Source organism: Alteromonas sp. G4i13, assembly GCF_054960505.1.
In genome coordinates, this window is record NZ_JBHNYX010000011.1 from 1 (window position 1) to 114,588 (window position 114,588).

Sequence of the window (114,588 nt, forward strand, 5' to 3'; positions counted from 1 at the left end):
CGAAACAGTCCTGCAAGCCTAGCGAGCTAAGTTAAAGGACTGTGACAAAGAGTAAAAGGCTTCCATTTAGACCCCTTCGGGCAGCGCCTTTGTGCCATCTATACTGCGTTGAATGTTTTCGATTTAGAACCACTAAACCGTCAAACATCCGCCTTGTCTAGATGGCACACAGACCGCTGTAAAAATGTACAACAAAGGTCAACAGGCCCTAGGGTTTCAAACTTTCTTTACTTTTTTACCATCCTTATTTTCCCCCTTTTTGAACTCAGGTCTTATTCTTTTCGTTAAACAAATTAAGTTAATAGTTGATTTAGTGGCTTAGGGAATAATTATGAAACATTATGCGGTAAACACAGAAGTAGAATGGGAATGGGGAAACGGTAGTGCAACGGGAAATATCAGAGAAAAATTTACCAATGATGTAGAACGCACGATTAAGGGTTCGTCAGTAAAACGAGAGGCTAGCGACAGCGACCCAGCATATCTCATTGAACAGGACGACGGTAGCAAAGTGCTAAAATCTCACAGCGAAATTACGAAGTCGTCTTAATTTGTTGATTAATAAACCTAAACGAAAAATACAGCGTTCTTTTTTCACTGATAGCGATGTCGTCAATATAGCGAAATCGCTCATTGGTAACGTCCTGTTTAGTAACGTCGACGGCGTACTAACCGGGGGAACGATAACAGAAACGGAAGCCTACCGTGGACATCATGATCTTGCCATGGAGAAACACCTGTTGCGGCGCCCTTCTTCGATAACAACACTTAAAAAGCAAGGCGGCGTTGCTTACATCTACACCATTTATGGTTCTCACAGTATGTTGAATATTGTTACAAATGACGCTGACCACACTGATTCAGTTCTGATCCGAAAAATTAAGCCTACAGAAGGTGTAGACAAAATGCGCGAACGTCGCGGCATGAAGACATCATTGCGTAATCTATGTGACGGTCCAGCTAAGCTGACACAAGCTCTTGCGATAACACCTGCGCTTAATGGTGAGCCTGTGTTAAATAACACTCTGATTTGGATTGAGCAAAGTAACCATGCCATTGCTAGTAAACATATCACTAGTTCGCATCGCATTGGCATAGACTACGCAAAAGACGATCAAACCGGTAAGCTAGGTGCACGGGATGACACAACCTTGCCTTGGCGGTTCACGCTTAAGTAGCGCACCTCAATTGAAACTACTTCGCAAAAGCGAAAGTCAGCTTGCAGTCGATGTATTTGAGCAATTTGTTTACCACCCTTGGCACGGCAATATCACCGTTAGCAATTTTTGATTCAACATAAATATCGCAGTCATCATATTGAATTTGCTGGCGAATAACGTAATCGTTGAGTTCGTCAAACAGGCTTTCTTTTAAAGGCACCATGCCAATGAACGCACCTGAGCCTTTTTCATCTACAAATTCTTCACGCTTACTAAAGTAAGCGCCTTCAATTTCTCGTTTTAGCGTATACGCCTGCATGGCATCTAATTTTGTTAAGCGAAAGTGCACGCTAGTTTGGGAGTCTGTCACTGGTTATCTCAGTTTTTCTTGAAGTTTATCTAAATGGCTACTGCTTTATTTCAACTTTCCAAGGCGGGTTCACTCTATTCTCTCCTGCCCAGTACAGCTTTATTTTGTTGCCAGAGGGATCTCTTAAAATGGCCTCTTTCCAAAGGTAGCGCTGCTGCGTTGGCGGCTGCTCAAAACGAATACCTTTTTCCACAAGAGAGGTATACAACTCTTCTAGCGCCTCGTGTTCAAAATAGATCACACTGTGATTTTGAGCACTTTCGCTTTCTAAAGAGAGCGAAAAAGTGGACGAGCCTTCTGGACACGTGAATCTGGCATAATGCGGTGTATCTACAATTTGAGTGAACCCAAGTGTAAGGTAAAACTCCACCGCTTCGACCATATTAGTAACGGGTAACGTGACTTGGTTCAATTCCATGAAGATCTGCTCCTTTTGTAAAATTTTGAAAGACGCCAGCCTAGCTGGTTTTAACTGAAAAGGTCAGCGTCCAGTCAATATAACCGTTACACTATCAAAAATAACGTAGCTGCTGTGGCCGCGCCCATTGTAAGGTTAAACTGCCGTCTTCGAGTTGGCGAACTCAACCACACGCGTATTTTTGCGCCTACCGCTGCCCAAAGCGAGATGCTTGGAAAACCAATCACGGCAAAAGCGGTAACAATCGCAATACCAGATTGGGTGTAGTGCTCGCCAGGCAGTGAAAACGTGCCTACGCTGGCTAACGCCATCATCCATGCTTTAGGGTTAATTAACTGAAATAATGCCCCTTCCCACCACTTGAGCGGCCCTTGGCGTTTGGTCGACTTAATTTTGTTTTCTACTAGGCCTACTGGCTCATCTACGGGGCCAGTGGCAATTTTGAACGCTAACCATAACAGATATCCCACGCCAAGCACTTTTAGCACACTGTACAGTACGGGAAATATGTTGAACAGCGCACCAATGCCCAGCAGTGTGCTTATCATTAGACCTGCGACACCAATTACAATACCCAGCATGTGCGGCAGCGAACGTTTATAACCGTATTGTGCTCCAGAAGCCAATAGCATCATATTATTCGGGCCAGGCGTTACCGTACTGATGAACGCGAATGTCGCAAGCGCGATGAGTAAAGATGTTTCCATGACAGTCCTTATGTGTTGAGGTGAGCAATGCGTTTCTTTAAAAGAAAGGGGTCGGTTAACCAAACGCTTGTTTTTCACCAACACAATACAATCATATTTTTGTATGCATCATACCCAAATACGCTTAAAAACAGCCATACAGTTTAGTCATGGTAACGTCTGTATGGTAGTTATTTCACCAATCTGTATGGTTAAAAGCTCCTGTCAATTAAGATATAGTTATCTGTATGCAGATAACTTCATAAGAATAAATATTGCGATGACGCTTTACGAAACATTAGCCAATGAACTTAAAGCCCAAATCGAGCGTGGTGTTTTTGAGGTGGGGAACAAGTTACCTTCGGTTAGGCAGCTGTCAACGGAGCATAAAGTAAGTATAGCTACCGTGCAGGAAGCATATCGAGTGTTAGAAGCGCAGCAACTGGTAGAGGCAAAACCTAAATCAGGTTATTTTGTCGCCCGTAGTATCTTAATAGATAACACCCCTAGCATGACGAAGCCTCCGCAACGCCCTATGGATGTGTCTCAATGGGAAGATGTGCTAGACACTTTGCTGAATACCTTCAATAAAGATCATGACGCTAAAACCCTGTGCCAGTTTCAGCATGCCATGCCCAACATGACTGCCAAAACCCTAAAACCGCTTATAAAACGCCTGCATGAACTCACCAAACATCGAGCCTTGGACGGCATGATATACGGTGACGTAAAAGGTGATGAAACTCTGCGAAAACAGCTAAGCCGATTGGCCGCAGCATCTGGCTGTGTGTTGCAAAGCGACGAATTCATTGTAACTTCTGGCTGCCAGGAAGCCTTATCTGTGTGCCTTCGCGCAGTGGCGAGCGCCGGCGATGTGATAGCGGTAGAATCCCCCGGATTCTACGGTGCTATGCAAGCTATAAAAGGCGCTGAATTAAAAGCGTTAGAGATCCCCACCGACTCTGAAACAGGACTGAGTTTAAAGGCATTAAAGCTAGCGCTTGACCAATGGCCGATCAAGGCCATTTTAGTCGCCCCAACGGTAAATAACCCTCAAGGATTTGTTATGCCTGAGGCGAAAAAGAAAGCGTTATATGAATTGGCCAGAGAGTACGACGTAGCCATTATAGAGGACGACATTTACGGCGATATTGCCTACGCCTACCCTCGTCCAAAAACCATTAAATCGTTCGATAAAGATGGGCGCGTTTTACTGTGCTCCTCGTTTTCAAAAACGCTAGCGCCTGGTTTTCGCGTGGGTTGGATAGCGCCGGGAAGCTATAGAAATAAAGTGCTCCACGTTAAATATGTCAGTAGCTCTATGTGCCCTACTCTACCCCAATTAGCTATAGCCAGTTTCATTGAGCAAGGCGGTTATGACAAACATATTCGGGCTATGCGTCACCATTACCTAAGTGCACGAGACGCACTACGTTCAGACATTAAGCGTTACTTTCCCGCCGACACCTGTATTAGCTACCCTCAAGGGGGCTATGTGCTTTGGGTAGAGCTAAACAGCCGTTATGACTCCGTGAAGCTGGCTGACGAAGCCAAGCAAAAAGGAATTTATGTCGCGCCAGGGCAACTATTTTCGGCAACAGGTAAGTATCGACATTGCCTGCGTTTTAATTTCATTGATAGTACGCAGGCTGCACGCACCGAAGCTATTCAGCGTCTTGGTGAGATGCTTGTTGCACAAGAAGCCTAATTTTTTATACAAAGTGCGTAAACCCAAAGGCAGTTGATCCACATCAACGCAGGCTAGCCGTAAGTCCACCAAAATAAAACCATCCAAACTAACCTGTGAAACTTTGTATGCTTACGTTAGTGAATAATACAGATGCGAATGATGACATTGTGCCTGAAGCACACGGACTATACCGTCTGCATTTAAAGCCTAACACGCAAATGGCGATAGAGAATAAGCCCGTCTTCGGTGCGAATATTACGCTACATAGCAGCGTATTGAGGCACGATAATTTTGTGGCAACGCCAGATAATATATTAGGTTGGCTGGATCACTGCGGTTTGTCACACTTTGCAGTGAAAGCCGAGACCGACAATTCAGAAAGTGAAGACACGTCTGTACTTTTGCCTTCACAGTTTTTAAATGCCGAAGGCGGAATTTTGCGTGTAACTGCCCCCACTCGCATTTATCTAATCAGCAAAACCCCAATTGATATTAACAAACGCGGCCTGTGCCTTTTTACGCCAGTAAAATAACCACACAGAAATGTACTCTGACCCCAAAATTTTGGGGTCAGAGTACATTTATTTCTATTCAGTCTCTGGGGTGGCGTTTGATGTGCTCTCTAGGTGCAGGCTAATCGCTTCAGACAGCCCGGAATAACGCTTATCCACCCGTTGAACCATGTGGCTAAATGTAGCGGTGTCAGAGATGATTAAGCAGCCGTCTTTAGCACGGGTTAACCCTGTGTACACTAGGCCTCGATGAAATAAATTGGCGGCTTTCTCGCTATCAGGCTTAGGTAAAATAAGTACGACATGGTTAAACTCAGAGCCTTGAGATTTATGTATGGTCATGGCATACACAGTTTCAAACTGCGGTACTCTTGATAGCGATATGCTGCGCAACGCTTGTTTTTGCGCTAGCGTCTTGTCAGCACTGTCTCCCGCATTTGCCGAAGCTTGGCTATCCTGGTAAAACCACGCATAGAGCTTTCCTTTGCTGTCAGGCCAGATTACGCCAACCTCACCGTTTGATAGTCGTTGAGGATGATGATTCTTTACAATCATAATGGGCTGACCTTGATAGAAATGGCCTTCCCGCTTTCTGATCTTGTGCTTGATAGCATCGAACACCAAATTATTCAGGCCTTCTACGCCCATTCCGCCCTTGCGAACCGGGGTTAGCCACCTAACCACATTCAGGCGATTAAGCGCTTCTTCGGCACTGCCAGCATCAAAAATAGGCAAGAAGCTTTCTTTGGCCAACTGGTGTAAATCACGGCCGCTAACCTGGAACGCTGGCCATAGGTGAACGCCAGGTTGTAGGCGTGATGCAGTCTTTGAAACAAGAGTTGAATCGATATTTGAATTGAGGCCAGCAGTTTCATCATTGTCACTAGCCTTATCGGTAATAGCGGCAAGTGCACCGCTTGCATCACCTCGTTGTATGGCCGTTGCAACTTTAGCCACTTGCCCTTTAAAGCGCTGATGTGCTTGAAGAGTTGCTACATAGCTTTTTGCCTGCTCATCAACCGGTAACAAGGGCAGATGCGGGCATAGCGTAGCAATGTGCTGTCTCATTAACGATGGCACGCCACCTAAAGAAAGCGCGTCGTCATGACTGTTAAAACTAAGTGAGCTATGTGTGCTGTTTGTGCCATTTGACACATTCGCGTTTTCGTCAAAACTTGCTGGCCCGGTACTAACTAGCTGCTCTAACACATTGCCAAGCTCAACCGCAGGAAGCTGGTCGGCATCACCGATAAAGTAGAGCCGTGCATGGTCTGGCAATGCTCGTACTATACGTGTCATTAGCGCTAAGTCGACCATACTTGCTTCATCGACAATGAGTACATCTGCTGCCAATTGGTTGTGCTGATTGAACTTAGTCGATACACCGTGCTCGCGCAATCCTAGTAATCTATGTAGCGTCACAGCATCGGTAGGCACGTTGTTAAGCACTGTGTCGTCCAACTTGCCGCGAAGCCCGTCTATGCTGTTCATGATAGATTCGGTCATACGCTGTTGCGCTTTACCTGTAGGCGCTGCCAGCACAATTTTTAAGTTTTCATCGCAAGCCTGTAGCGCCAGTAATAAGCGCAATACAGTATAGGTTTTACCTGTTCCTGGCCCACCGTTTATAACGCAAAAGCGCTGCATTAGGCTTTTCGCCACCGCTATTTGCTGCCAATCTTGCCGATCGGTTGTTTCGGTAGGAAAGATTGCTGGCCAAAGTTGCTTTACTTTTTCGCTTGCGTCATCACTTAACGGTGTAAGCGCAGCTCGTTTTACCACATTGCGCGCAACTTCTTGTTCAAACTCATAGTAGCGACGGCTGTACAGCTTGCCGTTGCTGTAGACAAATAGTTGAGCCACCTGCTCGTTAACCAGCGCGCTTTTTATAATTCTAAGTAACGGTGTTAGTTGTGGCACGTCAACACCTGCTTTGGGCGCTTTTTCCTGCTCGGTTTGTTCAACCAGCGTCAGTGAAGCAGCCGCCGCCTTGTTACCACTATGCTCATTTGCTTCGACCGCCAAGGCCGCCTCTTGTTCTGCGACTACCTCTTTAAAAAGCGTCGTACCCGCTATGTCTTTAATATAGATACAGCTGTGGCCATTACGCTGCATATACGACAGATATGCCAAGACCCCAGCCCAAATAAACTGTTCTTCTTGCTCCAGTTCATCAATAAAGCCAAATTCTTTTGCGACAAATTTGTCGATCGCCTCGATGCCAAACAAGTTATCAAAAAATGACGGTACAGAGTGTTGATTGCTTTTCATTATTTTCCTTTGCTTTAGCCTCTATGATGTTGACTACTCGTCATCGAAACTAAACTGCTGCTGACCCGAAGACGTTTGTTCCAAAGGCTGGTGAGAGCTGCCTGCATTCGAAGAACTATTGCCTTGCTGGGCATCGTCTTTGCTCGCAAATATCCCGTCTAATCGATTGAGTACAGACGATGGAACATCAGTATAAAATACCCCTTCCCCGCGCTCGTTTTCTGGGTGCATACCGCGTAGATACAAGTAATACACTCCACCAAAATGCATATCTGGGTCGTAGTTAGGCAGCGTATTCTTTAAATAGCGATGTAGCGCCAAGCAGTAAATTAAGTACTGAAGGTCGTAAAGGTGATGCTGGTTATTGTGAAACAGCGCTGTTGGCGTGTAGCTATCAAGGGTATCGCCAAGCCAGGTTGATTTGTAGTCTGCCACATAAAACTGACCGTCATGTTCAAAAATCAAATCAATAAACCCGTGCATCATTCCCTGTAATTTAGCTGTGATTAATTGAGGCGCTGTTTCCATCTCGCCACCAATAACGTCAGCTACGTTTTGCCTATGGGTAGCGAGTACTTCACGAAGCTGAGTCCATTGCGTGTCGTTCATTGGAAAATAGAATTCGGCTTCGCGCAGGGTTTGCACTAAGGGCAAATCACTCATACTTAGCTGCATATTGGGATACAGAGGCGTCTGTAGCGCTTCTTCTAACCATTCATAAAGTAGCGGCGTTCGCTTTTCATCTAACCCGAAGCGGTTAACCAGTTCCTTACCCGTTTCTTCCCAATCGGGCGCACTAAAGTCACTGTGCTCTAGAATATCGTGAAGTAAATTACCTGCGCTCGCACCTTTCTCTAGGGTAAAACGCAGATCACTTTTACTTACCGTACTTTCAATACCTGCCGAGGAATTGATGTCTGCATCAATTGAGCCCATCTCACCCACAAGAGTGTCGCTTGCATACACTTCTTCATCTCGAATGGTTTGAAGTACGGGCACACTAGGAAGGGTTTGACTCAAGGGCTCTGTTGTTGCGCCGGACTCCGCTGCTGTGCCTGTTTCAACGCTTTGGTTAGCACCAACCGTGGTTAAACGGCTCATTGCTGAGAACGAATACAGTCGCCATTCTTCGCTTGCCGTGCCGGTAAATTGCAACGCGGTAAGCTGAGGTAACTCATCTTCTTGTTCAAAGCCAGTATACACTTCCTCAAACTCATCACCGTCGATATGGCTGGCATGGGACGCATCTTCTTCAGCAACACGGTTTAACACACTCGACCAATCGTTGTTGCTGCCGTCGCCACCTACACCGAGTGCTCGTGCTAATGCACTTCTTTCATTGTTAGTCAGCGGTACAACGCCCATGTAACAGCGATGGGCAGCTCGTGTTACCGCCACATAGGCCAGTCGCATGTCTTCCGCTTCGCTCTCGCTTTGAACGCGAGCTATGGCCTGTGGCGTCTGCCCAAGCTGCATTTGTAAATCTTGTTTTTCCTCGTCGTAATAGGTAAATATTTGCGATGTAGTGTTGCCGTTTTTAGCGGCGTCTCTGTAGCCGGTGGCAAAAGGAACAAACACGATGGGGTACTCTAGCCCTTTCGAGCCGTGTTGAGTAATAAGTCGAATAAGTTGGCTGTCACTTTCAAGGCGCAAAGTAAGCTCTTCATCGCTTTCAGGCTTATGAATTTGCTTATTCAACCAATCGAGTAGCTGCTCTGGGCGCTGGTGAGTAGTGCTAGCTTTTTCCAGCACTTCGGCCAAATGCTGATAGTTAGTAAGGGCGCGTTCCACGCTGTCAGCATGAGGTTGATAGCTGTCTTGCATTAAATACAGCAGCACACTCATGCACCCTTTTTGCAGCCACATATCCCGCAGCGACAATACCTTGTCGATAGCAGCATCCCACTGTGCGTCATCTTCATGGTACAACAATTCAATAAGTGTTTGGGCACTATAACCCCAAAGCGGTGACGCCAAGCTCGACGCCACTTTACTTGTGTCGTTGGCATGCCAAATACCGTTAAGTAACCGCAGTACATCTTTGGCTTCGGCACTGGCAAATAAGTTACTGCGATCGCTTAGATAAACGCACGCCAAGCCTTTTTGCTGCAGTACACTTTTGATAGCGCCAGCTTCGGTCCTGTCTTTCACCAAGATAGCGATATCCTGAGGCTTAACAGGCGCGGTGCCACCATTCGCGGTTTGAAAGTGCGCTTCGTTCAATAAGCGGTAAATCTCTTGCGCAATCCACTGAGCCATCTTGCGACGCATAATGTGGGCGTTTTCTTTGTCGTCCAAACACATGCTAACGTAGTTCATTGCGCTGCGTTTCGTTACAGCACTTTTCATTACACCGCTCTTCATTAAACTATTTTGTTCGGCAGGGTCGATAAGTGGCGTTTTTGCCGCGGCCGCTTTAGGCGTAAATTCCACAGGGTTGTATTTGATATCAAAACCAAACACATCGGCAGGTCTATTTGATGCCACAGGCGCGCCATAAAATAACCGATTATAGGCTTTAACCATTCCCTCAACCGAGCGCCAGTTGGTATTCATCACCCAGCGGTAATCTGCCTGCCTACCCGCTTTTAAATAGGTAAAAATATCGCCACCGCGAAAGCGATAAATCGCTTGCTTGGGGTCACCTATCATTAATAACGCACTTTCGTTAGCATTCTCAAGATTAGGATAAACTGCGTCTAAAATCGCGTACTGCTTCGCATCGGTATCTTGAAATTCGTCGATAAGCGCTACGGGGAATTTTTTGCGAAGCTCAGGCACAAGAGTATTATTTGGCTTCACCACTTCGTCGGCGAGCATGCGAATAAGATCGTCGAAGTCGATAACGCCAAGCTGCTTTTTCTGCTTTTCAACGCGGGATTTGATGAACGCAATGGCTTCAACCACCAGCTTGAATACAGGCACCTTACTAAGTGCCTGATCTTTCTCGCCAAACGCTTTTTTAAGCGCCCCTGCAAAGTCTTTTATAGGCGTTAAAATCTCTTTTACGCCTGATGAGTTTCGCGCATATCGGGTACCTTTAACAAAGGCTTCCGCTTCGAGCGGCGGAAGATAATAACTTTGTTCATCTACGCAAGAACGCAACCAAGCTTTAAGTGCAGCCAATTCCTGCGGCCGCTCTTTTTTATGGGCCGGTGTTTTGATGAGCTGTTCTACCAATAGCCCTTCATTATCCTCTACGCTTTGAAGTAGAGACTTCACGTAGGCTAAAGACGTGTGCGGCGCTTCATCTAACTGCTTTTTACACGCTGCCTCAATATCCTCTTCACTAAGCAATATTGGGGTCAGAGTACTTTTAATGCTGGCGTTAAACTCTCGCAGCAGTTTTTCAGGTGTATGCCAGCCAGACTCTGCCAGTAGCCTAAACTCGTCCTCACTTTTGCTAATTTTTCGAATGAAGTCTTCGGCAGCTTCAAGGTATAAGTCGCTGGTGTCATTGCCCAAATTAAGCGACATGGCAAAGCCACTGTTAAACGCTAACTGGGTAATAACATGCTGACAAAAGCCGTGAATAGTAAACACCGAGGCTTCATCAAGCTCCAGCTGCGCCGCTTTTAAAAGTGCCAAACTCTCGTCAATATCACAGCTATTAAATAAATACTGATAAACCGGGTCACAGCCACTGTCTATTTCATTGCCGTTATCTTTGGCTTGCTGCCAAATAAGGAGGGCTTCTCTTAGTGTTGCCGCAATACGCCCCTTTATTTCTTCGGTCGCGGCTTTGGTGAAAGTCATCACCAATATTTCTTTGACGGTGAGCTTTTTTTCAAGCAATAGACGCAGATACAAGCGCGTAATATTAAAGGTTTTACCTGTACCAGCGCTGGCCTCAATAAGGTGGCGCCCTTTTAACGGCATAGCGACTACATCGAGTAATTGCGCTTCAGTGCCGCTGTGGTCGTCGGTTTGCGGCTGAGATTGTTCGTCTATAGGGTTATCAGAGGATGTAGGGTTGTAACTCATAGCTTCTCCTCCTGAGACGCATTGTTGACCATGGCGAGCAGCACAAAAGCACTTAAATGCGGTATATCATTCCAACTCACGCCCTGAGGAAACAGCCAATGTAAGTAAGGGTTGCTTGCCATATCGGCGCTGAACTGCCCGCTACTTTGCTGCCAGTCGATTAATGCTCGCTGTAACTCTATCGTGTTAAAAAGTGCAGCGGCTTGATCCACCGCCTGTTTCGCTTTTTCATGTTTTTCATTTGTCGTTTCGCTAGCTACAGCGTTGTCTTTATCAGTGAACGGGCACATCTCGTCAATTGCATGTTGAACTTGTCCAAGTATTGCTCTGTCGGTTTCACTAGTCCCGTCCGTACTCTCTAGTAGCGCATGCAGAATGTCGGTAAACATCTCAGGCTTTATGCTTTCCACTACAGGCTTAGTGTCTGAATTTCTGGTCCCGGGCATAAAACTACCGAACAAACTTAAATGAACTGGTGTCGGCGCCGTGTAAACTGCCATATAAAGCTGTTCAATAAACAAAAGTAAACGCACAGCAGTTTCGCGATCGTAAGCGGAGAAACGCTGCTTTTTCAAAATGGTTTCGCCCTTTTCCCAAGCACACGAATAGATATCCAGCGGATAGTTGCTGTAGCTGGTTTCTTCATCGCTGCTTGAAAAAACTAATTGTGAGATGAAGAAACCCAAAGCGCGATGTGCGTCAATCTTGCCTGCACAAAGCTCGACTAGCGCGTCACTGCCTAATAAAGCCGATGAAGTAAAGGTGATGTATTTGCCTTGAAAGTGCGCTTTTTTAGGCTCCGCGTCATGAGGGCCCATGGCCTGACTCAATGCCAACGCCCCTTCTTTCCACATGTCAACTTCATCTCTGGCAACGGGGTTATTGGGAATATCCCCTCTAAGCGACGCAAACGTGATCACTTTTTCACTATAGGAAAGAGAGGTGACATCATCTTTCTCTGGCGCAACGCGCTCTGCAGACGAAAAGATAGCGTCGAGCACCTGGTAGCGCAGCAGCGCATTGGTTTCAAACGGCTCGCTATTTTCAAGTAGCGTAAACGATTGAGACAGATTCACGCCCAGCCGTTGGACGGAAAAATACTCTAGCGGATCTTTGAAAGCTCTCGCAATTTGAATACCTGATAAACGAAGCGATTGCGTTGATAGTGCGTCAGATGATGGCGCTAACGTTGCCGTATCCGCATCGTTGGCAGATTCATTATCTGCTTCATCGGTATTTAATTTCGTTTTTTGTAACGCGTCAGCTAACCGTAACCACCCTGTTTCGTAGCTCGGCAAGGTTCCCGTGAACCCCTCTTCACTGAACGGGTGTAGCGGCGCGTTAACGCTGTACTTTGATAAATTCAGTGCGTAGCTGTTTGCTAACATATCCATGAACTCAGCCAATACTAGACTGGGTTGCCGCTCACTGTTATTGGTAACGTCGTTCCCTTGGTAACTTAAATATAAGCTGTCTCTGGTGGAAATGATGGCTTCTAGGAATAAATACCTGTCTTCCAAACGCCGTGAGCGGTCACCAATTTGGCGGCCAGCACCTGCCATTAAATCGAGACCCAGCGGGCTTGATTTTCTGGGGAATTCACTGTCGTTCAGCCCCAAAATGCACACTTTTTTAAACGGAATGCTTCGCATGGGCAGCATTGAACACACCGTAACCTGACCGGTCATAAAGTGGTTACCAGCATCTGGCGACGAGAATCGATTGAGTAGCAGGTCGCGAACCTGACGAAGGGTGAGTTCGTGTTCATAAGCTGCCTCTTCGCACCGTGCAGCAAGATCGGCAGCAACTTTGGCAATAAGATCCCAACTTTGCTGCTGCTCTTGTATCGGCATAAAACACGCATCTCTAAGCGATATTAAGGCTTTAGACCACTGCGCGGCCGTCCTTGGGGCTGTTAATACTTGGGCAAACTCACCCAACAGCGCCACAACGTCAATAAGCTTGCCTAACGTAAGCGCACTTTGTCCTTCAACGTCGGGAATAGTAAGTAAGTCACTCACAATGACTTCACTATCTGGTGCCAGCATACCCATAAGTAACCGGCGAATTCCCCACCACCAGCTGTAAGTGTCGTCTAGATCAACGCCTTCTGAAACGGCCGTTTTATGGGCACTATTAAGACCCCAATGAATATGAGCTTGTTTTAGCCATACCACCATTTGCTCTATATCATCTTGGGATACTGAGAAACGCTTTTGCACTGAATCTAGCTGCAGATAATCCATAATGTCCGACACACCAAAACGGCTATCGGGCAGCTGTAACAGCGCCATAAACGCCGCAATCAACGGCTCTGCATCCATTGGGCTTCTATCTGCAATGGTACAAGGAAGCGTAACCTGCCCCCTGCCAGCCAAAGCCTTTGTGCCTACTCTGTGAAATACAGCATCAACAAATGGCGCGTAGTTTTCGATGGCGGGGCACATCACCAGAATATCAGATGGGGTGCGCGTTTTATCTTGAGATAACCAATGTAGTAAGTGGTCGTGTAATACCTGCACTTCGCGAAGTGCGGAATGGGTACACATGATAGTAACGCTATCGTCTTTTTCTCTTAAATCATGAGCAAGTGGCTTCGGTTGAGCGGCCTGCAAGATATCGTTGTGAATATACTCGAGTAGACCACGAGCATTGTCGCTGCCAGCGTTATCGTTTGTTTCTTCAAAATCCGGTGAATCAAACGCACTAATCTCAAAGGTATCCAGTTCAGTGAGTAAGTTGAATAGCTCTCTGCCCTGTTTACCTAAGTTGCCAAGCAGCGGGTTTGACTGATCTTCTTCCATCCATTTTTTAAGGCCTTCTAACCGCAATAATTTCGCCTGTTCGCTACTGCTTTTCGCTTCACCCCAGTAATTAACGCTGGGGTTTAGGTGAAATATATGAATATCAATGTGCTGCGCGAGGGCGTCAAAAAATGCGATAAGCTGTGGGGCCATAGTATTAATAGCAAACACTATCACACGATCAGGCAACTTGTTCGTTGGCTCGCTTGGTAAATGACCAGCTTCCAACGCATCGAGCGTCATTTGATGCAAACGTGCAGGATGCAACGGCTGCTCTTTGACCAATATGCGCCAAATTTCGCTTTGCCATATCTCCATGTCATCAAATACAGCGCGTTCGTTAGCTTCCCATTTAAACAACCAGTCTGGGCGGTACAACAAGTATTGCTCGTACACGTCGGCCAGAGCGGTAGCAAGCTGAAGGCGCTGTAACCCCTGCTCTTGTTCACTTCCCGCATTTTGCCAATACCGGTTAACTTGTTCGAAGGCTTCTGCGCTCATTAGCGAGCCATCTTGGAGAATATTGTCGATACGCCATGTCAGTACTTCACGACGATATGGAGATTGCTTGGGTACTTTGTCCTGTCCAAGTACGGTACGTGCGGTATTCCACATAAAGCGTACTGGTAAAGGGTAATCAATATTCATTGCCACGCCGTGTTCTGTGGCAAGCTGCATGCTGACCCAGTGCTGCATTCCCGGGCTTTCAACCAAGATGGTTTCTGGCGTAAATACGCCCATGGGCTGCTGACGTAAAAGCGTGGTGAGAAGAAAACTTAAGTGTTCTAATTTATTAGAGGGATATAGCGCAAGCAATCGAAAAATCCTTTGTAGAACGTGCTTTTAGATACTGTGCAAAGACTGTACAGGTATCGTCGACCTTATAATTTAGTGTATCGCATTGGGCTCAGTAGTTAAGTTATTTCTCCAAAATTTAGATAAGCAAATGTCTTATGATAATAAAACAAATACTGGGGGCATGGCGAAATCAATGCCCGGAGAGTTCTAAGCAAAGTGATAGAGGGATCTGGCGCAGTAAATGAGTACAAAGAAGCGTGTGTGGGCGATTTTCAGACAAAAAAAACCCACACAGACCTCAGGACACGAAAAATCTGTATGGGTAAGGTTTACGGTCTACTCAGTAACAACGTGAATAAGCGTTGCCTGGCACTCATTCACGTTAGCGCTACTGAGCAGCACTGTTAACGATTTATGTTTTGCAGGTTGAATGCCAACTTTTTAAACCTGAAATATCAATAACTTAAACAAAAATAGAAAACATGACCAACAAGTCATAGTTTTACCGTGGTGCAAGTGCACCACGAGCAAGCAGACATTAAAGAAAGCGCTTTACTCTCGCTGCCGTAAATTTAGCAGTTTCTCCCGAAGCGTCATTCAAGTACAATTTCGCCTTTACGAAACGCAACACAATTTCACGGTCAGGAGCAACAATGTTAACCGCGCAACAACTCGCCACTATGCTTTCTCTTCAGGATAAAATGAACGCCAAAGTAAACCCAGACTGGCTAAATGCTGGTTACGGATACTTGCGTGCAGCAATGGTAGAGTCAGTTGAAGCAATTGAACATCACGGCTGGAAATGGTGGAAAGCACAGCAAAAAGACTTGCCACAGCTTCAAATGGAATTGGTGGATATCTGGCACTTTGCACTAAGTGCCTGCATTATTGAATATAAAGGCGATATCGCTGAATCTGCAAAAAGTATTGCTTCTGAATTAGCAAGTGGCAAAACGCTAGTAACCTTCGATGGAAAGGACTACGACGCGTCAAATCTGTCGCTTCTTGATAATTTAGAGCTCATGACGGGCCTTTGCGCCGCCAAACGCTTTAGCGTGCCACTATTCATGTTCATCGTAAGCCAGTGTGAAATGTCAGCTGACGAACTTTATCGTCAGTACGTAGGTAAAAATGTGCTCAATTTTTTCCGCCAAGATAACGGCTATAAAGAAGGCACTTACATAAAGGTGTGGGAAGGTCGTGAAGACAACGAGCACCTGGTAGAAGTAATGGATGCCCTAGATTTAACGAAGCCAGAGTTTAGCGACTTAGTGTATGAAGGGTTACGCTCTCGCTACCCTTCTTAAAGCGACCAATGCGTTTCGTTTAACGCGATGTAGCGTCGCTGTAGTGCTTATAGCCCAACACAGTTTCAACGCTTATTGCGTCTCCTTCCGATAACAAAAAGCTCTGCCATGGACAGAGCTTTTTTAATTATTGCCAAAGCAAAAGACTCAACGACGATTTTACGCGTCAACCCAAACTAATTTGTCGCTATAGCTACCTTGGATAATATCAACAAAGCGGTCTTCTAAAACATGACGCTTTACTTTGAGCGTCGGAGTCAGCAAGTCGTTTTCGATGCTCCATTCGTTTTTCATAATGACAACGCGATCCATAACCTGATGGCTTTCCAGTTTTGCGTTGATGGCTTCGAATGTTTTCTTAAGGCTTGCTTCAATGCCCGCTTTGTCTTTTTTCTGCGCTTCTTCACTAAGCACTAGCAAAGCCACAGGTTGAGGCAAATTAGTCCCCGTTACACACACTTGCTCAACGATAGGGTTTTCCATGAATTTTGCTTCAATCGGCGCTGGCGTAACATACTTACCCTTCGCGGTTTTAAAGATGTCTTTTAAACGACCAGTAATTTTAACGTAGCCATCAGCATCAATGACCCCTTTATCGCCAGTGCGCAGATAACCATCCTCAGTAAAGACTTCAGCCGTTTTTTGTGGTTCCAAGTAGTATTCCAGCATATTGCACGGCGACTTAACTTGAATCTCACCTTCTTCTGACGTGCGGATGTCTACACCGTCGTATGGCTTGCCGATACAGCCGATTTTATCATGACGGAAAGGTACACTGCCGGTGCCATAAGCACTGTTCTCAGTCATTCCCCATCCCTCAGAAATGTAGATACCAATTTTCGCGAACCATTCAATGACTGCTGGAGCAAGTGGCGCCGAACCGCTTGCCCACAAACGTGCGTTATTAATGCCCAAGCCATCGCGAATTTTCTTCGCAACAATTTTGTTCAAAATTGGAATTTTAAGCAGCGTATCCAGTTTCTTCTGCGGCATTTTCGCTAACACGCCCATCTGGAACTTTGTCCATAAACGCGGTACCGAAATAAATAGCGTTGGCTGACAGTGACCTACATCCCGTTGGAAGGTAGTTAAATCTTCTACAAAGTGAATTTTGCCACCACTGTAGTAGCTTGAAAGCTCGACCAGTACACGCTCTGTAATATGCGCAAGTGGTAAGTAGCTCATTGTGCGATCGTTTTGGTTAATACCCAACTGATCGAGCGAGCGACGCGCTGCCCAACAAGCCGTATTGTAACTGTGCACCACCCCTTTAGGCTGACCGGTACTGCCAGACGTATAAATGATTGTCATCAAATCATCCATATCAGGTACAGGCGAGTCTGTTATGGGCGCGATATCCATAAACGCTTTCCACTGTTGCTTAGTAGCAATGTTTGGATAAGGAAAGGCAACCGTTAAATATTCTGAAGGAATAGAGGCAACTTGTTCCGCAGTATTATCTAGTTTTCCAACGAACAATAGCTGTACGTCAGCATGTTTCAATACATACTGGACTGTGTCTGGACCGGCTGTTGAGAAAATAGGTACCGACACGTGACCTGCCATCATAATGCCCAGATCAGCGATAAACCACTCAGCACAGTTTTTTGAAAAGATACCTATACGGCTGCCTTGCGGGAAATCGAATTCACGTAAACGTGCTGCCACTTTTCTGGCTTGTTCGGCGACTTGCTTCCATGTGTAGTCGTGGTATTCACCGTTAATAGGCTGCGTAAGAAATACGTCGTTCCCACGGCTCTGTTCCCAGTGGTACAACATACTTAATGGCGATGTTATTACTTCCGTGGTATTTGCGTTTGCTGTCATGTCTAGCGGCATAAGTCACTCATATGTTGTTATAATGTAGCTCATTTTTACAATGATTTCACAGACTTCTAATAAGCCCTATTTTTTATTGAAAAACAAGCTTTTTAAACAAGCGTTTACATTCTATGCGACGAATAACAAGGCTTTAGAGGCTAAATTTAGTTTTCTTATAGATTTGGCTTTTGAATCTTTATGGTCTTATCTGTTAGAAAAACGCGGTAAATATCGACGTTTTACCACGCTTTAAATAACAGCGGTGCAACTTCCTCGGCGGTACAAGGCTTGGCGTAGAAATAGCCCTGGTGGAAATAACACGCTTTTCCGATCAATTCTTCTGCTTGCGCTTTTGTTTCAACGCCTTCCGCAACACAACTCATATTCAAGTTATTCGCTAACGTAATGGTTGTTGTTACCAGCGCTTCGTTTGCATTACCCGGCGCCATTTCGTTAACGAAGCTCTTGTCGATTTTTAATACCGACAACGGATAACGCTTTAAATAGCTTAAAGACGAGTAACCTGTACCAAAATCGTCAAGGGCTAATACAAAACCTTCTTTCACAAACCGATTAATCTGTCTTAAGGCATTGTCACTGTCATCCATCAATACGCCTTCGGTAATCTCGAATCGAAACGCTTCTTTGGGTAGATTGAACTCATCAAGCAGGGTTAGCACACCGGTTAAGTCGAATTCGGTTTTGAAGTGAAGTGCAGATAGATTAATAGAGACAAACCCCGTGAAGCCTTGGCTGTACCAGGACGATAAGTCCTCTGCCGCTCTTCGCATTGCCTGTCGTGTAACTTCTATTATGTACTTCAATTCTTCAAGTACCGGAATGAACTGATCGGGGAAAAGAGGCTCGTTATCCAGTTTTCCTCGCAGCAGTAACTCAACCCCAATAGTGGTATTAGTTCTGGCATCTATAATTGGCTGGTAGTGATTGAAGAAGCAGTCATCTGAATAGGCACGTTTTACTTTATTTTCAAGCTGTAAACGCGTTTTGGCACGTTCATTCATGTCTGTCGTAAAGTAGGTAAAGCCGCTTAATGCGTCCTTCTTCGCCGTATACATGGCCACATCAGCCTGCTTGATAAGCTCAGCAGGCTCAGAGGCGTCTTCTGGATAAAACGCCACGCCAATACTGCAAGAAACACGAAGCACTTCCTCTGCTAACGATATAGGCGTTTCTACTGACTCAATGATTTGGGCCACGAATGAGCTCAAGTCGTCATTGGCATTAACTTCCTCAATAACAATAACGAATTCATCGCCACCTAATCGCGCAACGGTGCCCGACTCAGCCACAAGGTTTCGCATTCGGTTGGCTACAATGCGCAGCAGTTTGTCACCGTAGTCATGCCCAAGTGAGTCGTTAATACCTTTAAATCTATCCAAGTCAACAAACATCACCGCCACACGATGCTCATGATGACGGGCAAGCCCTATAGCATGCTCCAGTCTGTCTAGCAGCAATGTTCTGTTGACCAAGCCTGTTAAGCCATCGTAGGTCGCGATTTTCAGAAGTTTGCGCTCAGCATTTTTTTGTTCTGTGATGTCGGAAATAACAATCAGGTAATGCTCTGCAGTATTACTTTCGCCACTTACCGCTGTTATATCAATAAGCACGTCGTAGCGCTTGCCATCAGCACCATCGATCACGGCCTCGTCTTTCCAAAAATCCCCTCCCTGCATTTCCGGTAATTTGCCAGAAAGGTGTCTATTCAACGTTGGGTAACGCAAATAAAGTCGTGCCAACTGCTTGGGTAACGGCTCTTTATTATTAAAGCCGAACACGTGTTCAAAAGCTGGGTTCGCGGCAACTAAACGCTTTTCTTTATCAAAAATTAAAACCCAGTCTCGAGTTTGTCTAAAAGCGTCACTGAATAGCGTTACCTGCTGCTGAGCTTTTTGTAGTCTAAACAGTTGGCGTTGACGAGAGAGTAAATATGCTACGAATAAACTTACGATGAGCGCTGCGTAAATAGTATATGCAAGCGGTGAACGCAGAGGCGCATGTGGCATATAAAGCGTAATTTCAGCCGGTAGCACGTTATAGTCGAAACTACCTGGCGTGGGGGCAACAGAAAAAACGTAGTCACCCGGTTCTATGTTGGTAAAGGTTATTTTTGCATCGTCAGTCACGCCTTCTGTAACGACGCGATCACCGTTCAACAGCTTGTAGTAGTACTTTACTTTTCCTATGCCTGACATCGCTAACGACGAAAAATGGATTGTTAAGCCATAATCTTCGTAATCGAGATCGAAATGATGTCCACTTAGGTTTTTAAGCGGCTGATTAAGCACCCTATTATCTACGGCAACTTCCGTTATAGCAGTTTGCTTACTGAGCAAACTTCTTCCAACTTCCAAGCTTTCCAATTGCGATGCAGAGAAAACCACAGCGCCGCTCGTCGAACCGTAAGCCAGTCGACCGTCCTTAAGCTTAAGCGAAGCCCCCTGGTTAAACTCAGAAACACTTAGCTCTCGTCCGTAGATAAAGTTCTTGATTTGGCCGGTAGACGGATCGTAATTGTGTAACCCTTTGTGCGAACTAAACCAGATATTGCCTGCTTCGTCTTTTTGCAGCCCGTAAACAATGTTTGATAATAAAATATTCGATTCATTTAGGTTGTACAACGGCTCAAACGTGTCTGCGTCTATACCAACCAACCCTACGCCACTGTATGCAAGCCACAGCACACCCATATCGTCGATAACCCACGACGATATAGAGCGATCTCGGCCACGCTGTAGTTCTGAGAATCGATAGACCAATTCATGCTGAAACGTCTCTGGGTCGATTAACCACAAACCACCTTCGGTAGCAAAAAATAATCGATCATTGTGGTAATGAGACTGCCCCAAAAAACCCAATGAAAAATTTATGTCAAAAACACGAGGGTCCAGCTCTAAAGAGGAAATTTCTTTTTCGTCCACGTCATACTTTACAAAACCTTCGTTGCCAATAAAGTACAAATCCCCTTTATCTGAAAGCATCATTCCCGTGCCATACGCATCAAATATGGTGTCATCGCCACCTTTTAATACCTCTGGCCGGTTAGCCTCCCCTGTTTCCATATCAAACAACCGTATTCCGTTGTAAGTATTGAGAAACAATTCGCCACTTTGCGTTGGTACAATTTTGTCTACGGCTCCTTCACCGATAATCGCTCTTTCACTTTTTGAATACAGATACTTCTCAGACTTTTTTGTCGTGAAATCATAGTGATTAAGCCCATTTTCTGTACCTATCCAAATTTTATTAGGCTCAGTTTCGGCAAACGACCACACCACATGGCTAGTCAAAACGCTAGCCTCACCTGCTCGTTCATTCTGGATGGCAAAAATATCCGCACTTTTCACACCAAAATACAGCGCGCCAGCATAGACTGAACTTAACCAGAGGTTGTCAGATTCATCTTTGGCAATGGCGATAATTTTTTTGTTTGAAATTTCGGTGAAACCGTTATGCGGTTCTAAGATGTGTTCGTATTCCCAACCACCTGCTTTTTTACTCAGCTGATATAGCCCTTTATTAGTGCCCATCCAAAAAGCGTTGTCTTTGTACTGAACCAACGTCCACACGTTTCTATCGGATACAACCTGTGTAAAGACATGTTCTTTTTCGCCTTGTACCTGCTTGAGAAAATCTTGTTTCTGAGCAACAAATACGCCCAAAACCGTTGAAATCCACACCCTATCCTTATCGTCTAAAAGTAGAAACTTTGCATTGGCGTTATCGAGGTTTTCGGGAATATCCCCCAGGTAATCAAGTCGACGTAAAGGCTGTTCTAAATTGTTGATATTTTTGACGTACACCCCCGATGTAGTGGCTACCAGTAAGGTGTCTTCAACGGTGATTGCCGCCCGGATGCTTTGGCTATTACCCAACAGCGGCTCAGGGAGCTTTGCTATTCGCTCAAGGGTTTTAGTTTGCGTGTTAAATTTATGCACTTCTTCTGTCAGTGCAATGATAAGGTGCGTGTCATCTTGCCAATGAAAGGTTTCCGCATGTTGCACAAAACCTTCAAAGTCGTGGTAGTACGTTGGCTCTAATTGCACCACATCCTGAGTGGCTAAATCGAGATAATAAACTCCTCTGCCGTACACGCTAAACCACAACGCTTCAGTACCTTGAAGGGCAAGTCGATAAATGGATGAGTCTATAAGAGAATTGTCTGGACCTGCTACTCGTTTAGTTCTTACTCCATCCCAACGAACCAAACCACCTTCTGTGGCTATCCACACAAAGCCATCTTCGTTTATAACAATGTCGTTGACGATATCTTGCGGAAGGCCATTTTTGGTCGATAAAGACTGAAAGACGGGATTAGATAATCGCGGTGAGGCCACCGCTTGTAGGCTTACAACTAAAACCAGCAGTAAAAGATAGTTGAAATATCTCATCAAAAATGGGTCGCACGTTTTAAATTTTTATTATAAACCCAAGTGTAACAGAATGTTTTAAACTTGGGCAGCTTCTAAAATGAGGTTTTTATAAACGTGAAGGACACATCTATCGCATTGATAAATAAAAATTAATTTTTCTAAAGCGTACAATATGAACAAAAGCAAAAGGCGCGTCCGACTAAATACACTTAGGGCTATTTCAATATTTTTATTTTACGCTTGCTGTACAGGAATGCGACCAACTGGAACAACCTGTCTGCGAATGCTTGGCTGTGGCGCTAGCCTGTACAAATCACCGTTCTGCCCTACATAGGTCTTTTTAATACCGCACGCTTTAGCAATATTTGCATGTGCTTGAAGGTGTTGATGCTCCCCGTGAACCGGAATAGCAATGTTCGGTTTAACCCAATGATACATGAGCTTTAATTCTTCTTCACAGGGGTGACCGCTGGCATGAATTGGCAGCGTGCTATCTTCACTGTGAATAACCGTTACTCCCTTTGCCTGCAGCGCTTTACTTAATCGGTCTACACTCTCTTCATTTCCGGGAATAACTATCGAAGAAAATAGCACAGTATCCCCTTTGTCTAAGCTAAGGTAAGGGTGAGTGTCTTTTGCAAAACGCGCCAGTGCGGTATTTTTCTCGCCCTGGCTGCCTGTCGCTACGGCTAAAACTTCATGGGGGGGAAGATAACCTAAATGCTGGGGATCGGACACAGGCAAATCGTCCGGCCAAATGCCCTGTTGCTTGGCAATGCCGTACATGTTCATTAACGAACGACCGTACAGCGCCATGTAACGCTTAGTTTTCTTGGCGACTTTAGCCAGCGAAATTAGCCGTGCTATATTGCTACCAAAGCAACCTACCACCGCTCTCCCCTTTAACGGCGCGATAGTGCTTAATAGGCCGTCGTAACAATTTCTCTCAGAAATTGAAAAGCCCGGTTTTGTTGCATTGGTAGAGTCTCCAACCATGGCAAGAATATTCTCACTGCCTAGTCGCTTGTAAAGGCTAACGTCAAACGGTAAACCTGTTATAGGGTTGGCATCAATTTTCCAGTCTGCTGTATGCAATACTGTGCCTACTGGTGTATTGATTTTTAGTGCGAAGGGTTCTGGAAGAGAATGAGTAATGGCAAGCCAGTTAACGCTAAAAGACCCAATTTTCTTAGTATCGCCTGCGTCGACTTCAATAATGGCAATTCGGTTAGCCAATTTACTTCTTGCAAGCTTTCGCCTTAACACTTCGGCGGTAAAAGACGTAGTATAAATTGGCTTTTGGAAACGTTCCCAAAGGTAAGGAATTGCGCCTACATGATCTTCATGGGCGTGGGTAATGACAATGCCAGCCAGTGCTTCTTTTTGTTTAGTAATAAATGAAGGGTTTGGAGCCACAACGCGATGCGTAGTGGCTTTGAACGTATTCTGGTTAGACGCTTGGCTGACGCCTTTGTAGGCAGGTGTGAGAGGCTCATCAAAGGAAACACCACAGTCAACCATTAACCATTGACCATCGTGACCATACAAATTGAGGTTCATCCCAATTTCGCCCGTTCCGCCTAACGGAAGAAACCACAAATCATCAGAAGATGGGTGCAACAAAACGGCTATTACCTTCTCTCAGAGCATTGAATATTAGTTTGACGTTAAAATCTTTGAGCGCAGAGTCATCATTCGTGCAATTCAGCATTAAGTTGGTCTATCACTTCGGCCCACGCAGCGTCTTCAACAATGGCATCTTTCAAAAATGCAGACTGACTTTCATTCCAATAAGGCGCTTCATGAAGATGTTGGCTCTTATTCAGCCCTCGATGTGTTTCAAAAAATTCAGCAATTTCTTCGTCTGAACTTCCTAAACCGAGTTGGCTAAATAGACTATTCATTGTGGGTTGCTCAGTAAACATAACGCCTCCTTGGGTTACTAATTAAGGGCATAATAAACGCCAGATACGTTGTACCCAACTAACGTTTTTATGCCCATTTGCTTAGTGGATAATTACCCTTTGTCTTCCCCTTGAGATCACATCTTAAAGGTAGTCAGCGAACTCTTCTGGCGTAATCACCTCTCCTTCTTCAGCAGGTACAGGACATACAATGACCATTAATTCATCTTGCGTCATGCCCGGCACCCACTTAGTCAAAAACTCTTCGGTGCTTAATTCCATCGCTTCACAGTGTGCCCAGTCTTCGGTTGCCCACAAGAGTGCTAACTCAGCATCAGGCCAAACCGGAACACCATCTTCTTCATCAGTAGTTAGCATTACACAGCCGTGCTCATCTTTAAGAATGAAGAGTTTCTCTTCCGCTTTAATTGTTGCAAGGCTTGCTTCTAGTCGTTGAAATGCGTTTTTTTCCAATAAAGGATGTAATTGTGACATAAGTTTCTCTCTTTAATTCTGCGACTCACATGCCTTTAAATTAGGCACAGTGGGTAAATTTAATGGCAGCGGTTAACACGCTTTAGACACGCTTTCTATTATCTCTGCTAGACCCACTCGTCTGACTTGCTTCATGCTGTGCATATACACCTTAAACGATACGTTTTCTAACATTTCAATTCTGGTCACTTTCACACTACCGGGTAACTGACTCTCAACGTTGGTCGGTAATACGGCAATACCACCTTCGCTCTGTAAATTGTTGAGCGCAAGATTCAACGAATTGGTTCTTAGCTTTGCATCGCGAAGTTGAGGGTAAGCAGTAAGCAACCAGTCTCTTGCCTTAGTTCCCCAATCAATAGCCACAAAATCTGCTGCATCAATAGTCTCAGACGCTTGTCCAATTCTATATAGCGCCAAATCCTGCTCTAGCAATACATCACTATTTACTTCTTCAGATTTCAACGGTTCCGTGGAGAATGATAAGTCCGTCACCCTTTCGTGCAATTGTCGCGAAAGGGTATCTAACGTAAGAACTTCAGCCTTTACTGACCAATCGGGAAACGAGTTGTGTAGGTGACTGAGCATCTGAGGCAATAACAGCTCGCTCGCAAGCTGTGTTGCGCCGCAAACAACATATTCAGAGGATTGAATTTGGAGCTCTTGTTTTGCTTCGTTTAGCGTTGCGCATAATTGCCTAGCGTAAGGCAGAAGTTTCTCACCAGATTGAGTGAGCTGTATACTGTTGCGTTGCCTAATAAAAAGCGTGGTATGAAAATACTCTTCAAGTAGCTTTATGCGTGCACTGACTGCAGATTGAGTAAGGTAAAGGTTTTCAGCCGCTTTACCAAAGTGACGAGTTTTTGCCACCTCTATAAAGGTGGTGAGAAAGCGTATATCCATGCTTATTGTACAACCGAATCAAAGTGGGTCTAAATTGACACAGATAATACGGCAAGTAAACACAAAAGCACAGAAGCGCACCGCTATAAACGGTACGCTTTATTAAAATTTCACCAACTCGCTGAATTAATACTCTTCTTGGTGCAGGCGACGCTGTTTGTCACGGCGTTGCAGGTCACGCTTCTGCTTTTCCTTTACAGTACTTTGACGTTTGGAACTTGGCTTTTTAGCGTGAAAATCTTCCTCTTCTACCGAGTCCCATTCATCACGCTGGTAACGATAGTCTTTACTCATTGACTTCTCTGGGTTGTTAACACACTTCAATTATTATCTTAAGTGACAAAATAGAAAACGAATTTTAATCATCGTAGCGACAAGAATTTTTGATTATTCTCATCAGTGATTTTCATAGACTTTTAACGTCCAACTCATTTACGCTCGTGTAATAGCGATACCCGTTGCAGGGCCAATAAATAGATACTTATATTTCACTTTAATTTCAAAAACTTAGACACATCATACTTGAGGTTATCACCTCGTACTTTCTGTATACTTTTCTAACGTAATCTAAAATTTAGTGTTAGATTTTATACCGTTAAAAATTTTTTATTGATAAGAGAAAAATCTTTTGTTTTATCTTCGTTTTTAATTATCTTAAAAGTGCGCTGAACAAAACATTACGTTGGGTACAACATGAAAAGTTTAGCTATTCGACAATCTGCAAAACCTTATATTGACCGTCAGAAGTTTCCATACGGTTTTCGTAAATCAGGTGACTTCAGTATTACTGAAGCCGATCTTCTAACCCACTACGGCAAAACACTGCTAGGACTTGAAAATGGCGAGTTGTCGCCTGAAAGTGATGATGAGAGACATTTCGTCGAATTCGTTACAGGTAAAGTTGAAGCTAGCAATAACCTAGAAAAAGCCTGGGCGAAATACGTCAGATTAGCAAGGGGCAAAAAGCACTTCTACACCCTTCACAGCAGTGCGAGTAACCAGTCAGACTATGATGAAGATTACTCTGATGAAGAATTCGATGTAGCATAATGCTACATCATTACTAAAAAGCTCGCTCCGGCGAGCTTTTTTGTTATTGAACAAATGATCTCAATCAACTTCAGACAAGAACAAAATGAAGAAACATTAAGGACTGTCTACACTTAGTAGTAATACAGAGTGATGTGCAGTGAATTGTGCATTTCATTCTGAAAAACGAGCCCATGCAAAGGAGGCGCAACGATGATCATTAGTTCAAAACAGCTTACTCACTTTTCTATACATGCCCTTGATGACAAAGTGGGCGGCATCCGCGATATCCTTTTCGACGACGAAACCTTCACTGTTCGCTACTTGGTCGCAGATACCAATACTTGGCTACCGCTTAGCCGCAAAGTGGTAATATCACCTATATCTGTCAAACAGCTAGATGAAGATAGTGAGTCTGTTCATATCAATATGACAGTTGATACATTGAAAAACAGCCCCTCTATTGACGAACATAAGCCTGTGTCACGTGAATACGAAGAAAACCTCTTCAAATATTTTGGTTACGGATACTATTGGATTGGTCCAGGAGCATGGGGAGAGTTCGCACATCCAAATGAACTGGTCGAATTACAACGCGCTGAAGAGTCTGAAACTGAAACCCCGAAAAAAAGCACCAACCACCTAAGAGCAGTGGGCGAAGTTGGTGGATATGAAGTAGCTACAACCACAGATAACGTGGGCCACATCAGTAACTTCGTCATTGACACCGAGAGCTGGAAGATAATCATGCTAGTGGTAGATACCAACAACTGGCTTCCGGGTGGTAAACATCTCGCACTTCTACCTAGCGATATTGAAAGTATCGACTGGGCGGCGCACAGCGTAGTAGTGAATTTAAGTCACGACGAATTGGTTAATAGACCTGAAGTGGAAAGTGAAAAAATATCTGAAGAAGGCTATGTGCCTATGCTTTGCGAGCAATTGAACAAAAACGGAAATTAATAACCGAAGAGTGTCATTGATGGTAATTTTTAGTTAGGAATTTTACAATGTCCGTTGTTGAAGGCGGACATTGTAGCTTAGGATGCAAAAAGAAGATTATTCGCAGAAAAATTCGTACATCAAAGCAATTAAGCGCTTGACGCGCTCGTCTGCTAAGCGGTAGTAAATAGTTTGACCTTGCCTTCTTGTGGCCACCATCTTTGATTCTCGCAATAAAGCAAGGTGCTGAGAAATCACTGGCTGCGAGACGCTAACAACTTCGAGAAGTTCGGTTACCGATTTTTCCTCTTTCAGCAACGAACAAAGCACCATAAGGCGTGTTTTATTCGCGAATTGCTTAAGGAAGATCTCGGCTTCCGCAGCGTGTTCCATTATATCATCTGAACCTATTACCATATCCTCGGACATAAGCACTCTCTATCTGTAAAGTATTTCGGCACCAATTTAGCCATTTACTATACTAAAGTATAAGGCATTTTGCCGACCTGCCAATTTATGCGACGAATCGCCGTATTTTACATTGTTTTATTACGCTGACATCAATATATTAGATTTTACTTATTTCAACTAAGTTTAGGCAAAAAGGAAAAATATGCTTATAGACATGAAGACTCGAATAGAAAACATAGACGTGAACTTACGCACTGTATCTGCGGAGCAAGCGGCCAGTGAGTGCCGAATCAATAGCGGTATATTGATTGATGTACGAGAGAGTGCCGAAGTTGCCAATCAGCCCGTACCTTCTGCGCTTCACATACCACGCGGCGTGCTCGAAATGAAGGCACTGGAACAGTTTAAAGATGCTTCAGCGCCACTTTATATTCACTGTGCGTCGGGCGTTCGAGCAAAACTAGCTGCAGAGCAACTTATAAAGATGGGCTATGAGAACGTTTCGGTTGTGACATGCCCTGTACCCACGATAAATCAAGCAAACTAGAAATGACTTCTTAACCACGCGTATGCTATAAGTAGCGTTAATTAAGAGTTTTAAGGCGCTGTATGCTGAAATCTACGTTAGAACAATGGCGAATGTTCAAAGCCGTCGTCGATGCAGGCGGCTTTAATCAAGCTGCTACTGAAGTTCACAAAAGTCAATCGAGCGTTCACCACGCGGTTCAAAAGCTTGAAAACGCCATTGGAGTGTCATTGTTTGAGAATATTGGACGTAAAGTCCAGCTTTCGCCGCAAGGTGAACTTATGTATCGCCGTGCCTCTTTTTTGCTTAGCGAAGCGCACAAGCTCGAGGCCGTTGCCAATAGCCTTAAATCTGGCACAGAAACAACTTTACGCATAGCGGTGGATATTATTTTCCCGTCTGAATTGCTTTATAACGTGCTAGCGAAAGTTTCTGCTGAGTTCCCGCTCCTTCGTATCGAGATAGAAGAAACTGTACTCAGTGGCGCAAATTCACTTTTGAGCAATGGTAAAGTTGATTTAGGCATCTCTCCTTTCGCGTTTTCTAATGGCTTTAGCGAAGACTTGTGCGAAATTGAATTTGCAGCTGTCGCTCACGCCGACCATCCATTGCACCAATTGGATAGAACGCTCACACTGGAAGACTTAAAAGCTTATCGTCAAATTGTGGTAAGGGATTCATCCGCGGAGCGTAAAGCTGATGTGGGCTGGTTAGGTGCAGAGCAGCGCTGGACCGTAAGCCACGTTAGAACGTCATTAGATATTATTACTCAGGGATTGGGTTTTGCGTGGCTGCCTATCGCAATAATTAAAGATGAGCTAGAAGACGGTACACTCGTTCCCCTTCCCCTCGATAATAATGCAGCGTTGCGTAAGGCGCTCCTTTATTTGTCTTTCGAAGACGGCGATACGTTGGGACCAGCTGCCCGTGCTTTTATTGGCGAGCTACGATATCAAACAATGAACCTTCCATCGTCAGATTTTATGCTCGATTCGTGTACTGAGTAGTTAGAGCATCAACTTAGCGCGACTGCAAGGCGTTCAAACCCAAGTATAAAGCCAAATAGCGATAACGAAACACCAACTAACGCCACAGCACCGTCGTCTGTGGACATGCCTATTGCCATAATAAAAACAGCAAAAGCGGGAATAAGCCCCATAAAGGGAATAAGCTCCAGTGGAATCATTACAAATCCGCAACCTGCACAGCACAATGCGATGAGTGATCTGAACACAGGCTGGCGCATGAAAAAACACCGAGGAACTAAAAAGCGGTCTACGCGTACTGCATACGGTTTAACTTTATCGACAATGAAGCGAAGCTGATCGGCGTCACAGTTTAACTGCATCACTTTTTGCGGTAACCAAGGATGCCTACGACCGAGTAAAATTTGCAACGCGATGAGTAAAATCGTCCCACCCGCTAAAGATGGGATCCCAGGGATGGCCCCAATCGGTGTGCAAGCGATAAAAGATGGCAGCGCCAGCATTGGTCCAAAGCCCCTTTTCTCCATCACATCCCAAAACTCAGCAAACTCGAACTTATCTTGTCTTGCTCGCGGCTGCATTTTCCCCAACAACTCGTATAAGGTCATTGATCTTACAGCTGTTTTTCCCCACATCTTCAATTCCTTTGATATCACATTACCTGCGAACGTCGCGCTAATCAGACGGGCTTCTCGCCTAATTAATATACATTTCTCGCACCTAGTCGATTTGCCATAGTGAAATTGCAAGTAACTTTAGACAGTTAAATCGTGCGAAAAATATGCCATCGATTGCATGTGACGGTGTGTTAAAGACAGGAATACTTTTTGCAAATGCCCCTGATAAGTAAAATAAAATCACCTAATAAAACAAAAACAGATATAGACATTCTGTACTTTAGCGCGATGTGTACCGCTGATCGCAAAGAGTTGATAGATTAGAAGGTAGCGCAACCGACTATCTCTGGCATCAAGGTAAGTGTTCAAGATTTCCGGATTGCTTGAAGCGTTTAGATATTTTCCGATGCGCTTACGCTTTATCGATTTAAACCAGCGTATAAATAAACTTTAAATATGTGCTTTAGCATTCAGTTGTTAATAGCGTATGATAAAACTATAACATTGATTCTATTCCATATTTTTTCTGAATAGGAAACGAAAGAAGAGAGGGACATCCACGTGCTTACCGTACTTTTAGTTGATGACGACGCCGAGTTCACAGAAGTAGCTTGTACTATCATCGAATTTCTTGGCCACGAAGTACTTACCGCTGCCACACTCAAAGAAGCCCGCGATTGGTTAGAGAAAGAAACCTTTGACCATGTACTGCTTGATTTCATGCTACCCGATGGAAGCGGCGCGCACTTGTTCAATGAATTAGATGCACTTCCTAAGCGCCCTCGCGTTACTTTGATAACGGGTCACCCTTCTGTGAAAAGCGTGATAAAGGGTCTGTGTGGCCCCACGGTCGACTACCTTGTTAAGCCAATTCAACGGGAGGAAATAGAGGCCGTATTAAGTCAAAAGCCAAAAGAAAAAGCACCTGCACAAGAAAAAATAGAGAAACATTTTGATTTGCTGATTGGTGAATCGCCAATTATGAAAGAGCTCTACAAGCTGATTTCTAGAGTGAGTAAAACCAGCGCTAACGTAATGCTGCTTGGTGAAAGCGGTGTAGGTAAAGAAGTGGTGGCTGCCGCAATTCATCGTGCTTCAGAAAGTGAAGGTCCCTATATTGCAACCAACTGTGGTGCATTCTCAAAAGAACTAATAGGTAGCGAACTTTTCGGTCACGAAAAAGGAGCATTTACCGGCGCTGTAGGACGTAAAGAAGGTGTTTTCGAACAAGCTGAGGGCGGCACGCTCTTTTTGGACGAAATCACAGAAATGCCCATTGATATGCAGCCCAACTTACTCCGCGTTTTAGAAAACAAGGTTGTTATTCGTGTGGGCGGAACGAAGACCATCCCGGTGAGCTGCCGCGTTGTATCTGCCACGAACCGAACAATGGAAGAGATTGCGCAAAGCAAAGTACTGCGCGAAGACATCTACTTCAGACTTGCGGTGTTCCCAATCACCATTCCTCCGCTACGCGAAAGAAAGGAAGATATTCCATTACTAGCAAAAACCTTTATTGCAGAATTCAATAAAGATAATGGCTCGCAATTTAAGTGGGAAGATAGTCAACTCGATACGTTACAAGCCTACGACTGGCCCGGTAACGTGCGTGAACTAAGACACTTTGTGCATCGCGCTGCCATTATGAGCGACCCTGAAAAGAGTGAGATTGAATTACCAAAAACCATTGAGTCACCCTTCGCTCAAAAACAGAGCACGACACCGGCACTTCAAGCCGGTAGAACCATTGAAGACGTGGAAAAAGAGCTAATTTATGCCACGTTGGAAAAAGTGAATGGCAATAAGACCACCGCAGCAGAAATGCTGGGAATTAGTACGAAAACGCTTTACAACCGTCTTCATGCATATGGTGACTTAAGTAAAGACGACTAAGTAAGAGGTATTCGGCATGACTAGCGAAGAATTTTCTCGACTAAGTGTTTATGTGCATGATGCACGCAAACCATTAAACAGAATATCAATGCAAGCTGAGCTAGTAAAAATGGCATTAAACGGTGACGTTCCACCTGAAAAGGCATTGGTGGCGTTGGATAAAATAATAAGCAGTGCTAAAGACTGCAGCCATACTCTTGCTGAAATGACATCAGAGTTAAGTGGCAATGTTTCGGATTAAGTAAATGATTACTAAAGTATTGTCTTCACTATACAGTTGGATAATTTTAGTTGTTCTGGTCATTATTGTAATAACTGCTAATTCATTTTACGTAGTTAGTACATTGAATGACCTTTCTGCTCTGGAAGCGCGGCTGTTCACTACGAACCGTGTTATCAATGCAGTTAACCGCCTTCACGTTGCTGTACTTCGCGTGGAGTCTGGTCAGCGCGGCTATATGCTAACTGGCGATGAAGAATATCTTACCGACTACACCGAAACGTTAAGCGTAATCGGCGAATTAATGGATGAGGTAGAAGTAAGCTCCTTCTCTTCAGATATTAACGACCAGTCCATCCGCATCGAAGAACTTTTGTCTTTAACCAAAGCAAAAATCAATGAAGTCATTGAAGTAGTTGAGCTGTATAAAGAAGGGAAAGAGCAACAAGCTGTCATTTTAGTGAATAGCGATAAGGGTATAAAACTCTACAAACAGTTTGAAACCTTATTTAGAGAAATCGACGGTTCAGAACGAGATATGCAAGGCACGCATTTAGCCAACTTAATGAGCCTAAGAAGGGACTCCGTTAATACGCTGATCATTTCCTCTGCAACGACTCTGCTACTGATTATTACGGTATTTTTATTGCTCAAAATAAATTCCCGTGAGCATGAGAAATACCAAGCTGACTTAGAGTCTGTTAACGAAGATCTAGAATCTCGGATAGCAGATAGAACGCAAGAGTTAAGTGTTTATTCAGACGAATTAGCACGAAGTAATAGAGAGTTGGAAGATTTTGCCTTTGTGGCGTCACACGATCTTCAAGAACCATTAAGAAAAATTCGGGCATTTGGTAACCGCTTAGAATCGGGTTACAACGATGTGATAGACGAACGAGGCAAAGATTACCTTGCGCGCATGCTCAATGCAGCAGAGCGGATGTCCATGCTTATTTCAGACCTTCTCGCCTTTTCTCGCGTTTCCACACGAGGTAAAGAGTTTGACGACGTTAATCTAGGCACCGTAGTGGATAGCATCATGGGCGATTTGGAAATCGCTATCGATGAAAAGTCTGCGCAAATAAATGTTAGCGATTTGCCGACTATTCGCGGTGACAAATCGCAATTAGAGCAGCTGTTTTTAAACTTAGTGTCTAACGCACTGAAATTTCAGAGCGAGGGCGTGAGACCAGAAGTAACGATATCTGCAAGGGACGCGACGGAAGAAGAAACGAAAGACATTCTGCTTGCTGAAGAATATGACTGGACAAAAATCACCGTATCAGACAACGGTATAGGGTTCGAGCAATCGTTTGCTGAAAAAATATTTGCCCCTTTCCAACGCCTTCACGGTAGAAGTGAATACAAAGGTACGGGGATTGGGCTTGCCGTTTGTCGTCGTATTGTAGAACGGCACAACGGTCAAATAACCGCAGTTAGTTCTCCCGGAAAAGGGGCAACGTTCTCGATAATAATACCCAAAAATAGTGAACCGTTTGGTTCTAGCAACAATAATGGAGAAGCACACAATGACGCGTAAACAAACTCAGCCTATCAATATACTTATGGCGGACGATGACGAAGACGACCGCCTACTTACGGTTGACGCGCTCAAAGAGAGCCGCGTTCTAAACAATCTGTTTTGTGTTGAAGATGGCGTTGAATTATTAGAGTTTCTTCGACATGAAGGTAAATATACAGATCCTGCATCGGCACCGCGACCTAGTCTTATTTTACTGGATTTAAATATGCCAAGAAAAGACGGTAGAGAGGCGCTGCAAGAACTGAAAAACGACCCCAAGCTTCGCAGTATCCCAGTGGTAATTCTCACCACCTCTAAAGAAGAGGAAGATATGCTTCGCGGTTATGATCTAGGTTGCGCATCTTACATTACAAAACCAGTGAACTTTGAAGGATTGGTTGAACTAATGCGCGCGCTCGGACGTTACTGGATAGAGTTCGTAGAATTACCACACGAGTAAACAAATAAGGGTTAGTTGAATTTTTGACAACCCAAACATGTTACTCAATAAAATTTCAAAAATACCGCATCGGTAAACGAGGTACTAGATGTCAGAGGTAATAAAAATTTTATTGGTAGAGGATGATGAAGATGATTACTTCTTAACCTCTGACTATCTAGCACAGTGCGAGTCACCTACGTTTGAGTTGACGTGGGTGACGAATAGCTTAGACGCAGTAGAGGTACTAAAGACACAAAGTTTCGACCTGTGTTTGTTAGATTACTTACTGGGTGCTGAGAACGCGATTGATGTACTGGGTGTTTTAAAATCTAACCAATTCAATTTACCCGTGGTGATACTTACCGGACAGTCGGATGCTACGGTGGATGAAATGGTCATGCGAGCAGGTGCCGCAGACTATTTACAAAAATCTGAAATTGAATCACCGCGGTTTATGCGCACGATTAGATACGCCATGGTTCGCCGTGACATCGAGAACGAGCGAATTGAGCGAAACAAAGTAGAGCAAAAGAACAAGGCCAAAGATAAGTTCCTTGCGCATTTAGGGCATGAGCTGCGCACCCCCCTCACCTCTATTCTTGGCTACACCGAACTGCTTTTAGACGATGCGAGAAACAGCCCTTTTCAACAAGAGTTATCTATTATTCACTCTAATGGCAAGCACCTGTTAAGCCTACTCAATGATTTGCTAGACATGTCGCGGATAATGGCAGAGAAACTTGAACTCAACATTAAAGAAGTGAACTTAAGCGCGTTTTTGACGGATATTCACTCATTAATGCGTTTAAATGCCAAAGACAAAGGACTAAGCCTTAACGTTGTTTCAAAAACAAAAATACCAGAGTTTATACACACAGATCCTACCCGCCTGCGTCAGGTATTATTGAACCTTATTTCGAATGCCGTGAAATTTACTGATAAGGGCAGTATCACGCTTACCATCTCTCTCGACGAGCCGTCTGAAAACGATTCGAGTCAAACACTGCTGCGGTTTTCTGTAGATGATACAGGTATCGGCATGCCGCCTGATAAGCTCATCAATATTTTTCAGCCTTTCGAACAAATAGAAGATGTGATGCGTGCCAATCATGGCGGAGCAGGACTGGGACTTGCCATTTGCAAAGAGCTTGTCACTAAATTGGGCGGCGACATTGATGTTAAGTCTCGTTTGGGAGAAGGCAGCACGTTTACATTTGATATAAACCCTGGCGATGTTTGCGAGCAGCCTCGTGTAGATCTTGAATTAGGCCAAATTCAACCTGTCGAGTCTAGTAGCATCAATTTAAACGTAACTGGACGCGTATTAATTGTTGATGACTTGCGAGAAATTCGACGCCTAACTGGCCACCTTGTGAGTCAATCTCAAGCTGACATTAGCTACGCTGAAAATGGCGTAAAAGCACTAGAAGCCGTTTTGCAGGCGGATGAACACAACCAGCCCTTCGATCTCGTTTTAATGGATATTCATATGCCAGTGATGAATGGCATAGAAGCCCTACATGCGATTAGACGACATGGGCAGGATATCCCAGTGATTGCCGTGACAGCAGCAAGCCGCAAAGGCTTAAGAGAATCGTTAATTCGCGAAGGGTTTAACGACGTAATTGGAAAGCCCATTGACCGGTTTGCACTGGCTAACTTGCTTTCGCAATACCTTCCGCCAGGTAATCACGTAACATTTACCAACGTGGAAGCCCAAGTTGCAGACATGCCAATGAACAAGCCGTATGCTCCAGAGGAAGAGACCGCTTATCGAGGGCTTGCAAACCCTGGGCAAGCAGAGCAGAAAATCCAGTCTACTGATTCAAATGGTAATTCAGATCAGCCTGCCAATAAGCACATACTTGTGATTGAAGACGATGAGGATGCGGCGGAGTTACTGCAATTGTTTCTTTCCCACTTAGGTCATACGGTCACTACTCAGTACAGCGGTGCTGAAGCATTACAGGCTGCAGAAAATCAAAGTTTCGATCACATTCTTATGGACCTTACCCTTCCCGATTATAACGGTTACGACTTAGCGAGTGAGCTCAAGCAAAAGCTACCAGATGCCATTCTTACTATTGTAAGCGGTCACGAAGCGGACTCCGAAGCGATGACAACCATAGGGATCAACAGTGCATTGCTCAAACCTGTCACCAAAGACGATTTAGCCTCGGTAGTGGGCTGAAAAGTTAATTTTATCGCTGCCAACCTGTACCGAATGTCGGAGGTTGAGCAGCGCATCATCAAGACCAAGAAAATATTACAGACGTAAGACACAACAGTGTGTGAGACTTGCACATAAGTACCTCACGCAACAATAGAAAAATAAAAATAAGCTATATAAAACAGTAAGATAATAGTTTGGTATACCAGTTGCAGCTATCTATGTGAACCCAAAATATTAAGGAGAGTATTATGGCTACACAAGCTTCAGCTAAATCGCAAACAGTTAAACGTAACGGTACAAACGGCGTGGCTGAGCCGAGTCACCCAGTAACGGATCAACTGAAAGATTCTCTTCATGCGTCAGTAGACAAGTTAGCAGACAGTGCAGGCATTGCAGAGGAAAACATTCGTCGCACTGCGACATCGTCTGCAGAGAACATGTCAGCGAGAAAGCGTCTGGCACAGCAAAAATGGCAGGCGTCGAAAGTACGTAGATATGCCATTGAGAACCCAGTAGCGACAGCGGGTATCGCTTTCGCAGCAGGAATGTTAGTGACGTCACTTTTACGTAAGAAGTAATACGATGACTGTACCAGATTTTCGAAGAGCAAATTTCAATTTGTGCACAGAAAATCCTTTTCGCCTGACGCCGCCCGCGGCGCAGGCGAATCCTAATGTTACGAGCAACGGTGACAATGCTAACGCTGCATCAGCAACCTCTGAACACTCTGCACAATACAAGTCAACACAACAGAACAAGTCAACGCAACAGAATTACCCCGACCCATCGTTTTCGGATATCTTCTCGGCATTCTCCGAAGCATTGACCCAGCGAAAAGCGCAGGGTTTGGCATTTCTAGAGCTCACTAACAGTGAATTGATGCTCATTAAAAAGAGTTTCTTTGTTACAGTCTTTGCATGTCTAGCGGCATTTGCAGTGGGCACTGTATGTTGGCTCATTTTAAACATCGCCATTGGCGCTATACTTCATAGTGTGGGCGTTAGCTATGTGGTAGTTCCACTCCTGTTGTTGGTGTTCAACAGCATTGCGGCCTTTTGTTTATTTAAGCTTGCACAAAATGCATTCAATTACCTGAGCTTTAGCAGACTCATACAAACGTGGCGACGGGTTTTCGGATAGTGAAAATGCTTACCATTGCGTAAAAAGCCACCGCCAATAGTGAGGAAAAGCGATGAACATTTTTTTAAAATCGAATATGAAAGATATAGCACAGAAAGAGCATGCTTATTTTTCGCAAAAACATCATGCAGATGTTGCACTTACACAAGCAAAGAGGCAATGTAAACTGATGATGGGAAAGCCTGAAACGTTGCTTGGCATCGCAACCCTTGGCGCATACAAGGGTGCGGTAGATGCAAAACCCAAAGCAAAACGCAATCAAGCCCTAATGGCAATAAGTAGGACTGCGCTATTGTCGTTATTTCAATGATCACAGTATTAAGGAATATGTGAGATGAACAACAAAAAAAATATGAAGAAAAGTCGTTTGACGCTTGCCTGTGTTGGTGTGGCGTTTAGCCTTGCAATAGTAGGTTGTTCATCGACCCCTGTAGCAGCCCCTACCCCTTATAAGTCAGCGAGTTCCAAAGCTGCCTATGGCTATTCGAGCGAAAAAATTTCTGAGAACGAATACAAGGTTCTTTTTAAGGCAACAGACAAAACTCCTGCTGATAAAGTACAGCAATATGCCCTTTACAGAGCAGCGGAAATTGCTCAAAAGCAAGGCTTTACCTATTTAGCTATTGTTAAAACCAACGTCGATAAAAAGCCAGTTGTTGCGCGAGAAGTTATGGCGAACAAGGAAGAGCCCGTGGCATTTCAAACCGACAGGCAGTGCACTATGTCAGGCTGCGATGAAGTGGCACAGCCTATGGCCGTCCCAAGCTCAAACGACGTTGTGAAAACTCAAATTAACGACATCTACTTTACTATTGATGTAATGATGGCGAATGATAAAACCCGTCTAGGTAAAAATGCTTTTACTGTCTTAGAGGTACTATCAGAGCCTCTTGAGCCAAAAAATGGCAACTAGCTGAGCGTTTTGCCGCTCACTTATGCTCTAAAACATCAGTTTTAATAGAAATGCTTTTCAGGCCCTAGTTGCAATTATTGAAAAGCATCGCTCAAACACATGAGCAAAACCGTAATGTGTATTAAAGCCAACAACCTGTGCACTAGTCTTTATTACTTTTCTGTTGTGGCTAACAGACCACTGGCTAACTGCATTCTTCACTTTTCTACAAACTTGGCCAGTGTCATATTCGTTTCTTCTTGAAAAAGTCGATGACACTGCTGCTATCACAGCTCTTTTTTCTAATTTATAGCTGTTATCCATTCTCCTGAAGTGCTTCCTGGATTTTTAATGGCCCGTTAATCTTCTATTAATGTTGTACAAAAGTCTCCGTCATCATAGCTAGCTATCATTAAACCCATGAACTGCAGAGCAGATTTATAAACCTCTAGCAACAACGTTGTAGCGGTACTGCTCTAAGCAATTGAATCAGGTAATAGCACATATTTATTTTGCAAATGACTAAGGAGTCAGGCGATGAGAAAGCTAAGCACGTTAATGACAAAAACTACTCTTGTAGCAGCTACAGTAATGTTGGTGACTGGTTGCAGTGCAGTGGCAAAACCGCAGATGGAGCACTCAGCTAGTTCGAATGTTCCGGCGTTAAAAGCTAAAGCACTCGACAACGCATTACTTTATTCCGACGAATGTATTACTGAGCGAGAAGTGGTAACGGCACAAAAGATGTGGGGCGACGGCATAGTGCGAATTGGTGCAGTATTTAGCAATGATGGTGATTACTCTGGCGAAGCCGCAGATTTCATCCAAGCTATGTATGGTTACGATTTAAGCAGCGTACTGTTTAAACCAACGCTTGCAGCTAACGACCAGTTCCGTTCAAGCTTCGATGCTGCGCTTTCATACTTTGTTGGCGGTAATGACGCTTACGAAGAGGACAAAGGCTTTGCTATAAAGCCATACACAAATGTGAAATTCGATAATGTGGGTATTATCAACAACAGCTGTCGCATGGCCGTGGCGATGGGCAACTACTTCTTTACCGATACAAAAGGTGGCGAAACGAAGGTGGAATACACGTTTGCCTATGTCAAAGATAGTGACGGCGACCTGCGTATTGTTGCTCACCAATCTTCGTTACCTTACAACCCAAACGGTAACTAAATAGGCCATTGCCCCTCCATTCTTAGGAAGTGTGAGGGGCGAAACACTCTCCCTTTGCAGGCAAGGCGTCCCTTCCCTTTCGCTTTGCCTCTTTTTTATTTTCAACGAGAAAAACTATGTGCGCAAAACGAATTATGACGCGTTGCGTCTTACTACTTGTGATGGCGATGACAGCCGGCATTAAGTCACACGCCGAGTCAGATTTTCAATCTTGGAACGCTCTCGCACTCACTGGAGATGCCGATGATAAAGGTAAATGGCAATTTTGGTTTGACGGTCATTTACGCTTTAAAGACGACGCATCTCGCCTAGGCGTTTCTATCGTTCGTCCCGGTGTCGGCTACAAACTATCAAGCGATACGACCTTGTGGCTGGGTGTTGCAAGAGTAACGATAGACTCAGACAACGGTTCAATTGAAGAAGACAGGGTGTGGCAGCAAGCTACGTATTCATTAAGCAAATTTATGGGCGGTACCATTTCAGGTAGAAGTCGTTTGGAGCAGCGATTCAGGAGCGATGAAGGCGGTGATACAGGCTATAGGTTCAGACAATTTATACGGTGGTCGAAACCTTTAAATGAGCAATGGTCAATGGTCGTTTGGGACGAGGTATTTTTTGGTTTAAACGACACAGACTGGGGCCAAAATAGCGGGTTTGACCAAAATAGACTTTACGTGGGACCGGCTTATCACCTCAACAAGAAATGGCGCGTTGAGATGGGATACTTACATAATCACATTGCGTCGCCAGGATCCAATTCAGACGCCATAACAAACCACAACCTTGCTCTCACGTTCTTCGGAAGCTGGTAAGAATCAAAGAATAATCCCAGCCAAAGGCCCTTAACACACAAAGAGAAAAGTTGGGTGACTAGGGCCTTACTCAATCATGTAAAAAATGCATTCGCACGTGTAATCGTGACGTTAATTGCCTGCAGATACGGCCTGACAACTAAAGGAAAATTAAATTATATCAATATATTTCAATAACTTAAAAAATAGGCACAAAGATAGCATTAGTTAAAGTGAAAGTAACGGAAGCAATACGAGGATTTAGTTATGTTAGGTTGGGCAATCACATTTTTTATCATCGCCATTATTGCAGCAGTTTTTGGTTTTGGAGGCATCGCAGGTGCAGCAACAGGTATCGCACAGTTTCTTTTCTTTGTGTTTATCGCGTTGCTCGTAATCTCACTTATCGCAAATGCGTTACGTGGTAGAGCACCAAGAGCCTAAGAGTTAGAAGTATTTTAATAGGAAAAAGGAGTAAGGATATGTTTTCATTTAAAAACTTATCAAAGGTACTAGTAGCATCAGCATTTGCACTATCACTAGCAGCTTGCGGTGACGGTGAAGCGGAAGACGCAGGCGAAGAGCTAGACGAAATTGTTACCGATGCGGGTAATGCCGTTGAAGACGCTTGTGAAGATGTGAAAGAAGGCGTAGACGCTGAAGATAAAGACTGTTAATTACGTTTTTATCAAAAAAGGGGCAGACAATTGTCTGGCCCTTTTTGTATTTACAGTCGACGTGGTTTGACCTAACTGGTTAGTTAAGACACTTCTTCACCACCTAACTCACGAGCAATATCGTCTAGTGTAGATAGCGTCGAATCAAATTCCCCTACCCCATAACGGTATTTTACACTCACGTGATGATCCGTACGCCCGAACTTAACTCTTAACCCTTCTGCGTCAATATGCTTCACGGTATTCAAAAAGCGATATGCAGACATTTCTGTTTCAAATTGAAACTCAACACTGTTTTCCATTTAGGCTTTCCGTTTAAGCAACAATTTCAGGATGAGTACCAATAACTGAAACAACTCGTTGCAGCAAATAGTTATCTTCTTCGCTTATCGAGTCGTATGATAGCCAGTCAGCAAGAATGTCGGGAGCTGTTGCCGCTTCGCCTTGTTCCAACTTAGATGTCATCATTTGTAGCTGTACGCTAGAGCGTATAGATGCGTCTGCATCTGGGCTTGGCATACCTGTTGCGACTTCTAGTGCTACCGTTAACCATCGTCTATCGTGCTGAGTTTTTTTATTTCCAGTAGACTGACCCAATACGCTTGCCCAACGCTTCCCTAACGTTTCCGCTAGAGATTGCTCATCACCACTTCCCTCACCTACACTTAGCTGTAGTAAAGAAATCAGCGCCTGAGCTCGCGCCAATCGGGCTTGAGATTGTGCATTTTTCGCTCGCGCAGCGCGCTTACTTTCAAGTGAATCAATCTTTTTATCTACTTTCGTACGTTGCGCTTTGGGCAAGTCGGTTAACTGAGCGCGAACGTCGCTTATTGATTGACTGAACGTTGCATCATCGCTGTTGGTGTCAACAGCTTCCACTTGCTTGAGTAGCGAATCTACTAACGCGTTAAATGCATTATTCTGTACTTTCCGCTCGGCTTTTAAACGTTCAAATACGGTGTCATTGGCAGCTTTAAATTCTGCCCACAACTTACTTTCTTCACGTTTACCTGCATGGCCTACTTGCTTCCACTGGCTTTGCAATAGTTGAGCTTTGTCGGCAGCGCCAGCGACATCTTCTTCCGAAGCAAGTTGACAAGCTTGGGTGACTAACGCACGCTTTTGGGCTTGGTTGTCACTTTGCCATTGATTTACTTTAGCCTGAATGGGCGATGATACCGCCTTCCATTCTTGCTTCAGCTGTTCATAAATTTCACGTTCAACCTGACCTGCAGCGTGCCACTGTTTAGACACTCTATCGAAAACTTTCACTAACTCGGCTTCCGGCATGTTAATGTCCATTGCCTTAACGGTAGCGATAATCGACATACGCTGTTCACGCGCAGCAGCCCGCTGTGCATCTAACTTCGCGTAATGCGCTCTACAAGGCTCGAAGGCCTTTTCAAGTGCATCATCAAATTGCTGCTGTAACAACGCGTCATCACTACTTTCTTCACTCGTTGACGATGACGGTGTTAGTGATAACCATTGCTTACGCAGATACTTAATGGCCTCACTTCTTTGCTTAATATTTTCTGCATCAGCGCTGGCTAACGCTTTTGCTTCTTCTACAAGAGCGGGTTTGCGCGGCGCAGCAAGGTAATCCTGCCATCCTTCTAAGCGCGACACATCACCAGCGGTCTTTTCAAAACGCTTCTCTACATACTTTTTCGCTGAACCAGGAAGCGCAGCATAACTTTCCTGAAGCTTTGCAAATTTTGAAATAGCAACGCGGAATTTACCCTGAGCAATTAAGTTATCGATAACGCTAATGTGCTTTCTAATGTGTTTTACTTGCTCATTTTCTTTGGATTTTTGAGCACGCTCTTTGGCATTTACACTGCTTGTCGCTGCGTTGAAACGTTTAGACAACGCCTTAGGAATGGCATCGATTTCGCGACTAAGCGCTTTATACGCTTGACGTGCTTCGTCAAACTCCGCTTTAAGAGCCACTACACTACTGCTTTGTAATGCGTCGCCACCATTTACCTGACTCAAATTCTCAGTCGATGCGCTAGCTTCTTCAACGCTCACATCACGGGTATCTTTACCCGACTCGCTATCGCTTGCCGAAACGATCTTAGCGGCAATGTCTTCGAGCGACTGAAGTTTTATCAGTAGCTTTTGGCCGTATTGCTGCTGCATAGAGAAGCGATCAAGCTGCTCGTTTAGTTCGTCGACAGAGTGCTTAATCTGTGTAATTCGCTTATCAGTTGCAGATTCATCATCGAGACGCGCTAGCTGTTCGAGCGTTGCTTCAACACCGCGCACGCTTTCATTAACCGTAGCAACATCAGCAAGCGTCGCTTCACAAAGCCTGTTATTGTACAACCAAGCTACCTGCTCCTTGGCATGAGTAAGCTGCTGTTCGCACAATGCTTTGGTATTGGCACGTTGCGACGCTTGTTGCTTCTCTTCCCATGCCGGGCGTATACGGCTTAAATATCGCTCGAGCTGCTCACCAATACGCGCGCGCTTTTCTTCATAATCAGCGCGTTCTTCTGAAGTGAGTAAATCAATTTGAGCAAATAGCCCTGTCAATTCGCTCTCAAGTTCGTTGCGCTTTTCATCAATGGTTTCTACATCTGATTTGTCGAGTAAAGCCTGATATTTTGAAAGTCCCAGAGTGAGCTGCTTTTTAAGCTCCACTGGGCGCTTTGCAGCCTCTTTGATAGCATCTATCCGCGCATTAATTTTCGTAACAAGGGCATCATCTGACACTTTCTTAGCAAGCTTTTGCAGATCTGATACGTCTGAATGTGCGTTGACTAGTTGAGTCTGCAGTTGGGGACTTGCGCCTTCTAAAAAAACAAACTGGGTGAAAGATGGCTTCGCTACTTTTTCGATTAGCGCGCTAGCTAGCGCATCATCTTGTAAGAGCATAGGCTCTTTCTTCAACATTTGTGGTACTAACTGCACTACCAAATCGGCGTTGGCTGTTTCAGTTAAAAAAGAGAATATCTCTTGGCGGGAGAGTGTGACATCCCCCTCGCCTAACAAAGCGGCGTTTACCTTTTTCTCCGCCGCTTTTTTAACGCGAGACTGCTTGGCAATTTGTGACATTTTAAGCCACAGCACAAAGCTATTAAGCTTTTCGAGTGCTGCTAAACTGACATTTGCATCTTCGTCATTAAATGCCAGTTCGTGAAGAATTGTTTTTTCCTGTGCCTTTTCGGGAGAGAGACTCTCGATTGCCTGCATCCGTTTTTCAGGCTTTGGGCTTTGGTGTGAAGGCGCAAATATACGACTAAATATCATCCTGTTTAAACCGCGCTATTGTATTATTATCATCCTGCTCATCGCGTAACGAGCGCTTAAAGTCGGCTTTACTTTTATGTACGATTTCGCCGCTTTCACCTACTGTCATATGCTCAGAGGACTTTTCTATTTTTGCTTGATACAGCATAACAGCCTGCATGCTGCTTGCTTTTTGCTCTTCGTTTAAAGGCGTGCCATCTGGCCACTTACCTGTTTCAACAGCCTGACGCAGACGCTCGTAAATCTCCGGCGTCATGCTGGCTAAAAGTGCTTCTATATTCATTTAGGAAAAACGCTTTATGTAAACAATACGCGCGCGGTTTACTAAGTACCAAACAAAGCCAACCACTGCGCCCAAAATAGCTAAATTATGTTGCAAATCACCTGGGCGTGTTCCGCCCCAATACATGAAGCCAAAACTCGCAACGAATATCAGCATAGCAAGAAGGGATTGGTTCTGGATACTGGCTAACTTTTTAAATCTTTGTAAGCTTTGTTTGCGCTCTATATCTTCAGAGGTCGCATCACCGATTTTAAAGTCACAGTGAGGACACGTCTTCGCTTTGTCAGACGTTTTTTTATTACACGAAGGACAGTCAACTAATGCCATATGTTGCTCCTGTTTATTGGGTGCGAAATGGAAATGCGCAACTCGCTATTGAGCGAAGACGCATTTATACGCGGATGGGTATCATACTTAAGTTCATCACAACAATGAAGTCGATTCTGTGGATTAACCTTATCGCTATAAAACAAAAATGCGCAGGGTGTTAACTTTTATACAAAGTTCACCGCTACGCATTTTTACCTGATAGCCAAGTTGCATTTCCCTTCAGTGAAACTCAAGAGGGGGCGATGCTTTAGGCAATACTCACCTTATTTTTTATGTCGAGACCAGTAGTCGTTAACCGTTTCTTTCATCTCTTTACAAAGCAACATGATGCCGAACAAGTTTGGCAAGGTCATTACCACGATAGCCACAGCTGAAAGTGCCCAAACTAATGTAGTGTCAGAGAATGCAGCCCAAACGAAACCGGCGACGTAGATGACGCGATACGGCATTACGGAGCGAGGACCGAACAAATATGTCATAGCGCGATCACCATAATATGACCAAGCGATGGCGGTTGAGAACGCAAACAGCATAAGCCCAATTGACACGATATATTGACCGAAATCGCCAAAGAAACCGCGTGTAAAGGCAATGGTGGTGAGCGCTGCCGAGTGAACCAGTGACTTACCGCTTACTTCAAGGTTCTCTTTAACCGGCTTTCCGTCAACAATCTTAAGCGTGCCAGTAAACAAGTCTTCACTACCTACTGCATACTTCACGTCTTCTGCTACAGACCTAGCGTTAAGCAGTGTAAAACCATCGCTTACCGCCGTGCCGTTAACAACGGTAATTGAGCCAGTATAAGGCTGTACATTGTTACCTTCAATTTCATTCAAGTAACCATATAGTTTGTTTACGTCATCCTGATTCGAGTCGTCGTATTGACCTGCAACAAAGTACATGTCTGAACGATCGAAGACGTTTTCGTGTTTTTCTTTCCACACGCCAGACGACAAAATAACCAAACCCGTTACGGTACAAATTAGAATAGTGTCGATAAAGGGTTCAAGCAGTGACACCATACCTTCTGAAGCAGGCTCTTTCGTTTTTGCCGCTGCGTGAGCGATAGGTGCAGAGCCTTGACCCGCTTCGTTTGAAAACAAGCCTCGGTTAACCCCACGGTTAAACGCATAAGCTAACGAAGCTCCCAAGAAACCACCTGCGGCAGCTGAACCAGTAAACGCATCACCGATAACTGCGGCAAACGAAGGCCCAATGTTGTCTAGATTAGCGAAAATAACCGCTAGCGCACCGATAAGGTAGATAACAGCCATAACTGGAACAACACGCGCTGTAAACGCGGCAATGCGTTGGATACCACCAAGAATGACCAAGGCTAGAAGAATACCCAGTACACTACCTACCATCCAAGGCTCGAAGCCAAATGTTGCTTCGATACTTTGCGCGATACCATTACTTTGAGGAAGGTTTCCGGTACCAAATGAGCTGACTACCGTTGCAACAGCAAATGCAACCGCTAACCACTTCATGTTTAGGCGACGGTCCATGTAATACATAGGGCCACCGGCCATGGTGCCGTCTTCTGTCTTTACGCGATATTTGTGCGACAGAGTAACTTCAACGAATTTTGTAGTCATACCTAAAAAGGCGGTTACCCACATCCAAAATAGTGCAGCGGGGCCACCAAGGAAAATAGCGAATGCAACACCTGAGATGTTACCTGTACCTACGGTACCAGACAGTGCGGTTGTAAGTGCGCGAAAGTGCGTGGTGTCGCCTGGATCGCTTTCTTTATCAAACTTACCGGTAACAACCTGCCAGGCATGTTTAAAGAAACGAATTTGCGGAAATTTAAGATAAACCGTAAAGAAAAGACCTACGCCTAACAGTACATAAGGAAACCAGAACGCGCCTCCTAAGAATCCATCGAGCATAGTTAGAAAACCATATAACCCTTCCAACGTTATTCCCCTTTTTATTATGTTTAATTGTTGTTTTATTTTAATAATTAAAAGGCCTCTTTTTGTCGAGGCCTTTTTGCGGAAACTTTCGCTTCCTTATTTTTATTTTATTGCTCTGATGCTTTTAGCTTTTTAACAACTGCATTCACACCAATAAGTAAATCTTCACCTAATTGACGGCTGCGTTGTACCGACCAACCGTAGATATCGTCCGGTACATCTGCATTGTCTTTAAATGGCATTTCCACCGTATATGCCATACATTTGAATTTCTCGCCCACCGCATTTGACGCTACGGTTAAATTAGCCTTGCCTGGCTCATCTTTATCATAACCAAATTCATCTTGAAACTCTGGCGTAGCGTTCAACAGCGCATCTTTAAACGTATTTTCAAGCATTTTGATGGTGTCATTGTAGCTAGGGTTACCTTCACTTCCTGCGACAAAGTTGTACGGCAATGCCTCATCACCGTGCAAATCAAGATACATGTCTACACCAATTTCGCTCATTGCATTCAGTACGTAAAGTACTTCTGGGCTTTTTTCTTTCGATGGTGTCGCCCACTCACGGTTTAGATTGGTTCCTACAGCGTTGGTACGCAGATGACCGCGTGCGCTGCCGTCTGGGTTCATGTTTGGCACAATGTAGAAAACAGCATTATCAAGCAACTGTCGCGCCAAACCATCTTGCTCGTCGAGCAGACGATAAATAATACCTTCGGCACACCACTCGGCCATGGTTTCGCCAGGGTGTTGACGTGCCGTGATCCAGACTTTTTTCTTTTCTGGTGTTTCTTCACCGATAACCAGCATAGACATATCACGGCCATCAAGGGTAAGGCCTAGGAATTTGTGCTCGCACAGTAGTGACATCTGCGCGTCGTGCACAAGATCGAGGTGACGTTCGTAGCTAAAAGGAATGAAATACGCGAAGTATACGCTTGGCTGTTCTAGCGTTAGTGAGAACGTAAGATTGTCACCGTCAAATTCGCTAGGAATTCTAAACCAAGTTTGACGGTCGTAAGACGCTAGAACGTTATATCCCTTCCAACCTTCTGGATACGCTGACTTAGCCAGATTACCAATCGTCATTGTGTGAGTTACAAAAGTTTCGCCCACTAAACGAAAATGGAACCACTGAGCAAATTCAGATTGGTTGTCGTTGGGAATGGTTAGACGGATATCGTCTGGTGATTGTGCGCTAACAACTTCAATGTTACCGCTGTCGAATTGACTGGAAATATGCATAGACTGTCGTTTTCCTCATTATTTGAGCGCTAATTTAGCATAGACGTAAACACAAATTCCACGCACACAGCGGGTTTTGTACTATCGAAAGTATACAAAATGTTTACACCATCAAAAAACCGACCACTTAGGTCGGTTTTTTATACAGTTAACTAAACTGCGTGTTGCTTAAAGCGGCAACGTAGGGAAACTAAGCCCTGCCATATCACGAACTACACGTAGTACCTGACAGCTGTAACCAAACTCGTTGTCATACCACACGTATAGTGTCAGGCGGTTATCTGCGGCGATGGTCGCCTGAGAGTCAACCACAGACGCAGCGCGAGAGCCGACTAAGTCTGTTGATACAATCTCTTTACTTGCCGTGTAGTCAATTTGGTGTTGAAGCTTTGAGAACAACGCGGTATCGCGCAAGAACTCGTTAACTGCAATGCGATCCACCGGCGTTTTAAGATTTAGGTTCAAAATCGCTAGCGACACATTAGGTGTAGGTACGCGGATAGCATTACCGGTAAGTTTACCTGCCAGTTTCGGGTACGCTTTGGCAACGGCTTTCGCAGCGCCCGTTTCGGTAATGACCATATTAAGTGGCGCACTACGTCCACGACGATCACCTTTGTGGTAGTTATCGATAAGGTTTTGGTCGTTGGTGTAAGAGTGAACGGTTTCAACGTGACCGTTTTCAATGCCATATTCTTCGTCTAGCGCTTTAAGTACCGGCGTTATTGCGTTAGTTGTACAGCTTGCAGCAGATACAATTGTGTCTTCTGGTGTTACTTCTTCGTCATTTACACCGTGTACGATGTTCTTGATGTCACCTTTACCCGGGGCAGTAAGAATAGCTTTCGCTGCACCCTTAGCTTTAAGGTGTAGGCCAAGGCCATCGCGGTCACGCCAAATACCCGTGTTGTCTATGATGATAGCGTTATCGATACCATATTGCGTGTAATCCACTTCATCTGGGCTGTTGGCATAAATGACTTGAATGTATGAACCGTTTGCTTTTAGCGCGTTACGCTCGTGGTCAACTGTGATGCTGCCGTTGAATGGCCCATGCACTGAATCGCGGCGCAGTAAGCTTGCGCGTTTTTCTAGGTCGCCATCGCGCCCGCCACGAACCACAATGGCACGTAAGCGAAGCTTATTGTTTTTACCTTGGCGTTCAATAAGCAAGCGAGCAAGTAAACGACCTATACGGCCAAAACCATATAGTACAACGTCCTGAGGTTTCTGATCGTCCTCTTTATCGGCAACGTCGTTTAGTTTTTCGTTAAGGTAGGCCGTAAGGTCGTTGTTGTCGACCGCAGAACCGTAGTGAAAATCAAAAGCCAATTTACCAATATCAATTTGTGCAGGAGCAAGCTTCATGTTGCTCAAGGCTTCTAAGATTGGATAGCTTTCGCGTAGGCGTAGCTTAATACCTTCGTGCAGACGCACTTTGCGGTGCGCTTTGATAACATCAATAGCACTGGCGTTCAGTAGCGAGCGTCCATAAACCGAAATTTCAACTGCCTTATTGCGATACAATTTACCAATAAGGGGCAACATCATTTCTGCGTATTCCTGACGCTCTTGCCAGCTGCTTTGTAATTCCTGCTCAAACTGTTGATTCATGCTTCTGCCTTCATCGATATTAATTTAACGGTGTTGTCATTGTTGTATGCGCAGCCAATTTTTTTGTGGCACAAACACGTACAACTAATCCTAATTACGCGTCAGCTTTTTATTATTTTTGGGGTACACTAGGTGAGTTTTCGCCTGACGGTGACGAGCAGTATCTTAAATAAACAAGCAAGGAAGACCAAATTGTTGATAAGTTTCAAAACCTCTATGAAAACTCGTATAACAGAGAGTTTATTTAGTAAGTTTCCAACAAAAGGTTATGTAACGACGGTGTGGCTGGCAGCAGCGACAACACTGACGGGTTGTGGCGATCTTTTTGAACCTACTATCAGTGAAATTTGTGAATCTCACAGCGAGATTTGCCTAGATTTGAGTTTGGATGCCCGTTGTCGCGCCGAGCGTGCTGAGATTATTCGCTTACGTTACTACAATCAAGATTCGAAAGACGACGCGTACAAGTACCCTCTTCTTTTAAACTTCGAAGAGTATCTAACCTGCGTTGAAGAAGTGCAGCATATAGAACATATAAAACGCAAAGGTAAAGAAGCAACGAGACTAAAAGGCGTTATTACCGCTCAGCGTGAAATTAAACGTCTAAGCCGCGAGACGAAAGACTCACTTGACCCCTATCTCTCTTATTATCACTGGACACGGTATAACGATAAAGACGCTTTTCATCGCTTTGAGCGCTACGCTGCCAGCAACCGTGTAAGCGATCCAAAGCTTCTGGTTGCATTGGCCTCTGTTCAAATAAAAACAGATCAGAAGCGCACTATTGAAACCTTGTATCGAGCGCTGAGTTTATACACGGATAGTGACAATATCGATGTCAGTATCTTCTACTCGCTTGCGTCTATGGGAATGGATATGGATAACTATCGACTCGCCTACGTTTGGTATGGTGTTGCTGAGGCTTTCGACGAAAGGCTTAACGACACTCAGCGCATACAGTTAGGTCAGCAACATGCCCTTCCAGTAGACATTCTAGATAATATTGTTGATGAAATAGTCAGTAATTTAAATAGCGCGACCTTTGATGCAAGTTCATTAAAGCTAGACAAACTCTGATTTTTTGAAACTCAATTACACAATTTCATTGGGAAATAATTAAAAAAACCGCCGTTTATGGGCGGTTTTTTTTAATTGGGCTCCGTAGCCTTACACACAAGGTTAAAATTTAATCAGATGTTTACCTTAATCAAACGCTCACCTAGGGCTTTTTAACCTTTAATTTGTGTATCATCTTCGCCTTTAAAGGTCATAGATAGCGAATTTACGCAGTAGCGTTGACCCGTTGGCGCAGGACCATCTGGAAATACATGGCCTAAGTGCGAGCCACACTGCTTACAAAAAATCTCAACCCTACGCATACCGTGACTCAAGTCTTCTCTGTAATCTACATTACCGTCATCAAGCTGCTTATAGAAAGAAGGCCATCCACAACCAGCATCAAATTTAGTATCTGAGGGGAAAAGTGGCGCTTCGCAGCACTTACACACGTACAATCCATCTCGCTGCTCGTCTAGCAATACTCCAGTGAAAGGTCGCTCAGTACCCGCTTCGCGGCATACATAATATTCCTCGTCAGTGAGCTCAGTTTTCCAGTCTTTTTTAGCTACTGATGCGTTTGCTTTTTCATCTGTCGACATAACTTACCTCTTTAAACAAAAAAGGTGTATTTGAAAACAAATACACCTCTTAATAGTTTACGCTCAGTTATGAGCGCGTGTAACACTATTTAGTTCATACTATTTTTTGATAGCCGTTTGCGGACGTGCGGGATCACTCCACTCGATGTGATACTTTTTACCTGCTGGCTTATCTACTCGCTGATAAGTATGTGCGCCAAAATAATCGCGCTGGCCTTGCAGCAAATTAGCAGGTAACACAGCTGTGCGATATGAATCGTAATAGCTTAGCGCCGACATCATGGCAGGGCAAGGAACGCCAGCCAGTGTCGCTTGGGCAATAGACTCGCGCCAATCAGATTGGTACTGTGTAATTTGCTCTGCAAAGAATGGGTCCATAAGCAAGTTGGCTAAGTCTTCGTTATTCTCGTAGGCCTGAGAAATAGACTGAAGAAATACGGCGCGAATAATACAGCCCGCACGCCATATTTTAGCAATTTCACCAAACTCCAGTGTCCAGCCGTGTTCTTTACCTGCCATTGCCATTAACTGGAAGCCCTGTGCGTATGCACAGATTTTAGAGCAATAAAGCGCTTGCTCTAGCTTGTTGATGATCGACATTTTCTCATCATCGCTGAATGATGGCGCATCTGGGCCTGCAAGAACCTTGCTCGCAGCTACACGCTCGTCTTTCAAACTAGAAATACTGCGCGCGAATACCGCAGAAGTGATGGTCTGTGCCGGACTACCTACTTGTAATGCGCTTACTGCAGTCCAAAGGCCTGTACCTTTTTGACCTGCTCTATCTAAGATCACATCAACCAACGGCTGCTGTGTTTCTGGATCCATTTGCTCAAGAACTTCAGCACTAATTTCCATCAGGTAGCTATTCAGCTTGCCTTCGTTCCAGCGACGAAACACCTCTGCTATTTCAGCTGGCGCCATATGTAGCGCTTCGCGCATAACATGGTAAGTTTCGCAGATAAGCTGCATGTCGGCGTATTCGATACCGTTGTGCACCATTTTTACATAGTGCCCTGCTCCAACCGGACCGATGTAGGTCGCACATGGTTCGCCTTCTAACACTGGTTGACCTGGCGTATGGCTTTCTAATGGTTTACCTGTTTCTGGGTCAACCTTTGCAGCAATAGCTTTAAGAACAGGCTCAATGCGTGTCCATGCATAAGGGTTGCCTGAAGGCATAAGAGATGGCCCGAAACGAGCGCCTACTTCACCACCTGACACGGCGGTAGAGAAGAAGATAAATTTACCTTTGTACTGCTCTTCACGTGCAACAGAGTCTGTCCACAAACTGTTGCCAGTATCAACCACGATATCGTCAGCGTGAATTCCGGCGTCAATAAGATGATTGCAAACGTGGTCAACAGGATCGCCAGCAGGCACAGAGATAATAATAAGATGCGGGGCTTTTAACTTGCTTAAAAGCTCGGTGTAAGAACTGCAGCCTTCAACACGAGGCTCAGTATTTTCAGCTCTTTCGCTCGCGTCTTTGGCAAGAATAGACTCAACTTTGTTTTGGTCTAAATCGAAACACGCTACACGATAGCCATGGTCCACTAGGTTCATGGTTAGGTTACTACCCATCACCCCTAAACCGATAAAACCAATATCACACGACTTGTCTTCGTGCGAATTACCACCTTTCTTTTGCATAGGAACACCCTCACATTTCAGATGGCTGCGCATGATACCACCTGAAAGAATAAAGAACAGTCTAAGCTAACAATTTAGTGCGCAGTGGTGTAATTGTCACCAGCGGTAAACATTAACGGGTTTTGTAAGCTAGTTTAGCCGAGATTTTGGCACGCATTCAGCACCTGCGTTACGCGCTTTCGCCCATGCTGTATGAAATTCACACAAAGGTAAAGACTCTGTTTCTTATTCAGCTAACGTGCACTGAGTTTAGAGCCGTTTAGCGGTACTCTTAAATTCTTTAAAGGCATCCTTAACCAAGTATAAGGTCGTATTGTAAGCCATTATTCTATCCAGAGAACTGAGAAAAACTGAACAACGTTAGCGATTTGCTGGCCTGTAAAAACACCTTCTGAATGCAAATTGAAGGCTGTTCTTCAAGAGAGCTGTAGCGCGTATCCAAGTGCATGGTCCACCCTCCCCTGGGTATGACAGAAGGTAGGTGAAAACGCACGTCGCTTTCACTTGCATTAACACACAAGAACCAGTGCTCTGGCTTCTGGTCGCCCGTTACACAACCTTTTATTTCCACACCAAACGCTTTGTTATGATGCGCATTCCAGTCTTCAGACGCTTTGTCAGAACCATCGGGCTTATACCAATTTATTTCTTTTACATTTCGTGAGAGCGTAAAAGTATCATCGTGCAGCTTTAGTTCGCTTAACAGTGAAGAGGACTGACGCAAACGGATCACATATTGGCAGAAGCTAAGAAAATCTTGCTTGCGCTTGTTTAATTCCCAATTCATCCAGCTAATAGGATTATCCTGACAATAGGCATTATTATTGCCATTTTGGGTGCGGCTTAATTCATCGCCACCAAGAATATGCGGTGTACCTTGCGAGAAGATCAGAGTTGCAAAGAGATTGCGCTTTTGACGCTCACGCATAGCGAGTATCTGCTCGTCATTCGTTTCCCCTTCAATACCATAATTGGCAGACAGGTTGTGTCCATGGCCATCTCGATTTTCTTCTAAGTTATCGAGATTGTGACGTTCGGCGTAGGTCACCATATCGTGCAGCGTGAACCCATCGTGATATGTCACGTTATTTACCGACGTACTGATATGTCGATGGCCTTTGTGAAATATATCTCGTGAGCCCATTAAACGGGTCGCAAAGTCCGCGGTAACGCCATCGTCTCCACGCCAGAAGGCGCGCACCGTATCGCGGTATTTATCATTCACCTCTAACCACGGGGACGGAAAGTTACCCACTTGGTAGCCGCCAGGCCCAATATCCCAGGGTTCGGCAAGCAATACCCTCTCTTTTAGAACAGGGTCGCTACTAATGGCTCTCAGCAGCCCAGATTTTTTACTATATTCTTGTGGCTCTCTTCCCAAGCATACTGCTAAATCGAAACGAAAGCCGTCAACGCCAATTACGGATACCCAGTGGCGCATGGCATCTAAAATAAGTCCCATCATAAATGGCTGCGCGGTATTTACCGTGTTACCACAGCCAGAGTGGTTGGAATAAACCAATTCTCCGTTTTTCGTTTGCTCTAATAAGTACGCTTGGTAAGGACAAAACCCCTTATAAGAAAGAATAGGACCGCCATTGCCTGCCTCTGCTGTATGGTTAAATACCACATCAACAATAACCTCAAGTCCGGCAGTATGATAAGCATCTACCATAGACTTCAGTTCAGCAAGCGCATCTGACACACCGTAGCGTGGTTCAGGTGCAAAGAAGTTAACCGGGTTATATCCCCAATAATTGGTTAAGCCTTTCTCTGTAATAAATGGTTCAGGCATGAATGAACACAACGGCATAAATTGCACCGTGGTTATGCCTAATGCTTTGAGATGCTTGATGACACTCGGATGGGCAGCACCGATAAATTTGCCACGGTGTTCTTTAGGTACATCGGGATGGAGTTTTGTTAGCCCCTTAATATGTGCTTCGTAAACTACTCGCTTGTGTTTCGGAATAACAGGCGCGCTAACATGACTCGGCGCATAGTCATTTTGATCAATTACTATGCACTTGGGGATCATAAACTGAGAGTCGTGTTTGTATTGCCTAGCGTCCCATTTTATTGCGCGACTAATTTTCTTGGCGTAAGGGTCGATTAGCAGTTTGTCGGTGGGTACCGCATGTAACCCTCCCTCACCGCGTTCTACGCGATAACCATAGTATTGTCCTGCGCTAACGCCGCTGTAACGACCGTGCCAAACATCACCAGTTTTCTCAGGCAAAGGATGCTCACTCACCGCCTCTTCTGTGTCACTATTGAAAAAACACAACACGACCGCCTTCGCATCGGGCGCGTATACGGCAAAATTACAACCATCTTGTGTAACTGTTGCGCCAAGTGGATATGCCTTTCCCATTCCACTTTCTACAATTAGTGCGGTGTCTCGAATTTCGTTCACTTGGTTCTCAATTTATCTCTTCACTAGGGCGTGTCGCTCTAGTCGGATTAATCCACATTGGCAACATAAAATACCGTGGCTAGCGGCGGTAACGTGATTTCTGCAGAGTGAGTACGCTCATTCCAAGGTATGGGTTGCGTATTTACAGTAGAAGCAACGTCGTAGTCACTACCCCAATATGCACCATCATCAGTGTTTAGTGCTAGCGTTAGCGTGCATGCATCATCTACGCCTATTCTGAAGTTCTGACGTGGCACAGGCGTAAAATTAGATACCGCATATACTTTTTGCTTCGCATCTTTTGACATACGAACAAATGAAACCACGCTTTGGTCTGCATTATTGTGGTCGAGCCAAGCAAAGCCCCCTGGTTCGTGGTCTCGCTCGTAAAGCGCTGGCGTAGACGTATAGAGGTTGTTGAGCGCCTTATAAAGCGCTTGAATGCCTTTGTGTTTTTCGTAATCGAGCAAGTGCCAGTCTAAACTACTGTCATGGTTCCATTCTCGTGCCTGCGCAAGCTCGTTCCCCATAAAGTTAAGCTTCTTGCCGGGGTGACCGTACATAAAGCCCGCGTAACAACGCAGGTTAGCAGCTTGCTGCCATTCATCGCCAGGCATTTTATGCAGCATACTGCCTTTGCCGTGTACCACTTCATCGTGCGAGATAGGCAGCACAAAGTTTTCGTCAAACGCGTAAACCATGCTGAAGGTAATATCGCCATGGTGATAGTTGCGATAGGCGGGGTCTTTAGCGATGTAGTGTAATGAGTCGTGCATCCATCCCATGTTCCACTTAAAGCCAAAGCCCAAACCACCATCAAATACTGGGCGAGAAACCTTGGGAAACGACGTTGATTCTTCGGCAATTGTCATGGCGTCTGGGAAGTGCTTGTACACTTCTTCATTCATCCATTTCAGTAAGCTGATGGCTTCGTAGTTTTCGTTGCCACCATCCACATTCGGGATCCACTCTCCGTCATTGCGTGAATAGTCGAGATAAAGCATGGATGCCACTGCATCAACCCTGAGTCCATCAACGTGAAATTTGTCTAGCCAAAACAGTGCGTTTGCAACTAAAAACTGACGAACTGTGTCTTTGCCGAAATCGTAAATGCAAGAATTCCAATCCGGATGCCAACCTTTCCTCGGATCTTCATATTCATAAACACAAGAACCATCAAATCGCGCCAAGCCATGGCCGTCTTCCGGGAAATGTGCAGGTACCCAGTCGATAATTACGCCTATACCTGCTTGGTGAGCCTTATCAACAAAGTATTTAAATTCATCTGGGTTTCCAAATCTACTCGTTGGTGCGAACATTCCCACGGGCTGATAGCCCCACGAACCGTCGAAAGGAAACTCGGAAATAGGCAGCAATTCAACGTGAGTGTAACCCATATCGCTGACGTAGCTTATTAAGTCATCGGCCAGCGCTTTATAAGTAAGATAGCGCGCATCAGTTTCAATACCCGGGCGCTTCCAAGAGCCAAGGTGCACTTCATAAATGCTCATTGGGCTGTTGTATTTGTTCCCCTTTCGCTTTTCCATCCATGCACTATCATTCCACTCATAGTTATTGTGGTTGTAAACTTTCGAAGCATGAGAAGGATACTGCTCTGCACTGAAGCCAAGTGGGTCAGCCTTGTGCGGTAGGTCGTGGCCGTGTGCATCTTTAATGTGGTACTTGTAGCGCTCTCCCTCTGCGAGTTCTGGCACAAACAGTACCCAGTATCCCATAGAGGTCTTTTCCATAGGATGCGTGCGGCCATCCCACTGATTGAAATCGCCAATGAGCGACACCGTGCTTGCATTGGGCGCGAAAACGCAGAACCTGACACCTTTTATCGCATCGCCTTTTGAAGAAGCGAGTGTTAAAAGTTGCGCGCCCGCTTGCTCATACAAGTTTGAAGGCTTGCTATCGATGTAGTGTACCGCATGATACGCCTGCTCGGAGAATTGATAAGGATCGATATAGCCCTTATCGTCATTCAAGCCTTCGGCGATAACGCGATAAACCTCACCCTGATATTCTTTAGGCAGTGGTGTTTCAAAAAGACCATTTTTGGAGGTAACGGTTACATTTGCTAGCGCTGCATTCTCCCATTCAATCGTTATCTTGCTGACATTAGGACGCCAAACGCGAAGTACCGACTTCTGCTGATTTTTAACTACACCTAAATGGGAAAACGGCTGAGAACATAATACCTGTTCAAACTGCTGCGCTAATTGCATTCGCTACTCCTAGTAAAAACCCGCATGGCAGCGGGTTGAATTGTGAGCTTAAATGCGTTGTATACATTTAAGCTCTTTCAAGTACCGTCTTGGTACTTTATCTTACTCGTTTAAGTTACCTAGGCAACCGCCTATTATCATTTCTTTGATAATGGCAATTAACCCTGACTTGCTTGCTTTCTGGCATGAGTAAGTTTAGACGCCAACTCATTTATATCATGTCTATCGAACATCGACTCGATATTCTCTGTGAGTTTTCGTCGCCAGTTTGGATACTCGTCAAAAGTACCAGGAATATTGACCGGCTTATCCATTTCTAACCAGTCTTCCAATTGCAGGCTCAATAAAGCGCTCGAGCCACCTGCCATATGCACCTGCATACCGTTATTCAGTTCGCGATTCATACCCGTATGATTAACATCGCGGCCTACATTGTCGCCAATTGAACCGTGGCCGTGCAACGTATCAAGTATTGCCTGTTTATTTTCATGACGATCCGCATAAAGCGTTTGAAGGATTTCTTCTGTTGGATAAAGCCCTATTTCTTTACCTAGCTCTAAATCTAAACAGTGCCAGTAACCAATCAGCGTTGGCATATCGTGAGTAGTCAACGTTGACATAGACTGAACAGGGTAATGGCTAGGTGAGAAGAAACCACCGTCTTCCGCTTGTTCGAAGAAAAATACGCGGTATGAGTACACGCCATTATCAGCAAGCTTGCTGCGAATTTCTTCGGGTACAGTACCCAAGTCTTCACCGATAACCAGGCTCTGATTGCGGTGACTTTCTAACGCTAAAATACCGAGTAAATCGTCTACAGGATAATAAACATAGCCGCCATCTTTAGCGTTATCGCCTTTCACAACCCACCATAAACGCAGCAACGCCATGACGTGATCGATACGCAATGAGCCTGACGACGCCATGTTAGACGCAAATAAGTCAATAATAGGTTGGTAACCCTGTTCATACAGCTTACGAGGGTCCATAGGCGGCAGCCCCCAGTTCTGGCCTAGTGGGCCCAAGATATCCGGTGGAGCACCTACACTTGCGCCTGTGCAGTATAGGTCTTTGTTACCCCAAATTTCCGCACTGCCTTCACTAACGCCTACCGCCAAGTCGCGATAAAGACCAATGGTCATGCCTGCATCAGTAGCTTTGTTGCTTGCAAGCTCAAGCTGTTGGGCGGCAATCCACTGTAGGAACAAGTAAAATTTGACGTCTTGTTCGTTTGCACTCTTAAACTTAGCCACGGCTGGGTTGTAATAGTCTTTGTATTCTTGTGGGAATACCGGCCATCCCCAGCTGTCTTTACCTTCAGCTTTTAGGTGCGATTGCAGGGCGTCGTACACCGCTAACATATCTAAGCTTTCACCGCCCGCTTCTACGAAGGCTTTAAACGCCTTATTTTGCTTTGTGCTTTTACGAAGGTATTTGGCATCGTAAACATCAAATACTGCTTTAAGCGCAGCCAGTTTCACATGGGCGACTGCCTCGTAGTCTACATGTTCTACGTTACGTGCATGTTCAAGCGTGGCTTTAAACTCATCACTGCTCACTACCGCTTGTACTGATGCATCGTCATACCCGTCAATGGCAGTCACATCGATATACAAATAATTAAGCCAGCGACGTGAGCTTGGCCCATAAGGCGAGCACGCGTTGGGGTTTGCAGGGTAGAGCGCATGAATAGGATTAAGTCCGATAAAGTCTGCGCCCACACCAGCGGCTTTTTCAATAAGCAGTGCTAAATCAGAAAAATCACCAATCCCCCAGTTCTTTTCACTGCGAACGCAGTAAAGTTGAACGCTTAAGCCCCATATTTTTTTGCCTTCTTTAATCTCGTTTGGTGTGTAGCAGGCTTCAGGTGCCACAATTAAACGAGAACGCGCAAACTCATCGTCATCAGCGCTTAAGGCTACATCGTGATAACCAAGGGGCAAATCTAAAGGCAGTGTTACTACGTATTCATGAAACTCTACATCGTCGATATGCGCCATCGTCGTCATTTCTTGGTCAACTGGCGTAAATTGATGAGTGAGCACGTCACCATTTTCACAGGTGACCGTGAGCGTGTGATCATCGTTCACTAACTCGATAGGCAAACGAACAGCTAGATTAATTTCTTGGGTATTGCGAACCACTTGAACAGGATTTAACGGCGACAACCATACCGACTTTATATCTTGTGTAATTTGTGACTGAATTTTTTCATCACTGCTGGTGTCATAGCCAAGTGTGTTAAGCAGTTTTGCTTTACTTGATTCTGCGATGGTTGCTGGCTTTCCCCATGCGTCGACGTATTGGGTTTCAATTCCCCGCATTTCAACCAGTTGTTGCAGAAGTTGTTGTGTCATGGTGTGTCATTCCTGTTATTCGGTAAAAGACGCAAAGCAAATTAAGCATAGTGCGTCTACAAACAAATTTTTAACATTATTCTAGAAACAAGGGCTTGGCGATATCTGAATACGATTGCAATAGCACTTATTCGTAATTTTGCAACACTTTGGCTTTTTATTTTGCTAATTATGACATTTTGATCCATACTTTACGTAATTTATTTTCATTTTATTTAAATAATCGGGGTACGTTATGACAATTCGCATCGGTATCAATGGTTTTGGCCGTATTGGACGCCTAGTAATGCGCGCAGCAGCAGAGCGCAACGACATCGAAGTTGTTGCAATAAACGACTTACTAGACACGGACTACATTGCTTATCTATTGAAATACGACTCGACTCACGGTTTATTCGACGGTGAAGTTACAGTAGATAACAATAGCCTAGTTGTAAACGGCAAAACTATCCGCATTACATCTGAAAGAGATCCAGCTGCACTTAAGTGGGATGAAGTAGACGTTGACGTGGTTGTTGAATCAACAGGTCTGTTCCTGACTAAAGAAACTGCCGCGAAGCACATCGAAGCTGGCGCGAAGAAAGTTGTTATGTCTGCACCTTCTAAAGATGACACGCCTATGTTCGTTATGGGTGTAAACCAAGAAAGCTACGCTGGCGAAACTATTGTTTCAAACGCGTCTTGCACAACTAACTGTCTTGCTCCTCTTGCCAAAGTGCTTAACGATAAATTTGGTATTGTAGACGGTTTGATGACAACGGTTCACGCAACAACTGCAACACAGAAAACGGTAGACGGTCCTTCAATGAAAGACTGGCGTGGTGGTCGTGGTGCTGGTCAGAACATCATTCCATCATCAACCGGTGCAGCAAAAGCAGTAGGTAAAGTTATCCCTGAGCTTAACGGCAAGTTAACAGGTATGGCTTTCCGTGTACCTACACCAAACGTTTCAGTAGTAGACCTTACTGTAAACCTTGCGAAGCCTGCTAGCTACGATGAAATTTGTGCAGCAATGAAAGAAGCTTCAGAAGGCGAGCTTAAAGGTATCATGGGTTACACAGAAGATGCGGTTGTGTCTAACGACTTCCTTGGCGACGCTCGCACATCGGTATTTGACGCCACAGCAGGTATCGCACTTACTGATACATTCGTTAAACTCGTTTCTTGGTACGACAACGAATGGGGCTACTCAAACAAGGTTCTAGACCTTGTGGCTCATATTTCTAAGTAATTAACGGTATTAAGCGAAAATAGTTAAACTATTCACGCTAAAGTTGAGTTAATCTAAAGGTGTAAACACGGCGTTTGCACCTTTTTTGTTTTTCGTGGTCGTAAACACGCAAAATAACGATATTCCAGCGACATACGCTTTCCCGTCGCTTACCCTTTGTTGTTTTCTTATTAGTCCAAGGAGGGCTTATGCCACCTGTGAGTTCAGTTACCGTTAGTGAGTCTAATGGACTTACCTTTTTAGACGTAGATAATGCGTTTTCCTCTGCGCGTATTAGCCTATTTGGCGGTCATATCTTGTCATATGTGCCTAAAAGCGATGGTAGAGAGCGTCTTTGGGTAAGCCCCCATGCTTACTTGAACGGAGAGCGACCTATTCGCGGTGGTATTCCGGTGTGCTGGCCTTGGTTTAGCGATGATCACGGTCGAGAAAAAGGTGCCCTCCCCGCTCACGGCTTTTTGAGAACACAAGTGTGGAAGCTGATTCATTCAGAAGATACAGAAAGCGGAACAACGATTACGCTTTCGCCAAGCTTTACCCGAGCTGAAGGGTTTGAGAACGATTGTAACGTGACCATGGTAATTACAGTTGGTGAGACGATGGACGTCGCGCTAACTACAGAAAATACGGGTGTTGTACCATTCGAATTTAACTGTGCGCTACATACATATTTCCACGTTGATCACATTCAACATACCCAAATAACTGGAATTGAAGGTCAATATAAAGACAAACTTGACGACTGGGGACTTAAGACGACACCGAGTCCTTACACCATCACAGGCGAAACGGATCGCATTCATGTTGCGCCGATTAAAACAGCAGAAATTGAAGTCGAAGGCAACACGTTTACGGAAGTGGTATCCGACGGCAATGACTCTTTGGTAGTGTGGAACCCGTGGTTAGGCGCAGCGTCTATTTCAGACATGGACCCATTTGGCTATAAGCATATGTTGTGCGTAGAAACATCGCTAACTCAGGGAAAGACACTGTCCCCCGGTGCTAGCCACACACTGAAACAAACTATTGTTCCGAAGTAAATTATTTGAAGTGCAAGCGCAATTTCGCTGACACTTTAGAAGGTAGACAGTCGCAGTTCACGATCAAGAGATAAAAAAAAACCTGCCAATGAGCAGGTTTTTTCATTTAAAGGTTCAGCAAATTACTGTTTAGCACCCGCAACAGCTTCTTTTGCTAGCTGCGTAATACGCGCCCAGTCACCTGATTCAATTGCGTCGTCAGGGGCAAGCCACGAACCACCTACACATTTAACGTTGTTAAGCGCTAAATAGTCATTGTAGTTGTTTGGACCAATGCCACCCGTTGGGCAAAACGTCACATCAGGGAAAGGACCACTGATTGACTTAATGGCTTTAACGCCACCTGAAGCCTCTGCTGGGAAGAATTTCATGTGGGTATAACCCGCATCTTTACCCTTCATCAAATCAGAAGTTGAAGAGATACCAGGGATAAGTGGAATTTCTGAGTCCATACCCGCTTTTAGCAAATCAGCCGTCATACCTGGGCTAATTGCGAACTTAGCGCCAGCTTCAACTACCGCTTTAAGCTGCTGGGCGTTAGTCACGGTTCCAGCACCAATTAGCGAGTCAGGTACTTCTTGTGCAATTCGCTTAATCACGTCAATAGCAGCAGGGGTACGTAGCGTAACTTCTAGTACTTTAATACCACCTTCCATCAGCGCTTTTGCCAGAGGAACCGCTTTTTCTACGTCATTGATTACCAAAACAGGTACAACTGGACCGGCCGCAAAAATTTCCTCTGGAGAGTATTTCCATTTCGTTGTCATAATTTAGCTCGCTGTATTTTGATTCAGATATGCAGCCGCACCCAATAAACCGTGATCAGGTTCTGCAATTAAATAGGTGGGAATGTCTTTCACGTAGTGCTTCATTTGCCCTTTCGCTTCAAAACGCGCTCTAAAATCGCTATTTTGAATAAATTCAGGGAAACGGTTAGCAATGCCACCACCAATGAAGATGCCGCCCGTGGTCGCCATGTTAAGCGCTAAATTACCCGCAAAGCTTCCCATAATTCGGCAGAATTGGGTAAGCGTCGCTTCAGCAATTTTACAGGTACCGTTCAGCGCAGCGTCAGTGATTTGAGCCGGCTCGGTAAATACAACTGGTGCTGATGCGTGGTTTGCTAGCGCGGTGTAAATATTATGCAGGCCGCGTCCAGACATTACTTCTTCAGCAGAAGCACGTCCTAAGGTCGATTGAAGGTGACGCCATACGACAACATCGGTTTCATCTACCGGTGCAAAGTCTACATGACCACCTTCACCGTCCAGCGTCTGCCAGCCCGTTGAGGTCATTGTAATATGCTCAACACCCAATCCTGTACCAGGTCCAAAAACAGCGATATTGCCATTTTCTTTCGCAGTGCCTTCGCCAATTTGTACCACTTGCTCTTCGCCCAATACAGGCAAAGAGTGCGCTACGGCAGTGAAGTCATTGATAACGAACAACGCGTCTAGTTTAAGCTGAGAGCGAAGTGCATTTTGAGAAAATGCCCAGCTGTGATTCGTCATCTCGACTTGATCGCCCAATACTGGACATGCAATTGCAATACAACCTTGCGAAAAGCTGTATTCCGGCATGTCGCTAAAGTATTGTGCAATAGCAAGGTCTATGCTGGCGAAATCATTACACATGTATTTTTTGATGTCGGCTACACCTGACTCGGTTACCCTTGCAACACGAATATTCGTACCGCCAACATCAGCCACAAACTTCTGGCTCATTATGCTTGCTCCTGCGTGTAAAACAGTGAACATGCACCCTCTTCTGCACCCGTCAGAATAGCGCGCATACCCGCAAACATTTCACGTCCCATTCCAACGTGATGCTTAGCTAAGTTCGCTGGCGCTGCTTCACGTGCAGCCAGTGTTTCATCGTCCACATGCAGTGTTAATGCACCAGTTTGTGTGTTTAGCTCAATAATGTCGCCCTCTTGCACTTTAGCAAGTAAACCGCCTTTATAAGCTTCTGGAGTCACGTGGATAGCTGCAGGAACTTTACCTGATGCACCAGACATACGACCGTCAGTAACTAGCGCCACTTTAAAGCCGCGATCTTGAAGCACCCCAAGAGGTGGCGTTAAGCGGTGAAGTTCTGGCATACCAATTGCTGAAGGACCTTGGAAGCGAACAACTACAATGCAGTCTTTGTCTAACTTGCCAGACTTAAACGCGTCATCGAGTTCAAACTGGTCTTCAAACACAACCGCTGGTGCTTTGATATTACAGTGAGGCGTGCGAAGTGCTGAGGTTTTAATAACACCACGACCAAGATTGCCGTCAAGTACACTCAAACCACCATCTGGCTTAAACGGTGCGTCAACAGTTGCTAGCACTTCTTTATCAAGGGATTCAGTCGGGCCGTCTCGCCATTCTAATTCGCCGTCTTTAAGCACAGGCTCTTTAGTGTAGAAGTCTAAGCCTTCACCACAAATGGTCTTAACATCGTTATGTAGTAGACCCGCATCAAGCAACTGTCTAATTAGCAATGACATACCACCTGCTGCAACAAAGTGGTTAATGTCAGCTGAGCCATTCGGGTAAATGCGAGTAAGAAGAGGCACAGCATTAGAGATATCTGAGAAGTCGTCCCAATTTACGATGTAACCTGCAGCGCGAGCTACCGCAATAAGGTGCATGGTGTGGTTAGTAGAACCACCCGTAGCAAGAAGACCTACAAGGCCGTTCACAATGGCTTTTGCATCTACAATGTGACCAATTGGCGTATAGTTGTCGCCAAGGTCAGTTAAGCGTGTTGCTTGAACCGCAGCCGCTTTTGTTAGCGCATCGCGCAAAGGTGTGCCCGGATTAACAAACGACGAACCCGGAAGGTGCAAGCCCATCATTTCAACCACTAGCTGATTCGAGTTTGCCGTTCCATAGAACGTACAGGTACCCGCAGAGTGGTAAGATTGAGATTCAGCTTCAAGCAACGCGTCACGCCCTACTTTACCTTCGGCAAATTCTTGACGAACACGGGCTTTTTCTTTGTTTGGAAGACCCGATGGCATTGGACCAGCTGGCACAAAAACGGTTGGCAAATGACCGAACGTTAGTGCGCCCATTAATAGCCCAGGAACGATTTTGTCGCAGATACCTAGCATCAGTGCGCTATCGAACATGTTGTGAGAAAGCGCAATGGCAGCCCCCTGAGCAATGTTATCACGGCTCATTAGGCTTAAGTCCATGCCAGACTGGCCTTGTGTAACACCATCACACATAGCAGGTACGCCACCTGCGAACTGGGCTACGCTGCCTACTTCTTTCACTGCATCCTTAATGAGCGCAGGATACGTCTCGTAAGGCTGGTGCGCTGAAAGCATATCGTTATATGCAGACACAATTGCCACGTTGGCTTTGGTCATTGAACGAAGATCTGATTTTTCGCTTGTTCCACATGCTGCAAAGCCGTGAGCAAGGTTACCGCATGACAACACACCACGGTGTGGTCCTTGACGTCGTGCACTCTCAATTTTTTCTAGATACGCCTTACGCGTTTCTTTACTACGCTCGATAATTCGTTGCGTAACTTCAGCAATTTTTGGATTCATGTTTGTCTCCTATGGCGCCCACATCAAAGTAACCGGCGCGCGGTTAACTACGGCGGTGATGGGCTTTTGCGCTTCGGTGGCATTTTCAATAGCATCAAGTAAGACTTGTTTTTTCTTCTCGCCTGTTAAATGCAAAAAGATATTACGGCTATTGAGTAACGCTGGTAGCGTTAATGAAATACGTTGATGAGGTGCTGTTGTAGGTTGAACAGCGATGCAGGTTCTGCCGCTGCTCATATCTAAGCCGTCAAGTACTTGTTCAGAGCAAGGGAAAAGCGATGCAGTGTGACCATCTTCCCCCATGCCAAGAATCAATGCATCAAAAGGTTGTGACATGCTAGCCAGATTTGACTCTGCGGCATTTACGCCTTCGTTTGCATCATCAGCATCGCTTTTCAATTCGATAAAACGAGCTGCTGCGGCTTTATTTTGAATTAGATTATTTTTGACTAGGCTGGTGTTGCTGGCCTCGTGGTCCTCTTCAACCCAGCGCTCGTCGGCAAGGGTGATATCAACCTTATCCCACTCAAGTTCGGTTTCACTTAGTTGTTTAAAAAGCGCCAGCGGTGTACGACCACCACTAACGACAAGCGAAGCTCGACCGCGAGTTTTAATACCTGTTTTTAAAATGCTGACTAAGTCTTGCGCAAATGCATCAGTCAGCGCATCAGGTGTTTCAAATGATAGAGTTGTTAACGCCATATTACTTTTTCTTCCCTGTTTTGCTCTCGTACCAGCTGCGATTTTCGCGAGCAAGAAGACCTATAGAGTCTACCGGCCCCCACGTACCTGCTTGATACGGTTCTGGCGGCTCGCTCGATTGCTTCCACGCTTCAAGAATTGAGTCTACCCACGTCCAAGCTTGCTCAATTTCGTCACGACGAACGAATAGCGCCTGATTACCCAACATAACTTCAAGAAGGAGTTTTTCGTATGCGTCAGGAATACGCTCATCGGCAAACGCTTCAGAGAAACTTAGGTTTAACTTGGATTTTTGTAGATCCATAGAGCCTGAGCTGGTTAAGCCAGGTACTTTATTCATTACGGTGATTTCTACACCTTCGTCTGGCTGTAGACGAATAACGAGCTTATTGGGTGGGAGATTCTTGAAGCTGTCACCGAACAAGTTGTGTGGCTGACGCTTGAAGTAAATAACAACTTCACTCACCTTAGTTGGCATGCGCTTACCTGTGCGTAGGTAGAACGGCACACCAGCCCAACGCCAGTTATCAATTTCCGCTTTAATAGCTACAAAGGTTTCGGTTTTACTTTGCGTATTAGCACCTTCTTCTTCAAGGTACCCAGGCACTTCTTCGCCCTTCACGAAACCAGAGGTATACTGACCGCGTACTGTGCTGTCATTAATATTAAACGAGTTAATCGGACGAAGCGCTTTAAGCACTTTCAATTTTTCGTCACGAATGCTGTCAGCGTCGAGCGTTGTCGGAGGCTCCATCGCTACCAAGCTTAGAATTTGTAGCAAGTGGTTTTGCACCATATCTCGCATTTGACCCGCGTCGTCAAAGTAACCCCAACGCCCTTCTATACCCACTGACTCCGCAACTGAGATTTGAACATGGTCAATGCAGTTGTGGTCCCAGTTAGTAGCAAAAATAGAATTGGCAAAACGCAGTGATACTAGGTTTAGTACTGTCTCTTTACCAAGGTAATGGTCAATGCGGTAAATTTGCTTTTCGTCGAAGTATTCTGCAACTTGCTCATTGATCACTTTTGACGATGCCAAATCGTGACCAATTGGCTTTTCTAGCACAACGCGAACGCTTGAGTCGATAATTTTGCAGCTATGCAGGCCACGACAGATATCACCGTATATCGCCGGTGGCGTCGCTAGATAACACACCATGGTGCGGCTTGGGTCAACGTGGTCGTCTAATACGCAATAGCTTTCAACGTCCTTCATGTCTACGCATGCATAGTGCAAACGTGCTTTCATTTTTTCCCAAGTGGCTTCACACAAGTTCTTCTCGCCAAACTTGATTAGGTTGGCATGAACTTCTTCAATATAGGCATCCAGCTCCATTTCTTGACGCGCAACACCCACAATAGTGGTGTCTGGGTGCATCAAGTTTGCTTTTTCAAGCTGATATAAAGAAGGCAACAACTTGCGTCGTGAAAGATCTCCCAGTGTACCAAAAAGTACAAAATCACAGGGTTCGTAGGAATTATCCAATACCATATTCGTCGACCTTTTAAATGTATGTGTCCGCGGCGTATTGTACAGTTATTTACAACACTAACGACTATTTTTACCGTATAGTTAACACCAAATGTAGTAAAATTACAACTTGTACCAACTATAGGATCTGAATCTTTACTGTTTCCCTCAGTTTACCCTCATTTAACCCGATTGAAATAACAAAAATTGTCAAAAAATTACATTTTTCTTGTCACAGACGTCACATTGGGTACTATTACGGGTGTACCTTACAATAAATTGTGCTAACTAATTGCTATATCTGTATGAACATTTTAGAAAAAATCACACAAAACCAAGCGGCATTCAGTAAATCTGAGAAAAAGGTAGCTGAAGTAATTCTAGCTAACCCACAAACGGCCATTCATTCGAGTATAGCAACCCTCGCTAAGATGTCGGATGTTAGTGAGCCTACCGTAAACCGTTTCTGCCGAAGACTTGATACTAAAGGCTTCCCAGACTTTAAACTGCATTTAGCGCAGAGCCTGGCTAACGGCACGCCTTATGTAAACCGCCATGTTGATGAAAACGACAGCCCAGACGAATATACCAATAAGATATTCGAATCGACCATGGCGTCCCTGGAAGTGGCGCGCCAATCTGTGGATGTGAACGTGGTAAATCGCGTTGTTGATTTACTTACACAGGCACAGAAAATTTCATTTTTCGGCTTAGGCGCTTCAGCTTCAGTGGCACACGATGCACTAAATAAGTTTTTCCGCTTCAATGTTCCAGTGGTCTACTTTGAAGATATCCTGATGCAGCGCATGAGCTGCATGAACTGTTCTGATGGCGATGTTGTTGTATTGATTAGCCATACGGGCCGAACTAAAAGCTTAGTAGAAATAGCGCAAATTGCCCGTATGAACGACGCTACTGTAGTAGGAATTACCTCAGCAGATAGCCCGCTGGCACAGGAATGCAGTTACGTGTTATCGCTGGAAGTGCCGGAAGATACTGATATGTATATGCCTATGGCCTCTCGCATCGCGCAACTCACGCTAATTGATGTCCTGGCAACCGGCTTTACACTGCGCCGCGGAAACAAGTTCAGAGAGAATCTGAAGCGAGTAAAGGATACGCTGCGTGGTTCACGTTATGAAAAGCGTGGTGAGTAATTTTCTTCCCACGTGATCAAATAAGAACCACCTACCGTAGCAATATTGGTTCAATAAATCAGCGAAAACGCCTAACTGGTCGAGCCAGTTAGGCGTTTTTGTTTATTTCATTCACATTTTTGTCAAATTCAACTATTATTCTGTAATAAAATTACGTAAAGCGATTACAGGCATACCGTATAAACGCGTAGCCTATCACTCTTTGTCTTTTCTAACTTAGAAACAGCGACGGAATCACATGACCAGAAGAACGAAAATTCTTGCCACCCTAGGACCTGCAACCGACTCACTTGAAAAGATTCAGGCACTTATTGCCGCAGGCGCAAACACTGTGCGCATGAACTTTTCACACGGACAAGCCGAAGACCACATTGAACGTGCAAAGCGCGTTCGTCAGGCAGCAAAGAACCTAGGTAAATACGTAGCGATTTTAGGTGATCTTCAGGGCCCTAAAATCCGTGTTGCTCGTTTTGCCGAAGGTGCAGTTCGTTTAGAGGTTGGCGCAAAATTCATTCTAGACGCTGAATTAGGCCGCGACGAAGGTGATATTAATCAAGTAGGTATTGATTACAAAGCGCTTCCTGATGATGTATCAGCAGGCGATATTCTGCTTCTTGATGACGGTCGTATTCAGCTTCGAGTAACTGGCGTTGAAGGCCGCAAAGTGATTACTGAAGTAACAGTAGGCGGCAAGCTTTCAAACAATAAAGGCATTAACCGTCAAGGCGGTGGTCTTTCTGCAGATGCACTTACCGAAAAAGACAAAGAAGACATTAAAACCGCTGCGAAAATTGGTGTTGATTATCTTGCAGTGTCATTTCCTCGCAGCGGCGCAGACTTGAACTACGCGCGAGAACTTGCCGAAGCAGCTGGCTGCTACGCAAAAATTTGTGCAAAGGTCGAGCGTGCTGAAACGGTGGCGTCTGACGAAGCCATGACGGATATCATCAGCGCTTCAGATGCGGTAATGGTTGCTCGTGGTGACTTGGGTGTAGAAATTGGCGATGCGGAACTTGTTGGTGTTCAAAAGAAACTGATTGCCCGTTCTCGCCAGCTCAACAAGGTTGTGATCACCGCGACGCAAATGATGGAGTCGATGATTGACAGCCCTATGCCTACACGTGCAGAAGTAATGGACGTTGCGAACGCTGTACTAGACGGCACTGACGCGGTAATGCTTTCAGCTGAAACAGCGGCGGGTAATTTCCCTATTGAAACAGTTGCAGCTATGGCTCGTGTTTGTGAAGGCGCGGAAACACATCCTAGCGTTAAAATTTCCAAGCACCGCATGGATCAGCAGTTTTCTTCTACTAGCGAGTCAATTGCTCTGTCTGCGGTTTACGCCGCGAACCACTTGCCAAGTGTTAAAGCGATTGTAGGTTTAACTGAAAGTGGAACTACACCAACGTTAATGTCTCGCATTACTACATCTCTGCCAATTATTGCGATGTCTCGTCACGAATCAACGCTTAACACGATGGCGCTTTGCCGCGGCGTTAAGCCGGTTTTCTTTGACTCTTCAAACAGTGAACCTGGCAAATTGAAGTACGATGTCATTGCATCACTTAAAGAGAAAGGGTTAGTGAAAAGCGGCGACAGTATCATCCTGACTTACGGCGATGAAATGGAAAAAGTGGGCGCGACCAATACCCTTAAAATCGTAGAAGTCGAATAGCAACGTATACACTATTAAAGCGAAGCAAATGCTTCGCTTTTTTTTGCCTGTAATTTACTAAAGCAGTGGTAAGCTGACGCTTATAATAAGAACACTCAACTAAGTCAGTATCAAAATTACAAAAAACATATCCAACAAAACAACGAGAATTCGTTAACACTCCTCGGGACAACAACGACAAAAATAAGGATAGACATGCAGCTCGTTTTCAATCACTACACACGTTTTTCAGCAATTATAACGCTCTTGGCACTTTTCACTCATAGCGTATGGGCAAATACACAGCACGTACACACCATGAAGCGTGTAGAAGTAGCTTCACAGAACGCTCCGTTACAGCCAATAATGATTCAAGGCCCCATGCCCATTGAAGCCGAATACTTTGCTGCGCTTTTGGATAACACTACAACAGAGTATTCAGGTAATGCGGTATTCTATAAAGGGACACTAAACGGGTACCCCATTGTGGTAGCTAAAACCGGTAAGGGTTTAGAAAATACTGCGGCCGCCACCGCTATTGGCATAGAGAGATACCACCCTCGCCTTATCATCAATCAGGGAACATCAGGTGGCCACGATCCTTCCTTAAAAGTTGGTGATATTGTTCTTGGCGAACGCAGTATTAATGCATCCAATTTTAAAACGCCCAAGCTGGCTCAAGGAGAAGGTTCTCAACCGTTTAATTGGCTGCCGATGGATCTTATGGCGTCAGAAGGCAGCGCGGGAGAAGGGAGTAGCGCCAAGGACGCAGAAAAGTTGCGTTTTTATTTAGGAGACAAACAGCTCATCAACCTAGCTCTATCGCTATCCAAGCAGTACAAACGCGGGAACGTCGTTAAAGGAACGATTGGCAGCGGTAACTTTTGGAATAACGAGTTAGATCGAATAGCATGGCTCCATAAGAATATGGGAACGAGTGTGGAAGAAATGGAAACCGCTTCTGCAGCGCAGATTGCACATGCCTACCACGTTCCCTTTTTAGGTATTCGCGTATTGTCGAACAACATTACCAACCATGGTGAATATGACCCAACCACGGCCAAAGATTGTCAGGCCTTTGTTGAAAAAGTGGTAAGAGCTTATATTTCTGCGCTATCGGAATAAATTTGGAAAACACTCAAACGAAAAACGCGCCCTACATTGTAAGAATGTAGGGCGTGTTTTCATGTATAGCCTTTGTATTAGATTGCTTGAGCGGTATAAGTTTCCGCATCTTGACTAACATCATTCGCGTATTGAGTAAGATGATGATTTAGAATATTTTCGGCGCGCTCAACAAACTCATCACGCTTAAATTTCCAACCTCTTAAATCGGCTTGCTTAGCCTGTGCAATGTAGTGCTCTAGACGCGTTTTTCTCAATAGATGTGCCTTTTTCGACAAATCAAATTCTACCAATGAGAAGTTGCGCTGTACTTTTTGAATATCCATGTGAACGGGGCGCTGTTCGTCATCAGCTGATGCTTGGCTTACGGATAGCTTTCCTTGCCCAATTACACCGACTATAACAATGATTGCTGATACCACTAAGCCTGAATAAACCCACTTTAAAAAGTTCATGCCCCACTCCTTGAACGATTTTGCACTTGTATCGATAAGCTCGCTACAATCCACTTAATTAGAAGTATTTATCACCAATGTATTGAGTCATTCGACTATTTAAGTTTCTAGCTTTCACGTTGCAGCAGATGTTTTCTGCCTGACAATACAAACTTTCGTCTATTCAATACATCAAGTAATTCACTCATATCTACTTAACCATATGCACCTTCCGCACCATATAGTTAATCTTTATTTTTCAGTAATTTAGATCAACCCAAAACTTATACTAAAGTTGTATAAGGTACTTTCTACACACAGCAAGATAAAATTTTCCTTTCAAATTTAATAAACTCACTCCCCTTAATACTGTACACTTATACAGTATTGAGGTATACCACAACAAGCAAAGTACTGGTATGGAATCTTGTTTTTTTTCAGACCGTCTACCACGTACATTTGCCTAGAGAAAGTGACCATTTGCGATGCATGACAAACTCATTCAAAAACTCGAAATTCTTTCAGATGCCGCTAAGTATGACGCTTCTTGCGCAAGTGGCTCCGCCGGTAAACGAAAAGCAGGTAAAAGTGACAAAACAGGAATAGGTTCGCTCACAGGAGGGTCAGGGATATGTCACAGCTTTACCCCTGATGGTCGATGCGTATCATTACTTAAGATCCTAATGACCAACTATTGCATATACGATTGCCATTACTGCATCAATAGGGTATCTAGCAACGTTCAACGAGCGCGTTTTACCGTTAAAGAAACGGTTGATTTAACGCTTAATTTTTATAAGCGTAACTACATTGAGGGATTATTTTTAAGTTCCGGTATTGTCGGCTCTCCTGACCTGACTATGGAGAGCATGGTACGCATCGCGAAGTCTCTTCGCATTGATCACGGATTTAAAGGATACATTCATCTTAAGACCATTCCGAATGCATCTCCTGAACTACAGGCTGAAGCTGGCTTATATGCAGATAGGCTAAGTATAAACATCGAAATGCCGACACAAAATTCGTTGAACAAATACGCCCCGGAAAAAGACCTTGGTGAAATTCACGGTTCAATGAATACATTGAAAGACAAAATAAATGAACACAAAGTAGATAAAACCTACTCGGGCAAACGCCCACCTCGCTTTGCTCCTGGCGGACAGTCCACTCAGATGATCATAGGCGCCGATGACTCAAATGATAAAGTTATCCTTGGCACGAGTGTCAAACTGTATGGTCAACAAAAATTGCGGCGCGTTTACTATTCTGCATTTTCGCCCATCCCAGATGCGTCTGAAGTCTTGCCTCTTAAACCGGCGCCACTTATCCGTGAACACCGACTTTATCAGGCCGATTGGCTCTTGCGCTTTTATGGATTTGGTTTAGATGAAATCGTACACAACGACATGCTAGATATGGAGCACGACCCCAAGCTTGCGTGGGCGCTACGCAATCGCCACATATTTCCCATCGATTTAAACAAAGCTGACAAGCTACTTTTATTGCGAGTTCCTGGACTGGGAGCACGCACAGTACAAAAAATTTTGGCTATTCGACGTTACACAAAGCTTAGCTGGTTCGATCTCACAAAAATGCGTTTACCCTTACAAAAATTAAAACCGTTCATTACTGTTAGTGATTATTCCCCCGCTATCCATTTGCTCGATAGCAGTAACTTTGAACAACAATTTAAACAACCAAAACAGTTTGAATTGTTCAGCGCCTAATCTAATTGGTACCACAATGAAAAAAGTAACAATTTCATCAGTGCCCGGATACGACGAATGGCGAAAAGCATCGAGAGAATGTCTAGCCCAACACATACCTCCGGAGAACGTTACATGGCAAACTTCGCAATCTAACCAAGACGACTTGTTTGCCGTGACCGATTCGGCCAACGCTATTGGTGAAAGCCAAACGAATTACAGAATTCCCCGATCAGTTTTAACGCTGTTGAAGTATGCGTTATGCCACCAAGCCACCGATCGTTTCGCTTTATGTTACCGCGTTTTATGGCGAGTAGTTTTCGAAAACAGAAACCTTATTCACTTAAAAACTGACGAAGATGTGTTGCGTCTCAACGTGCTGGCTAAAGCAGTAAAACGCGATGCATATAAGATAAGTGCTTTTTTGAGATTTCGAGAAGTTGTACTTGACGGACAAGAGCATTTTATTGCGTGGTATGAACCAGAACACTTCAGCTTGGAATTGAAGCTCGATTTTTTTCAGACTCGTTTTAAAAATATGTGTTGGTCAATACTTACCCCTTATCGAGCTGCGCATTGGAATACTAAAACACTTGTTTTGGAAGATAATCCTGATCCAAGTATCATTCCAAATGATGACAGAATTGAAAAATACTGGCTCACGTATTATGCAAATATATTTAATCCTGCCCGCGTAAAAACAAAGGCAATGTTAAGTTCAATGCCCAAAAAATACTGGAAGAATATGCCTGAGACGTCGCTTATTAACGATATGATACGCCAATCGGATGCTAGAGCACGTAAGATGATACTAAATGGGAAAAAAGTGGAGAATGGTGAATAAGTTCTCCTGACAAATATTAGCAGCTGTGCTTCCCTTGTTTTTTGTGATTTGGAAAGCTCTGTAAATCGTGACCAGAAAAAAAGGGGCCGAGGCCCCTTTCTTGTGTAAAGCAACAATGATATTAGTTCATCGCAGTTTCAGTAACTACACGAAGGTTGCTTTCAACATCTTTTACGTCAGACGCATTCTTGGCAATTTCCACAGCTAGGTCACGCTCAGCATCAGAATCAACGTCGCCAGTCAGTGTTACTACACCGTTTTCTACGTCAACATCGATGTCGAAACCTGAAATATCGGTATCCATAAGAAGACGAGTTTTGATTACTGTGGCGATTTTGGCGTCAGTTAACTCGCTTGTGCCTTCGTCAACAGTATCTTCCATGTCATCTGACATGTCGCCTTCCATATCTTTGTCAGAGACAACCGTTAGCTTGTTGTCTACAGACGTTACACCGTCAATATTCGCTACTAGCTCCTCCGCTAGCTTTTTATCAACAGAGTTCTCAACCTTACCAGTAAGAACGACATTACCGTTTTTAACGTCAGTATTAATGTCGAATGAATCAAGGTTACCATTGAACAACAGCGTTGCTTCTGCTTTGCCATCAATCCATGCGTCTTTGGCACCTTTCTCCCATTTGTTGTCTGTGTCCATGTCACCTGCATATGCAGCTGTAGTCAAAGTTGTAGCAACAATCATAGAAATAAGTGAACGTTTCATAACATTTCTCCTTTGTCGAAACTCGTAGATAGTCATGCCAATTCCTTGCCAACAAAATAAGACATTGTTTTATATGATAAATATTAATATCCAGGGCTAGTTAAGTAAGTTTTGTTTTGCAAACTTTGCCTTTGTTTGAGAACTTTTTACTTAATTTTGTTAATGCCCAAAACTCGTCAACTTCACTTAAGAAAAGCACCTATCAATTGTACTAGGGGATAACTTTTTGTCGTTGGCCGCCGCTAAGTTACAGTGATACTTAGGTTAAACTTATTTCACAAAGCTGCCGTAGTTATAACGATTTGTGTCGCTTCACTAGATTTAATTTTGCAGACAGAAGCAACAGGTGGAGTGTTTTTCGTTAATTAAACTCAAGGACCAACTAGACATGGATACTGCACTTACTGCTGTTTCAGTCTTATTTATAGCCGTAAGCTGGGCCCCTTTGCTTCCTTCTTCTCATTGGTTAGTAAGAGTGTGGGAATTTCCGCGACTACAAATAGCAGCTATCATTTCTTTGTTAATTGCTGGGCATATTTTTGAATCAACCTATTACGCACAGATAGATAGCCTAGCAGTAATTATTGTCGCTGGATTAACAGTTAGCCTTATTTATCAGGTTATCTGGATCATTCCTTATACCCCTCTGTATAAAAGAGAAGTTAGGCACGTCGAGGTTGAGAGTGCGAGCCAAAAGCTAAGTGTTTTATCAAGCAATGTGTATATGCCTAATGACGATTTTCGCAAGCTCATTGAACATGTACGTAATAAGCAACCTGATTTTCTCGTAACGTTGGAATCTAATGAGAAGTGGCAGAAAGGCATCAGTGAAATTGAATCTGAATACCCGTATCGTAAATTTTGCCCACTCGAAAACCTCTACGGTATGCACCTTTATAGTAAGCTTCCCTTTGAAGAGGTCTCATTGCGATTTTTAATAGAAGAGGATGTGCCGTCTATGAAAGTTAAAATCAATCACCACGGACAAGATGTCACGCTATATTTTCTTCATCCAAAACCACCAAGCCCAACAGAGAACACCTATGCAAAACCCAGAGACGTAGAACTTACGGTTGTGGGGGAAGAAATAGCTGAAACAGAGGGCCCTATTGTCGTCGCTGGCGATCTTAACGATGTGGCTTGGTCACCTACTACCAGAAAGTTCAAGAAAATAAGCGGACTTTTAGACCCACGAGAGGGGCGCGGTTTTTTCAATACATTTCACGCGAAATATCCTTTAGTGAAATGGCCGTTAGACCACGTATTTCACTCGGAACATTTTGCATTGGTCAATATAGAGAAGCTTGAAAGCATAGGCTCAGACCACTACCCGCTTTATACCGAACTAGCGTTAATCACGGACAAGGAGTAATACTCAAGACTGTAAATCTAATGAGAGCTACGGTGTTTGACACACCACATGAGGCTATCACACGCCTCTTCACGCTTTTTAAAATGGGCTAGCCCTATTAGCTTGTTATCCCGAGGCCAAACCGCTTGGTTTAGCACCTCTTGATCTTCTGCCGATAGTTGTTCGCTATCTAACACAATCTCAACCGCTTTTTTGTTGGGTTTTATTAATGTGGGGTTAGCTTCTTTGACCAGAGCAGAGTTCACACAAATATACTCTCTCTTAACAGGGTCTCTCACCACGCCGATGTAGTTGTTGTCGCAAATTATAGCTGGCCAGCCTTCCGTTATTCTGCTCTGTCCAAACATTACGAGTGTAAAGGCAACAAGAACGAAAAGTGTTAAACCGATAAATTGAGCGCTCAAATCTGGTGCTACGCTTACAATAACGCCGACAACAGCTGCGAAAAATATCCAGCCGCCAAATACTCTGCGCATAGCATTTGGTGAGATACCAGATATAACATCAACCACCTTTAATGATTGTTTGTCATAGTGTCGAATGAATACAGACGATTGTGATTCCACAGCCTTTGTCCACCAGAAAAAATACGAAATTCAGAAATTAATACGTTACAAGTAAGGCTGAAGATTTACCTACACTCTGAGTGAGTAAAAACCAATAACATGAGATTAGTTCTACTCGAAAGAAAACGTGTTAAGCAATATTTGTAGGAATATTTAAACTATTGAATTGTAATGTTTAACCTACTCACCAAGCATATCAAAATATGTGGGAACGGCAAAGCAATTACGCGCTAGACGCACAGTAAAACAAGACTTATGAAAAGAAGCGTCATGTTAATCTGCAAATTAGAACAGACCACCAAGAATTAACATAAAAAACTGCTGTTGGCCTCCATACATTCGTTTGTAAATTTTTCTCTCACTTTGCACCTCTTGCTTGCCTTGGCGCTCAACCATTGCTGCAAACACTCAAAAACAGAACTTGAAATTACACTTTTTATCAAAAAATCAATAATTTACAAAACAGGAACACTCTTTGCTTCTACGAAAGTATAACGTTCAACGTTTCATGTCGTCGTTATTACAGGTTCAACAAATTAGAAAGGGAGGAAGAGTATGCGTTCACCAATAAGTGCAGTAACTATTGTTAAGAGCAGAACTGAGAAACTGGCCAATTTGATTACTCAGTTAGAGCAATGCTCTCCAACGCCAGATGAGCTAGTCATTGTTTGGATGGCACCTCCTTCTGATTTGTCACTCGTACGCAGTGACAAATTCGACATTGTTCACAAGTTTGTGACTCAAGATGCTCTTCCGATAGCGAAAGCGCGCAACAAGGGTATGTCAGCGGCCAAGCACGCGAATTTAGTTTACCTAAACGTAGACGCAGTTATTGCCCCATCGCTTTTTAGAGATGGCTTGCTTGCGCTTCGTGACAACACCGTAGTGTTCACATCAGTGGTGTTTTTACCCAACGAGCGCTGTTGTAAGCCCTACCGACAAATTTCAAAAGATGAAAAAGAAATCGGTTATTTAGCAAGTAATGACGACACGTTACCCGAAGACGACAATAACGAAATACCTTCAAGAGATCAGGAAATTAATCATGGAAAGTTTAGTGACGATAGTATTTGTTCTACAGTGTTTTTTATTCGTAAGGCAGACTTTCAGAAAACCGGCGGCTTCGATGAAGGCTACGCGGGTTTCGGACTAAACGACGAAGATTTCTTCACTAACTGTAGGGCATTAGGGTTTTCGTTAGAGCAATTGCCCACGCGAACATTTGCACCACACCGGCCTAATTATCAATGCCCGATAAATCACCTTTTAGACTTTGTTCATAATGCACAGCGTTTTCACTCGAAATGGGGATTTTACCCATGTGTCAATGTATTGAACGCGTATGCAGACCAAGGTTTTATTAATGCTGACTTCAAGCAAAACGGCATTAAGATCAAGCACCTCCCCCAGCAGGTAGAGGAAGACAAGGCGGACGCGCCGGTTGAGCAATTAACGGTAACCAACGCCCAAAACAATGTTGAATTTACGTCTTTTCATTCGCCGGAGAAAGGCTCTGACCTTTTAAGCACGACCGCATAAAACGCTTTCAGGGAGATATGGAATGTCTTTATTGAAACCGAATCTAACCGAGCGCTTTTTGTCGTTTGTAGGGGAAGCCGATTTCCCCTGCGTCGGAGCCAAAACAGCCCTCAATAAAAGCCAAATTCATGTGAATCAATACGACGATATTCGCTGTCCTCTCAATGAGACAGATATGTTGGCGTCAATTCACCAATTTGTAGAGTCGTTTGATCTTGAACGGGACATGTACTCCTCTTTGGTCGCAACTTTTGAGCTTCCAGATACGATAAGCGAAACTGAATTTGATCGGGTTTTATGGGAAAAATTGCAGCGTTTACACGAGATTGACGCCTGTTTAAAACCTTGGGATAGTAAAGTATCAAGTGACCCTCATAACGCTCAGTTTAGCTTGAGTTTAGGCGGAAAGGGTTTCTTTGTAGTTGGACTGCATCCAAATGCATCAAGAAAAAGCCGTCGATTTCCCTACCCTGCCATCGTGTTTAATTTACACGAGCAATTTGACATGTTGAGAAAGCAGAAGCGTTTTGAAGCATTCAAAGACCACATTCGTAAACGAGATACCGCGTACTGCGGAAGTAAAAATGAGCTACTCGCAAACCATGGTGATAGCTCAGAGGTATATCAATATAGTGGTGTAAAACATTCCGAAAACTGGGAATGCCCGTTCAAGCGGATTAAGCACTAAACCTAAATAAAAGGGACAAGTCACATAATGTTACAAACTATACAGCCAAGAAGCGGCACTGCATTTACTATGAAAAAAGGGGAAAGACTTAAAGTTATTGATCCAGAAGGTGAACAAGTGGCTGACCTCTATGCGTTCAATGAACACGATAAAAATGAGTTTATCTCTTCAGGACGAAGTTTAGATTACAATGAAAGCATCCAATTCAAAAAAGGCAGCTTGCTATACTCTAATCAAAGTAACGTGATGTTCGAAATTATTGAAGACACTGTAGAAGACCATGACTTTCTTTTGACTCCTTGCAGTGTTGACACGTTTAAGCATTTTTATCCCAATGAAGAGCCTGTACCTGGGTGCCACGGCAATTTAGTCGCGGCTTTTTCAGAGTTTGACATCCCAGAGCATCACGTTTGTACCACATTCAATACCTTTATGAATGTGGAGGTAGACGCCAAGGGTAAAATATCTGTTCTTCCTCCTAAGTCTAATGCCGGTGATTACACAATATTTGAAGCAAAGATGGATCTAATCGTAGGGTTAACCGCGTGTTCAGCGGGCGAGTCAAATAACTTCCGTTACAAACCGATTCAGTTTGAAATTTTACCCGCGGCTAACATCTAGCCGCGAGCGTTATCTTCTAAATAAACAAGCGCTACCGAGCTTCTGCAATGGCGCTTGGCTTTTCTTGTTGCCAGTTAAGTCGCATATCCCACTTGAAACGATGTTCAGGCTTAAGCGGTGGCTGTTCGGCATCAATAGTGCTTAACACATTAGTCGCCTTAGTCAGCGTTGCGTCGCGACCGAACAAATAGCTTTGCTCTTTCACTATGGTCAAATACGCTTTGTTCAACGCATACGCGCGCTCTGGTGAAGGAGTAATGATGTCGTACACTGACTTGGCACGTTGCACCTCTTCCACCTTGACCATGCCTTTTTCATCAAACCATTTGGCCAGCATTTCTCCGTTTTGACGGAACTCATCGCCACCGCCCACGCGCTCCATGTAAGTGAGAAACTCGCCTTTTTCCTCGTTGATATTTGGCACATCTTCAATTTCACGCAGGTCTATATAGCCCCACCCCGCTTGTCCGGGAACTTTCCGTGCAAATGAAAATGTTTGGTCAAAGGTTGACCCTACTGTTTTGTGACAGCCGTTACAAAACGCAAGCTCTTGAGCGTGCTGTGCACGAAGTTCGCCCTGCTCATTTTCAATGAAGCCATTAATTGTCCAGCCAAAGCCGTTGTCTATTCCTTTTTCACCTAAGTAGCGGGTTTGAGGCAGCTTTTCAAAATGCTTATCTTTTGCTTCCGCATAATAGGCAGATGCTAAGCTTTCTCTGCTTCTGAACATATGCTTTTTCATGTAGCGCACTTCCTTCATACGCGGCGCGTTATAAATATGCCCGTTTTCATCCACGCCAATGTAGCGCACGGTATGTAAGAATTCTGTACCTTCGGGGTAAAGCATGTGCGCTAGCGGAACATTGCTTGCGTCGCCAACATAATGCGACAAACGAGCGATTTCAGTCACTAAATTGGTGAGTTTTCCGTCTTGGTTTACGTCAAGGTTCAACGCTAATTCGTTGACCGGCGCCACAGTTAACGTATCCAGCTCTTTAAGTGCCATTTCAACCAAGCTTAAGTTTAATGTATAGATAGCCTTATTATACTTGCCTTTTAGCGTTTGAAAGCTTTCAGGAAGCCTGATCATAGCATCGCCAGTTGACCCGTTAGTCGGCCAAAAAGTACTTGGGAAAGGCTTGTAATTATACGACACCCATCCACTGCCATCTTTAGCAAACCCGTCGCCATCAAATGCCTTATCAGCGGCGCTCAAATTTTCAATACGCATGTAGTCTGGCATGGCGTCATTGTTAAGCGAAGCGGTATAGTTGTCTTGCGCTATATATTTTTTAATCGTGTCATCATCAATGCCCGCAATTAGTGATGTACGGTCAATAAACAGGTTTTTCCAGCTGTTTGTTAACCCTACGTCAGAAAATTCGTAGTTGCCCTGTAACGTGCCATCGCCCATTTGATTAGGACGCTTTTCCATTGAATCGTAACTTTGGTGGCATGCATAACATGGGTTGTTAACACCTTCTGTTTTGGTGTAACACTGGGGAGGAATAACCGATTCAGGGTTATACACTTCATCGTGTTCAATATATGCCAGAGCGGGAATAGCATCGCCTTCTTGATAAGGATAAGCGTGGGTACTGTCGGTCTTTTCGTGAGTAGAAGTAGGCAGTTGTGTGTCAACTGTAAAGCTTGTTGAGTTTTGCTCATAGTTTGACTGATTGTTCACGTCAGTACCCGTGTTATCAGTGCATCCTGCACTGATAAGTAGTGAAAGCAGAATGCCTACACCTGAAGTTATTTTTAACATTTTCATAATCATCACAACGGAAAAATCCGGGTACGTAGGGCCTGTTGACCTTTGTTGTACACCAAAGGTTAACAGGCCCTAGGTACCCGGAGTATTTTTAAATTAAAAAGAAAACTTACTTATCTGCTGGCTCATACATCCACAGCGTATTGTTTTCTTGGAAACCGTCTTCACCGATAAGAATACGGCCGTCGTTCATCACCACTACGTTATCTGGTTGAGAAAGCTGTTCAACGTCACAACGCTCGGCGCCAGTTAGGCTTGAACGGTACGTACCGCCCATCACCACAGGTTCAATACGAGAGATGTTATAGCCTTCTTCAAGCTTGGCACGATAAACACCACCACAGTCTTTAACGCGGGCTGAAAGCTGCATATCGCCTTCACCGTCAATCATTGTGTTGTCGATATCAGCGATGCCGATGTAAAGGTATGCATTCTGTACCACTTCACCTTCGATAGTATCTACACCTTCAACCGCTTCCTTTGCGCGTTTCTGGTTGATTGAGATACCTTCCAGTTTTCTCCACTCTGCGGTAGCCCCTTTAAGACGGGCCGCTGCACGACTCTCTAAGAACGCTACGCGGTTATCCATTGGCTGTCCTGCTGTTACGCTAGAGCCACCTTCCTCTACCGTTGGATAGGTCGCATCGCCATCAGCCCATGCTTGAACGTCGGCCATAGTAATGTAAGAACTTTGTCCATCCACGTAATCGTCGGTACCAATACCATTGTATTCATCAATCCACGCGCGAATAGTCAGGTTATCACCGCTAGCTAATTCCACCCATTCAACCGCAAAACCAGTTGTCGCAGGATCATTCTGACCTGCGTCCTGAGTGAGCTTAGCGCCGTAAAGTGTACCTGCCGATAAGTCTTCAGCTGTGTCTGCGACAAACTTAAACAGTACGCCACCCGTATCATCTTGAGAAAGGTAAACCGTTTTTCCGTCAGGCATGACCGTTGAGTTCTCATGCTCGTAACGGCCCATGGCGAAATGCTTAACAACAACCGGCTCATCAGCCAACGGCTCTGTTACTTCCGCAATGTAGCCATAGTTGTACGGGTTTGGCGCATCTGGCGCCGTCATTTGCCACATACGACCTAAGCGCGCATCTGTAGAAACGGCCTCTGGGTTATTCCAGCTTGGTGATGTTGTCGTATCCACCGCCGAATCAACCACCCACTCTTCTGAAGTAAGCGGTGTACCCCAAGGTGACATTGAACCAAAGCAGTTTGCCGCCGTTCCCCACACTGGCGAGAAATCCAGCATCATGGCTTCAGTTACTTCCCACATACCAAACTCGTCTTTTTCAACTTTCATGCGGCTCATACCGCCAGGAAGCTCTTCCCAGTTCGAGAAAAGGTAACCTTCGCCTTCGGCGGTTGAGATGAAGCCGTTAAAATCAGGCATGTCATTTTCAAGAACCAACTCTTCGCCATCCAACGTGTAGATGTGACCTAAGCCTTCTGGTAGGTCAGTACCGAAAGTGTCGCCCGTTTGTCCAAGTACTTGATATTGACCAATGGCAGAAACCACCAGCTCTTTTTCTTCATCTGAGCTTGGTACAGGTGAATTTGGTAATGTTACTGGCAGATTGTTGAAGTTAGCACCTGCAAGCACGCCCACTGTACCGGTGTTGATAGGCATTGCATTTACACTGGTTGTCGCCGCATTAGTGCCAGACGGGTGCTGAACGTTAAAAAATAAATCGCCTTCGTCTGTTAAGAATATACCGGTCACTTCTGCACCAAGTGGAACCGTAGCGATACGTGTTAGCGTACCTGCACTATCACCTTGAGGACCTTGGTCGCCCGCCGGGCCTTGATCTCCTACTGGGCCTTGCTCACCTACAGGGCCTTGTACACCGTCTTCGCCATCGTCACCTTCCAGTGAACAGGCAGTCATCCCTAGTGTTACAGCCAGTGCTATCGCTGAATACTTAATTCCACGAAGAGTTTCGCTTTTCATTATAGTTCCTTGCTTATACTTGTTTTCGATGTTGAGTGGAGGTAAGCAGAAGACTCACCTCAGTAAACCGTCTTAGCGGGCGAAAGTCTGGAGGACATTTGTGACATTCCGGTGACAGTGAATTGACACCAAAATGAAGCTTTATTGACACAAGGGTCTGAAAAAACGAATAAAACAAATGCGAAGAGTTACGAAGGCGCTGTAATCATTGGGATTATTGAATGATCAATCAAGAAAACCTAAACCACTCAGTCAGTTTATGAATTATTTGTTTCACAATACTGGTCAGAGCTTTGTGCCCGTGAACACAACAGCACATAACTGCTTGAAACTTGGATGGGCTAAAATGGAAAAATAGGGTAGTTGGAGAAGGCAATTAGAGAAAGACACGGTATAAGCTAACGGGCTACGCATTTAGCTACGGCCCGCTAGCCTGGTCGCTAAGTAATACTTAGTTTAAGACGGTAAGAGGATGATTATACATCTTTAATTTATTAACCAGATAATCTTCAAACTGCTTTGCAGTTTGTACATCACTGCTGCGCTTAGGCCAAACCGCGAAAATTTTATAATCAAAAGCGGTTAAAGGTTTGAACAACACAAGGTGGTCATGTTCACCCTCGAATACCTTTTCGACCTGATCTAACCGATAAACAACGGCCAACCCTAAGTTGTCATTATCTGCCAAGATACTTTGCGTTCCCCAAGTCGCTACAACGCCCCACTCACCACGCTCGGCTTTAATCACCTGCATTCCATCATGCGCCACTAGACCTGCGACAATATTATCCGAAGGCTCTGATAGAGAAACGCTGATGTGGGTTGAGGGGTCAAACGCATCAATTCGATAGTGCGTGGTAACGTCGATGCTGTCCGCTTTCGCATTAGACGATGACCACCCTTCGTAGCCAACCTCGAACTCAGCCCGCAACTGAGAATTCGATACTAATTGGTATTGCGTATTCTCTACATGCTGAAAATGCATGACTGTCTGCGTTGAGGAGTCTTGGGTTTCTTGTTCTGTTAATCGACCTAGCGCACCCACGCCCAACGATTTACCAACTTTAAGCGCGTCTCCGCCCCACGAAGATAAATTATGATAGCTATCGTAGCCGTCTTGCCCCACCTCAGGTAATACTACACTGTCGTTCGCTTTAACAAAGACATCAATAGCGTTACGCCAATCAAGATAAAGGCGATAGCCCATTTGATCAGACTCCCAGCCTGGTCCTTCGTAACGCAAAAAGTAAGAATGATCGGTCAATTGTGGAGGCGATGTGAATGAGGTAACTTCTTCAAAAGAAAAACCCTCAGCGCTATATGCTGCGTCTTGCCATTCTCCTCCTGTTCTTACGGAAAGTTCAGCGTGCGCCCGGTCTTGGAGGGTAACATTCGTAGCTTGCTCAGGTGGCATAAGTTCCAATGACGCACTACTTCCTGGCGCAATAGATGCTGCACCTAGTAACACCGCTTGCCCTTCGCTATTCTCAATCCATTCTGACGGATATTGCTTTAACTTCCACCCCGAATATTGCGGGGGCAGAGATACTTCAAAAATTTGATCGCCGCTACCACCGTCTGCCGAATTTTTCACCTTAACAGACAAAGCCGAATTTATATCCCCTTGTGAGCAACTTGCCAATAATGGCACCAAAATTAGACCTATCTTACTAAATTTCATCACTTTTATGCTCTCCATCGGTTGTTAACGCATTTAACTAATTAACGATATTTATAAACAATATATTGACAAATGCCACCGGTGGCAATTATTTTAAATTTTGTTAACGAGATTTTTCAATTTAGTATGTCGATAAAATTCGTCATACCCATGAACCATTTAGTGAAAGGTAAATTACATGGTCAACTTTAGCCTAGAAGGTAAAACCGCATTAGTGACCGGAGCAAGTCGAGGTATAGGCCAAGCGCTTGCTTTAGCACTCGCCACTTCTGGCGCCTTCGTCATCTGCGCCAGTTCTCGACCAGGTGGATGTGACGAGACACTACGTAAAATTCAAAGTGAAGGTGGTCAAGCCATGGCATTAGATGCCGACCTCGCTGATGCCGACGCGGTAGTTAAACTTGCTGAAGATGCGTTAAGCATTAAAGGACACATCGACATCCTGCTGAATAACGGCGGCACTATTTTCAGAGCACCAGCAACCGACTTTCCTTTTGACGAGTGGAAAAACGTGCTTGCTGTCAACATCGATTCAGCTTTCCTACTTAGCCAAACTATTGGCAAGACGATGGTAGAACGGGGACAAGGCAAAATCATCAATATTGCATCAATGTTAAGTTATACAGGTGGCATCACCGTTCCTGCCTACACAGCGAGTAAACACGCCATCGCGGGTCTTACGAAAGCGCTAGCAAACGAATGGGGCCAATATAATGTGCAGGTGAACGCTATTGCGCCAGGTTACATCAAAACCGATAACACCCAAGCACTGCAAGATGATGAAACGCGCAGTGCTGAAATTTGTGCCCGCATTCCAGCAAATCGCTGGGGGGAAAGTGATGATTTAGCAGGTGCGGCGGTATTTCTTGCGAGCGCAGCAAGCAATTACGTAAACGGCCATATCCTTGCTGTCGACGGCGGCTTTCTAGCACGTTAATTAACGAATGGGGGATACAGCCATGAGCGATAGAAAAGACATGAGCAAGAAAATAGATACCCGATATGCTATCGGTCGTAAAGAGGCCAATGCTTACAACACGCAAGAATTGCGTGACGCATTTTTAGTCGATACCCTAATGATACAAGGTGAAGTCGTATGGATATACACCCACTACGAACGCTTTATGCTTGGAAGTGCCGTACCGACAACGTCAGCGCTAACGCTAGAAACCATTGAAGATCAGTTAAAGATGCCGTTCTTTACCGCCCGTCGCGAAGTCGGTGTAATTAATATCGGCGGGCCTGGAACCATTACTGTTTCAGGCACCACTTATCACCTTGATAATGAAGAGGCCTTGTACATCGGACAAGGCAATGAAGAAGTCATTTTTGAGTCGGACAACGCGTCCAACCCTGCCAAATATTACTTAAACTCGGCGCCGGCTCACCACGCCTATCCCTGCAAAAAAATAGGCAGCACAGATGCAAACATCCTTCACTTAGGCAGTCAGGAAACCTCCAACAAGCGTGATATCAAACAGTTACTTATCAATACTGTTGTCGATACTTGTCAGCTTCAAATGGGACTAACGCGTCTGCATACAGGCTCTGTCTGGAACACCATGCCAGCTCATCAACATGACCGACGCAATGAAGTGTACTTTTACTTTGATATGGATAGCGACAGCCGCGTATGTCACTTCATGGGCGAACCTCACGAAACTCGCCATATTTTTGTAGCGAATGAAGAAGCCGTGGTATCGCCACCTTGGTCCATTCATTGTGGTGTAGGTACTGGAAGCTATGCATTTATCTGGGGAATGGCAGGTGAAAACCTGGATTACGATGATATGGATAAGTTTCCGCCTTCACAGTTGCGTTAAGCAGCCCTGCTCTAATTAGGTGTAATGATTATGTTGCGGTATATAAAACTCACACTGTCAGCCACGGCCCTGTTGCTAACCTCGGCGTGTTCGCAAAATGAACTGCAAGGCGAAGTCACCGTATTGCGCTTGGGGCATACGTTGGACACTCAACACTCAGTACATAAAGCAATGGAATATCTTGGAGAGCGCCTAGATTACTATTCTGACGGTACAATGAGTGTGGTTATTTACCCGAGCAGCCAGCTGGGAACCGAGAGGGAGATGGTAGAACTGCTGCAGATTGGCTCACTCGCCATGACTAAGGTGTCGGCAAGTCCTTTGGAAGGGTTTGCTCCCGAAATGAAGATTTTTAGCATTCCCTATATTTTCCGCGATAACGAACACTTCTGGCGTGTATTAAACTGCGATTTAGGCGATGAGTTACTATCTGGTGTTGAAGACTTCCGACTTAAAGGCCTCGGCTATTACGATGCGGGAAGCCGTAGTTTTTACACCAACGATAAACCAATAGAAACACCAAGCGATCTGAACGGGCTCAAAATTCGCGTATTGAACAGCCCTACTGCAGTAGCAACAGTTCGCGCACTCGGAGGAGCTGCAACCCCCGTTGCCTGGGGAGAACTGTACACTGCGCTTCAGCAAGGCGTTGTAGACGGCGCAGAGAATAACCCGCCCAGCTACTACCTTTCACGTCATTATGAAATTGCCCGTTACTACAGTCTTGACGAGCATACCAGTGTTCCAGACGTCATGCTGGCATCGCTGCCGGTATGGGAAAGTTTGAATGAACAGCAGCAAACGTGGCTAACCAAAGCAATGGAAGACTCTGTTGAATACCAACGCGAACTTTGGAAAACATCTACGCAAGCCTCTTTAGAAAAGGTAAAAGCCGAAGGCGTCACAGTTATTACGCCTGATAAAGCGCCTTTCGTTGAAGCGGTAAAGCCTTTTCATAAGAGCTTTGAAGACACGCCAATTGGCGACTTAATTACGCAAATAAAAGCGATGTAACAATGACAATAATACGCCTCATCGATAAAGCCTTAGCCGGCACCCTTATTATTGCCATGGTAAGTATTTTACTTACCGTAATTTGGCAAGTGGTCTCACGTTACGTACTTAAAGACCCTGCTTCGGTCACCGAAGAGTTGTCTAGGTTCATACTTATTTGGATTGGCATCTTAGGTGCGGCCTACGCCTATCGCCAAAACGCGCATTTGGGGTTCAACTTAATTGTTGAGCGTCAGTCTCGTAAAGTGAAACGCCTTCTACTTACCTGCGTTGAAGTCATTGTCATTATCTTCTGTGTTTTGGTGATGGTTTACGGCGGCGCTGAACTAGTGTCTCTTACATTAGAGCTAGAGCAAATCTCAGCGGCGCTAGGTGTGAAAATTGGCTTTATCTATAGCGTGCTTCCCTTATCTGGAGGCCTTATCATTGCCTATGCACTGGTTAACATTACTGCACTTTGGCGAAACAACAATAAGGAGTCAGCGTAATGGAACTGACCGGTATTATCTTAGTCGTCGCCTTTTTTGTACTCCTTCTTTTAAATGTTCCTATTTCGATCAGCATTGGTGTAGCCACGCTGCTTGCTATGGTAATGAGCATGGACATTGCTCCGGCAACCATTACTATTGCCCAGCGTATGGCAGGTGGTCTCAATAGCTTTGCGCTCTTGGCAATCCCATTTTTTGTTTTATCTGGCCTTATCATGGGACGCGGCGGGATAGCCAAGCGATTAATTGAATGTGCAATGGCGCTTATTGGTGCCCTTCCCGGTGGTTTAGCCTTAGTAAATGTTGTTTCCTGCATGCTGTTTGGTGCAATTTCAGGGTCTGCAGTAGCGACTACGTCTGCTATTGGCAGCTTCATGTTGCCCGAAATGAAGAAAGCTGGCTACGAGCCGAATTTTAGCGCAGCGGTCACTGCCGCTGCATCAACTACGGGAATGTTAATTCCGCCAAGTAATATCTTAATTGTATACGCAATCGCTAGCGGTGGCGTATCCATCGCCGCCCTCTTTATGGCTGGCTATATTCCAGGCATTATGGTGGGTCTAGCGCTCATGCTGGTGTGCTTTATCTACGCAAAAATGAAGGGATACCCCCTATCGCCGCGGCTTCCTATTAAAGTAGTTGTCGAAAAAACTATCGCAGCACTCCCTTCCCTATTCCTCATATTCTTAGTGATTGGCGGCATTGTGGGCGGCGTTTTTACCGCTACCGAAGCTGGTGCCATTGCGGTGGTTTACTCATTGCTGTTAGCTGTGGTGTTTTATAAAGAAGTGGATGCGAAAGCCCTACCTGATATTTTCTTGAAGGCGGCAGAAACGACGGCAATTGTAATGCTGCTTATCGCGGCCTCAACAGCGATGTCTTGGCTATTGTCGTTTGAGAACATTCCGCAAACCTTAAGTAACGCACTGTTGTCGATAAGCGATAACCCATTACTTATTCTTCTCTTAATCAACCTATTGCTTATCGTAGTTGGTGCATTCTTGGATATGACACCTGCCGTACTTATTTTTACGCCCATATTTTTGCCGGTGGCCTTAGAACTTGGAATGAGCGAACTGCAATTCGGCATCATGCTCGTACTCAACCTGTCTATTGGATTGTGCTCACCGCCCGTCGGCGCCGTACTTTTCATTACCTGTGCCATTGCCAAAACCAAACTTGAGAACATCATTCGACCGCTAATACCTTTATATGTGGCTATGTTTGTCGTTCTTATGCTAGTTACGTATGTCGCATGGTTCAGCGAAGCGCTACCACGTGCACTAGGATTTTAGTAAGGTAGAATCATCAAAACTGAAAAGTGTGGTCAGGCGTAGTTTGATCACACGAACTTTCACTTTTAAGTAACAAAAACGTATTACCCGTATTTGTATGGTAATATCGGAAGTAACGACATAATAGCGCGGAAAAACAGAGAATTATGAACAAGCGCCCGACTATCAATGATGTTGCAGCCCTAGCAGGTGTATCAAAGCGTACCGTGTCACGCGTCATTAACGGTGCGACCAATGTGGGAAAAGCAACACGTGAGCGCATTGAAGCGGTCATTCAAGAAACGGGGTTTGCCCCTGACAAACAAGCGCGTGGTTTAAGTACTAGCCGCTCTTACTTGATAGGCTTGATTTATGACAACCCCGATGCCTTGTATATAGACCAAGTACAAAGAGGCGTGTTAAGCATATGTTCTCAAAAGGGTTATGAGTTAGTTGTACACCCTTGTAGTTATAATGCCGAAGGTTTTGTAGAAGACTGTATTAACTTTGTGCGTCGTTCAAACATAGATGGTGTCATCATATTGCCACCGGTATCCGAATCGAAGTTATTAGCCGACGCGCTGCAACAAAAGAGTATTAACTATGTGCGAATGGCGTCAGTAGATTTAGATGACCATCAAAATATCGTAGTGAGTGACGACAGAGCTGCTTTAAGTGACTTAGCGCGCTATATGGTTTCACTAGGCCATAAAGACATTGGTATCATCAGCGGTCCGCAACAGTATTATTCCTCAAAAGAGCGTTTGGAAGGCTTTGTTGAAACGCTTAACGGCCTGGGTGTCGATGTACCTAAAAACAGGGTAATTGAGGGTAAAAACAGCTTCGAAAGCGGTATAGAATGCGCGCGTCAATTGCTTATTCAGTCACCACGAGTTAAAGCTATTTTTGCAAACAACGATGAAATGGCAGCAGGCGTATTGAAAGTGGCTCATGAAATGGGAATAACCGTACCTGACGAACTATCCGTCGCGGGGTTCGATGACAACTTACTTGCTGCCCGCGTAATCCCTGCCCTTACCACTGTTCAACGTCCCGTTGGCGATATGGCAGCTATCGCAGCGCGTAAAATCATCGCGCATATCGAAGGCAGTGAAGTTAGTGAAACCGAAACGTATCTGGTCAAACCTCACCTAATTATTCGCGATTCAATCAAAAAAGTGTGATTTTTTACAATGAAGTGTTGCTAACACTTCTTTTTCGACCTATTATGCCACCGGTGGCACGACAATAAAAAAGAATGTTAAAAATAAACAATTTGTAAACAGAGCGTAAAAAGCAACGTTTTCTAATCTATCGCTCTTTTTAAGTACACAGTGCTTATTTAACAACGCTTGGCAGTTAAATAAGCCGTAAAGATAAAGCAGGACTTGTAATGGACGTTAAAACACAACTAGTTAAAGTGCATAATAACGATAACGTTGCGGTTGCAACCTGCCCTATCGTGGCTGGCACTTACATCGCTGAATATGACATTACAGTTAGCCAAGACATTCCTGCTGGCCATAAAGTTGCCTTAGTTACCCTGTCAGACGGTGGCGACATCGTAAAATATGGTTTCAGCATTGGTGCTGCAACAAGCCAAATTAATGCTGGTGAACATGTTCACAGCCATAACGCAAAGACTAAGTTAAAAGGCACTGAACAATACGTTTACGCGCCGTCAAATACCGCTTCAAAACAAAACCATCTTACTTCTGGGTTACAGTTCATGGGCTACAGAAGAGAAAATGGAAAAGTGGGTATTCGCAATGAAGTATGGATCATCAATACCGTAGGCTGCGTAAATCGAACAGCAGACCGTATTGCCAACGAATGTAATCGTCGTTTCGCTAGCGAGTGTGACGGATTCCGCGCATTTACCCACCCTTTTGGCTGTTCTCAGCTGGGCGATGATTTAGATGACACGCGCACTATCTTAGCCTCTCTCGCATCTCACCCGAACGCTGGTGCGGTGTTAATTGTAGGCTTGGGTTGCGAAAACAATCAGCTTAAGAGTCTACTGCCTCACGTTGATAAACCGGCAAATCGGGTTCGCTTCTACAACGCACAAGAAGTGGTAGATGAGTTAGAAGAAGGCGTCAATGCGGTTTATGACTTGTTAAAAGTAATGGCTAATGACAAACGTGAGCCGATCGACGCTAGCGAATTAACCTTAGGCATGAAGTGTGGTGGTAGCGACGCTTTTAGCGGTATTACTGCCAATCCAACAGTAGGGCGTGTTACCGATTTAATGTGTAATCTAGGTGGCTCGGTCATTTTAACCGAAACGCCAGAAATGTTTGGTGCCGAACAGCTCTTAATGAATCGCGCTAAAAACAAAGACGTATTTGAGGCGTTTAACTCGCTGATTGATGAGTTTAAGAACTACTTTATCGCCCACAACCAACCTATTTACGAAAACCCGTCTCCAGGCAATAAAGCTGGCGGATTAACCACGCTAGAAGAAAAGTCACTCGGCGCGGTTCAAAAAGGTGGAACCTCTATTATTCAGTCTATCTTGCAGTATGGCGAGCCAAAGCAAGACAAAGGCTTAAGTTTATTACAAGCACCTGGTAACGATGCCGTTAGTTCAACGGCGTTGGCAGCATCGGGGGCACATATCGTTTTATTCACCACAGGCCGAGGCACGCCCCTTGGTTTTCCTGTACCCACAGTCAAGATATCGTCAAATTCAGATATCGCTAATAAGAAGCCACATTGGATAGATTTTAACGCTGGACAAGTTCTAGAAGGCGTCTCTATCGATAAGTGTGCCGAAGCGCTACTCCAACATTGTTTGGCAGTGGCATCTGGTCAACAAACCTGCAACGAGAAGAATGGCAGCCATGAGATTGCTATTTGGAAACGTGGCGTCACCCTCTAAAAGAGAGCGTTATGGAATCGATATTATTACATGAAGATAGACTTTTTCCTGCCGATGAAGCAACCCGAAGTGTTGCAAAGGCGCTGTATAAGGAAATTCGAGATCTCCCTATCATAAGTCCACATGGCCATACTGACCCACGTTGGTTTGCACAAAACAATAATTTCACCAATGCAACCGAGTTGTTTATCACCCCTGATCACTATGTGTTCAGAATGCTGTATAGCCAAGGTATTAAATTAACCGATATTGGTGTGCCACGTTGGGACGGCGGCGAAACGGAAAAGGATCCACGTAAAATCTGGAAACTTCTGGCAGATAACTATCATCTATTTGCTGCCACACCATCGCGTTTGTGGTTAGACACTGTATTTCACGATGTATTTGGTTTGCGAGAGATGTTGTGTAGCGACAACGCAACGCATTATTACGACCACATCACTGCGCAGCTTCAAGGGGATGACTTTAAACCCCGTGCGCTGATGGACCGCTTCAATATTGAAGTGATTGCTACCACCGAAGGCGCGCTTGATGCCCTTCCCCATCACGCAGCGATTAAAGATACACCGTGGGCAAAGCGGGTTATCACCACCTTTAGACCTGATGATGTAGTCGATGCTTCACGCGAAGATATTGTTTCAAACATTGAGAAACTTGGTGAACTCACCGGTGAAGACACTGCAACCTGGCAGGGCTACCTGAACGCAATTCGTGCACGACGTGCCGTCTTTAGAGAGCACGGTGCAACAGCAACAGATCACGGACACCCAACGGCGAACACAGCTGATTTAAGTGAAGCTGAGTGTATTGCTTTATTCGATAAAGTAAGAAGTGGAAACAGTAACGCTGAAGAGCAAGAGCTATTTAGAGCGCAAATGCTTACCGAATTAGCGGGAATGAGTGTAGAAGACGGCATGGTGATGCAAATTCACCCTGGTTCGTTTAGAAACCACAACAGTCAGCTCTTTACACAGTTTGGTCGCGATAAAGGCCACGACATTCCAATGCAAACAGATTTTGTTAAAGCGCTTCGCCCGTTACTCGGTAAATACGGTAACGAGCCTAACCTCGACATTATTCTATTTACATTAGATGAAACCACGTACAGCCGTGAATTAGCACCACTTGCAGGCCACTACCCTTGCCTGAAACTTGGTCCTTCTTGGTGGTTCCACGATAGCCCTGAAGGCATGTTGCGCTTTAGACATCAAGTGACAGAAACCGCAGGTTTCTTCAATACTGTTGGTTTTAATGACGATACGCGCGCGTTCTTGTCTATTCCTGCACGTCATGATGTTGCCAGACGCATTGATTGTCGCTTCCTTGCACAGTTAGTTGTGGAGCACCGCATCAGTGAAACAGAAGCGGCCAGCATTGCAAGAAAACTAACTTATGATTTTGCTAAACAAGCGTACAAACTGGGGTAATCATGACAAAGCCGTTATCAATTTCAACGCTACCTCTTTTAAGTGACAGCGTAAGTAAACCAAATTACGATCTGGAAGCAACCGGTTGTGGCATTGTGCATATTGGTCCAGGTGCCTTTCACCGTGCGCACCAAGCGTATTATACCGAAAAGGCGCTGGCTTATGGCGGTGACTGGCGCATTCACGGTGTGTCAATGCGCAGCGCATCTCTTAAAGAAGCGTTGAGTACACAAGACAATCTCTATGCGTTGTGTATTGTTGATAACGAGCCTGAAACCCACATTATCGGCGCAATTAAAACCCTTTCTACATTAGCACATGATCGTGAAGACATTGTTGCTGCACTGGTAAACAAGCAAACTAAAATTGTGACGCTTACCGTGACAGAAAAGGGCTATTGCCTTAATGCGCAAGGTCATCTAGATACTGATCATCCGGATATTAAAGCTGATTTAGTCACGCCAGAAACACCGGTAAGTGCAGTTGGCCTAATTGTGCAAGCGCTAGCACAACGTAAGCAGGCAGGCTATGCAGATATTACCATTATCAGCTGTGACAACGTGTCAGACAACGGTAAAAAGCTGCAAAAAGCGGTGACCGAGTTCGCCAATAAAACGGACGAATCACTCGGCCAATGGATCAGCGAGAACATCGCCTTCCCCTGCACCATGGTTGACAGTATTACGCCAGCAACTGAAGACAGCTTTAAAGCCAACGTTGCCGCTGAGCTGGGTTTAACTGATAGCTGGCCTATTCAGCGAGAGGCATTTACTCAATGGGTGGTTGAAGATAATTTTTCTGGCCCACGACCTGCTTGGGATAAAGTTGGCGTTACTTTTACTCATGATGTGAGCTTCTTTGAGAAAGCTAAGCTTCGCATTCTAAACGGCACACATTCAACACTGGCCTACATAGGGTTATTGCTTGGCAAGGAAACCGTATTCGACGCAATGCGTACCCCAGCCATAAAGCAACTGATTCAAACCATGTTGAAAGAAGAAATTGTTCCGTCTCTATCCAGTGATAACGAGAATGCCGATAGCGGAACACAAGACTTCGATCTGAACGCTTACGCACAAGACATTGTTAAGCGCTATGAGAATAAGCATATTCGCCACCTGTTGTCGCAAATTGCTTGGGATGGGTCACAGAAAATCCCATTTCGAATTCTCGACACAGTACGCGATAACCTAAAAGCAAAACGAAATATTGATTTGCTCTGCAGTGCCGTTGCGGCCTGGTGCCTATTTGTAAATAACAAGGCACGTTTAAACGAAACTATCACCGACCCGCTAGATAGTATGTTAAGGGCCACAGCAAAATCGGTAGACTTTCAGGCAATAGAACTTGCTAAAAAATTGCTATCTCTTGAAACCATGTTCGCTGAACTGTCGGTAAACACTACGTTCAAAGAAAAAGTGCTCGAAAAAGTTAATCAGCTGCTTAACATTTTATCGCACGAAAACAGCAACGAAGGTCAGCAAGGTTCTGCTCCCACTACGTTAACAGAAAGTTCGCTAGATTCACTAAAAGGAACCGCGTGATGAAAAGTACCTTTTCCATGCTTAAAGGCGCCCCATTACTCCCTATTATTCAGCCTAAATCTGTTGACGAGGGGCTTCACCTAGCAGAAGCAATTGCAAATAGCGGCCTGTGCAACATAGAAGTAGTGAAACGCAGCGACGCAGCATTTGAAGCCCTGTCAGCCATTAGAAAACAGTTTCCTGAACTCGTTGTGGGTATGGGCACATTGTTAAATCGCAACCACGTATTTGAAGCGTTGGATGCAGGCGCGCAGTTTTTGATAACGCCCACGAGCTCAGAGACATTGCTCGATACACTGATTGCGTCTAATGCACCCTTTTTGCCAGGTGTCGCTACGCCTGCCGATATTCTTTTGGCGCACCAAAAAGGCATTCGCGAAATGAAGTTCTTTCCTGCGAGTCTTAGCGGCGGAACACCTTTTCTTAAAGCTATTTCAAGCGTATTTAGCGATGTTTCCTTCTGCCCTACCGGCGGCATTAATGGCGACAACGCGAATGAGTATCTCTCGCTTGGCAATGTAAGAGCAGTAGGCGGTACATGGATGATGCCGAAGGCAGCCATTGAAGCAAAAAATTGGCAAGCTATAACTTTGGCATGTCAACAAAGCCTAACATTGTTTGATGAGGCTGCGGCATGAGCATAGTTGATACCAACCAAAGAATGGTTATTTTTGGCGAGTGCATGGTAGAGCTTCGAAGCACTCAGCGTGAGTCATCAGTTAGTACGCGCGATGAAAACACAGATAATAATCTGATGGCGAAAAGCTTTGCTGGCGACACGTACAACACTGCGGTTTATTTAAAACGCTGCTTGCCTTCATCTTCCATTAGTTACTTAACGGCGATCGGCGCAGACTTTTTAAGCGATGAGCTGCTGTTTAAAATGGGTGAGCACGAAATTAACACTGATTTAGTGTTTCGCTCGTCGTCGCGTAACCTTGGCCTGTATATGATCCGCAACGACAACGAAGGTGAAAGAACCTTTGCATATTGGCGTAACCAATCTGCAGCAACACAGACGCTCAACATTATGAAGGGCGCTGAATTTGCTTGTGATTGGTTTTATTTGAGCGGTATCTCTATTGCCATTTTAGATGACGAACAGCGCGCTACACTTTTCGAACTGATTTCGTCCCTCAAGGCCAAAGGCAGTAAGATTGCCTTTGATCCTAATTATCGAGCTCGTCTTTGGTCATCTCAAGAAGATGCCAAATACTGGACGGGTAAGGCATATGCTGAAGCAGACTTGGCGTTCCCAGGTGCAGACGACCATTTAATGCTGTTTGGCCACACTAATGCTGATGAAATATTTAGCTATTTAGCCGACAAACAGATTGAAGAAATCGTAATGAAAAACGGGGCAGTTGGCGTTCATATACTCCGCCAACAAGAGCAATGTATTGTGCCTGTTGAGCGTGTTGAACAGGTGGTTGATACAACGGCTGCTGGCGATGCATTTAATGGCGGTTATATGGCCGCTCGACTTGCAGGTAGAAAACCTGTTGAGAGCGCGAGCTATGGGGCAAAAGTGGCAGCTACTGTGATTACCTACCCCGGTGCCATTATATCAGGTGATGCCTTCACTAATCACATACCGTCGCTATAGTCGGTATGTGACATTCCTCTTTCTTTTCTCTTCTATTTCCTGCCATTGTAACCATAAGCAAGCACGCTAATTAAGATAAAGGCGATCCCCCACTAAAAAACGCGGCACGCCCGCAATAACGCGCCACTTCATTTTTATGTGAGCTTACAACGTGTCTCGATATACGTATTTTGCCAGTGGGTGCGCTGTCGCTTTTAGCTGTCGCACGAATATTTGCGCCATTTTCGCCGCGCCCACAACGTTCAAGTGAGTGTCGTCCGTTTTGCCTTCAGGGTAGCGCGCATATAAGTCGGCGGGCACCTTAATGAAGTAATGGTTGCTTTTAGGCTCGCCTACCTGAGCAAGAAAATCGCAAGTTAAAGCGTTCATAGGAATAAATGGCACGTTATTTTGTGCTGCCACTTTCTTCGCTGCATCGGCATACGCCAGCAACGTCCGTTTTAATACACCTTCCTCAGTGAAATGACGCCTGCAGATACTACTTGCGATAATCACTGATGCCCCTTTTGCTTCAACATCCTGAACAAACTGATTCAAGTAAGCTGGATAAGCATTTTCCGGGTCGGCATAGCGAGCAGGATCCGACTGTTTTTGATCGTTATGACCAAACTGAATAGCCACAAAATCACCTTCAGACAGATCGGATAACAGAAGCTGCCAGCGTCCCTCATCTACAAATCGCTTTGTGCTTCTGCCGTTAGCCGCGTGGTTTTTAATATTAAGATTGGGCAGCATGAATTCAGGAAGCAATTGCCCCCACCCACGCTCTGGATATGACAACATAGGCTTGTCTGACATGGTTGAATCGCCGACAAGATGTAGGGTAACTGGCTTTTTGTAGGGTGGAGCTTTTACAGCCTCTTCACTGCCTTTATTAGTAGCGCTTTGGATTGAAGCATTTTGGGAACCCGAACTGGTAAGTGCATAAGCGCTAGATTGCGCCGCGTAACTAATGTGAAGTGTACTCGTGCCTTGCTGGTCTGCCACTGCAAAAGTACTCGATACAACAAAAACGCTCGCAAGACTGTAGCGCAGCGCGTTGAATATTTTCCCTGTGGTGGGTTTACTTGAATTTTTCACACCTTTTCTCCTTTTCAATATTTCTATTGTTGCGATGCAAATTGCTCAAAAAGTGAAGTAGAGGCGTGCTGAATTCCTCCCTGCCTACACTTTTTGCACATAAAAAAGGCCATCATTACGATGGCCAAACACACCCGTCTTCACGGAACACAACATTTAATTATTATCTCAGGCCGGCCAACATAATTGGCCGGCCTGTTTTTTTACATAGTATAACGAGCACCCAAGAAGAACTGACGGCCCGTGTGGTTGTACTCACGTACCAAGTTCAAAGAGCCATCACCCGTGGTAAACAAGCGCTCGTACTCATCGGTAAGGTTAATGACTTCAAAGGTCAACGTTAGCTCGTCGTTTACGTTATAAAATGACGAGAAATCTACCTGCGTAGGTCCTGTCGTACCGTGCGCAACGTTACCATTGCTGCCAGTAAAGTCTGTCAGGTAATCGTCGCGTTTGTTAACTGACACACGCGCACCGTATTGGTCTGTTTCGTAATACACCGTAAAGTTGTACGATGTTTCACTCATACCTTCGATGTCGTCAGCGTTAACGTGAGTGTAGTTCGACACGATACCCATGTTTTCGAACAGGCCTGGTAAGAAACTTAGCGGCTGCTGATAAATTAACTCATAACCGCTTACACTTCTGTCTTCAGCGTTAATTGGACTGCTATGCTCGTATGGAATAGTGCGAGGGTCTAGCGCAATTACAGGGTCAAACTGTGCATCGTTGTCGATAAAGTCGTAGTAAGCACTGTCGACTAAACGCTCTTCTGATGCGCGAACAATCCAGTTATCAATGTCTTTGTAGAACACTGTTGCTGCTAGTAGCGCTTCGTCATCGAAGTACCATTCAACACCAAAGTCAACGTTGTTCGACGTAAACGGATCAAGGAATGAGTTCCCCACGCTCACCGAGCCGTTAATATAATCAAAGCTTGGGTTACCAGGGTTTAATGAGTTCAGGCTTGGGCGAGTCATAGACTGTGTTAAGCCAAGGCGAACAACTACGTCATCAGTTGCTTCAAGTGCTAAGTTAACTGCTGGTAAAAAGTTATTGTACTCGTTTTCGATTTGTACCGTTTCGCCTTGAATAAAGCCTTCAGAGGTTGTGGTTGTTTTCACATAACGCACACCGTAATTAGCGCGAAGTAACATGTCGGCAATCTCATAGCTCGTATCAAGCTCAAGATACATTGCTGATGTTTCTTCGCCTACTTGCCAGCTTTGTGCAGAACGCGGTGTCCAAACCACATCTAACAATTGGCTATTAATAGCGTCAAAGTCGGCAACAAGGAACGGGTCAAGAGGGCCATCAAAACCACTTCCGAAATCGTCTACCGGCATAATTTCAGCAAAACCTACTGCCGAGTCTTGATCCGGGAAGCCATTTATTTGCTCTTCACTGTAGGTTACAACACGGTCATTGTAGGCAAAGCCAGCCTTAATAGTGACTTCATCACCTAAGTATGTCGCATCAAATTTGACCGTGTCGTTTTCGCGCAATACATCAGTAGCACGTAATCGGCCATCGCTTAGATTATAGTTGCTTGCATCGTTAACATCGTAACCGTAAGTCACTTCTGGCGCGTTGCTGTTATTGCTAAAGTCAAAGCCGTAGCTGGTTTCTTCCAGCAGCGTCATATTGTAACGATATTGCTCTGAACGAGCGTCAGACTCTGCAGTACCTGCCATCATATCAAGTTTAAGGTTTTCACCAATAAACCACTCGCCAGAAATTACAAATTGGCTAAAGTCTGTAGTTGATTCCTGTAAACGGCTTTCAATACGCGATTTGATACCGTCGTACGTACCAGCCAGCACCTGTTGACCATTAGGATGAATAGTAATAGAGGTAGGCGTAATTTCTTCGAATGTACTTCTGAACATGTGGAAGAAGTTATACATGGTACGGGTGTTATCAAGCTTGGACACTAAACCGTCTAGCGTTAGTGTGAAATTATCTGTTGCAGCCCACTGAATTGAACCGGTGAAGCCTACACGCTCTTGATCATTACCAAAGTAGTCAGGTCTAGGTAAACGAGGAGTCCATAAACAATTAATCGGGTCTACCGACTCACCTTCATACTGGCAATCATCTACGTCAGGTGTACCGTTAACAACCGTGTTTGATGTATCGCCAAAGATGCCACCACCATCACGAACTGGAGTAGTCCAACGAACTGTACCAAAACCTTCCTGTCTTACTGTACGCTCTGAGAACGCTGCCGAGAAAAGCACACCGACTTTGTCGTCAGCGAAACGGTTGCTGATCATGAAAGCGGCGCGAGGATCGGTCTCTTCTGTAATGCTGTTATAGCCGCCTTGAAGAGATGAAACGAATTTAAAACCGTCGTAATCAAACGGCTTTGCCGAGTACAGATCAACCGTACCTGCAATGCCGCCTTCTTCCATAGAGGCGGTAGGAGATTTTTGAATATCTACGCGGTTGAACAATTCAGAAGCGAAAATGTTAAAGTCAAAGCCACGTCCACCGTTTACACCGCCACCTGAGTCAGTGCCATCTGTACTTGCTGGCACTTCCATGCCATTAAGTGTTGTGCGGGTAAATGAAGGGCTCAAACCACGCAAAGTAATTTGGCGCCCTTCTCCACCTTCACGAGAAATGGCTACGCCGGGTACACGTTGAATTGACTCAGCAATATTTAAGTCCGGGAATTTACCAATGTCTTGCGCAACAATTGATTCTTTACTGTTAACTGATGTTCGCTTTTCCATCAGTGATTTATTAAGTGATCCACGAAAGCCTGATACTTCAATGACTTCCATATTTTGCGCTTCGGTTTCACTGGCTTGTTCGTCTGTGGCTTCTTGCGCATGAATATGTGCGCCTGACAACGCTAGCGTAACAAGAACAGCGAGTTGCTTTTTCTTTGGTAACATTGTTGTTTCTCCGGTTTTTATATTTATAAGAGACGCGCATACTGACAAAAGGTGAAGATGCTTTTGAAACGTGTGTGAACTATTCAAAATTTACACAAATTCAACATTTATCGTATTTAACCATTTCACTTCCCTTTATGCCACCGGATAACATTTTGGTGATTAATACCGTCAATGCTTTACATTTATCCGATAGCACGTCTTGGCTGTTAAGGAAGCGAAAACGCGTCAATTCTAATTCATTCTCTATAGTGGTCTCGTAAACCACCAAAACCTTGAATGAGAAGAGTTGCAGGGTACAGCTATGTTTTCTAATTAACGCAAAACTTCTCTTCGGCAATAATGTAAACCTCGAAAACAACACTCAAGCTTTACATTTGATTTACATCCTAAACAGTTATGCTACCGGTGGCAACAATTTTGTTGAAAAAATTTACAATAATTAGAAAATTGATATGCAATGATGAAAGAAGAAGAGATTAATGAAACTAACCCAAGCAGGATAAATATTTCAATTAAAACATTTAAATACAGGCATTTACGTTATATCTACCACTTTTTCGACGCGTAAAATAAAAGTTAAAAAATGTAAATAATTCCGTTGACATATGAGCAAATAAAAACCATTATGCTACCGGTAGCACAGAGTGTATTTACAATGTTATAAAAATAAGGGTTTGTTATGCTAAAAGGTATTCTACGCGCAGCTTCCGTTGTAGCTTGCACGGCGTTTGTTTCTTCCGCTGCTAATGCAAATGATTGGGTACAAATGCCTCTCGACAACACACAATCATGGTCTATGAGAATGATAGAGTCTGAGATGGTGCGTTTCCCAGAAGCTTGGCAAATCGATTGGGATGAGAAGCCACAATGGGATTACGTTCACGGTCTCAACCTCCTTGCCATAACAGAAGTCTATCAAGAGATTAAAGATCCCCGTCTCCTGTCTTATGTAAAAGGTTACTACGACATGTTGGTTCAACAAGACGGAAGTATCAAAACCTATGATATCAATAAGTTTAATATTGATATGGTTAACCCTGGTAAAGTGCTGTTTTTCCTCTATGAAGAAACCGGCAACCCTAAATACAAAAAAGCCGCTGACCTACTTAGAACGCAGCTTACTACTCACCCACGTACCGAGCAAGGTGGCTTTTGGCATAAGAAACGCTATCCAGACCAAATGTGGCTTGATGGCCTATACATGGGGGCCCCCTTCTACGCTGAATACATTGTTAAGTACGGCGATATGAAAGAGCTAGACGACGTATTTTTGCAATTTGAACTCATTGAAGAGCACCTTTACGACGAAAAAACAGGCCTCCCCTTACATGGCTGGGACGCATCTAAGAAGCAAAAGTGGGCTGATAAAGAAACAGGTCTTTCTCAACATCACTGGTCACGTTCGCTAGGTTGGTATGCTATGGCAATGGTGGATGTGCTAGAAGTTGTTCCTGCCGAACATCCAAAAACACCGTGGCTAAAAGCGCGCTTTAAAGCGTTTATCGACGCTACGCTTACCTATCAACATAATTCAGGCACCTGGTATCAGGTTACTGACTTGGGAAGCCGTGAAGGAAACTACCTTGAAGCATCAGGTACAGCAATGTTGACCTACGCTATGGCTAAAGGTGCAAGCCTTAAGTTTCTTCCTGATGAATACAAAGCTCACGCAGAAAAAGGGTTTGCTGGACTCCTTGATCAAATGATTTCGGTTAATCCAGATACTAACGTTATCAGCCTTGAGCAAGTTTGCGCTGTTGCTGGTCTTGGTGGAAATCCATATAGAGATGGTTCATTCGACTACTACATGAGTGAGCCAATCAGAGCAAACGACGCGAAAGGTGTAGGCCCATTCATTCTGGCTGCACATTATTTGAATAAGTAAAAAGCGCTAAATTGTAAATAAAAGGGGTATATGATGGTCCGACCTAACTCACCGAATGCCAGACGTCACTTCTTAAAGTCTGGTCTCGCCACCACTGTTGCAGCTTCTGGGATGGCTGTAGGTGTTCCTACATTCCTATCCGGATGTGCAAATGTGACCGAAACGGGAAGGACTCAACGCCAGTGGGACGCCGAAGCAAACCTTATTAAAGGGATGATAAAGCGCCCCACCTTTGCAAAGCGCGAAGCTAATGTTACCGACTTTTTAAATGAAAATGGCAGTGACTTTAAGCAAGCGTTACATGCAGCTATCGACCAAGTCGCACGCCAAGGTGGTGGCAAAGTGGTTGTGCCAAAAGGCGACTGGCTATGCACCGGCCCAATTCACTTACAGTCGAATATAAACTTGCATATTGAGGCAGGCGCAACAATTCGATTTTCTACCAATCCTGATGATTACAAACCATATGTTTTTACTCGCTGGGAAGGTATGGAGTTAATGGGTTACTCCCCTCTTATTTATGCTTTTGAGCAAAGTAATATCGCAATCACCGGCAAAGGTACGCTTGACGGTAGCGCTGCGAAAGACAACTGGTGGCCATGGAAAGGTAAGTGGAAGGCTTCAACATGGGGTGACGATCCGGTTGAGAACCAAAAATATACCAGAGACACGCTGCAAGAAATGGTAGAAAACGGGACACCCGTTAGTGACCGCGTTTTTGAAAATAATTACCTGCGCCCTCCGTTTATACAACCTTACCGCTGTGAAAATGTACTTATCGAGGGTGTTACCATCCTGCGCTCTCCATTTTGGTTAGTTAACCCTGTGCTTTGCAAGAACGTCACCGTTAACGACGTGTACTGTAAAAGTTTCGGCCCAAATTCGGACGGGTGCGACCCTGAAAGCTGCACGAACGTTCTTATCTCTAACTGTACATTTGATACAGGGGACGATTGCATTGCCATTAAATCTGGACGCAATGCAGACGGCAGAAGGGTCAATGTTCCCTGCAGTAATATCGTCATAGAACATTGCGAGATGAAGGCTGGCCATGGCGGTGTTGTAATCGGCAGTGAAATATCCGGCGGTGTAGAGAATCTCTATGCTCAGCATTGCACCATGAGTAGCCCTGATTTAGACCGCGGCATTAGAATTAAAACCAACAGTATTCGGGGTGGCCACCTAAAAAATCTAAACTATCGCAATATCGATATTGGGACGGTGAAAGACGCTGTTGTCGTGAATTTCTTCTACGAAGAAGGTGATGCCGGTAACTTCCCTCCTCTTCTGGAAGATATCACTATAGAGAACTTGAACGTTGCGTCAGCTAACCGGGCCTTTGTGCTTCGCGGGTATGACCATACGCCTATTTCTGGGTTGACGTTGAATAACATAACGATAAAACGTGCGCTTAAAGATGCCGTTATCGAAAACGTTGCGCATCTTTCAATAAACAATGTGTTTATTAATAGCCAACCATTTAACAAGCACGGGCTGTAGAAGAATAAATACTATGGAATTTAATAAAGCACGTGTCAGTCTTAGTTTAGCCTTTGTGTTGCTGGCAGGTATACTTTTCAGTGGATTAAGCGCGGCAATGCCAGCAACAACGGATGTAGTGGTAGCTAAATCACGTGACAGTGACGATGACAGTGACGTAACTAAGGACGCTTTACCTCATTTTAACTCTGTGTCCCAAGCTGTTACTTATATCGCGTCTCACAAGCCACAAAAAGATAAAGTATGGACCGTCTTTATTAACGAAGGCGTTTATCGAGAGCGTGTCGTCATAAACGTTGATAATGTTCACTTTGTGGGCCAGTCGCAAGAAACAACGACTATCGTTTTCAATCGGTATGCAGGTCAACAAGTCGCAGAGAATTCTCAAGAAAAATGGGGAACTCGTCGCACTGCCACTGTGGAGATTTTAGGGGATAATATCACTCTGGAAAATATCACTATCACCAATGATTTTGATTATCCCGGTAACGAGGTCAAAGCAAAAGACGATCCTACTCGATTATCAGGTACGCAGGCAGTAGCGCTTAAAACCGATGTGAACTCAGATCGCACTTACCTTAAAAATGTCGCACTTTGGGGTTACCAAGATACCCTCTATTTAAAAGGTGACCGCGCTCTGATTGAAGGCGGAACAATAGCAGGACATATTGACTTTATTTTTGGTGAGGGCACCGCGTTTTTTGAAAGCGTTTCTATTGTTTCCCGTACACGTTATTCTGGCGGTGATAGCGAAGGACTAACAGGCTACATTACCGCCCCAAGCACTCATTTACAGCGTCCTTATGGGTTAACGTTCAATAACTGTAGGCTTGAAAGAGAACAAGGCGTTCCAGATGAAAGCGTGGCACTGGGAAGGCCTTGGCATCCTACAACCACCTTTTCAGATGGCCGATATGCAAACCCTTACGCTGTAGGTAAAACCACGTTTATCAACACCTATATGGCAGGTCATATCATCCAAAAGCGCTGGACTACTATGGGTGGAACTACGCCATCAGGTACAAAGAGACCATTTAATCCCCACACAGAAGCAAGATTTTCCGAGTACCAATCTCACGGAGAAGGTGCTCCTAAAGCAGTCTCCTCACCAGCAATAAACTCTCATTTTCTGAATGATAAAAACGCGGCTTTTTACACTAAAGAGGCGGTATTGCGAGGCTGGGTGCCTAATAACATCCCGAACGATATTAAATAGAGCAACATAAGCGTAAGTAATTTGCTCGGCACATTGCGTAACCACTTGGTATCTATTATCTTTTAGTTATCACTGTGCCACTACTACCCTTATGTCTATACGTGTTCGTTATATCGTTGCGTTATTGCTAACCGCTACACTCGTCACTCTTTCTTTTATTGTTCTGTACGAATTAATCAGTGATCAGAAGAAAGATGCTGAAATTATCAATATCGCGGGTCAGCAACGCATGCTTTCACAGCGTATTGCGTTGCTCACCTCTACACCAAACATTTGCGAAGACAGTGAAGAGCAAAGGTATTTGGCGCAATCGTTAGCACGTTTCAAACAAAATCATCAACAGCTTGTGTCACTCGATAACCTTCCCGCCTCTATCTCTAATACTTACTTTAACGAAGGCCAGCTCGACAACAAAGTAAACCGATACATAAAAAGCGCCGATCAAATTTTAGATGCAGCACAGTGTCAGCCCACTACGCTTTTAGATATTCAAGCGCTGACATCGCTATTACAACAGCTTGATTATGTCGTCGCGCGGTTCGAGCAAGACGCCACTGCTAGAGTAGATGTGGTTCTTTCGATTGAAGTTTACTTATGGCTAGCCACACTCGCTCTATTATGTATCGAAGCAGCATTCATCTTTTCCCCTATGGAGCGCACCGTTAAACGGTCATTTGCCAAACTAACGAGCTTGAAAGAGCAAGCGGAAAGTTCGGCTGATGAGGCTCGTAGAGCAAGCAAAGCAAAATCAGAGTTTCTTTCAAGCATGAGTCACGAACTTCGTACACCAATGAACGGCCTGTTTGGCATGATCGAGTTGGCCATAGACAACCCTGACAAAAGCAACATCTACCTTAAAAAAGCCAAAACTGCTGGTAGGCAACTCCTTGTGTTAATCAACGATATTCTCGATATATCAAAAATTGAAGCAGGCAAAATCAAAATTGAACAGGCGCCAGTCGACCTATTACAAGTCTTGGACGATGTGGTGTCGTTACAGCGGGTTTACTGCCAAAGAAAAGGTCTTGAATTTCATTACTTAAAAGACCCTGACCTACCTCACGTAATTAAAGGCGATATCACTCGTATTTCGCAAATTCTGCACAACTTGTTAAGTAATGCAATTAAGTTTACTGAACAAGGTTCTGTCACGCTAAAGGTCACCTATACCAAACGCCCAAATGGCAATTATTTAAGCTTCGATGTTATTGATACCGGCATTGGTATCGAGTCATCAAAGCTTGATAATATCTTTAAGAAATTTGAGCAAGCCGACCAATCCACCACCCGTGAGTACGGAGGTACAGGGCTAGGGTTAAGTATTGCGAAGCAGTTGGCGAAACTCATGCTCGGCGACATCAATGTAACCTCATTTGTAGGCCAAGGAAGCACCTTCAGTTTTACTATGGCAGCGGAAGAATCTCAGTTGCCTGACATTAACGTTGAACCCAGTGCTAATTTGCGCTGTGCGATAGTTGATGATTTACAAACCAGCCGCGAATATTTTGAGCATGTCGTTACCTCCATGTCGATTGTGCCCCAAAGTTATGATAGTGCAAAAGCCTACCTATCAGACAGCCCACTGGCTTTCGACGTTATTATTCTTGATTTGTCTATGCCAGAGATGAGCGGGGTCGATTTGCTAGAACAGTTGAAGGCGATGAACCCAGATAAATTTCCTAAAATCATTCTTATCTCTGCTGAACTGGAACGACTAGAAGATGAAAATGATGTGTCTGAACTTATCTGGCGCACGCATGCTAAGCCCATTAATCGTCGAGAACTTGAGCATGATTTAGGAAGGTTAATTGAGACAAAACCCGTATCTCATAATGATGTTAAAGAAGGTAATAAGAAGAAACGCATACTGCTAGCTGAAGACAACGAAATCAATGCCGAAATCGTGAAGACTATATTGCAGTCAGAAGGCTATAAGTTCCTGCATGTTAAGAACGGAAAAGATGCCGTAGACGTGGGCAAGCGACATCAATTCGACCTTATTTTGATGGACTGCAATATGCCCGTCATGGGAGGTATTGAGGCATCAACAATATTACGCAAAGCATTGGAGGTTGACACTCCAATTGTTGCGCTCACTGCAAACGCCTTCGCAGAAGACAAAGAAGAGTGCTTGGCTGCCGGCATGACTGACTTTTTAGCCAAGCCTTTAGACAAAGACACACTACTGGTTTGTATCAAGAAATATATCGGTTAGCTGCATGTACTAACACTCAACAAGGAGCTGTTTGGCAGGCCACTTCCACATTTTATACGGTATAGGGTTCTTGCTCTGCAATGTACCCTGGCGCGATGGCTAAATTGTCGGTATTCGCAAGGCTCTGCTGATTCCTAAGCCAAAGTTGATACTCTCCGGTACGTAAGCTTGCATGTTTTGTACAATCAACATTCCAACGTCTAAGCAGGTATCCCGCCATGGCAGCCCGTACTTCCAATGTAAGCACGCCTTCTTCCATGGCGTAATCAAGCTCTATTGCGGTGGCATATTTAATATTCTTAGGATGCGGCACAATTTCAAGTGAGATAAGTCGCCCCCACTCTTCATCACAATCTATGCATTCATGGGTTTCAGGTTCTGCTTTAACCGTTACCTTACTAATTCGAGTTAGCACAAAATCTCTAAAACTTTGTGATTTTCTGTCGAATGCGCGAACATGCCAGCGTTGACCATTATCAACAATACTGTGAGGCACTAACTCTCTTGCACCACTGCCGCTTGAAAGCGACGTATAGATTACGCTCATCGCCTTTTTGTTCACGATGGCTTGTACCACTTTCGCCACCACAAAGATATCAGGAACATTAAGTGAAGATGCACTTTCAACAGGGAAATGTATGTCACCGATCGCATCGAATCCATCTGATATGTCGTTGGCAAGTTTCACAAGGGTTCGCTTTGCATCGTGTTCAAAAACTGGAATAAAGTTTTCTGTTTGAAAGTAACGTTTTTCCCTTGGATCGTAGACTAAGTTATCAGGGGCGAGCTCTTTGTATAGCGTAAAGTCACGAGAACCAGCCGATAGCCCCACTTCAAAACGATTTATTAAGTCTTGGCGATGAATAGCCCCTTTAAACAAAAGGCAGAAATCGATATACGCCAGTCGTTGGCGTTGAGAAAAAGAAATGGTTTCTAACATGGTGCACACTTATTGTATTTTTATTCAGTGTGGTTTATTTAAAGCCGTATGTAAATAGCAATAGAAATAAAAAAGCCCAGCACGTGGCTGGGCTTAAACTTTTAGCCATTAAGGTTTATGACTTCACACGTTTGCGAGCGAAAAACATACCACCTAAAGCCAGAAGCGAAAGCGCGAAGGTACCTGGTGCAGGTACTTCTGCAATACTGAAACTTGCGCTACTCACTTGTATAGGCGTCAGCTGCCCCCCTTGAGAGCCTTGAAAAATGTAAGAACCTGACAACCCATCAATTGTAATGTCACCAACAGACTGTGCGATAAATTGCACGGTGTATAAACCAATCACTGGTGTCTGCAGTTGATAGAACAAATCAATTTGTTCCAAGTAAGCTAGTGAACCTATCTCTAAAATTCCCCCCGGTAGAAAAGGAGGTAGAAACATCTCTAACACTGGGTTCCCCAAGCTGCTAACTGAGCCAAAAGGATTTAACGTAGAAGCGCCAATAAAACTCAAGAGCGAATCGTTAAAACCAATTGTCGTGTTATATACATCAAACGGTTGAGGAAACGGTACGATACCTAAAAAAGCATCTTCATTAGAAAAGCTTACCGTCGCCGTGATAGTTTCTCCTACTTGATAAATTGATTTATCCGTAGAGATTTCAATTATTGCGGCATTTGCATTAAAAGTAGCAATTGCCAATACCATTAAAATAATTTTTTTCATTTTCTTTCCAACTACTGAACTGCACATGCGGTACGTGTACACATAGACATTAACGCGTATAAATCGTAGATATTTAATCTGCCGTCATTGTTAAAGTCGTGCTCTTCAACCGTCGCTTGACGTTGCAGAAGCAAGGTGTAGAACGCCACAATATCGGTGTTGTCTATGTCACTATCGCCATCAAAATCACCAATTACTGGCTCCGGCTCACTCGTTTCAGGGAAATCCAGCACAACAATTACTGGATCGTGATCTGACGAACGATAAGCATCAGCTCCGTAATAGCTAGAAAGCTGTGTTTCTGACTTATATTCAACGTTGTAGTCGAAGACACGAGGCTCATCAGCATTGATATGCCAAACCGTTGCGTCTGCCACATACTCAGTCAAAGTTGAGCTTGATAGCGCGTGATCTAAGTAACCCATTTCGCCGCCGAAGCTATAAGAATAAGCACTTTCGCCGTGGAAGAGGTTCACCAAGTTGCTGTAACCGGCGTCTTCGAGAGCAAGAATTGGATCTTCTTTCGCATAAGCATTTAGGTCACCCATTACGATAACTCGGTCAGACAAACCTTCACTGTTTTGCACAAGCGCTGTCAGCCCTAACGCAGCTTGGGTACGTAGCTCGTTCCAGCAGCCTTGTCCATCACCCAAATCAGCATCATTACCTGTTGCACTGCCACAGCTTCCTTTTGATTTGAAATGATTTACCGCGAGCGTAAACGCTTCGCTGTTACTATTTACGCTAAAGGTTTGTAACAGCGGCTGGCGGTTACCGTAGTCAAAAGGAGCATCAGAGGAAGTAACCGCTGCGCCTTGTGGTGTAACCGTTGCAGGCTTATAAATAATACCTACCGCAATTTCATCACCACCAAGTAATGATTCAAGTGCTACATAGCTATACACTTCACTACCAAGTTCAGCATTTACGCTATTTACAAGAGAAGCAATGGCAGAATCACTCCCGTATCCATCGTTTTCGATTTCTACTAAGCCAAGTACATCTGCGTCCATCGCAACGATGGCTGCTACTGTCTTCGCTTGCTGGCGGGCAAATTCATCTTCTGAGTCTGCACCACGAGAGGTAGGGAAGTTCGGACCATTAAAGTAGTTAAGCACGTTAAAGCTAGCCACTTTGACATCGCCTTGTACGTCTAACTGGGGCACATCTGTTCTTGGGTTTGTGCGTACAGTTTGAAGAGCGCCAACTGGAATTAAGTTATAAGCACCAAATGCGTAGTGCATTACACCTTCCAGGCCTTCTACACTGTCGCCTAAACGCAGAGGATTCGCATGAGATAAACCTCCAACTGGGAAAGGAATATCGTCAGCATTTTGTGCGCTTGAGCCATCATCAACCAACAATGTGTTGCGTGCATTCGCTTCAGCCAAGGCAATAGCTTCACTTGAACCCGCGGCATATTGGTTTGTAGGGATCATCAGGCGGCCTGATGACACGTTGAATTGCCCATATCGACCAAGATTGTAAACGTCTGTCACGTTCAAAGTTTGCTGGAATTGAACCTGCATACCTTCAAGTGACTCTAGGTTAACACTCTCGTCAAATGGCATTTCAATGCTTGTCGTTAGTATATCAGCACCTGCACCTAGCGTTTCAGCATTGGCGCTTAGTACAATTTCTGTAATGCCATTGTATTCTGCCACTGCACCGTTAACACGCACAGCGTCACCAACAGATGGGTATTCAGTGAAGGTTGTCGAATAGGCAAATACACCTTCAGACGTCGCAGCATTGCCATCAGAGTCGGCGGCTTCTTCTTGAATAAAGAATCCGTTCATTTCCGGCACAACTTTAGTCACTACTGCCTCAACAACAACGTCATTGCCTGTAAGTGGCGAGGTATCGCCTTCGCCTTGGATAGCGCTAATTAAGACTACTTCACCAACTGGGTCAGTTGGGTCTGTAGGATCAGTTGGGTCGGTCGGGTCAGTTGGATCCGTAGGCTCGCTAACAGATCCATTGTGCGAACCAAAATTGTTAAGCGTATCTTTTGGTAGGCTATCCCATTCTTCAAGGGTAAACGCTGGGTTGCGGTTAGGGTTGCCTGCCGTTACTGAACTCTTGCGTACCAAAGTAACGTCTTTACCCCAGTTAGTTTTAACGCCGTACGTACCTAGAGCATCAACAACCTGACCGTTAGCGACGAGCTCAATGTAGTCATCGCCATTGAAATTAATCACGAAGCTGCTAATCGTTGAGCCGGCAGTTAACAGTGCATCTGCACTTCCGTGAGCGAATGTTGCTACGCCACCTGCTGGGATTGTGCCTTCAAGTGCTAACACTTTACGGTCAGCATCTGCGGTCTCACCATTGGAGAGTAAAACTAACTCATAACCCGCTAGACTTACCGGTTGTGTCGAGCTATTGAAAAGCTCTATACCTTTATTGAAACCGCCACCTTCGATGTATTCTGAAATGTAAATACTGCTGGTAGAAGGTGTTGTGTCACCGCCGGTATCACCACCTGTGTCGCCGCCGGTATCACCACCCGTGTCACCGCCAGTATCACCACCTGTACCATCACAACTCTCGTTGAAGATAAGTGAAGCAAGTTCAGGTTTGTCAATAAACGGATTTCGGTTTCCTTGGAATTCATAAACGCGCTCGTTACGACGACGTTCGAAGTCATCCACTGGATCACTTTCATGCCACTGAAGCAATACGCAAAGCTTACCAAACGCGGCTTCGCTAGTAGAGGTAAGGCGATTTACTAACACTAAGTCGTCTTCGGTATCACCAGCTGTATTGCCATCGTAACGCACGTCCATGTATAGCATTGAGCGTGCTACATCACCTTTTACTGCGTCACGAGGCTCAAAAGAGTCATCATCAACTCGGTTTAACGGAGCTTCAGAAAGCACGCTATCACTAAAATCAAAATCTAAGTTGCCGCGCGAGCTATTTACAGAAATATCGGTAGGACGCAGGTGCAGAATATCGCTGTATGCCGTTAGGCTTGAGCTAGGAAAACCATGGCTCTTAGCCCAAACATGTTCGCGATTCCAATTGTCTGGGTTGGTGCTTTGACTACCGCTACCGTTGGTAAACTTGCCTTGTGATATGCCTTTGTAGAACAAGATAACGTTATCGGTGTTAGCAGGATCTTCATCAGTGTAAGTGAGTGCTGTCCACACTTCTGAGTAAGAAAGCGTACGATGACCATTTTCAATGATGTTATGCGCCGTGTCTTTTAACGTTTGCGCACTTTCACCGTTTGCAATAGCTATGTCGAGAGCTGCGTAATAGTCAGATGCAACAAAGTCGCTGGCTAGGTTAACTGCTTCCAAATCAGGGCAGTTAAAACAAGTACCACTTAAGAAAAGAAGTTCATTTGAAGGTTCACCGCCGTTGTCAGGGTCACCGCCAGTATCCCCGCCATCGGTAGTTCCATTTCCACTTACTGAAATACTGTCTAAATTGAGATATTCGGTACCCGAGTTGTTAGCCATGGCTACTTTCAGTTCTAAAGTGCTTCCGCTACCTATCGTTTCGGTCAGTGTTGCAGAACCAAAGTCTTCCTGTACCGTATTCGTTGCCCCTTCTGAAAGCGTAATAAGCTCGAATGCGCCACCATCTAATGAGTAAAATACATCGATGTAGTCTGTCGACTCAAAATTTCCACTTTGAGAAAGCACGGCATTTATGGTGATATCACCGGCACCAGATATATCGATAGACTCGCTCAACCAGACTACTTCACCGTCAGTATCACGTGCTTGCATTGCGCCGCTTTCAACACGGAACCAGTCTGAAGTGGCACTTAGCTCACTCGCTGACACGTCTACTGACCAACGATCAACACCTTCAAGATCAACAATTGCTCCCGCTGGGTCTGAGCCAGTTGCGCCCTTGCCTTGCAGTTCATTTGCTTCGAAGTCCTCTTGCCATACTGTATCTGCAGAGGCATTAATAGAAACAACGCCTAACGACAATGCGCCCGCCAACAACGCGTTGACTACTTTAGCTGATTTCCTCAGCTTATACTTTTGTGTGTTACCCTCATGAATCATTTTGCTTTCCGCTTTTTTGTATAAGGAAGGTATAAATTCTTATACATACGTATATACAGCAAGCACTTAATAAAAATAATAATATAAACGTCACAAACGTTAAAAATCAGAAACTTAGACGTTTAAAATAAACTTACTTATTGATTAACTCTGCTGAACTTTGGTACAGGGAAAGTTGATTTGTCACAATGCGTAAATGTTTCAGCTTTGAAATATTTTAGTGACTCGCCGTGGTGCATGTTACAGTTTTATGC

At 44.6% G+C, this 114,588-nt stretch carries 92 protein-coding genes; 49 read left to right on the top strand and 43 right to left on the bottom strand.

The window, feature by feature from the left end; genetic code table 11:
* Positions 1 to 331 precede the first annotated feature (331 nt).
* Both ACFI6J_RS07225 and ACFI6J_RS07230 read left to right on the top strand, forming a co-directional pair.
* Positions 332 to 550, top strand: coding sequence for a hypervirulence associated TUDOR domain-containing protein (locus ACFI6J_RS07225; protein WP_014949794.1), 219 nt, complete (start codon positions 332 to 334; stop codon positions 548 to 550).
* A 1-nt stretch (position 551) separates the two neighbouring features.
* Positions 552 to 1,178: a DNA-3-methyladenine glycosylase gene (locus tag ACFI6J_RS07230; protein WP_232375937.1), complete on the top strand. Its 627-nt coding sequence runs from the start codon at positions 552 to 554 to the stop codon at positions 1,176 to 1,178.
* Between the two features lie 16 nt (positions 1,179 to 1,194).
* On the opposite strand, the gene ACFI6J_RS07235 is transcribed toward ACFI6J_RS07230, so the two are convergent.
* The 3 genes from ACFI6J_RS07235 to ACFI6J_RS07245 all read right to left on the bottom strand — a co-directional run bounded on the left by ACFI6J_RS07235 (position 1,195) and on the right by ACFI6J_RS07245 (position 2,655).
* Complete coding sequence (locus ACFI6J_RS07235; RefSeq protein ID WP_014979563.1) at positions 1,195 to 1,530, bottom strand: hypothetical protein; 336 nt, start codon at positions 1,528 to 1,530, stop codon at positions 1,195 to 1,197.
* A gap of 37 nt (positions 1,531 to 1,567) precedes the next feature.
* Positions 1,568 to 1,948: a VOC family protein gene (locus ACFI6J_RS07240; RefSeq protein ID WP_014976792.1), complete on the bottom strand. Its 381-nt coding sequence runs from the start codon at positions 1,946 to 1,948 to the stop codon at positions 1,568 to 1,570.
* An 86-nt stretch (positions 1,949 to 2,034) separates the two neighbouring features.
* A complete protein-coding gene (locus ACFI6J_RS07245) occupies positions 2,035 to 2,655 on the bottom strand; it encodes a LysE family translocator (protein ID WP_061486024.1) in 621 nt (206 codons plus the stop codon).
* 259 nt (positions 2,656 to 2,914) lie between these two features.
* Here ACFI6J_RS07245 and ACFI6J_RS07250 point away from each other — a divergent pair, with 259 nt between their 5' ends.
* On the top strand, positions 2,915 to 4,342 hold the full coding sequence (locus ACFI6J_RS07250) for an aminotransferase-like domain-containing protein (RefSeq protein ID WP_061486025.1): 1,428 nt from the start codon (positions 2,915 to 2,917) through the stop codon (positions 4,340 to 4,342).
* 107 nt (positions 4,343 to 4,449) lie between these two features.
* Complete coding sequence (locus ACFI6J_RS07255) at positions 4,450 to 4,857, top strand: hypothetical protein (RefSeq protein ID WP_014949801.1); 408 nt, start codon at positions 4,450 to 4,452, stop codon at positions 4,855 to 4,857.
* Between the two features lie 54 nt (positions 4,858 to 4,911).
* On the opposite strand, the gene recD is transcribed toward ACFI6J_RS07255, so the two are convergent.
* From recD to recC, 3 genes are read right to left on the bottom strand one after another with little or no spacing between them, the layout of a single operon-like run.
* Positions 4,912 to 7,107, bottom strand: coding sequence for an exodeoxyribonuclease V subunit alpha (gene recD, locus ACFI6J_RS07260; RefSeq protein WP_462585951.1), 2,196 nt, complete (start codon positions 7,105 to 7,107; stop codon positions 4,912 to 4,914).
* Positions 7,108 to 7,140: 33 nt separating this feature from the next.
* Positions 7,141 to 11,091 carry an exodeoxyribonuclease V subunit beta gene (gene recB, locus ACFI6J_RS07265; RefSeq protein WP_061486027.1) on the bottom strand — a complete coding sequence of 1,317 codons (3,951 nt, stop codon included), beginning with the start codon at positions 11,089 to 11,091 and terminating at the stop codon, positions 7,141 to 7,143.
* Complete coding sequence (gene recC / locus ACFI6J_RS07270; protein WP_061486028.1) at positions 11,088 to 14,711, bottom strand: exodeoxyribonuclease V subunit gamma; 3,624 nt, start codon at positions 14,709 to 14,711, stop codon at positions 11,088 to 11,090. Before recC ends, recB begins: the two co-directional genes overlap by 4 nt.
* 635 nt (positions 14,712 to 15,346) lie before the next feature.
* On the opposite strand from recC, the gene ACFI6J_RS07275 reads away from it, so the two are divergent.
* Complete coding sequence (locus ACFI6J_RS07275; RefSeq protein WP_014949805.1) at positions 15,347 to 16,000, top strand: dUTP diphosphatase; 654 nt, start codon at positions 15,347 to 15,349, stop codon at positions 15,998 to 16,000.
* Between the two features lie 159 nt (positions 16,001 to 16,159).
* On the opposite strand, the gene ACFI6J_RS07280 is transcribed toward ACFI6J_RS07275, so the two are convergent.
* The 7 genes from ACFI6J_RS07280 to ACFI6J_RS07310 all read right to left on the bottom strand — a co-directional run bounded on the left by ACFI6J_RS07280 (position 16,160) and on the right by ACFI6J_RS07310 (position 25,811).
* Entirely contained in the window at positions 16,160 to 17,839 is a 1,680-nt protein-coding gene (locus ACFI6J_RS07280; protein ID WP_014949806.1) for an AMP-binding protein, read from the bottom strand.
* Positions 17,840 to 18,060: 221 nt separating this feature from the next.
* Positions 18,061 to 22,233: an EAL domain-containing protein gene (locus ACFI6J_RS07285; RefSeq protein ID WP_061486029.1), complete on the bottom strand. Its 4,173-nt coding sequence runs from the start codon at positions 22,231 to 22,233 to the stop codon at positions 18,061 to 18,063.
* A gap of 216 nt (positions 22,234 to 22,449) precedes the next feature.
* Positions 22,450 to 23,838: a ribonuclease J gene (locus ACFI6J_RS07290; RefSeq protein ID WP_049587636.1), complete on the bottom strand. Its 1,389-nt coding sequence runs from the start codon at positions 23,836 to 23,838 to the stop codon at positions 22,450 to 22,452.
* A gap of 68 nt (positions 23,839 to 23,906) precedes the next feature.
* Positions 23,907 to 24,140: a DUF2789 domain-containing protein gene (locus ACFI6J_RS07295; protein ID WP_014949810.1), complete on the bottom strand. Its 234-nt coding sequence runs from the start codon at positions 24,138 to 24,140 to the stop codon at positions 23,907 to 23,909.
* Positions 24,141 to 24,263: 123 nt separating this feature from the next.
* Positions 24,264 to 24,614, bottom strand: a complete 351-nt coding sequence (locus ACFI6J_RS07300; protein WP_014949811.1) for a DUF2750 domain-containing protein — start codon at positions 24,612 to 24,614, stop codon at positions 24,264 to 24,266.
* 72 nt (positions 24,615 to 24,686) lie between these two features.
* On the bottom strand, positions 24,687 to 25,517 hold the full coding sequence (locus ACFI6J_RS07305; RefSeq protein WP_049587635.1) for a LysR family transcriptional regulator: 831 nt from the start codon (positions 25,515 to 25,517) through the stop codon (positions 24,687 to 24,689).
* Positions 25,518 to 25,643: 126 nt separating this feature from the next.
* Positions 25,644 to 25,811: a hypothetical protein gene (locus ACFI6J_RS07310; RefSeq protein WP_168463489.1), complete on the bottom strand. Its 168-nt coding sequence runs from the start codon at positions 25,809 to 25,811 to the stop codon at positions 25,644 to 25,646.
* Between the two features lie 399 nt (positions 25,812 to 26,210).
* Here ACFI6J_RS07310 and ACFI6J_RS07315 point away from each other — a divergent pair, with 399 nt between their 5' ends.
* Positions 26,211 to 26,567: a MaoP family protein gene (locus ACFI6J_RS07315; protein ID WP_049587633.1), complete on the top strand. Its 357-nt coding sequence runs from the start codon at positions 26,211 to 26,213 to the stop codon at positions 26,565 to 26,567.
* Positions 26,568 to 26,759: 192 nt separating this feature from the next.
* Complete coding sequence (locus ACFI6J_RS07320) at positions 26,760 to 27,509, top strand: PRC-barrel domain-containing protein (RefSeq protein ID WP_061486030.1); 750 nt, start codon at positions 26,760 to 26,762, stop codon at positions 27,507 to 27,509.
* 96 nt (positions 27,510 to 27,605) lie between these two features.
* Here ACFI6J_RS07320 and ACFI6J_RS07325 read toward each other — a convergent pair whose 3' ends face one another.
* Entirely contained in the window at positions 27,606 to 27,917 is a 312-nt protein-coding gene (locus tag ACFI6J_RS07325) for an ArsR/SmtB family transcription factor (protein ID WP_053103822.1), read from the bottom strand.
* A gap of 184 nt (positions 27,918 to 28,101) precedes the next feature.
* Here ACFI6J_RS07325 and ACFI6J_RS07330 point away from each other — a divergent pair, with 184 nt between their 5' ends.
* Both ACFI6J_RS07330 and ACFI6J_RS07335 read left to right on the top strand, forming a co-directional pair.
* Positions 28,102 to 28,446 (top strand): rhodanese-like domain-containing protein, encoded by a 345-nt coding sequence (locus ACFI6J_RS07330; RefSeq protein ID WP_049587629.1) that lies wholly within the window; start codon positions 28,102 to 28,104, stop codon positions 28,444 to 28,446.
* 62 nt (positions 28,447 to 28,508) lie between these two features.
* Positions 28,509 to 29,432: a LysR family transcriptional regulator gene (locus tag ACFI6J_RS07335; protein ID WP_049587627.1), complete on the top strand. Its 924-nt coding sequence runs from the start codon at positions 28,509 to 28,511 to the stop codon at positions 29,430 to 29,432.
* A gap of 8 nt (positions 29,433 to 29,440) precedes the next feature.
* Here the strand turns inward: ACFI6J_RS07335 and ACFI6J_RS07340 are convergent, their stop codons facing one another.
* The gene (locus ACFI6J_RS07340; RefSeq protein WP_061486031.1) at positions 29,441 to 30,046 is read right to left on the bottom strand and encodes an exopolysaccharide biosynthesis protein; all 606 of its coding nucleotides are present in this window, start codon (positions 30,044 to 30,046) and stop codon (positions 29,441 to 29,443) included.
* A 543-nt stretch (positions 30,047 to 30,589) separates the two neighbouring features.
* Here ACFI6J_RS07340 and ACFI6J_RS07345 point away from each other — a divergent pair.
* The 13 genes from ACFI6J_RS07345 to ACFI6J_RS07405 all read left to right on the top strand — a co-directional run bounded on the left by ACFI6J_RS07345 (position 30,590) and on the right by ACFI6J_RS07405 (position 40,960).
* Positions 30,590 to 31,921, top strand: coding sequence for a sigma-54-dependent transcriptional regulator (locus tag ACFI6J_RS07345; protein ID WP_014949820.1), 1,332 nt, complete (start codon positions 30,590 to 30,592; stop codon positions 31,919 to 31,921).
* 16 nt (positions 31,922 to 31,937) lie between these two features.
* Positions 31,938 to 32,162 (top strand): hypothetical protein, encoded by a 225-nt coding sequence (locus tag ACFI6J_RS07350; RefSeq protein WP_014949821.1) that lies wholly within the window; start codon positions 31,938 to 31,940, stop codon positions 32,160 to 32,162.
* A gap of 4 nt (positions 32,163 to 32,166) precedes the next feature.
* The gene (locus tag ACFI6J_RS07355; protein WP_061486032.1) at positions 32,167 to 33,681 is read left to right on the top strand and encodes a sensor histidine kinase; all 1,515 of its coding nucleotides are present in this window, start codon (positions 32,167 to 32,169) and stop codon (positions 33,679 to 33,681) included.
* Positions 33,671 to 34,123: a response regulator gene (locus ACFI6J_RS07360; protein WP_014949823.1), complete on the top strand. Its 453-nt coding sequence runs from the start codon at positions 33,671 to 33,673 to the stop codon at positions 34,121 to 34,123. The genes ACFI6J_RS07355 and ACFI6J_RS07360 overlap by 11 nt, the downstream gene beginning before the upstream one ends.
* 88 nt (positions 34,124 to 34,211) lie before the next feature.
* On the top strand, positions 34,212 to 36,296 hold the full coding sequence (locus tag ACFI6J_RS07365) for a response regulator (protein ID WP_014949824.1): 2,085 nt from the start codon (positions 34,212 to 34,214) through the stop codon (positions 36,294 to 36,296).
* Between the two features lie 230 nt (positions 36,297 to 36,526).
* On the top strand, positions 36,527 to 36,856 hold the full coding sequence (locus ACFI6J_RS07370) for a hypothetical protein (RefSeq protein WP_014949825.1): 330 nt from the start codon (positions 36,527 to 36,529) through the stop codon (positions 36,854 to 36,856).
* A 4-nt stretch (positions 36,857 to 36,860) separates the two neighbouring features.
* Complete coding sequence (locus ACFI6J_RS07375; protein ID WP_014949826.1) at positions 36,861 to 37,418, top strand: hypothetical protein; 558 nt, start codon at positions 36,861 to 36,863, stop codon at positions 37,416 to 37,418.
* Positions 37,419 to 37,470: 52 nt separating this feature from the next.
* Positions 37,471 to 37,728: a hypothetical protein gene (locus tag ACFI6J_RS07380; protein ID WP_014949827.1), complete on the top strand. Its 258-nt coding sequence runs from the start codon at positions 37,471 to 37,473 to the stop codon at positions 37,726 to 37,728.
* Between the two features lie 24 nt (positions 37,729 to 37,752).
* Positions 37,753 to 38,331 (top strand): CC0125/CC1285 family lipoprotein, encoded by a 579-nt coding sequence (locus ACFI6J_RS07385; protein WP_014976806.1) that lies wholly within the window; start codon positions 37,753 to 37,755, stop codon positions 38,329 to 38,331.
* A gap of 516 nt (positions 38,332 to 38,847) precedes the next feature.
* On the top strand, positions 38,848 to 39,492 hold the full coding sequence (locus ACFI6J_RS07390) for a hypothetical protein (protein ID WP_014949830.1): 645 nt from the start codon (positions 38,848 to 38,850) through the stop codon (positions 39,490 to 39,492).
* Positions 39,493 to 39,608: 116 nt separating this feature from the next.
* Positions 39,609 to 40,304, top strand: a complete 696-nt coding sequence (locus ACFI6J_RS07395; protein ID WP_061486033.1) for a DUF2490 domain-containing protein — start codon at positions 39,609 to 39,611, stop codon at positions 40,302 to 40,304.
* A 246-nt stretch (positions 40,305 to 40,550) separates the two neighbouring features.
* Entirely contained in the window at positions 40,551 to 40,727 is a 177-nt protein-coding gene (locus ACFI6J_RS07400) for a DUF1328 domain-containing protein (RefSeq protein ID WP_014949832.1), read from the top strand.
* Between the two features lie 38 nt (positions 40,728 to 40,765).
* Entirely contained in the window at positions 40,766 to 40,960 is a 195-nt protein-coding gene (locus ACFI6J_RS07405; protein WP_014949833.1) for a hypothetical protein, read from the top strand.
* Between the two features lie 83 nt (positions 40,961 to 41,043).
* Here ACFI6J_RS07405 and ACFI6J_RS07410 read toward each other — a convergent pair whose 3' ends face one another.
* The 7 genes from ACFI6J_RS07410 to ACFI6J_RS07440 all read right to left on the bottom strand — a co-directional run bounded on the left by ACFI6J_RS07410 (position 41,044) and on the right by ACFI6J_RS07440 (position 49,614).
* A complete protein-coding gene (locus ACFI6J_RS07410) occupies positions 41,044 to 41,262 on the bottom strand; it encodes a hypothetical protein (RefSeq protein ID WP_061486034.1) in 219 nt (72 codons plus the stop codon).
* 13 nt (positions 41,263 to 41,275) lie between these two features.
* Positions 41,276 to 44,218, bottom strand: a complete 2,943-nt coding sequence (locus ACFI6J_RS07415) for a DUF349 domain-containing protein (RefSeq protein ID WP_061486035.1) — start codon at positions 44,216 to 44,218, stop codon at positions 41,276 to 41,278.
* A complete protein-coding gene (locus tag ACFI6J_RS07420; RefSeq protein WP_014949836.1) occupies positions 44,208 to 44,501 on the bottom strand; it encodes a YeaC family protein in 294 nt (97 codons plus the stop codon). The genes ACFI6J_RS07415 and ACFI6J_RS07420 overlap by 11 nt, the downstream gene beginning before the upstream one ends.
* Positions 44,502 to 44,828 carry a zinc ribbon domain-containing protein gene (locus ACFI6J_RS07425; protein WP_014949837.1) on the bottom strand — a complete coding sequence of 109 codons (327 nt, stop codon included), beginning with the start codon at positions 44,826 to 44,828 and terminating at the stop codon, positions 44,502 to 44,504.
* Positions 44,829 to 45,094: 266 nt separating this feature from the next.
* Entirely contained in the window at positions 45,095 to 46,753 is a 1,659-nt protein-coding gene (locus ACFI6J_RS07430; RefSeq protein WP_014949838.1) for an alanine/glycine:cation symporter family protein, read from the bottom strand.
* 107 nt (positions 46,754 to 46,860) lie between these two features.
* The gene (locus tag ACFI6J_RS07435; RefSeq protein WP_039225346.1) at positions 46,861 to 48,000 is read right to left on the bottom strand and encodes a M14 family metallopeptidase; all 1,140 of its coding nucleotides are present in this window, start codon (positions 47,998 to 48,000) and stop codon (positions 46,861 to 46,863) included.
* Positions 48,001 to 48,168: 168 nt separating this feature from the next.
* The gene (locus ACFI6J_RS07440) at positions 48,169 to 49,614 is read right to left on the bottom strand and encodes a glyceraldehyde-3-phosphate dehydrogenase (RefSeq protein ID WP_014949840.1); all 1,446 of its coding nucleotides are present in this window, start codon (positions 49,612 to 49,614) and stop codon (positions 48,169 to 48,171) included.
* A gap of 192 nt (positions 49,615 to 49,806) precedes the next feature.
* On the opposite strand from ACFI6J_RS07440, the gene ACFI6J_RS07445 reads away from it, so the two are divergent.
* Positions 49,807 to 50,691 carry a DUF2989 domain-containing protein gene (locus ACFI6J_RS07445; RefSeq protein WP_061486036.1) on the top strand — a complete coding sequence of 295 codons (885 nt, stop codon included), beginning with the start codon at positions 49,807 to 49,809 and terminating at the stop codon, positions 50,689 to 50,691.
* Positions 50,692 to 50,843: 152 nt separating this feature from the next.
* On the opposite strand, the gene msrB is transcribed toward ACFI6J_RS07445, so the two are convergent.
* The 5 genes from msrB to malQ all read right to left on the bottom strand — a co-directional run bounded on the left by msrB (position 50,844) and on the right by malQ (position 59,929).
* Positions 50,844 to 51,272: a peptide-methionine (R)-S-oxide reductase MsrB gene (gene msrB, locus ACFI6J_RS07450; protein ID WP_014949842.1), complete on the bottom strand. Its 429-nt coding sequence runs from the start codon at positions 51,270 to 51,272 to the stop codon at positions 50,844 to 50,846.
* A 99-nt stretch (positions 51,273 to 51,371) separates the two neighbouring features.
* On the bottom strand, positions 51,372 to 52,925 hold the full coding sequence (gene gndA / locus ACFI6J_RS07455) for an NADP-dependent phosphogluconate dehydrogenase (protein WP_014976813.1): 1,554 nt from the start codon (positions 52,923 to 52,925) through the stop codon (positions 51,372 to 51,374).
* Positions 52,926 to 53,253: 328 nt separating this feature from the next.
* Positions 53,254 to 55,341, bottom strand: a complete 2,088-nt coding sequence (gene glgX, locus ACFI6J_RS07460; protein WP_156078501.1) for a glycogen debranching protein GlgX — start codon at positions 55,339 to 55,341, stop codon at positions 53,254 to 53,256.
* A 47-nt stretch (positions 55,342 to 55,388) separates the two neighbouring features.
* A complete protein-coding gene (glgB, locus tag ACFI6J_RS07465) occupies positions 55,389 to 57,572 on the bottom strand; it encodes a 1,4-alpha-glucan branching protein GlgB (protein ID WP_061486037.1) in 2,184 nt (727 codons plus the stop codon).
* A 158-nt stretch (positions 57,573 to 57,730) separates the two neighbouring features.
* Positions 57,731 to 59,929, bottom strand: a complete 2,199-nt coding sequence (malQ, locus tag ACFI6J_RS07470) for a 4-alpha-glucanotransferase (protein WP_039234854.1) — start codon at positions 59,927 to 59,929, stop codon at positions 57,731 to 57,733.
* A gap of 235 nt (positions 59,930 to 60,164) precedes the next feature.
* Here malQ and gap point away from each other — a divergent pair, with 235 nt between their 5' ends.
* Positions 60,165 to 61,160, top strand: a complete 996-nt coding sequence (gap, locus tag ACFI6J_RS07475) for a type I glyceraldehyde-3-phosphate dehydrogenase (protein ID WP_014976817.1) — start codon at positions 60,165 to 60,167, stop codon at positions 61,158 to 61,160.
* A gap of 188 nt (positions 61,161 to 61,348) precedes the next feature.
* Positions 61,349 to 62,200 carry a D-hexose-6-phosphate mutarotase gene (locus ACFI6J_RS07480; RefSeq protein WP_061486038.1) on the top strand — a complete coding sequence of 284 codons (852 nt, stop codon included), beginning with the start codon at positions 61,349 to 61,351 and terminating at the stop codon, positions 62,198 to 62,200.
* 122 nt (positions 62,201 to 62,322) lie between these two features.
* Here ACFI6J_RS07480 and ACFI6J_RS07485 read toward each other — a convergent pair whose 3' ends face one another.
* From ACFI6J_RS07485 to zwf, 5 genes are read right to left on the bottom strand one after another with little or no spacing between them, the layout of a single operon-like run.
* Positions 62,323 to 62,967, bottom strand: a complete 645-nt coding sequence (locus tag ACFI6J_RS07485) for a bifunctional 4-hydroxy-2-oxoglutarate aldolase/2-dehydro-3-deoxy-phosphogluconate aldolase (protein WP_014949849.1) — start codon at positions 62,965 to 62,967, stop codon at positions 62,323 to 62,325.
* A gap of 3 nt (positions 62,968 to 62,970) precedes the next feature.
* Positions 62,971 to 63,924, bottom strand: a complete 954-nt coding sequence (locus ACFI6J_RS07490) for a glucokinase (RefSeq protein WP_014949850.1) — start codon at positions 63,922 to 63,924, stop codon at positions 62,971 to 62,973.
* Positions 63,924 to 65,750, bottom strand: coding sequence for a phosphogluconate dehydratase (gene edd, locus ACFI6J_RS07495; protein ID WP_014949851.1), 1,827 nt, complete (start codon positions 65,748 to 65,750; stop codon positions 63,924 to 63,926). The genes ACFI6J_RS07490 and edd overlap by 1 nt, the downstream gene beginning before the upstream one ends.
* A 9-nt stretch (positions 65,751 to 65,759) precedes the next feature.
* Entirely contained in the window at positions 65,760 to 66,452 is a 693-nt protein-coding gene (gene pgl / locus ACFI6J_RS07500) for a 6-phosphogluconolactonase (RefSeq protein WP_061486039.1), read from the bottom strand.
* A gap of 1 nt (position 66,453) precedes the next feature.
* On the bottom strand, positions 66,454 to 67,947 hold the full coding sequence (gene zwf / locus ACFI6J_RS07505; RefSeq protein WP_014949853.1) for a glucose-6-phosphate dehydrogenase: 1,494 nt from the start codon (positions 67,945 to 67,947) through the stop codon (positions 66,454 to 66,456).
* A gap of 284 nt (positions 67,948 to 68,231) precedes the next feature.
* On the opposite strand from zwf, the gene ACFI6J_RS07510 reads away from it, so the two are divergent.
* The 3 genes from ACFI6J_RS07510 to ACFI6J_RS07520 all read left to right on the top strand — a co-directional run bounded on the left by ACFI6J_RS07510 (position 68,232) and on the right by ACFI6J_RS07520 (position 71,862).
* Positions 68,232 to 69,083 carry a MurR/RpiR family transcriptional regulator gene (locus ACFI6J_RS07510; protein WP_014949854.1) on the top strand — a complete coding sequence of 284 codons (852 nt, stop codon included), beginning with the start codon at positions 68,232 to 68,234 and terminating at the stop codon, positions 69,081 to 69,083.
* Between the two features lie 238 nt (positions 69,084 to 69,321).
* Positions 69,322 to 70,758, top strand: a complete 1,437-nt coding sequence (gene pyk, locus ACFI6J_RS07515; RefSeq protein WP_014949855.1) for a pyruvate kinase — start codon at positions 69,322 to 69,324, stop codon at positions 70,756 to 70,758.
* Positions 70,759 to 70,953: 195 nt separating this feature from the next.
* Entirely contained in the window at positions 70,954 to 71,862 is a 909-nt protein-coding gene (locus ACFI6J_RS07520) for a 5'-methylthioadenosine/S-adenosylhomocysteine nucleosidase (protein ID WP_061486040.1), read from the top strand.
* Positions 71,863 to 71,939: 77 nt separating this feature from the next.
* Here ACFI6J_RS07520 and ACFI6J_RS07525 read toward each other — a convergent pair whose 3' ends face one another.
* A complete protein-coding gene (locus ACFI6J_RS07525; RefSeq protein ID WP_014949857.1) occupies positions 71,940 to 72,317 on the bottom strand; it encodes a hypothetical protein in 378 nt (125 codons plus the stop codon).
* A gap of 464 nt (positions 72,318 to 72,781) precedes the next feature.
* Here ACFI6J_RS07525 and ACFI6J_RS07530 point away from each other — a divergent pair, with 464 nt between their 5' ends.
* Positions 72,782 to 74,023, top strand: coding sequence for a putative DNA modification/repair radical SAM protein (locus tag ACFI6J_RS07530; RefSeq protein ID WP_061486041.1), 1,242 nt, complete (start codon positions 72,782 to 72,784; stop codon positions 74,021 to 74,023).
* 16 nt (positions 74,024 to 74,039) lie between these two features.
* Positions 74,040 to 74,846 carry a TIGR03915 family putative DNA repair protein gene (locus ACFI6J_RS07535; RefSeq protein ID WP_014976822.1) on the top strand — a complete coding sequence of 269 codons (807 nt, stop codon included), beginning with the start codon at positions 74,040 to 74,042 and terminating at the stop codon, positions 74,844 to 74,846.
* Positions 74,847 to 74,967: 121 nt separating this feature from the next.
* Here ACFI6J_RS07535 and ACFI6J_RS07540 read toward each other — a convergent pair whose 3' ends face one another.
* A complete protein-coding gene (locus ACFI6J_RS07540; RefSeq protein ID WP_014949860.1) occupies positions 74,968 to 75,567 on the bottom strand; it encodes a BON domain-containing protein in 600 nt (199 codons plus the stop codon).
* A 388-nt stretch (positions 75,568 to 75,955) separates the two neighbouring features.
* Here ACFI6J_RS07540 and ACFI6J_RS07545 point away from each other — a divergent pair, with 388 nt between their 5' ends.
* Positions 75,956 to 76,939, top strand: coding sequence for an endonuclease/exonuclease/phosphatase family protein (locus ACFI6J_RS07545; protein WP_014979601.1), 984 nt, complete (start codon positions 75,956 to 75,958; stop codon positions 76,937 to 76,939).
* A gap of 17 nt (positions 76,940 to 76,956) precedes the next feature.
* Here the strand turns inward: ACFI6J_RS07545 and ACFI6J_RS07550 are convergent, their stop codons facing one another.
* Complete coding sequence (locus ACFI6J_RS07550) at positions 76,957 to 77,505, bottom strand: hypothetical protein (protein ID WP_014949862.1); 549 nt, start codon at positions 77,503 to 77,505, stop codon at positions 76,957 to 76,959.
* Between the two features lie 555 nt (positions 77,506 to 78,060).
* Between ACFI6J_RS07550 and ACFI6J_RS07555 the strand changes: the two genes are divergently transcribed.
* Genes ACFI6J_RS07555 through ACFI6J_RS07565 form a run of 3 tightly spaced genes read left to right on the top strand, consistent with a single transcriptional unit; the run spans position 78,061 to position 80,353 of the window.
* Positions 78,061 to 79,044, top strand: coding sequence for a glycosyltransferase family 2 protein (locus ACFI6J_RS07555; RefSeq protein WP_014949863.1), 984 nt, complete (start codon positions 78,061 to 78,063; stop codon positions 79,042 to 79,044).
* A gap of 22 nt (positions 79,045 to 79,066) precedes the next feature.
* Complete coding sequence (gntA, locus tag ACFI6J_RS07560) at positions 79,067 to 79,732, top strand: guanitoxin biosynthesis heme-dependent pre-guanitoxin N-hydroxylase GntA (RefSeq protein ID WP_014949864.1); 666 nt, start codon at positions 79,067 to 79,069, stop codon at positions 79,730 to 79,732.
* Positions 79,733 to 79,759: 27 nt separating this feature from the next.
* Complete coding sequence (locus ACFI6J_RS07565; protein WP_014976827.1) at positions 79,760 to 80,353, top strand: DUF1989 domain-containing protein; 594 nt, start codon at positions 79,760 to 79,762, stop codon at positions 80,351 to 80,353.
* A 31-nt stretch (positions 80,354 to 80,384) separates the two neighbouring features.
* On the opposite strand, the gene ACFI6J_RS07570 is transcribed toward ACFI6J_RS07565, so the two are convergent.
* From ACFI6J_RS07570 to ACFI6J_RS07580, 3 genes are all read right to left on the bottom strand, one after another.
* On the bottom strand, positions 80,385 to 82,127 hold the full coding sequence (locus tag ACFI6J_RS07570) for a hypothetical protein (protein WP_061486979.1): 1,743 nt from the start codon (positions 82,125 to 82,127) through the stop codon (positions 80,385 to 80,387).
* A 109-nt stretch (positions 82,128 to 82,236) separates the two neighbouring features.
* Positions 82,237 to 84,093, bottom strand: a complete 1,857-nt coding sequence (locus ACFI6J_RS07575; protein ID WP_061486042.1) for an alkaline phosphatase PhoX — start codon at positions 84,091 to 84,093, stop codon at positions 82,237 to 82,239.
* A 451-nt stretch (positions 84,094 to 84,544) separates the two neighbouring features.
* Positions 84,545 to 85,774 (bottom strand): DUF4861 family protein, encoded by a 1,230-nt coding sequence (locus ACFI6J_RS07580; protein WP_061486043.1) that lies wholly within the window; start codon positions 85,772 to 85,774, stop codon positions 84,545 to 84,547.
* A 178-nt stretch (positions 85,775 to 85,952) separates the two neighbouring features.
* On the opposite strand from ACFI6J_RS07580, the gene kduD reads away from it, so the two are divergent.
* The 11 genes from kduD (at position 85,953) to ACFI6J_RS07635 (ending at position 97,834) form a co-directional block, all read left to right on the top strand.
* The gene (kduD, locus tag ACFI6J_RS07585; protein ID WP_014976831.1) at positions 85,953 to 86,711 is read left to right on the top strand and encodes a 2-dehydro-3-deoxy-D-gluconate 5-dehydrogenase KduD; all 759 of its coding nucleotides are present in this window, start codon (positions 85,953 to 85,955) and stop codon (positions 86,709 to 86,711) included.
* A 40-nt stretch (positions 86,712 to 86,751) separates the two neighbouring features.
* The gene (gene kduI, locus ACFI6J_RS07590; RefSeq protein ID WP_061486980.1) at positions 86,752 to 87,597 is read left to right on the top strand and encodes a 5-dehydro-4-deoxy-D-glucuronate isomerase; all 846 of its coding nucleotides are present in this window, start codon (positions 86,752 to 86,754) and stop codon (positions 87,595 to 87,597) included.
* A gap of 30 nt (positions 87,598 to 87,627) precedes the next feature.
* A complete protein-coding gene (locus ACFI6J_RS07595) occupies positions 87,628 to 88,611 on the top strand; it encodes a TRAP transporter substrate-binding protein (RefSeq protein WP_061486981.1) in 984 nt (327 codons plus the stop codon).
* Between the two features lie 2 nt (positions 88,612 to 88,613).
* Positions 88,614 to 89,099, top strand: coding sequence for a TRAP transporter small permease (locus ACFI6J_RS07600; protein WP_061486044.1), 486 nt, complete (start codon positions 88,614 to 88,616; stop codon positions 89,097 to 89,099).
* Positions 89,099 to 90,394: a TRAP transporter large permease gene (locus tag ACFI6J_RS07605; protein WP_014949873.1), complete on the top strand. Its 1,296-nt coding sequence runs from the start codon at positions 89,099 to 89,101 to the stop codon at positions 90,392 to 90,394. Before ACFI6J_RS07600 ends, ACFI6J_RS07605 begins: the two co-directional genes overlap by 1 nt.
* Positions 90,395 to 90,540: 146 nt before the next feature.
* Positions 90,541 to 91,557 (top strand): LacI family DNA-binding transcriptional regulator, encoded by a 1,017-nt coding sequence (locus ACFI6J_RS07610; protein ID WP_014949874.1) that lies wholly within the window; start codon positions 90,541 to 90,543, stop codon positions 91,555 to 91,557.
* A 209-nt stretch (positions 91,558 to 91,766) separates the two neighbouring features.
* A complete protein-coding gene (locus ACFI6J_RS07615) occupies positions 91,767 to 93,257 on the top strand; it encodes a UxaA family hydrolase (protein WP_061486045.1) in 1,491 nt (496 codons plus the stop codon).
* 11 nt (positions 93,258 to 93,268) lie between these two features.
* Positions 93,269 to 94,684 carry a glucuronate isomerase gene (uxaC, locus tag ACFI6J_RS07620; RefSeq protein WP_039225321.1) on the top strand — a complete coding sequence of 472 codons (1,416 nt, stop codon included), beginning with the start codon at positions 93,269 to 93,271 and terminating at the stop codon, positions 94,682 to 94,684.
* Positions 94,685 to 94,686: 2 nt separating this feature from the next.
* Complete coding sequence (locus tag ACFI6J_RS07625; RefSeq protein WP_061486046.1) at positions 94,687 to 96,228, top strand: mannitol dehydrogenase family protein; 1,542 nt, start codon at positions 94,687 to 94,689, stop codon at positions 96,226 to 96,228.
* The gene (gene eda, locus ACFI6J_RS07630) at positions 96,228 to 96,866 is read left to right on the top strand and encodes a bifunctional 4-hydroxy-2-oxoglutarate aldolase/2-dehydro-3-deoxy-phosphogluconate aldolase (RefSeq protein WP_014979614.1); all 639 of its coding nucleotides are present in this window, start codon (positions 96,228 to 96,230) and stop codon (positions 96,864 to 96,866) included. Before ACFI6J_RS07625 ends, eda begins: the two co-directional genes overlap by 1 nt.
* Positions 96,863 to 97,834, top strand: a complete 972-nt coding sequence (locus ACFI6J_RS07635) for a sugar kinase (protein ID WP_014976838.1) — start codon at positions 96,863 to 96,865, stop codon at positions 97,832 to 97,834. Before eda ends, ACFI6J_RS07635 begins: the two co-directional genes overlap by 4 nt.
* Before the next feature lie 144 nt (positions 97,835 to 97,978).
* Here ACFI6J_RS07635 and ACFI6J_RS07640 read toward each other — a convergent pair whose 3' ends face one another.
* Complete coding sequence (locus tag ACFI6J_RS07640; protein WP_069944523.1) at positions 97,979 to 98,914, bottom strand: rhamnogalacturonan acetylesterase; 936 nt, start codon at positions 98,912 to 98,914, stop codon at positions 97,979 to 97,981.
* Positions 98,915 to 99,117: 203 nt separating this feature from the next.
* Positions 99,118 to 101,817 (bottom strand): TonB-dependent receptor, encoded by a 2,700-nt coding sequence (locus ACFI6J_RS07645; protein WP_462585965.1) that lies wholly within the window; start codon positions 101,815 to 101,817, stop codon positions 99,118 to 99,120.
* Between the two features lie 682 nt (positions 101,818 to 102,499).
* Between ACFI6J_RS07645 and ACFI6J_RS07650 the strand changes: the two genes are divergently transcribed.
* From ACFI6J_RS07650 to ACFI6J_RS07665, 4 genes are all read left to right on the top strand, one after another.
* Positions 102,500 to 103,705, top strand: coding sequence for a glycoside hydrolase family 88/105 protein (locus tag ACFI6J_RS07650; protein WP_069944525.1), 1,206 nt, complete (start codon positions 102,500 to 102,502; stop codon positions 103,703 to 103,705).
* Between the two features lie 33 nt (positions 103,706 to 103,738).
* Complete coding sequence (locus ACFI6J_RS07655) at positions 103,739 to 105,205, top strand: glycoside hydrolase family 28 protein (protein WP_069944526.1); 1,467 nt, start codon at positions 103,739 to 103,741, stop codon at positions 105,203 to 105,205.
* A 13-nt stretch (positions 105,206 to 105,218) separates the two neighbouring features.
* Positions 105,219 to 106,421, top strand: a complete 1,203-nt coding sequence (locus ACFI6J_RS07660) for a pectinesterase family protein (RefSeq protein WP_069944527.1) — start codon at positions 105,219 to 105,221, stop codon at positions 106,419 to 106,421.
* A gap of 91 nt (positions 106,422 to 106,512) precedes the next feature.
* Positions 106,513 to 108,636: a response regulator gene (locus ACFI6J_RS07665; RefSeq protein WP_014976843.1), complete on the top strand. Its 2,124-nt coding sequence runs from the start codon at positions 106,513 to 106,515 to the stop codon at positions 108,634 to 108,636.
* A 52-nt stretch (positions 108,637 to 108,688) separates the two neighbouring features.
* Here the strand turns inward: ACFI6J_RS07665 and ACFI6J_RS07670 are convergent, their stop codons facing one another.
* From ACFI6J_RS07670 to ACFI6J_RS07680, 3 genes are all read right to left on the bottom strand, one after another.
* Positions 108,689 to 109,576, bottom strand: a complete 888-nt coding sequence (locus ACFI6J_RS07670; protein ID WP_039225312.1) for a WYL domain-containing protein — start codon at positions 109,574 to 109,576, stop codon at positions 108,689 to 108,691.
* A gap of 115 nt (positions 109,577 to 109,691) precedes the next feature.
* Positions 109,692 to 110,303: a PEP-CTERM sorting domain-containing protein gene (locus ACFI6J_RS07675; RefSeq protein ID WP_014949888.1), complete on the bottom strand. Its 612-nt coding sequence runs from the start codon at positions 110,301 to 110,303 to the stop codon at positions 109,692 to 109,694.
* Positions 110,304 to 110,314: 11 nt separating this feature from the next.
* On the bottom strand, positions 110,315 to 114,334 hold the full coding sequence (locus ACFI6J_RS07680) for an ExeM/NucH family extracellular endonuclease (RefSeq protein ID WP_462585968.1): 4,020 nt from the start codon (positions 114,332 to 114,334) through the stop codon (positions 110,315 to 110,317).
* Positions 114,335 to 114,588: the final 254 nt, after the last annotated feature.

Coding starts and splice junctions, on each gene's coding strand:
- ACFI6J_RS07225 (WP_014949794.1), top strand. CDS start 332: ATGAAACATTATGCGGTAAACACAGAAGTAGAATGGGAATGGGGAAAC.
- ACFI6J_RS07240 (WP_014976792.1), bottom strand. CDS start 1,948: ATGGAATTGAACCAAGTCACGTTACCCGTTACTAATATGGTCGAAGCG.
- ACFI6J_RS07245 (WP_061486024.1), bottom strand. CDS start 2,655: ATGGAAACATCTTTACTCATCGCGCTTGCGACATTCGCGTTCATCAGT.
- ACFI6J_RS07250 (WP_061486025.1), top strand. CDS start 2,915: ATGACGCTTTACGAAACATTAGCCAATGAACTTAAAGCCCAAATCGAG.
- ACFI6J_RS07255 (WP_014949801.1), top strand. CDS start 4,450: ATGCTTACGTTAGTGAATAATACAGATGCGAATGATGACATTGTGCCT.
- recD (WP_462585951.1), bottom strand. CDS start 7,107: ATGAAAAGCAATCAACACTCTGTACCGTCATTTTTTGATAACTTGTTT.
- recB (WP_061486027.1), bottom strand. CDS start 11,091: ATGAGTTACAACCCTACATCCTCTGATAACCCTATAGACGAACAATCT.
- ACFI6J_RS07275 (WP_014949805.1), top strand. CDS start 15,347: ATGTTAACCGCGCAACAACTCGCCACTATGCTTTCTCTTCAGGATAAA.
- ACFI6J_RS07280 (WP_014949806.1), bottom strand. CDS start 17,839: ATGCCGCTAGACATGACAGCAAACGCAAATACCACGGAAGTAATAACA.
- ACFI6J_RS07285 (WP_061486029.1), bottom strand. CDS start 22,233: ATGAGATATTTCAACTATCTTTTACTGCTGGTTTTAGTTGTAAGCCTA.
- ACFI6J_RS07295 (WP_014949810.1), bottom strand. CDS start 24,140: ATGTTTACTGAGCAACCCACAATGAATAGTCTATTTAGCCAACTCGGT.
- ACFI6J_RS07300 (WP_014949811.1), bottom strand. CDS start 24,614: ATGTCACAATTACATCCTTTATTGGAAAAAAACGCATTTCAACGACTA.
- ACFI6J_RS07305 (WP_049587635.1), bottom strand. CDS start 25,517: ATGGATATACGCTTTCTCACCACCTTTATAGAGGTGGCAAAAACTCGT.
- ACFI6J_RS07310 (WP_168463489.1), bottom strand. CDS start 25,811: ATGAGTAAAGACTATCGTTACCAGCGTGATGAATGGGACTCGGTAGAA.
- ACFI6J_RS07315 (WP_049587633.1), top strand. CDS start 26,211: ATGAAAAGTTTAGCTATTCGACAATCTGCAAAACCTTATATTGACCGT.
- ACFI6J_RS07320 (WP_061486030.1), top strand. CDS start 26,760: ATGATCATTAGTTCAAAACAGCTTACTCACTTTTCTATACATGCCCTT.
- ACFI6J_RS07325 (WP_053103822.1), bottom strand. CDS start 27,917: ATGTCCGAGGATATGGTAATAGGTTCAGATGATATAATGGAACACGCT.
- ACFI6J_RS07330 (WP_049587629.1), top strand. CDS start 28,102: ATGCTTATAGACATGAAGACTCGAATAGAAAACATAGACGTGAACTTA.
- ACFI6J_RS07335 (WP_049587627.1), top strand. CDS start 28,509: ATGCTGAAATCTACGTTAGAACAATGGCGAATGTTCAAAGCCGTCGTC.
- ACFI6J_RS07340 (WP_061486031.1), bottom strand. CDS start 30,046: ATGTGGGGAAAAACAGCTGTAAGATCAATGACCTTATACGAGTTGTTG.
- ACFI6J_RS07350 (WP_014949821.1), top strand. CDS start 31,938: ATGACTAGCGAAGAATTTTCTCGACTAAGTGTTTATGTGCATGATGCA.
- ACFI6J_RS07355 (WP_061486032.1), top strand. CDS start 32,167: ATGATTACTAAAGTATTGTCTTCACTATACAGTTGGATAATTTTAGTT.
- ACFI6J_RS07360 (WP_014949823.1), top strand. CDS start 33,671: ATGACGCGTAAACAAACTCAGCCTATCAATATACTTATGGCGGACGAT.
- ACFI6J_RS07365 (WP_014949824.1), top strand. CDS start 34,212: ATGTCAGAGGTAATAAAAATTTTATTGGTAGAGGATGATGAAGATGAT.
- ACFI6J_RS07370 (WP_014949825.1), top strand. CDS start 36,527: ATGGCTACACAAGCTTCAGCTAAATCGCAAACAGTTAAACGTAACGGT.
- ACFI6J_RS07375 (WP_014949826.1), top strand. CDS start 36,861: ATGACTGTACCAGATTTTCGAAGAGCAAATTTCAATTTGTGCACAGAA.
- ACFI6J_RS07380 (WP_014949827.1), top strand. CDS start 37,471: ATGAACATTTTTTTAAAATCGAATATGAAAGATATAGCACAGAAAGAG.
- ACFI6J_RS07385 (WP_014976806.1), top strand. CDS start 37,753: ATGAACAACAAAAAAAATATGAAGAAAAGTCGTTTGACGCTTGCCTGT.
- ACFI6J_RS07390 (WP_014949830.1), top strand. CDS start 38,848: ATGAGAAAGCTAAGCACGTTAATGACAAAAACTACTCTTGTAGCAGCT.
- ACFI6J_RS07395 (WP_061486033.1), top strand. CDS start 39,609: ATGTGCGCAAAACGAATTATGACGCGTTGCGTCTTACTACTTGTGATG.
- ACFI6J_RS07400 (WP_014949832.1), top strand. CDS start 40,551: ATGTTAGGTTGGGCAATCACATTTTTTATCATCGCCATTATTGCAGCA.
- ACFI6J_RS07405 (WP_014949833.1), top strand. CDS start 40,766: ATGTTTTCATTTAAAAACTTATCAAAGGTACTAGTAGCATCAGCATTT.
- ACFI6J_RS07410 (WP_061486034.1), bottom strand. CDS start 41,262: ATGGAAAACAGTGTTGAGTTTCAATTTGAAACAGAAATGTCTGCATAT.
- ACFI6J_RS07415 (WP_061486035.1), bottom strand. CDS start 44,218: ATGATATTTAGTCGTATATTTGCGCCTTCACACCAAAGCCCAAAGCCT.
- ACFI6J_RS07420 (WP_014949836.1), bottom strand. CDS start 44,501: ATGAATATAGAAGCACTTTTAGCCAGCATGACGCCGGAGATTTACGAG.
- ACFI6J_RS07425 (WP_014949837.1), bottom strand. CDS start 44,828: ATGGCATTAGTTGACTGTCCTTCGTGTAATAAAAAAACGTCTGACAAA.
- ACFI6J_RS07435 (WP_039225346.1), bottom strand. CDS start 48,000: ATGCATATTTCCAGTCAATTCGACAGCGGTAACATTGAAGTTGTTAGC.
- ACFI6J_RS07440 (WP_014949840.1), bottom strand. CDS start 49,614: ATGAATCAACAGTTTGAGCAGGAATTACAAAGCAGCTGGCAAGAGCGT.
- msrB (WP_014949842.1), bottom strand. CDS start 51,272: ATGTCGACAGATGAAAAAGCAAACGCATCAGTAGCTAAAAAAGACTGG.
- gndA (WP_014976813.1), bottom strand. CDS start 52,925: ATGCAAAAGAAAGGTGGTAATTCGCACGAAGACAAGTCGTGTGATATT.
- glgB (WP_061486037.1), bottom strand. CDS start 57,572: ATGCAATTAGCGCAGCAGTTTGAACAGGTATTATGTTCTCAGCCGTTT.
- malQ (WP_039234854.1), bottom strand. CDS start 59,929: ATGACACAACAACTTCTGCAACAACTGGTTGAAATGCGGGGAATTGAA.
- gap (WP_014976817.1), top strand. CDS start 60,165: ATGACAATTCGCATCGGTATCAATGGTTTTGGCCGTATTGGACGCCTA.
- ACFI6J_RS07480 (WP_061486038.1), top strand. CDS start 61,349: ATGCCACCTGTGAGTTCAGTTACCGTTAGTGAGTCTAATGGACTTACC.
- ACFI6J_RS07485 (WP_014949849.1), bottom strand. CDS start 62,967: ATGACAACGAAATGGAAATACTCTCCAGAGGAAATTTTTGCGGCCGGT.
- ACFI6J_RS07490 (WP_014949850.1), bottom strand. CDS start 63,924: ATGAGCCAGAAGTTTGTGGCTGATGTTGGCGGTACGAATATTCGTGTT.
- edd (WP_014949851.1), bottom strand. CDS start 65,750: ATGAATCCAAAAATTGCTGAAGTTACGCAACGAATTATCGAGCGTAGT.
- pgl (WP_061486039.1), bottom strand. CDS start 66,452: ATGGCGTTAACAACTCTATCATTTGAAACACCTGATGCGCTGACTGAT.
- zwf (WP_014949853.1), bottom strand. CDS start 67,947: ATGGTATTGGATAATTCCTACGAACCCTGTGATTTTGTACTTTTTGGT.
- ACFI6J_RS07510 (WP_014949854.1), top strand. CDS start 68,232: ATGAACATTTTAGAAAAAATCACACAAAACCAAGCGGCATTCAGTAAA.
- pyk (WP_014949855.1), top strand. CDS start 69,322: ATGACCAGAAGAACGAAAATTCTTGCCACCCTAGGACCTGCAACCGAC.
- ACFI6J_RS07520 (WP_061486040.1), top strand. CDS start 70,954: ATGCAGCTCGTTTTCAATCACTACACACGTTTTTCAGCAATTATAACG.
- ACFI6J_RS07525 (WP_014949857.1), bottom strand. CDS start 72,317: ATGAACTTTTTAAAGTGGGTTTATTCAGGCTTAGTGGTATCAGCAATC.
- ACFI6J_RS07530 (WP_061486041.1), top strand. CDS start 72,782: ATGCATGACAAACTCATTCAAAAACTCGAAATTCTTTCAGATGCCGCT.
- ACFI6J_RS07535 (WP_014976822.1), top strand. CDS start 74,040: ATGAAAAAAGTAACAATTTCATCAGTGCCCGGATACGACGAATGGCGA.
- ACFI6J_RS07540 (WP_014949860.1), bottom strand. CDS start 75,567: ATGAAACGTTCACTTATTTCTATGATTGTTGCTACAACTTTGACTACA.
- ACFI6J_RS07545 (WP_014979601.1), top strand. CDS start 75,956: ATGGATACTGCACTTACTGCTGTTTCAGTCTTATTTATAGCCGTAAGC.
- ACFI6J_RS07555 (WP_014949863.1), top strand. CDS start 78,061: ATGCGTTCACCAATAAGTGCAGTAACTATTGTTAAGAGCAGAACTGAG.
- gntA (WP_014949864.1), top strand. CDS start 79,067: ATGTCTTTATTGAAACCGAATCTAACCGAGCGCTTTTTGTCGTTTGTA.
- ACFI6J_RS07565 (WP_014976827.1), top strand. CDS start 79,760: ATGTTACAAACTATACAGCCAAGAAGCGGCACTGCATTTACTATGAAA.
- ACFI6J_RS07570 (WP_061486979.1), bottom strand. CDS start 82,127: ATGAAAATGTTAAAAATAACTTCAGGTGTAGGCATTCTGCTTTCACTA.
- ACFI6J_RS07575 (WP_061486042.1), bottom strand. CDS start 84,093: ATGAAAAGCGAAACTCTTCGTGGAATTAAGTATTCAGCGATAGCACTG.
- ACFI6J_RS07580 (WP_061486043.1), bottom strand. CDS start 85,774: ATGAAATTTAGTAAGATAGGTCTAATTTTGGTGCCATTATTGGCAAGT.
- kduD (WP_014976831.1), top strand. CDS start 85,953: ATGGTCAACTTTAGCCTAGAAGGTAAAACCGCATTAGTGACCGGAGCA.
- kduI (WP_061486980.1), top strand. CDS start 86,752: ATGAGCAAGAAAATAGATACCCGATATGCTATCGGTCGTAAAGAGGCC.
- ACFI6J_RS07595 (WP_061486981.1), top strand. CDS start 87,628: ATGTTGCGGTATATAAAACTCACACTGTCAGCCACGGCCCTGTTGCTA.
- ACFI6J_RS07600 (WP_061486044.1), top strand. CDS start 88,614: ATGACAATAATACGCCTCATCGATAAAGCCTTAGCCGGCACCCTTATT.
- ACFI6J_RS07605 (WP_014949873.1), top strand. CDS start 89,099: ATGGAACTGACCGGTATTATCTTAGTCGTCGCCTTTTTTGTACTCCTT.
- ACFI6J_RS07610 (WP_014949874.1), top strand. CDS start 90,541: ATGAACAAGCGCCCGACTATCAATGATGTTGCAGCCCTAGCAGGTGTA.
- ACFI6J_RS07615 (WP_061486045.1), top strand. CDS start 91,767: ATGGACGTTAAAACACAACTAGTTAAAGTGCATAATAACGATAACGTT.
- uxaC (WP_039225321.1), top strand. CDS start 93,269: ATGGAATCGATATTATTACATGAAGATAGACTTTTTCCTGCCGATGAA.
- ACFI6J_RS07625 (WP_061486046.1), top strand. CDS start 94,687: ATGACAAAGCCGTTATCAATTTCAACGCTACCTCTTTTAAGTGACAGC.
- eda (WP_014979614.1), top strand. CDS start 96,228: ATGAAAAGTACCTTTTCCATGCTTAAAGGCGCCCCATTACTCCCTATT.
- ACFI6J_RS07635 (WP_014976838.1), top strand. CDS start 96,863: ATGAGCATAGTTGATACCAACCAAAGAATGGTTATTTTTGGCGAGTGC.
- ACFI6J_RS07645 (WP_462585965.1), bottom strand. CDS start 101,817: ATGTTACCAAAGAAAAAGCAACTCGCTGTTCTTGTTACGCTAGCGTTG.
- ACFI6J_RS07650 (WP_069944525.1), top strand. CDS start 102,500: ATGCTAAAAGGTATTCTACGCGCAGCTTCCGTTGTAGCTTGCACGGCG.
- ACFI6J_RS07655 (WP_069944526.1), top strand. CDS start 103,739: ATGGTCCGACCTAACTCACCGAATGCCAGACGTCACTTCTTAAAGTCT.
- ACFI6J_RS07660 (WP_069944527.1), top strand. CDS start 105,219: ATGGAATTTAATAAAGCACGTGTCAGTCTTAGTTTAGCCTTTGTGTTG.
- ACFI6J_RS07665 (WP_014976843.1), top strand. CDS start 106,513: ATGTCTATACGTGTTCGTTATATCGTTGCGTTATTGCTAACCGCTACA.
- ACFI6J_RS07670 (WP_039225312.1), bottom strand. CDS start 109,576: ATGTTAGAAACCATTTCTTTTTCTCAACGCCAACGACTGGCGTATATC.
- ACFI6J_RS07675 (WP_014949888.1), bottom strand. CDS start 110,303: ATGAAAAAAATTATTTTAATGGTATTGGCAATTGCTACTTTTAATGCA.
- ACFI6J_RS07680 (WP_462585968.1), bottom strand. CDS start 114,334: ATGATTCATGAGGGTAACACACAAAAGTATAAGCTGAGGAAATCAGCT.